We start from the raw sequence: 115,343 nt of genomic DNA, 5'->3' as shown, positions 1-115,343 counted from the left end.
GCCGATCCAGCAGGGCGGCTTGCTGAAGTTCGTCTATGGCGGCGAATACCACGCCTACAACCCGGATGTGGTGAATACCCTGCAGGCTGCCGTGCAGCAGGGCGACTACGAGAAGTTCAAGGAATACACCGCGCTGGTGGACCAGCGCCCAGTGTCGATGATCCGCGACCTGTTGCAGGTGAAGACCGCCGCGCAGCCGCTGGCGCTCGACGAGGTGGAGCCGCTGGAAGCCATCTTCAAGCGCTTCGATGCCGCCGGGATTTCCCTCGGCGCGCTGTCGCCGGAGGCCCACGAGGCGCTGGCCGAGGCGATGAACACCCTGGGCGGTCGCTCCAACTCCGGCGAGGGCGGCGAGGACCCGGCGCGCTACGGCACGCTGAAGAGTTCGAAGATCAAGCAGGTGGCTACCGGCCGCTTCGGCGTGACCCCGGAATACCTGGTCAACGCCGAGGTCCTGCAGATCAAGGTGGCCCAGGGCGCCAAGCCCGGCGAGGGCGGCCAGTTGCCGGGCGGCAAGGTCAACGGCCTGATCGCCCGCCTGCGCTATGCGGTGCCCGGCGTGACCCTGATCTCGCCGCCGCCGCACCACGACATCTACTCCATCGAAGACCTGGCACAGCTGATCTTCGACCTCAAGCAGGTCAACCCGCAGGCGCTGGTATCGGTGAAGCTGGTATCCGAGCCGGGCGTCGGCACCATCGCCGCCGGCGTGGCCAAGGCCTATGCGGACCTGATCACCATCTCCGGCTACGACGGCGGTACCGGTGCCTCGCCGATCACCTCGATCAAGTACGCCGGCTCGCCCTGGGAACTGGGCCTGGCGGAAACCCACCAGACCCTGCGCGGCAACGACCTGCGCGGCAAGGTCCGGGTGCAGACCGATGGCGGCCTGAAGACCGGCCTGGACGTGATCAAGGCGGCCATTCTCGGCGCCGAGAGCTTCGGCTTCGGCACCGCGCCGATGATCGCCCTGGGCTGCAAGTACCTGCGCATCTGCCACCTGAACAACTGCGCCACCGGCGTGGCGACGCAGAACGACAAGTTGCGCAAGGACCACTTTATCGGCACCACCGCGATGGTGATCAACTTCTTCACCTTCATCGCCACGGAAACCCGCGAGTGGCTGGCGCGCCTCGGCGTGCGCAGCCTGGGCGAGCTGATCGGCCGCACCGACCTGCTGGAGATCCTCCCCGGCGAGACCGCCAAGCAGCAGAACCTGGATCTCGCTCCGTTGCTGGGCAGTGAGCTGATCCCGGCCGACAAGCCGCAGTTCTGCGAGGTGGAGAAAAACCCGCCGTTCGACCAGGGCCTGCTGGCCGAGAAGATGGTCGAGCTGTCGAAGGCCGCCATCGAAGGCCTGAGCGGCGGCGAGTACGAGCTGGACATCTGCAACTGCGACCGATCCATCGGCGCGCGGGTATCCGGCGAGATCGCCCGCCTGCACGGCAACCAGGGCATGGCCAAGGCACCGGTGGTGTTCCGTTTCAAGGGCACCGCGGGACAGAGCTTCGGCGTGTGGAACGCCGGTGGCCTGCACCTGTACCTGGAAGGCGACGCCAACGACTACGTAGGCAAGGGCATGACCGGCGGCAAGCTGGTGATCACCCCGCCCAAGGGCAGTCCGTTCAAGACCCAGGAATCGGCCATCGTCGGCAACACCTGCCTGTACGGCGCCACCGGCGGCAAGCTGTTCGCCGCCGGAACCGCCGGCGAGCGCTTCGCCGTGCGCAACTCCGGTTCCCATGCGGTGGTGGAAGGTACCGGCGACCACTGCTGCGAATACATGACCGGCGGTTTCGTCTGCGTGCTGGGCAAGACCGGCTACAACTTCGGCTCCGGCATGACCGGGGGCTTCGCCTACGTCCTCGACATGGACAACACTTTCGTCGACCGCGTGAACCACGAGCTGGTGGAAATCCAGCGGATCAGCGGCGAGGCGATGGAGGCCTATCGCAGCCACCTGCGCAAGGTCCTGGTCGAGTACGTGAACGAAACGGCAAGCGAGTGGGGCGCGAACATCCTGGAAAACCTGGATGACTACCTGCGTCGGTTCTGGCTGGTGAAACCGAAGGCGGCCAGCCTCGGTTCGCTGCTGACCAGCACCCGTGCCAACCCGCAATAAGCGCCCGAAGTTGTGATGAGGTTTCGATATGTCTGAACGTCTGAATTCCGACCGCCTGAACAACGACTTCCAGTTCATCGAAGTCGGGCGCAAGGACCCGAAGAAGAAGCTGCTGCGCCAGCGCAAGCGCGAGTTCGTGGAGATCCACGACCTGTTCAAGCCGCAGCAGGCCGCCGACCAGGCCCACCGCTGCCTGGGCTGCGGCAACCCGTACTGCGAGTGGAAATGCCCGGTGCACAACTTCATCCCTAACTGGCTGAAGCTGGTTTCCGAAGGCAACATCCTGGCCGCCGCCGAACTGTCGCACCAGACCAACACCCTGCCGGAAGTCTGCGGCCGGGTCTGCCCGCAGGATCGCCTCTGCGAGGGCGCCTGCACCCTCAACGACGGTTTTGGCGCGGTGACCATCGGCTCGGTGGAGAAGTACATCACCGATACGGCCTTCGCCATGGGCTGGCGTCCGGACCTGTCCAAGGTCAAGCCGACCGGCAGGCGCGTCGCGGTGATCGGCGCCGGCCCGGCCGGCCTCGGCTGCGCCGACGTGCTGGTGCGCAACGGCGTGACCCCGGTGGTGTTCGACCGCAACCCGGAGATCGGCGGCCTGCTGACCTTCGGCATTCCCGAGTTCAAGCTGGAGAAGCACGTCCTCAGCCGTCGCCGCGAGGTGTTCACCGGCATGGGCATCGAGTTTCGCCTGAACACCGAGATCGGCAAGGACGTGACCATGGAGCAGTTGCTCGATGAGTACGATGCCGTGTTCATGGGGATGGGCACCTACACCTACATGAAGGGCGGTTTCCCCGGCGAGGACCTGCCGGGCGTACACGACGCCCTGGACTTCCTGATCGCCAACGTGAACCGCAACCTCGGCTTCGAGAAGTCGGCCGAGGACTTCGTCGACATGAAGGGCAAGCGCGTGGTGGTCCTGGGCGGCGGCGACACCGCGATGGACTGCAACCGCACTTCGATCCGCCAGGGCGCCAAGTCGGTGACCTGTGCCTATCGCCGTGACGAAGAAAACATGCCGGGCTCGCGCAAGGAAGTGAAGAACGCCAAGGAAGAGGGCGTGAAGTTCCTCTTCAACCGCCAGCCCATCGCCATCGTCGGCGAGGACCGGGTGGAAGGCGTGAAGGTGGTCGAGACCCGTCTCGGCGAGCCGGACGCCCGCGGCCGCCGCAGCCCCGAACCGATCCCCGGTTCCGAGGAGATCATCCCGGCGGAAGCCGTGCTGATCGCCTTCGGCTTCCGGCCGAGTCCGGCGCCGTGGTTCGAGCGCTTCGAGATCGCCACCGACAGCCAGGGCCGCGTGGTGGCTCCGGCGCAGGCGCAGTTCAAGCACCAGACCAGCAACCCGAAGATCTTCGCCGGTGGCGACATGGTCCGTGGTTCCGACCTGGTGGTGACGGCGATCTTCGAAGGACGTACCGCGGCCGAAGGCATCCTCGACTACCTTGGCGTCTGACCCGCGGCGCCACCGGCGCTGCGACAAATCACCGCGATAGACAAAAGGCACGGCCCCCGCCGTGCCTTTTGTTTTGTGCTTTGCGACAATAGCGGCCCTTTTCGCCCGCCGGCCTGTGGATAACCCCCTTCCGCACGCGCCCGCGTGAAGCCAGCAGCCTTTGATCGGATGCCGTTATGACTGCCCTGAAGAACGACCGCTTCCTCCGCGCCCTGCTCAAGCAGCCCGTCGATGTCACCCCCGTCTGGATGATGCGCCAGGCCGGTCGTTACCTGCCGGAATACCGTGCCACCCGTGCCAAGGCCGGCGATTTCATGAGCCTGTGCATGAACCCGGAGCTGGCCTGCGAAGTGACCCTGCAGCCGCTGGACCGTTACCCGCAGCTGGACGCCGCGATCCTCTTCTCCGATATCCTGACCATTCCCGATGCCATGGGCCAGGGCCTGTACTTCGAGACCGGCGAAGGCCCGCGCTTCCGCAAGGTGGTCTCGTCGCTGGCCGACATCGAGGCGCTGCCGGTTCCCGATCCGGAACAGGACCTGGGCTATGTTATGGATGCCGTGCGCACCATCCGCCGCGAGCTGAACGGCCGCGTACCGCTGATCGGCTTCTCCGGCAGCCCCTGGACCCTCGCCACCTACATGGTCGAGGGCGGCTCGAGCAAGGACTTCCGCAAGTCCAAGGCGATGCTCTACGACAACCCTCAGGCCATGCACGCTCTGCTGGACAAGCTGGCGCAATCGGTGACCAGCTACCTCAACGGGCAGATCCACGCCGGCGCCCAGGCGGTGCAGATCTTCGACTCATGGGGCGGCAGCTTGTCGGCGGCGGCCTACCAGGAGTTCTCCCTGACCTACATGCGCAAGATCGTCGATGGATTGATCCGCGAGCACGACGGACGCCGGGTGCCGGTGATCCTCTTCACCAAGGGAGGCGGCCTGTGGCTGGAGTCGATGGCCGAGGTCGGCGCCGAGGCGCTGGGCCTGGACTGGACCTGCGACATCGGCAGCGCCCGGGCCCGTGTCGGTGAGCGCGTAGCCCTGCAAGGCAACATGGATCCCTCGGTGCTCTACGCCAATCCGGCGGCGATCCGCGCCGAAGTCGCGCGAATCCTGGCGGCCTACGGCAAGGGTACGGGGCATGTGTTCAATCTTGGCCACGGCATCACCCCGGAAGTCGACCCGGCCCATGCCGGCGCCTTCTTCGAGGCGGTGCACGAGCTGTCGGCGCAGTACCACGGCTGAGCCGGAACGAAAGAAGGGGAGCCGAGGCTCCCCTTTTTTCATGCGCGGGCCGACGGCCCTCCGGCGCGTTGGCTGGCGGGGTCGCGCCGGTGGCGTACCCGCCCTACGCAACCCGCCCGGCTCAACTGCTTACCTTGCCGGTGCGGTCGTTGATCACGAACAGCTTGCCGTTGGCGTCGCGCACGAGGATTTCCGCGCCCGGCTGGCCATCCATGTCGGCCACCGAATCGATGCTGTAGTTGACGTCGCCGATGCGGTAGTCGCTGCTGGCGCCGCTGGCGTGGTGGATGACCCGCACCTTGCCCTGCATCACCACGATCAGCTCGTTGCCCGGCTTGCCGTCGGTGTCCGCGGTGCCGCCATAGAGTGCCCAGGCGCTGGCGCCGATGTTGTATTCCTTGCGGGAACTGGCGTTGCTGATCACGTAGATGCCGGTGCTGGTGCGGCCGATGATCTCCGCGCCGGGCTGGCCGTCGAGGTCGGCGATCTGTGCGAGCGCGTGGTAGCCGCTGAAGGTGAAGTCCTTGGCGCCACCGGTGCGCGGGTCGATGACCTTGACGCCGTTGCCCATGTTCAGCACCAGTTCCTTGCCCGGCGCGCCGTCCACGTCGGCGACGTCGAACAGGCCCCAGGTGCCGTTGTAGCTGAAGGTGGCGTCGCGTTGCGTACGGGTGCGATCGAATACGGTGCGCACGCCGTTGCCGATGCTGAGGATGACTTCGTCGCCGGCGACGTTGTCGACGTCGGTGGCGCGCATGATCGCCCAGGAGACGTTGCCTACCGGGTACTTGCGCTGGGTGGTGCTGGCGTGGGAAACGATCACCAGGTCGGGACCGGCCTTGACCAGGATTTCCGCGCCGGGCTGGCCGTCGGTATCGGTGGCGCCGAAGACCGACCAGACCACGTTGCCGAAGCTGTAGTTGCGGGTGCTGCCGCCTTCCACCACCTGCAGGTTGGCGCCGTCGCGGTAGACCGCGGCGAGCTGGCCGTTGCCCCGCAGGTCCCAGGTTCCTACCAGAACGCCGGCCGCCTGGGCTGCGCTGGCGCAGAGGGAGAACAGTGCCGTGCCGAGCAGGCAGGCGCGCTTGATCGCTGGTTTCATAAAGTCCCTTTCATATCGCTGTCGAGGCCGGCCGGATGCCGGCCGCAGCAGCATAGAACAGCGCTTGCCGCGCTCAAGGGAAACGCGAGGGATTTGTCGAGCGCTTGGCATTTGTTCGTGAAACTGGTTGCCCGCCCAGCAGGCGGGCGCGGGTGTCGCTCGGCGGCTCGCCGGTCCAGCGCTTGAAGGCGCGGGTGAAGTTGGTTGGATCGCTGTAACCCAGGTACAGGGCGATACGCTGCAACGACACCTCGGGACGCCGCAGCAATCGCAAGGCCTGGCGCTGGCGAGCCTGACCGAGCAACTGGCGAAAGCTGGTGCCGGCGTCATGCAGATGCCGCTTGAGGCTGCGGCTGGACAGGTGCAGGCGCGCGGCTACTTCCTCCAGGTTGGGGAAGCGCTGTTCCTGGCGTTCCAGCTCCAGCCGCACGCGGGCGCAGATGTCCCGGCGGCCGGCATCGAGCAGCGCCAGTTCGCGCTCGCAGTGTTCGCGGGCGCGGCGCAACGCAGCTGGATCGGCCATCGGTAGCGAGCGGGCGAGCAGGATGGCGGGGAACACCAACTGGACGTGGGCCTGGTCGTAGCGGCACTGCGGCAGCGGCACAGGCACGGCAGGTTCGGGGTAGTCGAAGTCGAGCCTGCCGACCAGGGCCGGTTCGCCGAGCAGCCAGGCGCCGGAGCGATACAGGCCGATCAGCAGGGCTTCGCTGAAGTACCGGTGCAGCGCCGGCGGGAGCGCAGGGCCTGGCAGCAGGCGCAGGATCACCTGCTCGTCCTCGCGCAGCAGGCTGATTTCGACGTTGCCCTGCAGCAGCGGCATGTAGCGCAGCGCCAGGCACAAGGCATCGCCGAGCGTCGCCGAGGCCATCATCGCGTAGCCCAGGCTGCCATGGGCGGTGGGAGGCGTGCGCAAGGCGAGCTGTGCGCCGAGGCCGGGGTCGCCGCTCAGCGCGAGCGCCGCGGCGGCGATCGCCTGGTACTGCTGCGATGTGACGCGTGCTTCCGGCTCTTCCAGTCGCAGCGTCGACAGACCGATTTCCCGTAGCAGCGCGCGTCCGTCCAGGCCGCGTTCCTCCAGCAGGCCGAGCAGCAGGCGCGGGTAGGCGGCGGTGATGGTCGGTGCGTCGGAGTCCGTGCGGCGGCTCATGCTGGCGTGTCCTGGCCCGAAATGATCGGCAGTCTGGCGCGAGCGCGTCTGCCGCTGCATTGGCTGGTGCCGCAATACTGCCCGGCAACGCAGTCAAGCGGAGAACGAGCGATGCATCCCTGGGCACGACGCAACATTCCACAACTGGCCGGGCGCCTGGCGCTGGTCACCGGCGCCAACAGCGGCCTGGGTTGGCAGGCGGCGCGCACGCTGGCCGGCAAAGGGGCGACCGTGGTGATGGCCTGCCGCAATCGCGAACAGGCGGAGCGGGCGCGGCGGGCGATCCTCGACGAGTATCCCCAGGCACGCCTGGAGCTGGCCGATCTCGACCTAGCCGACCTCGCCTCGATCCGCGCCTGCGCCGCCGGTTTCCGTCAGCGCCACGCACGCCTCGATCTCTTGTTCAACAACGCCGGAGTGATGTTCCTGCCCCTGCGGCGTACCCGCGACGGTTTCGAGATGCAGATGGGCACCAATCACCTCGGCCACTTCGCCCTTACGGGACTGCTGCTGGAGTCGTTGCTGGCCGCTCCACGGCCCAGGGTGGTGGGCATGACCAGCGGTTTCAACCAGTTCGGCCGGCTGCCGCTCGACGACCTCAACGCCGAGCGCGGCTACAACCGCTATCTCGCCTATTGCCACAGCAAGCAGGCCAATCTGCTGTTCAGCCTGGAGTTGCAGCGCCGCGCCGGCCAGCGGGGCGTGCTTCTGCAGAGCCTGGCGGCGCATCCGGGCTACGCGGCGACCAACCTGCAGTACGCGGCACCGGCGATGTCCGGTTCGCGCCTGGGACGCTGGGCGATGAAGGTGGCCAACGGAGCGTTCGCGCAATCGGCGGAGATGGGGGCGTTGCCGGCACTTTCCGCGCTGACCGAACAGCGCTGGTATGGCGGCGCCTATGTCGGCCCGGATCGCTGGCTGGAAACCCGCGGTTATCCGGCGGCGGCGCGGATTCCGCGGAATGCGCGCGACCTGGGGCTGGCCGCGCGGCTGTGGGTGCTATCGGAAGAACTGACCGGAGTACGCTTCTGGTCGGAGTGAAGGCGCCGGGAGACCGGCGCCTCGAACTCAGTGGGCGGCCTGCGCCAGGGTGTTGCCAGGCAGGGCCGGCAGGCGCGCCAGGTGCAGCGAGACCAATACCGCGACCACCAGCAGCGAGCCGATGAACAGTCCGATGCCGTTCCAGCCGTAGTAATGCCAGAACACCCCGCCGAGGGTGCCGGCCAGGCTTGAGCCGACGTAGTAGCTGAACAGGTAGAGCGACGAGGCCTGGCCCTTGGCGCGCAGGGCGCGGCGCCCGATCCAGCTGCTCGCCACCGAGTGCGCGCCGAAGAAGCCGAAGGTGAATAGCAGCAGGCCGGCGAGCATCAGCGGGATCGGCTCGAACAGGGTCAGCAGCAGGCCGCCGAGCATCAGCAGGATGACCGCCCAGAGCACCTTGCGTCGCCCCAGCTTGTCGGCCAGCGAACCGACCCAGGCCGAGCTGTAGATGCCCGAGAGGTAAACCACCGAGAGCACGCCGACCACCGCCTGGCTCATGTGGTAGGGCTCGGCCAGCAGGCGGTAGCCGATGTAGTTGAACAGGGTGACGAAGCTGCCCATCAGCAGGAAACCGATCAGGAACAGCCAGGGCAGTCCGGCGTCGCGGAAGTGCAGGCGGTAGCCGTTGAGCAGGGTCGCCGGCTTCAGCGGTGCCGGCCGGAAGTGTTTCGATTCGGGCAGCACGCGCCAGAACACCAGCGCGGCGACCAGGGCCAGGCCGCCGAGGACCGCCAGTGCGGCATGCCAGGAGATGAAATCGACCAGGACGCCGCTGATCAGGCGTCCGCTCATCCCGCCGATGGCGTTGCCGCCAATGTACAGGCCCATCGACAGGCCGATGTGCTGCGGATGGATCTCTTCGCTGAGATAGGTCATCGCCACCGCGGCCAGGCCGCTCAAGGACAGCCCGACCAGCGCGCGCATCAGCAGCACGCCATGCCAGGTGGGCATCACCGCGCTGCCGAGGGTGAACAGCGCGGCGGCCAGCAGCGAGATGACCATCACCGGCTTGCGACCGATCGCGTCGGAGATCGGGCCGGTGACCAGCAGGCCAAGGGCGAGCATGGCGGTGGCGACGGACAATGCCAGGCTGCTTTCCGCGGCGCTGATGGAAAACGCCTTGGACAGCACCGGCATCATCGGCTGGATGCAGTAGAGCAGGGCAAAGGTGGCGAAACCGCCGGAGAACAGCGCCAGCGAGGTGCGCATGAACTGCGGGGTGCCTTTTTCGATATAGCGTTCGACTTCGGTGGCGGCTTCCAGCACCTCGTTGGCTGCTTCGCGGGCCGCCTCGATTAACGCGGGTTCTTCTTCGGCCTGTGGCCGGACTTGCGGATTGCTCACGGGGCACCTCTGGGGACGGTGGCGAGCAGGCACAACGAGGCCGCGCCACCTGGATTTCAGGGACAAGGGGTCGTTGTTGGAGGTTATGTGGCAAAGGATATAGATAGGTTTATATGATTTCCAATATATTGATCGACACGATTGATATGTAAAAAGACCTAATTGGAGGGGCCGCGTGGAACTCAGGCACCTGCGCTATTTCATCGCCGTCGCCGAGGAGCTGCACTTCGGCCGCGCCGCCGAGCGCCTGGGGATCTCCCAGCCGCCGTTGAGCCAGCAGATCCAGGCGCTGGAGGAGGAAATCGGTGCGCGCCTGTTCGAGCGCACCAACCGCCGCGTCGAACTCACCGACGCCGGCCGGCTGTTCCTCGACGAGTCCCGCCAGGTGCTGGCCCAGGTAGACAAGGCGGTGTTGCTGGCGCGTCGGGCCCACCTGGGGGAACTGGGCGAGCTGAAGATCGGTTTCACTTCCTCGGCACCCTTCACCTCGACCATACCCAGCAGCATCCATGCCTTCCGCAAGGCCTATCCGGACGTACACCTCGACCTGCAGGAAATGAGCAGCCGCCAGGTACTCAAGGCGCTGCTCGAGGAAAGCCTGCAGGTGGGCGTGATCCGCCCGCTGGCGCTGCCGGATGCGGTGCATTGGGTGGAGTTGTTCCGCGAACCGCTGGTGGCGGTGCTGCGGGCTGACCATCCGCTGGCGGCCGGCAGCGAGGATGGCCTGGCCATCGCCGCCCTGGCCGAGGAGCCCTTCGTGTTCTTCCCGCGCAGCTACGGCACCGGGCTCTACGACCAGGTCATCGCCCTGACCCGACAGGCCGGCTTCAGCCCGCGCATCGCCCAGGAGGCCAGCGAGGCGATGACCATCATCGGCCTGGTCTCGGCTGGACTGGGGGTGTCGATCCTGCCGGCGTCGTTCCGCCGCACCCGGGTCGACGGCGTGGTCTACCGCACCCTGAGCGATCCCGAGGCGACGACTGCGGTATGGCTGGTCCGTCGGCAGAACGAGGGCTCGCCGCTGGCGCTGTCCTTCATCGACCTGGTGACCCGTGAGGCGGCCAGCCTGCGCCGGCGCTGAACCGCTCTACGTCAGGACCGAGACGGTGCTCGCGCTTGCCCGCGGCTTTGCCTATCATCCGGGATCAGGCTCGGCTCACGGAGATTTCCCATGCGGCGCGTGGTGTTCAATCAGAAAGGCGGGGTAGGCAAGTCCAGCATCGCCTGCAACCTGGCGGCGGTCAGCGCGGCGGAGGGCTATCGCACCCTGCTGGTGGACCTGGACGCCCAGGCCAACTCCACGCACTACCTGACCGGACTGACCGGCGAGGACCTGCCGGTGGGGATCGCCGACTTCTTCAAGCAGACCTTGTCTTCCGGGCCCTTCAGCAAGAAGGGCAGGGTCGAGATCTACGAGACGCCGTTCGACAACCTGCACATCGTCACCTCCAGCCCCGAATTGGCCGACCTGCAGCCGAAGCTGGAGTCGAAGCACAAGATCAACAAGCTGCGCAAACTGCTGGACGAACTGGACGAAGACTACGACCGGATCTACCTGGATACCCCGCCGGCACTGAATTTCTACACGGTATCTGCGCTGATCGCTGCCGATCGCTGCCTGATTCCCTTCGATTGCGACAGCTTCTCCCGCCAGGCGCTGTATGGCCTTCTCCAGGAGATCGAGGAACTGCGTGACGACCACAACGAAGACCTGCAGGTCGAGGGCATCGTGGTCAACCAGTTCCAGCCGCGCGCCAGCCTGCCGCAGCAACTGCTCGACGAGCTGGTGGCGGAGGAACTGCCGGTGCTGCCGGTGTACCTGATGAGTTCGGTGAAGATGCGCGAGTCGCACCAGGCTTGTACCCCGCTGATCTTCCTCGAACCGCGGCACAAGTTGACCCAGCAGTTCGTCGAGTTGCACGGGCTGCTCGAAAGCTGAGCAGCCTCTGCGGCAGCGCTTCTACGAGGTAACCAGGACGTCGCAGCTCGGCTGGCGCAGGTAACGTTGCGCCAGGTTGCCGAGCAGCGCCTGCATCAGCGCGTTGCGGCTGTGCCGGCCGAGGGCGAGCAGCTCCGGCTGGCGCTGCTTCAACGCGGCGTCCAGGCTGTACGGCAGCACGCCGGGAACCACTTCGTGGCTCAGCTGCGGCCCGACGCCCGGCAGGCGCTCCTGCTCGTCGCTCAGCAATTGTTCGATCAGCCCGGCCTGGGTGGCCAGGTGCGCGGCATTCTGCCTGGGCAGGCCGAGCACGCTGTCGTCGGGGGACTCGAACACGTGCAGGGCGTGCAGGTCGGCTTCCACCGGCAGCAGGCGGTAGGCCTGGCGCAGCGCGGTACAGGCGCACTGGGAAAAGTCCAGGGCGCTGAGCGCCTGGCGGTAGGGTTCGTCCGCCTCGCGCACGGCGAGCAGCACCGGCACCCGGCTGCGCCGCACCACCTGGTCGAGGGTGGTGTTGCCGAAGCGTTCGAAGGTCTTCTGGTGGTGTGCGCCCATCAGCAACAGGTCCGGTTCGAGCGCCCGGGTCTGCTGCAGGATGCCGTCGATCGGCTGGCCTCTGAACAGGTGGATGGCGCTGTCCTCGTCGAGGCCGGCCTCCTTGCGCTTGAGCTGCAGCATGGCGCTGACGGTCTTCACCGCTGACGCCGATAGCCCCGGGTCGTACACGTGCAGCAGGCTGACCCGCGCATCGTGCTGGCGGGCCAGTTGGGCTGCGCGGGCGAGGGCGACGTCGGCTTCCGGGGTGAGGTCGTGGGCGACCAGGAGGTGGCGGATCATGGCGGACTCCGTGGGATGGCTACGCTGGCTTCTCCACTGTCGCGCCGCAGCTCGCTACGGACCTTGATCCATGGCAGAAAAAACCTTCGCCGTGCCCTGCGAAATCTGCCAGTCAGGGCCGCGCGTGGCTGCGTAGCTGGTACAACGCGGTGCTTTCCGCCACCACCTCCCCCTGCTCGTCGGTGAGTTGCAGTTCGAGGCTGTATTCGGCCTTGCCGCGCTCCCCGGCCTCGGTTTCCAGTTGGCGGATGCGCTCGGCATCCAGGCGTGCCTCGACGCGTATGTCGCCCTTGGCCGGGCGGCGGAAGCGCAAGGTCATCTCCTTGACGATGGGATAGAAGCGGGCGCTGTCGAAGCTGGTCAGGAACAGCGCGCCACCGGGAATTTCGGCGAGGGTGAAGAGCGCCCCGGCGTACATGCTGCCGATGTGGTTCTCGTTGCCGGCGCCCGGCATGCGCAGGCGCACGTAGCCGGGTTCGAGGACTTCCGCCCTGAGTCCGCTGCGCTGGACGAAGGCGATCTTTTCTTCGGTCAGGTGCCTGGCGAGTTCGGTGGGCAGTGGCATGGCGCTCTCCATGTCGGGGATCCCAGCCAGACTAGCCGGCCGGCCAGGCCGGGCAAGGACCGAAACGCTCGCCCGGACTGACCGATCCGCTCAGCGTGCGGCGGCGGCCAGGGCCTGGTCGAGGTCGGCGAGGATGTCGTCGATGTGCTCGATGCCGATCGACAGCCGCACCATGTCGTCGGAGACTCCGGCGCGGGCCAGTTCCTCCGCGTTCAACTGGCGGTGGGTGGTGCTCGCCGGGTGGCAGGCCAGGGACTTGGCGTCGCCGATGTTGACCAGCCGCACCACCAGCCTCAAGGCGTCGATGAAGCGCGCGCCGGCGGCGCTGCCGCCCTGGATGCCGAAGGACAGGATCGCCGCCGGGCGGCCCCCCAGGTAGCGCCGGGCCAGGGCGTGCTCGGGGTTGTCGGCGAGGCCGGCGTATTTCACCCAGGCCACCTGCGGATGTTGTTGCAGGTAGCGGGCTACGGCGAGGGCGTTGTCGCAGTGGCGCTCCATGCGCAGCGCCAGGGTCTCCAGGCCTTGGAGGATGAGGAAGGCGTTGAATGGCGAGAGCGCCGCGCCCATGTTGCGCAGCGGTACCACCCGGCAGCGGCCGATGAAGGCGGCGGGTCCGAAGGCCTCGGTGTAGGTGACGCCGTGGTAGGACGGATCGGGCGTGTTCAGCAGCGGGAAGCGCGACTTGTTCGCCGCCCAGTCGAATTTGCCGGAGTCGACCACGATCCCGCCGATGCTGGTGCCGTGGCCGCCCATGTACTTGGTCAGCGAGTGCACGATGATGTCGGCACCGTGCTCGAACGGCCGGCAGAGCACCGGGGTGGCTACCGTGTTGTCGACGATCAGCGGTACGCCGTGGCGGTGAGCGGCGTCGGCCAGTGCCTGCAGGTCGATGATGTTGCCCGCCGGGTTGCCGATGGTTTCGCAGAACACGGCCTTGGTCCGCTCGTCGATCAGCGCTTCCAGGGCGGCGATGTCGTCGTGGGCGGCGAAGCGCGCCTGGATGCCGATGCGTGGCAGGGTGTGGGCCAGCAGGTTGTAGGTGCCGCCGTAGAGCTTGGCCACCGAGACGATGTTGTCGCCGGCCTCGGCGACGGTCTGGATCGCGTAGGTGATGGCCGCCATCCCCGAGGCCACCGCCAGCGCCCCGACCCCGCCTTCCAGCGCCGCGACGCGCTGTTCCAGTACATCGTTGGTGGGGTTCATGATCCGTGTGTAGATGTTGCCCGGTACCTTCAGGTCGAACAGGTCGGCGCCATGCTGGGTGTCGTCGAAAGCGTAGGAGGTGGTCTGGTAGATCGGCACCGCCACCGCGCGGGTGGTCGGGTCAGGGCTGTAGCCGGCGTGGACGGCCAGGGTTTCCAGTTTCATGCAGCGTTCCTTCGGGCAGATTGGAAGGACGCAGCATGGGAAAGCGCGCCGGGCGGGTCAATGCGCCCGGGCAAGGAAAAGCGTGCCTGGTTAGACCGTTGTGTTCGCCGCTTATGCCTGTCAGCGCAGGCCGATGTAGATGTTGTAGGCGCTGATCAGGGTGATCAGGGTGCCGACGATGACCAGCAGGGTGCGCGGCGAAAGCTTCTTGCACAGCAGGGCGGCGAACGGCGCGGCGAACAGGCCGCCGAAGACCAGTCCGGCGACCATCTTCCAGGTGTCCGGCTGGCCGGCGAGGAGGATGAAGGAGGTGGCGCTGGCGATGGTCAGGAAGAACTCGGCGAAGTTCACCGAGCCGATGGTGGTGCGCGGGTCGCTACCCGAGCCGATCAGGCTGCTGGTGACCACCGGGCCCCAGCCGCCGCCGCCGGCGGCATCGACGAAGCCGCCGAAGAGTGCCAGCTTGGCCACGTGGCGCGGTGCCCGGCGCGTGATCACGTGGCGGTAGGCCTTGCTCAGGATGTACAGGCCCATCAGCAGCAGGTAGGCGGAGATGAAGGGCTTGAGCTGGTGGCCGTCGAAGCGGGTGATCAGCACGGCGCCGAGCACCGCGCCGATCATTCCCGGCAGCAGCAGGCGGAGGAAGAGTGACTTGTTGACGTTGCCGAGCTTGACGTGGGAAATCCCGGAAAAGCCGGTGGTGAACACTTCGGCGATGTGCACGCTGGCGCTGGCGGCGGCCGGCGTGGCGCCAGCGCTGAGCAGGAAGGTGGTGGCAGTAATGCCGTAGGCCATGCCCAGCGCACCGTCGATCACCTGGGCGAAGAAGCCCACCGCCACCGCGCTCCAGAAACCTCGGCTGGTCAGGGCCTGCTCGATGATCTCGAAGCCGCTGCTGCCGCCGTTGTCGAAGAACAGGCGCCAGGCCAGGAAGGCGAGCAGGCCGACCAGGATCAGCACCGCCGCCCACATGGCGGCGCGCAGTACCGGGTGGTCGTCCGGATGGGTGACGAAATCTTCGACAGGAGGCAGACCTAGCGCCTGGTGTTCGGTGTTGATCGAACTCTGGCTGAGATCGAGGTCGCGTATCTTCATGCGGCAAGGCGCCTGACAGGAGGTGGTAGAACAGGCTGGAATAAGTGTGGCGGCGAAGATAATCGGCTTTTCTTAGTGCGTCTAAGAAGTTTTCCGAAGGTATTTATTCCATTGCGGCATTATCGGCCGCCGTTCTGTCAGGGCATCCCGTCAGGAGGAGCAACTGATTTCCAGGTGCCGCCCCCAGTCCGGCGGGCGCCGAGTGAAGCGCTCCATGCCCGGCTGTTCCTCGAACGGGCGACTCAGTACCTGGTGCAGCAAGCGGACTTCCGTGTAGTCGCCCTGCTCGGCCGCTTCGATGGCCTGCTGTGCCAGGTAGTTGCGCAGCACATAGAGCGGATTGACCGCGTGCATGCGCCGGCGCCGCGACTCCTGGTCTCCGCCTTCTTCCTCGACGCGCCGGCGGTAGGCCTCGGCCCAGCGGTCGAAGGCCTCGCGGTCGACGAAGTCGTCGCGCAGGCTGGCCAGCGCCCGCTCCGGAGTTTCTTCGCCGAGTCGGCGGAAGAACAGCGAGTAATCCACCGCGCTGCCCTGCATGCGCTGCAACAGTTCCTGGACCAGGGCATGGTCGTTCTCCGCGGCGACGCCCAGGCCCAGGCGCCGGCGCATCAGGTCGAGGTAGTGGGCCTGGTAGAGGGGCAGGAACAGGTCGAGGCTGGCGCGCAGTTCGTCCACTTCCACCAGTGGCGTCAGCGCCTGGGCCAGGGCGGCCAGGTTCCAATGGGCGATCGGTACCTGGTTGCTGAAGGAGTAGCGGCCGGCGTCGTCGGAGTGATTGCAGATGTGATTGGCGTCGAAATCGTCGAGGAAGGCGTAGGGCCCGTAGTCGAAGGTAATGCCGAGGATCGACATGTTGTCGGTGTTCATCACCCCGTGGCAGAAGCCATAGGCCTGCCAGCGGGCGATGAGTTCGGCGTTGCGCTCGACGACCTGGCGGAACATCGCCGCGTATGGCCGCTCGGCTGCGTTGCAGTCGGCGAAGTGGTGTTCCAGAACGAACGCCGCCAACTGTTTCAACTGGTCGTGCTGGCGGGTGTAGTAGAAGTATTCGAAGTGACCGAAGCGCACGTGGCTGGGCGCCAGGCGCAGCAGCGTCGCCGCGCTTTCCTTCTTCTCGCGCCAGACCGGCGTGCTCGAACCGATCACGCAGAGCGCCCGGCTGCTGGGAATGCCCAGTGCCGGAAGGGCTTCGGAGGCGAGGAACTCGCGGATCGACGAGCGCAGCACGGCGCGCCCGTCGCCCATCCGCGAGTAGGGGGTCTGGCCGGCGCCCTTGAGGTGCAGGTCCCAGTGCTCGCCGGCCTGGTTGATCACCTCGCCGAGCAGCAGGCCGCGGCCGTCGCCCAGGCGCGGGTTATAGGAGCCGAACTGGTGGCCGGAATACACCATCGCCCGCGGCTCGGCCTCCGACCACAGCTTGTGCCCGCCGAACAGTTCGGCGAACAGCGCTTCGTCGCTGGTTTCCGCTGGCAGGTCGAGCAGCGCCAGGGCGGCGGGGCTGGCTACCACCAGGCGCGGCTCGGCGATGGGGTCGGGCAGGACTTCGGTGGAGAAGGCGCCGCCCAGGCGGGCGAAGCGGTTGTCGAAGTCGAGGTCGTCGAGTGATTTCAAGAGAGGCCTCCGGCAATTCCCGAGCATTGTGCTGGGAATTGCCGGAGGGCGTCCAGGCCCGGAGGTTCAGCGGGTCGGTTCGGCGGGACCGTCCTGGCCCTTGAGCGCGGGCGGATTGCCGACGCCGCTGTGCTGCGGCTCGCCGACGAACAGCTGGACCTGCTGGCCCTGGAGGTTCTTGACGAACACATCGACCTGGTTGAAAGCCATGTCGATCTTGTGTTCGCGGAAGCTGGTGGCGATCTTCGTCAGGATCTCGTCGGTAGAGGGGTTGCGGTCGCCCAGTTCGCGGACGTGGAAGCGCAGCTCGTAGTCGAAGGTACTGGCGCTGATGGTCAGGAAGTACAGCAGCGGCTCCGGGTCGCGCAGTACCCGCGGGTTTTCCTTGACCGCCTGCATCATCAGCTTGCGCGCCAGCGGCAGGTCGGTCTCGTAGGCCAGGCCGATCTTGATGGTGACCCGGGTCACGGTATCGCTCAGCGACCAGTTCACCAGTTGCCCGGTGATGAAGGTCTGGTTCGGGACGATGATCTCCTTGCGGTCGAAATCGGTGATGGTGGTGGCGCGGATGCGGATCCGGCTGACCGTGCCGGACAGGTTGCCGATGGTCACCACGTCGCCGATTCGTACCGGACGCTCGAAGAGGATGATCAGGCCGGAGACGAAGTTGGAGAAGATCGCCTGCAGGCCGAAACCGAGGCCTACCGAGAGCGCCGCCACCAGCCATTGCAGCTTGTCCCAGCTGACCCCGAGGGTGGACAGGGCGCTGACGATGCCGATGCCGCTGATGGCGTAGGAAAGCAGGGTGGTGGTGGCGTAGGCGCTGCCCTGGGCCAGGGTCAGGCGCTGCAGTACCAGGACTTCCAGCAGGCCGGGCAGGTTGCGCGCCAGGGCCACGGTGACCACCGCGATGGCCAGCGCCGCGAGGAAGTCGCGCAGGCTGATCGGCACGCTGGTGGCCGCTTCGCCGGTGCCGGCGGTGTACTGGTACAGGGTGACGTTGTCGAGGTAGGAGATCACGCTGATCAGGTCGGCCCAGACCCAGTACAGGCAGACGATGAAGCCGATCAGCAGGGCCAGGCGGATCAGCCGCAGCGATTGCTGGTTGATCTGCTCGATGCCGAGGGTCGGCTCCTCGACGTTGGTCTCGCCGTCGACGCCTTCCTTCGCCGCGTTCTGCCGTTTCGCCAGGGCCCGGGCGTAGGCCAGGCGCCGGGCCGCCACGCCCAGGCCGCGGACGAAGGCGGCTTCGATGACGAACCAGAGCAGCAGCAGGTAAAGGGTATCGATGAGACGGTCGGTGAGCTTCAGCGAGGTGTAGTAGTAGCCGAAGCAGACCGCGACGAAGAGCACCAGCGGCAGCGCGGTGAAGAGGATGCCGACGATCATCTTGATCAGCGACGGACGCTCGTCACCGGGGCTGCTGAACAGCAGGCGGCTGAGCAGCCAGGCCATGGCCGCGTAGCCGAGCAGGACCACGGCGATGCCGATCACGTCGTCGGCCAGACTCGCCGGCTGGTGCTCGGCCACCGTCACCACGCCGACCAGCGCCAGGACCACAACGCCGAGGCGGACCAGGTGCCGGTCGAGGAAGCCGACCTGTTCGCGGCTCCAGTGGAAATGCCGCTCGGCAATGCCGCCCGGGGTGAGGATGCGATGGGCGGTGTAGAACAGCAGCCAGACCTGGGCCATTTCCAGCAGGGCGCTGCCGAGGGTGGCGTTCTGGCCGCGGGCGTCCAGCAGCAGGGCCAGCCCGGCGACGGCGAAGGTCAGGGTGCCGGGCAGGGCGAGGAGGATGGTGATCAGGATCGCCAGCGGGGTATGCAACTGGCTGTCGCGCTTGAAGTGGCCGATGTCGTCGTTCAGCTCCGCCAGCTTGTCGTACAGGTAGCGGCGTTTCCACAGCAGCGCGGCGATCAGCAGGAACAGCGGCAGGAACAGCAGCGGCCGATCGACCAGGCCTTCGCCCAGTTCACGCACCCCGGAGCCCCAGGGGATCTCGGTGAGCTGGTTCTTCAGCAGGGTCGGGGTCATCTTGAACCAGGACAGGTCGAGCGGCTGGTTGCTGGGAATCCAGAACATCTGCTCGTCGAGGGTGGTGCGCAGGCTCTCGCTGGTGGAAAGCAACTGTTTCTGGTTCAACTGCAAGGTGATCGCTTCGTTGAGCAGCGCGTTGAGTTCGTGGTTGAGCCGTTCGAGCAACTCGGAACGGGTTGCCAACAGGGTGTCGAGATCCTTGCGCAGTTCCGGCGTGACCTGCTCGCTGGGCTGCTGGGCGAGCAGGTCGTCCAGGTATTGCTGCGGGGTCGCCAGCTTGTCGCGTTCCTGGTTCAGTTCGAACTGGCCGAGGCGCAGGTCGGCGATCTCGTCGGCCAGGCTCTGGTCGGCCTTGATCTTGGGCAGCGCCTGTTTCTGCTTGTAGAGGATGCGCGACAGCAGCAGGCTGCCGCGCAGGACGTTGATCTGTTCCTCGAGGGCCTGGTTGGACTGGGTCAGGTTGTCCAGTTGCTGCTTGGTCTCGAGGTTGCGCCGGGTGAGCACGTTGAGGCGGTCGGTGGCACGCAGGAGGTAGTCGGAGAGACGCAGGTTCTTGGCGTTCTCCTGGCTCAGCAGGCTGTCGGTGCCGGCCCCCTGGGCGCCTTCCTTGGACAGCTCGGCGACGGTCTTTTCCGACTGCTCGCGGCGCTTCTCGCTGATCAGCGCCTGCAGGTCGAGGGTTTCCTTTTCCAGGCGCGAGATCTTCTCGGTGAGCAGATCGTGCTGGCTCTTGCCGAGGTCCTGCAGCAGGTTGTTGCCGGCCAGCTCCTGGCGCAACAGCTGGCTCTGCACGGTCAATGCGGCCTGCTCGGCGAGCAGCTCGCCGCGACGGTCGGCGTTGATCGTCTTGCCGCTTTCCTTGCCGGCCTTGAGCAGCGAGCCGATTTCCAGGATCCGTGCCTGCATGCTGCTGATGCCGGCCTGGGCTCGTTCCGGACGGGTCTCGGCGGTGATCGACAGGCTGTTGGCCTCGCCCAGGGCTTTCTGCCACTCGGCCTGCTGGGTGGTGCGGTCGTTGAGCAGCATTTCCAGGCGGGCCGCGCTCTCGCCGCTGTAGCGTTCGCTGACCGGACGTTCTTTGGTCTTCTTCAGGCGCTCCAGTTCGCGCTGGTTTTCCTCGATCTGCCGGGGCGCGTCGCTCAGGCGCTTTTTCAGGTCCTCCAGGCTCTGCAGCGCTTCGTCGCGCGCGGCGAGGAACTTGAGGGTCTGTTCGAGGCTGGCCTTGGCGACCTTCTGGTCGGCTTCGGCGAGCTTGCGCTCGGCCAGCTTGTCGAGGCTTTGCTGGACGGCCTCGGCCGAGGGCGGCTCGGACTGGGCGAGGAGCGGCGGACTGGCAAGGCAGAGGCCGAGGAAAAGAATAGCGATCAGGGAGCGAAGGGCAGGCATGGTCGAGAAGAGACTCGAAGAAGGGTGAATGCAGGTTAGTGGTGGCTCCGAGGCGCCGCAAGGCGCCTCGGAACGGGAATTCGACAGGAAATCAGAGGAAAAGTCCGGGCCCTGGGCGGCCTTCCGGAAACTTCACGCCGACCTTGCGGATACGGTTGCCTTCCAGGGCGGCCACGGTCCAGGTCAGGCCGTTCCACTCCACCTGGTCGCCGATCACCGCTTCGCCGCCGATCTCGTGGGCGATGAAGCGGCCCAGCGCTTGCTCGCCGTCGATGCCGTCGAGCTTCAGGCCGTAGAGCGAGGCCACCGCCGACAGCTGGGCATCGCCTTCCAGCACGAAGTCGCCGAAGAAGCGCGCGCCGAGGCCCCGGTCGGGCGCCTGGCTGAACAGCTTGCCGAGGGCCGGCAGGTCGTGTTCGTGGCCGATCACGCAGAGAATGTCGTCGGCCTCGAGGATGGTGCTGCCCGACGGGTGGAGCAGTTCGGTGCCGCGGAACAGCGCGGCGATCCGGGTCCCGCCGGGCATCTTCAGCTCGCGCAGGGCGGCGCCGATGCACCACTTTTCCTTGTTCAGGTGGTAGACGAACAGCTCCCACTCGCTGGTCGGGTGGATCTCCAGGCCGGCGCGGGATATCGGTGCCGGGTCCGGCGGCACCACCACCCGCAGCAGCCTGGCCGCCCAGGGCAGGCTGGTGCCCTGCACCAGCAGTGAGACCAGGACGATGAAGAAGGCCACGTTGAAGAACAGCTGGGCGTTCGGCAGGCCGGCCATCAGCGGGAACACCGCGAGGATGATCGGCACCGCGCCGCGCAGGCCGACCCAGGCGATGAAGGCTTTCTCGCGGTCGTGGAAGGCGCGGAACGGGATCAGTCCGATCAGTACCGACAGCGGTCGTGCCACCAGGATCATCCACAGCGCCAGGGCCAGTGCCGGCAGGGCGATCGGCCACAGGTCGTGGGGTGTGACCAGCAGGCCGAGGACCAGGAACATGCCGATCTGCGCCAGCCAGGCCATGCCGTCGAGCATGTGCAGGATGCCGTGGCGGCTGCGGATCGGGCGGTTGCCGAGGAGCAGGCCGCACAGGTAGATGGCGAGGATGCCGCTGCCGCCGACGGCGTTGGCCAGGGCGAACACCAGCAGGCCACCGCTGATCACCAGCAACGGGTAGAGGCCGCCGGCCAGGTGCATGCGGTTGATCAGTTGCAGCAGCAACCAGCCGCCGCCAAGACCGAGCAGGGCGCCGAGACCGAACTGCTGCACCAGGTGCAGGGCGAAGCCCCAGCTGAGGCCGGTCTGGCCGCTGGCGAGCATCTCGATCAGGGTCACGGTGAGGAACACCGCCATCGGGTCGTTGCTACCCGATTCGATTTCCAGGGTCGCGGTGACCCGCTCGTTGAGACCTTTGCCGCCGAGCAGGGAGAACACCGCGGCGGCGTCGGTGGAGCCGACGATGGCGCCGATCAGCAGGCCTTCCATCCAGTGCAGGTCGAACAGCCAGGCTGCCGCGATGCCGGTCAGGCCGGTGGTCACCAGCACGCCCAGGGTGGCCAGCGACAATGCCGGCCAGAGCGCCACGCGGAAGCTGGAGACGCGGGTGCGCAGGCCGCCGTCGAGGAGGATCACGGCGAGCGCCAGGTTGCCCACCAGGTAGGCCATCGGATAGTTGTCGAAGACGATGCCGCCGACCCCGTCGTTGCCGGCGATCATGCCGACGGCGAGGAAGATCACCAGGATCGGGATGCCCAGGCGGGAGGACAGCGAGCTGACGAGGATGCTCATGCCGACCAGCACCGCCCCGATCAGGAAGAAATTATTGACGGTGACGGCGTCCAAGGTCGGCCTCCTCGCGGCGGGACAGGGGGAAGGCGACGCTACGGGTCGGTTTTACGTAGGGGAATTACGTAGACAGGATGCAGGCCGCATGCCAAGTGATTCTAACCTGCGGATTTGGCGGACTGTAAAGGGGCGGCTGCGGTTTTTTTCGAAGGAATTCCAAGGCTTTCGCGTTGTCCGGGCGAGTGCGCGCGGACTCGCCGGCGTGGCCGCCAGGCAACGGCAACCCGGCGTCCATGCCCGGACATAAAAAAGCCCCGGACGTGACCGGGGCGGGAAAGGGCAGGCAGGATCAGAACCATTCTTCCTGCATGCTCGAACACACGTCGTCGCGGGCCTCCAGCAGCGCCAGTTCGTGGTGGCAGCCAGGCACTTCCCAGGTCAGGAAGTAGCGTGCGGCCTGCAACTTGCCGCGATAGAAGTCGGCGTCGGCGCAGTCGCCGCGAGCCAGCCCTTCCTCGGCGCGGATCGCCTGCTCCAGCCAGCGCCAGCCGATCACCGCATGGCCGAACACTTTCAGGTACAGCGCCGAGTTGGCCAGGCCCTGGTTGACCTGGCCCTGCATCAGGTCGCCGAGCAGTGCCAGGGTCACCTCGGACAGCCGCGCCACCAGCCGTTCCAGCGGCTGGCGCAGGGCGACCAGGGATGGGTGGGCTTCGGCGCGCCGGCAGGCATCCTGGATCAGGCGGGTCAGCTGGCGCAGGCCGGCGCCATTGTTCTGCCCGACCTTGCGTCCCAGCAGGTCGAGGGACTGGATGCCGTGGGTGCCTTCGTGGATCGGGTTCAGGCGATTGTCGCGGTAGTACTGTTCCACCGGGTATTCGCGGGTGTAGCCGTGGCCGCCGAGGATCTGGATCGCCAGCTCGTTGGCCTTCAGGCAGAACTCCGAGGGCCAGGACTTGACGATCGGGGTCAGCAGGTCGAGCAGGTCGTGGGCCTGGCGGCGCTGTTCGTCGTCTTCCAGGGTCTGGCTGTCGTCGAACAGGCGCGCGGCGTACAGGCCCAGGTCGAAGGCGCCTTCGACATAGGCCTTCTGGGTCAGCAGCATGCGCCGCACGTCGGCGTGGCGGATGATCGCCACCTGTGGCGCGCTCGGGTCCTTGCCGTCCGGCAGGCGGCCCTGCGGGCGTTCGCGGGCGTACTCCAGCGAATAGAGGTAACCGGCATAGCCAAGCATCACCGCGCCCATGCCGACGCCGATGCGCGCCTCGTTCATCATCTGGAACATGTAGGCCAGGCCGTGGTGCGGCTTGCCCACCAGGTAGCCGACGCAGGCGCCGTTGTCGCCGAAGTTCAGCGCGGTGGAGGTGGTGCCGCGATAACCCATCTTGTGGAACAGGCCGGCGAGGATCACGTCGTTGCGCGGCCCGAGGCTGCCGTCGGCGTTGACCAGGAACTTCGGCACGATGAACAGCGAGATGCCTTTCACCCCCGGCGGTGCATCCGGCAGCTTGGCCAGGACCATATGCACGATGTTCTCGGAGAGCGGGTGGTCGCCGCCGGAGATGAAGATCTTGTTGCCCTTGATCCGATAGCTGCCGTCGGCGGCCGGTTCGGCGCGGGTGCGGATGTCGGAGAGGGAGGAGCCGGCGTGCGGTTCGGTGAGGGCCATGGTGCCGAAGAAGCGGCCCTCGATCATCGGTTGCAGGAAGCGCTGCTTCTGCTCCTCGCTGCCGAAGCTCTCGATCAGGTTGGCGGCACCCATGGTCAGGAACGGATAGGCCGAGCTACCGACGTTGGCCGCCTGGAAGTGGGCGAAGCAGGCCTGCGACAGCAGGGTCGGCAACTGCATGCCGCCTTGCTCGAAGCTGCGGGTGGCGTTGAGGAAGCCGGCGTCGAGGAAGGCATCCACTGCCGGCTTCACTTCCGGAATCAGCGTGGCTGAGCCATTCTCATAGAGCGGCTCGTGTTCGTCGCCCTTGCGGTTGTGCGGGGCGAACAGCTTTTCCGCCAGGCTCCGCGCGGTGCCGAGGGCGGCATCGAAGGTTTCGCGGCTATGTTCGGCGAAGCGCGGGCGCTGGGTCAGGGCTTCGGCATCGAGGACTTCGTACAGCTCGAACGCCAGGTTGCGGGAACTGAGCAGGGTTTCGGACATGACGACCTCGGCGAAAGGGGGATCGTGGGGCGGCGCGGCGAAGGCATCGACCGTCGCAGGCGGTGCCAGGGTGCCAGCGAGTCTAGGCTGGTGAATGAAGGTCGCCAACCAACATCGATATGCGTGATACAAGGGCCAAACCTGCGACGGCGAGACCGCTGCCGAAGCCTCGGGAGGCTGGTAGAATCCGCGCCCCTCGCCCATGGGCGAGGGCCTGTGCCGACGCGGGGTCGGCGCGAAACCGCCGGGGCCGGGCGGTCCGGCTAGCAGCGCTGCCTGGCGCTGTCCAAGGAGCAGTCATCATGAACTATCGTCACGCTTACCACGCCGGCAACCATGCCGATGTCTTCAAGCACCTGGTGCTGGCGCGGATCTTCGCCCTGCTGGGGCGCAAGGACACGCCGTACGCCTACCTGGACAGCCATTCCGGGGTCGGCCTCTACGACCTGCAGGGTGACGAGGCCAGCCGCACCGGCGAGTGGGAGCAGGGCATCGCCCGCCTGTGGGAGCGCGAAGGCCTGCCCGAGCAACTGGACGATTACCTGGACGTGATCCGTCACCTGAACCCGGACGGCTCCCTGCGCTACTACCCGGGCTCGCCGGAACTGGCGCGGCGCCTGACCCGCGCCCAGGACCGCGTGCTGCTCAACGAACTGCATCCCGAGGACGGCCGCCTGCTCAAGGCCAACATGGCGGGCGAACGGCGGGTCGCCGTGCACCAGGGCGACGGTTGGCTGCTGCCGCGGGCGTTCCTGCCGGCGCCGGAAAAGCGCGCGGTGCTGCTGATCGATCCGCCGTTCGAGCAGGCCGACGAATTGCAGCGTTGTGTCGCTGCGCTCGACGAGGCGATCGGGCGGATGCGCCAGACGGTGGTGGTGATCTGGTATCCGATCAAGGACCAGCGCCAGCTCAAGCGTTTCTACCAGGCCCTGGAACGTAGCGTCGCGCCGAAGCTGCTGCGTGCCGAGCTGCACGTGCATCCGATCGACGACGCCGAGCGTTTCAACGGCTCCGGGCTGGCCATCGTCAATCCGCCGTGGCCGCTGGAAGACGAACTGCGCGACCTGCTGCCCTGGCTGGCCGAGGTCATGGCCCAGAGCCAGGGCGGCTGGCGTCTCGACTGGCTGGTGGCGGAATAGTCGTCAGGCCGGCAGGCACACCCCGGTGCCGCCCAGGCCGCAGTAGCCGTTGGGGTTCTTCGCCAGGTACTGCTGGTGGTAGGCCTCGGCGTAGTAGAAGGGCGGGACGTCGGCGATCTCGGTGGTGATGCGGTCGTAGCCGGCTTTCGCCAGTTCGGCCTGGAAGCTCTCCCGGCTGGCCATGGCCGCGGCTTTCTGGGCCGCGTCGAAGGTGTAGATCACCGAGCGGTACTGGGTGCCGATGTCGCCGCCCTGGCGCATGCCCTGGGTCGGATCGTGGGCTTCCCAGAATACCTTGAGCAGCTGTTCGAAGCTGGTCTCCTGCGGGTTGTAGACCACCAGCACGACCTCGCTGTGGCCGGTCAGGCCGGAGCAGACTTCGTCGTAGGTCGGGTTCGGCGTGTAGCCGCCGGCATAACCCACCGCGGTCACCCAGACACCCGGTTGCTGCCAGAGGCGACGCTCGGCGCCCCAGAAGCAGCCCATGCCGAACAGCACCTGTTGCAGGCCGGCGGGGAACGGCGCGGTCAGCGGGCGGCCGTTGACGAAGTGCGCTTCGGGCACCGGCATGGCGCTTTCGCGACCCGGCAGGGCCTGGTCCGGCGTGGGCAGCTCGCTTTTCTTGGTGAGGATTTCAGAACGCAGAACCATGGCTCTCGTCTCCTGCTCAGGGGGTAGGCGAATGACTCGCGGATGAGCACAGAGAGTACAGCCTTTCCGCGCCGGCGGGGGAAGCCTGGGCGATCAGTGCAGGGTGCGGCAGGGATAGCGCAGCAGACTGGTATTGAGCAGGTCGCTGGGGATCGGCCGGTCGAACAGGTAGCCCTGGCCGATGTCGCAGCGGTTGCGCCGGAGGAAGGCCAGTTGCTCGGCGCTCTCCACGCCTTCGGCGACTACCTTGAGCTTGAGGTTGTGGGCCATGGCGATCACCGCCGAGGTGATTTCCATGTCGTCCTGGCTGTCCGGGATGTCCTTGATGAAGCTGCGGTCGATCTTGATCACGTCGATGGGGAATTTCTTCAGGTAGCTCAGTGACGAGTAGCCGGTGCCGAAGTCGTCCATCGCCAGGGTCAGGCCGAGGCTCTTCAGGCGTTCGAGTTGCTGGCGGGTATCGTCGGTGGCGTCCAGCAGCAGGCTTTCGGTGAGCTCCAGTTCCAGCTGGCTGGCCGGGATGTTCTCTTCGTGGAGGATCGCCGCGATCGAGCCGACCAGGTCCGGGTCGGTGAACTGCTTGGGCGACAGGTTGATGGCGATCTGCAGCTCGCCCAGCCCGGCCTCGGCCAGCTCGCGGGCCTGGCGACAGGCTTCGCGGATCACCCACTTGCCGATCGGCACGATCAGCCCGGTTTCCTCGGCCACGCTGATGAAGCGGTCCGGGCGGATCATGCCTTTTTCCGGATGCTGCCAGCGCAGCAGGGCTTCCAGGCCGAGCAACTGGCCGCTGCGCAGGCACAGCTTGGGCTGGTAGTGCACCGCCAGTTCGTTCTGCGCCAGGGCGCGGCGCAGGTTGCTCTCGACGAACAGCTTGTAGCTGGCCTCGGCGGTCAGCGCCTCGGTGAACACCTGGACCTGGTGCTTGCCGTTGGCCTTGGCCTTGTGTAGCGCCAGGCCGGCGTACTTCATCAGGGTCTGCGGGTCGCAGCCGTGCTGCGGGGCGCTGGCCAGGCCGATGGAGCCGGTGATGTTGATCAACTGGTTGTCGACGAACAGCGGCTTGTCGAGCATGTGCAGGACCTGCGCGGCAATGCTTTCGCCCTTTTCCACCGCGGTGTCGTCGAGCAGCACGGCGAACTCGTTGCTGGCGAAGCGCGCCAGGGTGGCGCCGTCGCCGAGGCAACTGCGCAAGCGCCGGGCCAGGCTGACCAGCAGCTTGTCGCCGGTCTGGTGGCCGAGGCTGTCATTGATCCGCTTGAAGTTGTCGATGTCCACCAGCAGCAGGCTGAGCGGGCGGTCGCCGCTGCTTTCCAGGCGTTCCTCGAGGGCGCCGATGAAATAGTGCCGGTTGGCTAGGCCGGTGAGGTTGTCGCGGTAGGCGAGTTTCTCGATGTGCTGCTGGGCCAGCTTGTTCTGCGTGATGTCTTCGTAGATGCCGATGTAGTGGGTCAGCTCGCCGAGATCGTCGTAGACCTTCGACAGCGACAACTGGCCCCAGTAAGGCTCGTGGTTCTTGCGGCGGCTGCGGAACTCGCCCTGCCAGCTGTTCTGCTGAGTCAGCGCGGAACGCGCGTCGAACAGCAGCTCGCTGAGGTTCTCCAGCGCCGGTAGCTCGGACAGGCGTCGGTTACGCACTTCGTCGGCGCTGTACTGGGTGATCGAGGTGAAGCTCGGATTGACGTATTCCACCACGCCGTCGCGGTCGATCAGCAGGAAGGCACTGGCGCTCTGTTCCACCGCGCGCTGGAACAGGTGCAGGGCGCTGGAGACATTGCGTCGCTCGTGGTTCATCAGGACCTGCGCGTACTGGTCGGCGAGTTCCCCGGCGAAGGCGATCTCGTCGCTCTGCCACATGCGGTTCTCGCCGGCGTGTTCCAGGCACAGCACGCCGACCACCTCGCCGCCGATGCGGATGGTGGCGTCGAGCAGGGCGTTGACGCCCAGCGGCTTCAGGTAGTCCTTGTAGAGTTCCTGGGTGCGTGGGTCGCGCTGGGCGTTGTGGGCGTCGATGGCGCGCCCGCTGTGTACCGCCTCGAGGTAGGCGGGGTAGCGGCTGGCGTCGATGCTCTGGGGCTTCTCGTACTGGTCGAGGTCGCGGCGGTAGACGGTCACCGCTTCCAGGCGCTGGTCGTCGAGCAGCCGCCAGATGCCGGCTCGCGCGGTGCCGTAGGCTTCGCAGGCGGCCTGGGTGATCAGTTGCGCAGCCTCCAGCAGCGGGTCGCTGGACAGGTAGCGATGGCGGGCCAGGCGGACGATCAGGTTCTGCTGGGTGCGCGAGCGCAGCAGGTGTTGCAGGTGGTCGTCCTGGGAGCGCTGGTAGAGGTCCAGGGACGCCTTCAGGCGCAGGTTCTGCGATTCCAGGTCGAGCAACTGTTCGCTGCGCTCGGCGCTCTCCGCTCGCTCCTCGACCATCAGGTAGCCGTGCAGCAACTGGCGGCCATGCTGCTGGAAGGCTTCGCCGAACTCCAGCATGGTCAGCACGCCGTTGGGTGTGTGCAGCTTGTAGCTCACCTGGTAGTGCGGGCGCTTCACCAGTTGCTGCTGGATCTGCTCGTGCAGGCGGTGGCGGGCCTCGGGTTCCATCAGGCTGGCGTAAGGCGCATCGAGCAGTGCGCAGAGGGTAGTCGCCGGCAGCCCGAGCTGGCGCTCGCAGGCAGGATCGAGGAACAGCAGTGCCCAGCTCGGCTCGTTCAGCCGCTCGAAACGCAGCAGCCCGAGCCGCGACGGCACGGGTAGCTGCGTGACAACCTCGGCCGCCGAACGGCTGGCGGCATCGGGATGACTTTTCATGCGAGGCTGATTCCAGGTACTGAGCGAGGGGGAGGCCTCGACCCGTTTCGATGGGGTGCAGGCAAAGGGTGCATTATGCCGATTGGTCTGACAAGTAACTCTGTATCGGCCCGGCAGGGCCCAAGTTAAGCGTATCCGGGAAAAAACCGCTGGACGGTCGGAGGTCTGCGGTGCCGCTGGAAAAGCCCTGTTTTTCGTAGGGTTGGCTTCGCCGGGAGGGTTGGCGTCGAGCGCCTGTCATCGTGCGCGCCGAACTCGCGCCTGCGGGTCCTGTGGCATTCGCTGGCGGTACGACGGGACGCAGTTTCGCCGAGCCGTCAGGCGGGCAAAAAAAGCCCCACCATCCGGTGGGGCCGAGAGACGAGCGTGGCATGCTCGCGAGAGGGGCTGGCCGCTCCGTGGGGAGCGGCGCAGGTATTACAGGAGCAGGGTGCGGATGTCCGCCAGCAGCTCGCCCAGGCGCTTGGTGAAGCGCGCCGCGGCGGCACCGTTGATCACGCGATGGTCGTAGGACAGCGACAGCGGCAGCATCAGGCGCGGCTGGAAGGCCTTGCCGTCCCATACCGGCTGCATGGTCGCCTTGGACACACCGAGGATCGCCACTTCCGGCGCGTTGACGATCGGCGTGAAGCCGGTGCCGCCGATGTGGCCGAGACTGGAGATGGTGAAGCAGGCGCCCTGCATGGCATCGGCCGAGAGCTTCTTGTTGCGGGCCTTGTCGGCCAGCTCGGCGGCCTCGGCGGCCAGTTGCAGGAGGCTCTTCCGGTCGACATCGCGGATCACCGGGACCAGCAGGCCGTCCGGAGTGTCCACGGCGAAGCCGATGTGTACGTACTTCTTGCGGATCAGCGCCTTGCCGCTGGGGGCCAGCGAACTGTTGAAGTCCGGCAGTTCCTTGAGCAGGTGGGCGCAGGCCTTGAGCAGGATCGGCAGTACGGTCAGCTTGACCCCGGCCTTCTCCGCCGCGGCCTTCTGGGCAACGCGGAAGGCTTCCATGTCGGTGATGTCCGACTGGTCGAACTGGGTCACGTGCGGCACGTTCAGCCAGCTGCGATGCAGGTTGGCGGCGCCGACCTGCATCAGGCGGGTCATCGCCACTTCTTCCACTTCGCCGAACTTGCTGAAGTCGACTTCCGGGATCGGCGGGATGCCGGCTCCGCCGGTGGCGCCGGCACCGCCGGACTTGGCGCGCTGCAGTTGCTCCTTGACGAAGACCTGGACGTCTTCCTTGAGGATGCGACCCTTGGGACCGCTGGCTTTCACTTCGCTCAGCTCGACGCCGAACTCGCGCGCCAGCATGCGCACCGCCGGGCCGGCGTGGACCTTGGCGCCGTCGCGGCTGGGTGCGCCGACCGGAGCCGGGGTATCGGCCTTGGCTGGCGCAGGGGCCGCCGCGGCGGGCTTCTGCTCGGCGGCGGGCGCCGCGGCCTGGGCCGGAGCGGCTGCCGGTTGCTCTTCGGCTGCCGGAGCGGCGCCTTCCACCTTCAGCTTGAGGATCAGGTCGCCGGTGCCGACTTCGTCACCGACCTTGATCGAGACGCTTTCCACCACCCCGGAGGCCGGCGAGGGAATCTCCATGCTGGCCTTGTCGGATTCCAGGGTGATCAGCGACTGGTCGGCCTCGACCGTGTCGCCGGCCTTGACCATCACTTCGATGACGTTGGCCTTGCCGGCCGAGCCGATGTCCGGGACCTTGATGTCCTGGACGCTGGCCGCGGCGGGGGCGGCCGGCTTGCTCTCGCTCGGGGCGGGAGCAGGCGCTTCGGCTTTCGGCGCTTCCGGTTGGGCGGGCGCTGCCTCGGCCTTGGCTTCGGCAGGCTGTTCGCCGCCTTCCACTTCCAGCTCGAGGATTTCGTCACCTTCTTTCAAGGTGTCGCCGACCTTCGCCTTGATGCTTTTCACTACCCCGGCCTTGGGACTGGGGATTTCCATGCTGGCCTTGTCGGATTCCAGGGTCAGCAGGCTCTGATCGGCCTCGACCTTGTCGCCGGGCTTGACCAGCAGCTCGATGACTTCACCCTCACCGTTGCCGATGTCGGGTACGCGAATGAGTTCGCTCACATTCCTCTCCTTTTACGTGCCACCACCGCTGTGCGGCGCGCAAAACAAAGACTTTTGGTCCTTGGTTCGTTGTGAGCCGGCGCCGCCCGTTGGCGGCGCCGGCGTGCTCGAAACCCCTCGCTGCCGAGGGGAGTATGGAGCGAATTAGCAATCCAGCGGGTTGCGCTTCTCCGGATCGATACCGTACTTGGCGATGGCCTCGGCCACCACTTTCGGCTCGATATCGCCGCGATCGGCCAGCGCTTCGAGCGCGGCCAGCACCACCCAGTGACGATCCACTTCGAAGAAGTTGCGCAGCTTCTTGCGGCTGTCGCTGCGGCCGAAGCCGTCGGTGCCGAGCACCTTGTACTCCTTGGAGGGAACCCACTGGCGGATCTGCTCGGCGTAGAGCTTCATGTAGTCGGTGGAGGCGATCACCGGGCCGCGACGGCCGCCCAGGCACTCCTCGACGTAGCTCTGCTTCGGCTTCTGGCCCGGATGCAGGCGGTTCCAGCGCTCGACGGCAAGGCCGTCGCGACGCAGCTCGTTGAAGCTCGGCACGCTCCAGACGTCGGCGCCGATGCCGAAGTCGTTGCGCAGCAGCTTGGCCGCTTCCTCGACTTCGCGCAGGATGGTGCCGGAGCCCAGCAGTTGCACGTGGTGAGCGGCTTCCTTCTTGTCCTCCTCGAGGAGGTACATGCCCTTGATGATGCCTTCCTCTGCGCCCTTCGGCATGGCCGGCTGGACGTAGTTCTCGTTCATCACGGTGATGTAGTAGAAGATGTCCTGCTGCTCTTCGATCATCTGCCGCGAGCCTTCGCGGATGATCACCGCCAGTTCGTAGGCGTAGGTCGGATCGTAGGTGCGGCAGTTCGGGATGGTCGAGGCCAGCAGGTGGCTGTGGCCGTCCTCGTGCTGCAGGCCTTCGCCGTTCAGCGTGGTGCGACCGGCGGTGCCGCCGATCAGGAAGCCGTGCGCGCGGCTGTCGCCGGCGGCCCAGGCCAGGTCGCCGATGCGCTGGAAGCCGAACATCGAATAGAAGATGTAGAACGGCAGCATCGGCTGGTTGTGGGTGCTGTAGGAGGTACCGGCGGCAATCCAGCTGGACATGGCGCCGGCCTCGTTGATGCCTTCCTCGAGGATCTGGCCCTTCTTGTCCTCGCGGTAGAACATCACCTGGTCCTTGTCCACCGGCTCGTAGAGCTGGCCGACCGAGGAGTAGATGCCGAGCTGGCGGAACATGCCTTCCATGCCGAAGGTACGGGCCTCGTCCGGGACGATCGGGACGATGCGCGGGCCGAGTTCCTTGTCCTTGACCAGCTGCGAGATGATCCGCACGAAGGCCATGGTGGTGGAGATCTCGCGATCGCCGGAGCCGTCGAGCATGGCCTTCAGGGTTTCCAGCGGCGGAACCGGCACGCTCATGCTCTTCTGCCGGCGCACCGGCATGAAGCCGCCCAGCGCGGCGCGGCGCTCGGCCAGGTACTTGGCCTCGGCGCTGCCTTCTTCAGGCTTGTAGAACGGCAGCTTCTCCAGGTCGGCGTCCTTGACCGGGATGTCGAACTTGTCGCGGAACGCGCGCAGGCTGTCGACGTCGACCTTCTTCACGTTGTGCGCGATGTTCTTCGCTTCGCCGCTGCCGGTGCCGTAGCCCTTGATGGTCTTGGCCAGGATGACGGTCGGCTGGCCCTTGTGGTTGACCGCCTGGTGGTAGGCCGCATAGACCTTGTAGGGGTCGTGGCCGCCGCGGTTGAGCTTCCAGATTTCCTCGTCGGAAAGGTCCTTGACCATTTCCAGCAGTTCCGGACGCGCGCCGAAGAAGTGCTCGCGCACGTAGGCGCCGTCTTTCGCCTTGTAGTTCTGGTATTCGCCGTCGATGACCTCGTCCATGCGCTGCTGCAGCAGGCCGGCGGTGTCCTTGGCGAACAGCGGGTCCCAGAAGCGACCCCAGATGACCTTGTTGACGTTCCACTCGGCGCCGCGGAACACGCCTTCCAGTTCCTGGATGATCTTGGCGTTGCCGCGGACCGGGCCGTCGAGGCGCTGCAGGTTGCAGTTGATGACGAAGATCAGGTTGTCGAGTTTCTCGCGGCCGGCCAGGGAGATCGCGCCGAGGGATTCCGGCTCGTCGCACTCGCCGTCGCCCATGAAGCACCAGACCTTCTGCTTGCCGGCGGGGATGAAGCCGCGGCTTTCCAGGTACTTCATGAAGCGTGCCTGGTAGATCGCCTGGATCGGGCCAAGGCCCATGGATACGGTGGGGAACTGCCAGAAGTCTGGCATCAGCCAGGGGTGCGGATAGGAGGACAGGCCGTTGCCGTCCACTTCCTGGCGGAAGTTCTCCAGTTGTTCCTCGCTGATGCGGCCTTCGAGGAAGGCCCGGGCGTAGACGCCGGGGGACGCGTGGCCCTGGAAGAACACCAGGTCGCCGCCGTGTTCGTCGGTGGGAGCCTGGAAGAAATAGTTGAAGCCGATGTCGTAGAGGGTCGCCGAGGAGGCGAAGGTGGAGATGTGGCCGCCCAGGTCCGGGTCGTGCTTGTTCGCCCGCATCACCATCGCCAGGGCGTTCCAGCGCACCAGGGAGCGGATCCGGCGTTCCATGAACAGGTCGCCGGGCATGCGTGCTTCGTGGGTTACCGGAATGGTGTTGCGATAGGGCGTGGTGATCGCGTAGGGCAGTTGGGTGCCGCTACGGCTGGCCAGCTCGCCCATGCGGGTCATCAGGTAATGAGCGCGGTCTTCACCTTCGCGGTCGAGTACGGACTCCAGGGCGTCCAGCCATTCCTGGGTTTCGACGGGATCGAGGTCTTGCATGGCTTGCTCCAGGGCGGAAAGGCTTCCAGAATCGGATGCCATAGGTGAGCGGCCGGCCTCGTGGGCGACCGCAGCTAATTCTTGGATGTTCTCCGGGGGTGTACCCGGCGACTTGTAGTTTTACTACAGATCAGTCTGAGAAACAGCCCTCTGGATACAATTTTTAGTAGTAAAACTACATTTCGATTGTCGCTGTCAGGCTATAAGGCCCGATGTAGAGCCTTTTCGACGTTGTGCGTCGAGCCTGTGGTCTTCGGTCGGAAGCCCAAACAGGATAGACCATGAGCCTGCCTTCGCTGGCGAATCTGCCGGCCACCCTGCTGCCCGCCGCCGAACGCGCCGGGACTGCCCTCCGCTCCGCTGTCGCCGCCCTCGATGCCGCCGCCCTGGCCCGCCTGGAGGCCTGGCCCGAGGAGCGCCTGGAGGATTTCCGACGGGTCGCCGCGGCCAGCGATTTCGTCGCCGAGCAGGCAGTGCGCGACCCGGCGATGCTGCTGGAACTGGCCGAACGCGGCGAGCTGGAGAACCCCCACGCGCCCGGCGAACTGCGCAGTCAGTTGCAGGCGCGGCTGGAGGATTGCGCCGACGAGGACGAACTCGGTCGGCGCCTGCGACGTTTCCGCACACGCCAGCAACTGCGCATCATCTGGCGCGACCTGACCCGCCGCGCCGCGCTGGCGGAAACCTGTCGCGACCTGTCGGCCCTGGCCGACGCCTGCATCGACCTGGCTTGCGAGTGGCTCCATCGGCGCCAGTGCGAGCAGTTCGGCACGCCGATCGGCCGGCGCTCCGGCGAACCGCAGCGGATGGTGGTCCTCGGCATGGGCAAGCTGGGCGCGGTGGAACTCAACCTGTCGTCGGACATCGACCTGATCTTCGGTTACCCGGAGGGCGGCGAGACCGAGGGGGCGAAGCGTTCGCTGGACAACCAGGAGTTCTTCACCCGCCTGGGGCAGAAGCTGATCAAGGCGCTGGATGCGATCACCGTCGACGGCTTCGTCTTCCGCGTCGACATGCGCCTGCGTCCCTACGGCTCCAGCGGACCGCTGGTCTACAGCTTCGCCGCGCTGGAGCAGTACTACCAGGACCAGGGGCGCGACTGGGAGCGCTACGCGATGATCAAGGCGCGGGTGGTCGGCGGCGACCAGCAGGCAGGCGAGCAACTGCTCGGCATGCTGCGGCCGTTCGTCTATCGGCGCTACCTGGACTTTTCCGCCATCGAGGCGCTGCGCACCATGAAGCAGCTGATCCAGCAGGAGGTCCGGCGCAAGGGGATGTCGGAAAACATCAAGCTGGGCGAAGGCGGTATCCGCGAGGTGGAGTTCATCGCCCAGGCCTTCCAGTTGATCCATGGCGGGCGCGACCTGAGCTTGCAGCAACGGCCGCTGCTGAAGGTGCTGGCGACCCTGGAGGGGCAGGGCTACCTGCCGCCGGCGGTGGTCGAGGAGCTGCGCGGCGGCTACGAGTTCCTGCGCTACGCCGAGCATGCCATCCAGGCGCTGGCCGACCGGCAGACGCAAATGCTGCCCAGCGACGAATACGACCGCATCCGCGTGGCCTTCATCATGGGTTTCGCCAGTTGGGCCGCATTCCACGAGCGCCTGAGCCACTGGCGGGCGCGCATCGACTGGCACTTCCGCCAGGTGATCGCCGACCCGGACGAGGACGAAAGCGGCGAGGCGGCCTGCGGCAGCGTCGGCGCCGAGTGGATCCCGCTGTGGGAGGAGGCGCTGGACGAGGAGTCGGCCAGCCGGCAACTGGCCGACGCCGGCTTCGTCGATGCCGAGGCGGCCTGGAAGCGTCTCAGCGATCTGCGCCACGGCCCCCAGGTACGAGCGATGCAGCGTCTCGGCCGGGAGCGCCTGGATGCCTTCGTTCCGCGCCTGCTGGCGATGACCGTGGAAAACCCCCAGCCGGACCTGGTGCTGGAGCGGGTCCTGCCGCTGGTGGAAGCGGTGGCGCGGCGTTCCGCCTACCTGGTGTTGCTGACCGAGAACCCCGGCGCGCTGGAGCGCCTGCTGACCCTCTGCGCGGCCAGCCCGATGGTTGCCGAGCAGATCGCGCGGTTCCCGATTCTACTCGACGAGCTGCTCAACGAGGGGCGCCTGTTCCGTCCTCCACAGGCCGCCGAGCTGGCCGCCGAGCTGCGCGAACGGCTGATGCGGATTCCCGAGGACGACCTCGAGCAGCAGATGGAGACCCTTCGTCACTTCAAGCTGGCCCACGGGCTGCGGGTGGCGGCCTCGGAGATCGCCGGCACGCTGCCGTTGATGAAGGTCAGCGACTACCTGACCTGGCTGGCCGAGGCGATCCTCGTCGAGGTCCTCGAACTGGCCTGGCGGCAGTTGGTGCAGCGTCACGGCCGGCCGTTGCGCGCCGACGGCACGCCGTGCGATCCGGACTTCGTCATCGTCGGCTACGGCAAGGTCGGCGGGCTGGAGTTCGGCCATGGCTCGGACCTCGACCTGGTGTTCATCCATGACGGCGACCCCCAGTGCGAGACCGATGGCGGCAAATCCATCGATGGCGCGCAGTTCTTTACCCGCCTGGGGCAGAAGATCATCCATTTCCTCACCGCGCAGACGCCATCCGGCACCCTCTACGAGGTCGACATGCGCCTGCGTCCGAGCGGCGCGGCCGGCCTGCTGGTGAGTTCGCTGGGCGCCTTCCAGCGCTACCAGGAGCAGGAGGCCTGGACCTGGGAGCACCAGGCGTTGGTCCGCGCCCGGGTGCTGGCCGGTTGCCGGCGGGTGCAGGCGAGCTTCGAGGCGGTACGTGCCGAGGTGCTGGCGAGGCCGCGCGATCTCGACGCGTTGCGCACCGAAGTCAGCGAAATGCGCGCCAAGATGCGCGACAACCTGGGAACCCGCGCGACCGCCGCCGGTACCGCCTCGAATGCCTTCGAGGCCACGGCAGCCTTCGATCTCAAGCACGATGCCGGTGGTATCGTCGATATCGAATTTATGGTGCAATATGCGGTTCTAGCTTGGTCCGGAGAACACCCGGCGCTGCTCGAATTCACCGATAACATCCGCATTCTGGAAGGACTGGAACGGGCTGGCCTGATCGCCAGCGAGGACGTCCGTCTCCTGCAGGAGGCCTACAAGGCCTATCGCGCAGCCGCACACCGCCTGGCACTACAGAAGGAGGCCGGGGTCGTGAGCGGCGAGCACTTCCAGACGGAGCGGCGAGAAGTGATCAGGATCTGGCGCGAGCTGCGGCTCGGCTGATCCACTCAGGCACGTAACGCAAGTACGTAACGAATATCTGAAGGAGCTGGCAACTATGTCGATGGCCGATCGTGATGGCGTGATCTGGTATGACGGTGAACTGGTGCAGTGGCGCGACGCGACCACGCACGTGCTGACCCATACCCTGCACTATGGAATGGGCGTGTTCGAGGGCGTGCGCGCCTACGACACCCCGCAGGGCACGGCGATCTTCCGCCTGCAGGCGCATACCGACCGGCTGTTCGACTCCGCGCACATCATGAACATGCAGATCCCGTACAGCCGCGACGAGATCAACGAGGCGACCCGCGCCGCCGTGCGCGAGAACAACCTGGAAAGCGCCTATATCCGCCCGATGGTGTTCTACGGAAGCGAAGGCATGGGCCTGCGCGCCAGCGGCCTGAAGGTCCATGTGATCATCGCCGCCTGGAGCTGGGGCGCCTACATGGGCGAGGAAGCCCTGCAGCAAGGCATCAAGGTGCGCACCAGTTCCTTCACCCGCCACCACGTCAACATCTCGATGACCCGCGCCAAGTCCAACGGCGCCTACATCAACTCGATGCTGGCCCTCCAGGAAGCGATCTCCGGCGGCGCCGACGAGGCCATGATGCTCGATCCGGAAGGCTACGTGGCCGAAGGCTCCGGCGAGAACATCTTCATCATCAAGGATGGCGTGATCTACACCCCGGAAGTCACCGCCTGCCTGAACGGCATCACTCGTAACACTATCCTGACCCTGGCCGCCGAACACGGTTTTAAACTGGTCGAGAAGCGCATCACCCGCGACGAGGTGTACATCGCCGACGAGGCCTTCTTCACTGGCACCGCCGCGGAAGTCACGCCGATCCGCGAAGTGGACGGTCGCAAGATCGGCGCCGGCCGCCGTGGCCCAGTCACCGAAAAGCTGCAGAAAGCCTATTTCGACCTGGTCAGCGGCAAGACCGAGGCCCACGCCGAGTGGCGTACCCTGGTCAAGTAAGCACCGAAGAAGGGTGTGACAGGGAGGCGAAAGCCTCCCTGATCATTTCCGGAGCCTGAATGAGAATTCTGATCGTAGGTCCCTCCTGGGTGGGGGACATGGTGATGGCGCAGACCCTGTTCCAGTGTCTGCGCCAGCGGCATCCCGAGTGCGTGATCGACGTGCTGGCGCCCGAGTGGAGCCGACCGATCCTCGAGCGCATGCCCGAGGTGCGCCAGGCCCTGAGCTTCCCGCTCGGCCACGGGGTGATGGACGTCGCCACACGGCGCCGGATCGGACGCGGCCTGCGCGGTCAGTACGAGCAGGCGATCCTGCTGCCCAACTCGCTGAAGTCGGCGCTGGTGCCCTGGTTCGCCGGAATACCGAAGCGCACCGGCTGGCGCGGCGAGATGCGCTACGGGCTGCTCAATGACATCCGCAAGCTCGACAAGCAGCGCTATCCGCTGATGATCGAACGCTTCATGGCCCTGGCCTTCGAGCCGGGCGTGGAGTTGCCGAAGCCCTATCCGCAGCCGCGCCTGCGGATCGACGACGGCAGCCGCCAGGCGGCGCTCGACAAGTTCGCCCTGAGCCTGGACCGCCCGGTGCTGGCGCTCTGTCCCGGCGCCGAGTTCGGCGAGGCCAAGCGCTGGCCGGCGGAACACTACGCCGCGGTCGCCGAGGCGAAGATCCGTGCCGGCTGGCAGGTCTGGCTGTTCGGCTCGAAGAACGACCATCCCGGTGGAGAGGAGATTCGCCAGCGCCTGATTCCGGGGTTGCGCGAGGAGTCCTTCAATCTTGCCGGGGAGACTTCGCTGGCCGAGGCCATCGACCTGATGTCCTGCGCTGGCGCGGTGGTGTCCAACGATTCCGGCCTGATGCACGTGGCGGCCGCGCTGGATCGCCCGCTGGTGGGCGTCTATGGCTCCACCTCGCCGCAGTTCACCCCGCCGCTGGCGGACCGGGTGGAGATCGTCCGCCTCGGTCTCGAGTGCAGCCCGTGCTTCGAGCGCACCTGTCGCTTCGGCCACTACAATTGCCTCCGCGAGCTGCCGCCTGGCCTGGTATTGCAAGCCCTGGAGCGGCTGGTCGGCGATCCTGCCGAGGTCGCCGGATGAGGGTACTGCTGGTCAAGACCTCGTCCCTCGGCGACGTGATCCACACCCTGCCGGCGCTTACCGACGCCGCCCGGGCGATTCCCGGCATCCAGTTCGACTGGGTGGTGGAGGAAGGTTTCGCCGAGATTCCCGCCTGGCATCCGGCGGTGGCGCGGGTGATCCCGGTGGCGATCCGGCGCTGGCGCAAGAATCTCTGGCAGACCCTGCGCAACGGCGAATGGCGGCGCTTCAAGCAGCGCCTGAAGGAAGTCGACTATGACCTGGTGATCGACGCCCAGGGGCTGCTGAAGAGTGCCTGGCTGACCCGCTACGTGGGCAAGACGCCGGTCGCCGGTCTCGATCGCGACTCGGCGCGCGAGCCGCTCGCCAGCCGCTTCTATCGCCGTGCCTATCCGGTCGCCTGGGGACAGCATGCGGTGGAGCGCACGCGCCAGTTGTTCGCCCAGGCGCTGGACTACCCGTTGCCCGAGTCGGTCGGTGACTATGGCCTGGACCGCGAGCAGTTGGCCGACGCCGACCCTGGCGCGCCGTACCTGGTGTTCCTGCACGGTACTACCTGGGTCACCAAGCATTGGCCGGAAGCCTACTGGCGCGAACTGGCCGAGCGCATGTGCGAGCGCGGCTGGTCGGTGCGCCTGCCCTGGGGCAGCACCGCCGAGCGGGAGCGGGCCGGGCGCCTGGCAGCGGGGTTGGAAAATGCCGCGGTACTCCCCAGATTATCCCTGGCCGGCATGGCCAAGGTGCTTGCCGGCGCGCGCGCCTGCGTGGCGGTGGATACCGGCCTCGGTCACCTGGCGGCGGCGCTGGACGTGCCGACGCTGTCGTTGTTCGGCCCGACCAATCCTGGCTTCACCGGCGCCTACGGGCGCTCCCAGGTACACCTGGGCAGCGACTTCCCCTGTGCGCCGTGCCTGAAGAAGACCTGTACCTACCAGCCGACCGAAGAGGACCGCAAACTGTTCGATCTCAAGCGTGAGCAGCCGCTGTGCTTCACCCGGCTGAATCCCCAGCGCGTGGCCACCCAGCTGGAGGCCATGCTGCTGGCCCCGGAGACCCTCCGATGACCCTGGCGTTCATCCTCTACAAATACTTCCCCTTCGGCGGCCTGCAGCGCGACTTCATGCGCATCGCCCTGGAATGCCAGCGGCGCGGGCACGACATCCGCGTCTATACGCTGATCTGGGAGGGCGACGTGCCGGACGGCTTCGAAGTGCTGGTGGCCCCGGTGCGCTCGATCTTCAACCACCGGCGCAACGAGAAGTTCACCGCGTGGGTCCGCGCCGACCTGGACAGGCGCCCGGTGCAGCGGGTGATCGGCTTCAACAAGATGCCCGGACTGGATGTCTACTACGCCGCCGACGCCTGTTTCGAGGAAAAGGCCCAGACCTTGCGCAACCCGCTGTACCGCCAGTGGGGCCGCTACCGCCACTTCGCCGGCTACGAACGGGCAGTGTTCGACCCGGCCTCGAAGACCGAGATCCTGATGATCTCCGAGGTGCAGCAGCCGCTCTTCGTCAAGCACTACGGCACCCAGGCCGAGCGTTTCCATCTGCTGCCGCCGGGGATCAGTCAGGATCGCCGGGCGCCGGCCAACGCCGCGGACGTGCGTGCGGAATTCCGCCGCGAGTTCGGCCTGGAGGAGGACGACCTGCTGCTGGTGCAGATCGGTTCCGGCTTCAAGACCAAGGGCCTGGATCGCAGCCTGAAGGCGCTGGCCGCGCTGCCCAAGGCGTTGCGCAGGCGTACCCGGCTGATCGCCATCGGCCAGGACGATCCCAAGCCGTTCCTGCTACAGATCGCCGCCCTCGGTCTCAACGACCAGGTACAGATCCTCAAGGGGCGCAGCGATATCCCGCGCTTCCTGCTCGGCGCCGACCTGCTGATCCACCCGGCCTACAACGAGAACACCGGTACGGTGCTGCTGGAGGCGCTGGTCTCCGGCCTGCCGGTGTTGGTGACCGATGTCTGCGGCTACGCCCACTACATCGCCGAGGCCGACGCCGGGCGGGTGCTGCCGAGTCCCTTCGAGCAGGACAGTCTCAACCGCCTGCTCGCGGAAATGCTGGAGGACGCTCCGGCGCGCGCCGCCTGGTCGCGCAATGGCCTGGCCTACGCCGATCACGCCGACCTCTACAGCATGCCGCAGCGCGCCGCCGACCTGATCCTCGGGGAGGCCTCATGAGGCTGGTGCTGGAAGAGCCGTTCAAGCGCCTGTGGAACGGGCGCGACCCGTTCGAGGCGGTGGAGGCGCTGCAAGGCAAGGTCTACCGCGAACTGGAAGGGCGCCGCACCCTGCGCACCGAGGTCGACGGGCGTGGCTACTTCGTCAAGATCCACCGTGGCATCGGCTGGGGCGAGATCGCCAAGAACCTGCTCACCGCCAAGCTCCCGGTGCTCGGCGCGCGCCAGGAGTGGCAGGCCATCCGGCGCCTGCACGAGGCCGGCGTAGCGACCATGACCGCGGTCGCCTACGGCGAGCGCGGCAGCGATCCGGCGCGGCAGCATTCCTTCATCGTCACCGAGGAACTGGCGCCGACCGTGGACCTCGAGGTGTTCTCCCAGGACTGGCGCGAACGTCCTCCACCGCCGCGGCTCAAGCGCGCGCTGGTCGAGGCGGTGGCGCGGATGGTCGGCGACATGCACCGTGCCGGAGTCAACCATCGCGACTGCTACATCTGTCATTTCCTGTTGCACACCGACAAGCCGGTGAGCGCGGACGATTTCCGCCTCTCGGTGATCGATCTGCACCGTGCCCAGACCCGCGACGCCACGCCGAAACGCTGGCGTAACAAGGATCTGGCGGCATTGTATTTCTCTGCGCTGGACATCGGACTGACGCGTCGCGACAAGCTACGCTTCCTGCGCACCTATTTCCGCCGGCCGTTGCGCGAGATACTGCGCGACGAGGCCGGCCTGCTGGCCTGGATGGAACGCAAGGCGGAAAAACTCTACGAACGCAAGCAGCGTTACGGAGACCTGCTCTGATGGCGGGGTGGACCCTCGAACCCGATTACCGTCACCTGGCCGCCGACTTCGGTAGCCTCGATAGCGTGTTCGCCCTGGAGGGCGAGCGCCTGACCCGCGACCCGTTGTCCGAAGTCATCCGCATCGAGCGCGACGGCGTGCGTTACTACGTCAAGCGCTACCGCAGCGCCGGCAAGGGCCTGCGCCGCTACCTGGCGCGACCGCGGATCAAGGCCGAGTGGCAGAACCTCAAGCGCTTCGAGAAGTGGGGCATTCCCACCGCCGAAGTGGTCGCCTGGGGGCTGGAGCGCAAGGCCGGCGCCTTCCAGCGCGGCGCCATGATCACCCGCGAGCTGCCGGGCACCGAGGACTTGTCGGTGCTCGCCTGCAACCGGGATCCGCGCCTGAAGGACCCGCGCTGGGTGGACGGCGTCAGCCGGCAGATCGCCAAGGCTACGCGCCTGATGCACGACCAGCATTTCACCCATAACGACCTGAAGTGGCGCAACCTGCTGGTGGACGCCCAGCCGCTGGTGTATTTCATCGACTGCCCGAACGGCGCGTTCTGGTGGAGCTTCATGCTGCGCTACCGGATCACCAAGGACCTGGCCTGCCTGGACAAGGTGGCCAAGTACCACCTGTCGCGCACCCAGCGCCTGCGCTTCTACCTGCAATATCGCCGTCGCCGGCACCTGAACGAATCCGACAAGAAGCGTATTCGCCAGGTGGTGGCTTTCTTCGAGGGGCGCGAATGAGCGTTTTCATCGCCGCGCAGGACCACGACCTGCTCCAGCGCAACCGTCTGGACAGCTTCGACGCCCTGTGGGCCTTGCAGCTGGATGCCGTGGACGAACCGAATACCGAACGGGGTGGCTGGAGCAGCGTCTACCGTCTCGACCTGGGCGACTCCGCCTACTACCTGAAGCGCCAGAGCAACCACCTGACCCGCAGCCTGCGCCATCCGCTGGGCGAGCCGACCTTCGCCCGCGAGTTCCGCAACATCGAGCGCTACCGGGCGCTGGGCATTCCCGCCCTGCAGGCGGCGTTCTTCGCCCAGCAGGCGGTCGGCGGAGAGCGCCAGGCGATCCTCCTGACCCGCGCCCTGGACGGTTGGCAGGACCTGGACACCTGGCTGGCGTCCTGGCACGACCTGGCCGAAGAGCGGCGCCGGGCGATTCTCCGGGCGGTTGGCAGGCTGGCGCGCCAGCTGCACGCGGCCGGACAGATGCATGGTTGCTTCTATCCCAAGCATGTATTCCTCCGCGAGGGGGCCGATGGTGTCTTCGAGGCCTGCCTGATCGACCTGGAGAAGACCCGGCCGATCTGGTTCGGCCGCCGCGACCAGGTCAAGGACCTGGAGCCGATGCTGCGCCGTGCCCCGGACTGGAGCGAAGCGGACGTGCACGAATTCATCTCCGCCTATGTCGACGAACCCCTCGACTCGGCCGAGGTCGAGCAGTGGTATCGCCTTCTCGACCAGCGCCGTCGGCGCAAGGAGTCGCGCCGATGAGACTGGCCGAACTGCAAGCCGCCGGGCGCCACCCGCAACTGCCATTGCGGGTGACCCTGGCGGATGGCGCTGGCGCTGCCGAACTGCGCCTGGACAGTCTGCTGCGGGTGCTGCCCGGGCAGCGCTACGTCGGTGCCGGCGAATGGCGTGGGCGCAAGGTGCTGGCCAAGCTGCTGGTGGGCGGCAAGGCCGCACGGCATTTCCAGCGCGAACTGGAAGGGGCGCGTCTGCTCGCGGCCCAGGGGCTGACCACCCCGGCGCTGCTGGCCGACGGGCTGCAGCAGGGCGAGGGCGGCTGGTTGCTGTTCGACTACCTCGACGCGGCGCAGAGCCTCGGTGACGCCTGGCGTGCGGTGGAGGCCCAGGCGCCGCTGGGCGATGCCCAGCAAGCGGTGCTCGGCGAAGCCCTGGCAGCCATTGGCGAGCTGCATGCAAAGGGCCTCTGGCAGGACGACCTGCACCTGGACAACCTGTTGCGCCACGCCGGCCGCCTGTATCTCATCGACGGTGGCGGCGTGCGTGCGGAAACTCCCGGCCAGCCGCTGTCGCGACAGAAAGTGCTGGAAAACCTCGGGGTGTTCTTCGCCCAGTTGCCGGCGCTCTTCGATCCTTTCCTGGAGGAGTTGCTGGTGCATTACCTGCTGGCCAACGGCGAGCATGCGCTGCCGCTCGAAGCCTTGCAGAAGGAAATCGCCAAGGTTCGCCGCTGGCGGGTGCGCGACCTGCTGAGGAAGGTCGGTCGCGACTGTAGCCTGTTCAGCGTCGTGCGCGGTCCGTTCCGCCTGTTCGCCGCTCGCCGCAGCGAGGCCGAGACGATGGCGCCCCTGCTGGCGGACGCGGACCGCCTGATCGCCGCCGGCCACGTCTACAAGGACGGCGGCGCGGCCACCGTCGCCCGGGTCGAAGCGAACGGCCGCACGCTGATCATCAAGCGCTACAACATCAAGGGCTGGGTCCATTGGCTGAAGCGCTTCTGGCGGCCGAGCCGGGCCTGGGCCTCCTGGCGCGAAGGCAACCGCCTGGAATTCCTCGGCATCGCCACCGCCCGTCCGCTGGCGATGCTGGAGCGGCGCTGGTGCTGGCTGCGCGGGCGCGCCTACCTGATTACCGATTATCTCGGCGGTCAGGATATAATCGCTCGTTTTAAGCCTTGCCTGGACATGCCCGATGGCGCCGTTTCGCCACCGGAAGCCGAGTTGGCGGCACTGGATCGGCTGTTTTCGACGCTGATCCGCGAACGCATCAGCCACGGCGACCTGAAGGGACACAACCTGTTCTGGCAGGCCCATGAACAAGGCGGCGAATGGGCGCTGATCGACCTGGACGCGATGCGCAAGCATCACAGCCAGGCGTCCTTTGCCCGCGCCTACGCCCGCGACCGCGCGCGCTTCCTGCGCAACTGGCCGCAGGACAGCGGCCTCTACCGGCTGCTGGAGCAACGGATTCCCCGCCTCGGCGACGCCGCCGGGGCTTGAACGACAAGCGACGACCACCGCCTGCGGCGGTCGACGAGTTAAACGAAAGCCGCGGTTGTCGGTCCCACTCCGCAACCGCGAGCTGCTTTGAAGAGGTTCTACCGTGGCATTGACCGTCCTAGGCCTGTCTGGCGCCGTAAGCCATGACCCGTCCGCCGCCCTGTACATCGACGGCAAGCTGGTCGCGGCCGTCGAGGAAGAGCGCTTCGTGCGCGACAAGCACGCGAAGAACCGCATGCCCTACGAATCGGCGAAGTTCTGCCTGGAGCAGGCAGGGATCGAGCCGGCCGATGTCGACGTGGTGGCGATTCCCTTCGCTCCCATCAGCATCATGGAAAAGGCCCGCTGGCACTACGCCAAGCGCTACGCCTACGCGCCGGATCGCGCGCTGGATGCGATCCTGCTCGGCAACCGCCGCTACAAGCGTTACTACAAGCGCATCGAGTGGTGCCTGCAACAACTCGGCTTCGACCTGAAGAAAATCAAGATCCAGCCGGTCGAGCACCACCTTGCCCACGCCTCCAGTGCCTACCATTGCTCGGGGTTCAAGGAAAAGACCGCGATCCTCGGCATCGACGGCAAGGGCGAATACGCCACCACTTTCTTCGGCTGGGGCGAGAACGGTCGGATCCACAAGATCAAGGAGTTCTACGATCCGGATTCGCTGGGCGGCCTGTACGGCGCGATCACCGAGTACCTCGGCTTCGACATGCTCGACGGCGAGTTCAAGGTCATGGGCATGGCGCCCTACGGTGACGCCAGCAAGTACGATTTCTCCCGTCTCGCCAAGTTCGAGAACGGCGAACTGGTGATCAACACCGATTATGCCAACGTCATCGGCTTCCGCCGCTACAAGGAGAAAGGCAAGGGCTACTACTTCTCGCCCAAGCTGATCGAGTGGCTGGGGCCCAAGCGCGAAGGCGACATCGCTGACGATCCCTACATCCATTACGCCGCGAGCATCCAGGCGCTGTTCGAGAAGCTCGCGCTGGAGATGATGGACTACTACCTCGGCGATATCATCCGCGAGACCGGCAAGGTCGCTTTCGCCGGCGGCTGCGCGCTGAACGTCAAGCTCAACCAGAAGATCATCTCGCGCCCCGAAGTGAAGGAGCTGTTCGTCCAGCCGGCGGCCAGCGACGCCGGCACCGCGGTCGGCGCGGCGGCCTACGTGTCGCACCAGCGCGGCGTGCCGGTGGAGAAGATGGAGCACGTCTACCTCGGCCCGGAGTATTCCAACGAGGACGTCATCGCCGCCTGCGCCCGTCACGAGGCCAGGCCGCAGTGGCAGAAGATCGACAACCGCAGCCGGCGTATCGGCAGGATCCTTGCCGACGGCAACCCGGTGGCCTGGTTCCAGGGACGCATGGAGTTCGGTCCGCGTGCCCTCGGTGGCCGCTCCATTCTCGGCTGCCCGAGCGTGCCGGGCGTGGCCGACCGGATCAATGCGCAGATCAAGTTCCGCGAGCGCTGGCGGCCCTTCTGCCCGTCGATGCTGGATACCGTCGGCCCGCAGATGTTCAAGATCGACCACCCGGCCCCGTTCATGACCTTCACCTTCGAAGTCAACGAAGAGTGGAAGGAGCGAGTGCCGGAAGTGGTGCACGAAGACGGTACCTCCCGCGCCCAGGTGCTGAAGCGCGAGTACAACCCGCGCTACTACGACCTGATGAAGGAACTGGAGAACCTCACCGGCAACGGCGTGGCCCTGAACACTTCGCTCAATCGCCGTGGCGAACCGATGATCTGCTCGCCGACCGACGCCCTGAACATGTTCTTCGGCTCCGATCTGCAGTACCTGATCATGGAGGACATCCTGGTCGTGAAGGAGGGCGTGGACTGGTATGACTCGGTCGGCTGAACCTCGCGTCCTGCAGTTCTGTCACGGCTACGACGGGCCTTTCCTCGACTGTGCCCGTCAGTACGCCAGCCTGTTCGCCGGAACCCCGTACAAGGTCACCACGGTGTTCCTCACCGGGCGTTCCGATCCTGAGGTGGCGGCGCGTTGCGCCTCCGACGAGGTACTGTTCCTCGAGTACGGCTCCAGGGACATCCGTGGCCTCAAGCTGAAGGCGATCCGCGACTTGCGCGAGATCGCCCGTTCGCGCGACTTCCGCTTCTGCATCGCGCACCGCTTCAAGCCGATCTGGATCGCCAGCCTGGCCACTCGTCTGCCGATCGTTGGCGTGCACCACGCCTTCGGCGATTACCAGCGGTTGTCGCGCAAGGTCTTCGCCGGCCTGATGAGCAAGCGCCTGAGCCTGCTGGCGGTGTCCGACGCGGTGCGCGACGATATCCGCCGTTGCCTGCCGAAGTGGCCGGCGGAGCGGATCGAGACGCTCTACAACCGCATCGACGTCGCTGCGCTGCAGGCCGAGCAGGTCGAGCGCCTGAGTGCGCGCCGGCAACTGCGCCTGCCCGACGAGGCCTGGGTGGTCGGCAACGTCGGCCGCCTGCATCCGGACAAGGACCAGGCTACCCTGCTGCGCGGCTTTGCCGCCGCGCTGCCGCGCCTGCCGCAGAACAGCCTGCTGGCAATCCTCGGCAGCGGCCGCCTGGAAGAGCAGCTCAAGGACCTGGCCTGCGAACTGGGTATCGGCGAGCGCGTGCTGTTCCTCGGCCAGGTCGAAGAGGCACGGCGCTACTTCAAGGCGTTCGACGCCTTCGCCCTGAGTTCCGACCACGAGCCGTTCGGCATGGTCCTGCTGGAGGCCATGGTCGCCGGTGTACCGCTGATCGCCACCGCCTGTGGCGGCGCCCGCGAAGTGGTGGAAGGGGTCGGCATCCTCTTCCCGCTGGGCGACGAGGCGGCCCTGGCCGAGGGCCTGACCCACCTGGCGGCGCTTGACCGCCGCCAGCGCGAGGCCTGTGCGCGGCTCATGCTCGAGCGCCTGGAGACACGCTTCTCCGACGCTGCGGTGCGCCGCGAATTCTGGCGCCTGCCGACGATTGCCGGCTTCGCTTCGGAGTCTGCATGCTGAACAGGTTGCGCGCCTTCCGCGAACGCGGTTGGCGCGAAGTGGACGCGCCGACCTACGCCCAGGCCTGGCAGCGTTTCGGCGGCAGCGTCGCGACCCACCCGCTGGTGGTCGAGCAACTCGCCGAAATGGCTGGAATCCCGGTGCGTTACCTGGGTTGGGAGAGCGCTGGCGAACTGGTTGCGGCGATCCCGACCTGGGGCCGCCACCTGGCGTTGTCCAAGGACGTGCTCAAGCGGCGCGGCAAGAAGGGCCTGTACGACCTGGGCAACGCCGAACTGATCCTGCCGGTGGCCGACGATGCCCGCATCGCCCTCCGCCATGCGGGACGCTACCTGTCGGCGCTGCATGAGCGGAACATCGTCACGCTGCGCCCTCAGACCGAGCAACTGGCTTTCGCTCGTGCTCCCGAGGATTTCTCCAAGAAGTTCCGCTATAACCAGCGGCGCGAAGTGCGCCTGGTGGAGGAGGCTGGTGGCCAGGTGCGCCAGGCAGACAGCTTCGCCCCGGCCGAGTTCGCTGCCATCTATCTTGAACTGTTCCAGCGTCGCTGGGGTTTCCCGGCCACCGGCGCGGAGCGCATGGCCGAGGTCTTCGAACGGCTGCGCGAATTGCTGCGCGGCTCGGTCCTGCTGCTCAACGACCAGCCCATCGCGGTCCAGGTACTGTATCGCGCCGAAGCGCCGGGCTGGCTCAGCGTCGAGTACATCAACGGCGGCGTCGATCCGCAGACCCGCGAGTTCAGCCCTGGCAGCGTGCTCAGTTACCTGAACACCCAGGCCGCCTGGGAGGATGCGCGAGCGCTGGGCAAACCCCTGCGCTATTCGTTCGGTCGCGCCGACCGCGAATACAAGGATCGCTGGTGCCATCCTTCTCCGGTCTTCCAGGTCTGAAGCATGAGCGCACGCAAGCAGCAGTTGCTCAAGCGTCATCGACGCAACAAGCGGATCGGCCTACTGGTTGCGCTGCTGGCATTGCTGGCCGTCGGTCTGCTGGTCAGCCCCTGGTTGTTGCCGATCCTCCTCGTGGCCCTGTGGGTCGCCCACGAAGCCTGGTTCGCTGATCACCTGTTCTATTCGCCGGGCGAGGACTACCGCTACCGTTTCGCGGAAGGGGTCGAGTCGCTGCCGGTACGCCTGGCGGATGGCCGTCTGCGAGTCGACGGTGAGCTGCGCGAAGGCGATACGCTGGTGCTTGGCATCGGCGTGCGCGCTGGCTGGCTGGGGCGCTTCCTCGAACCCTCGGTGCTGCTGGAAGGTGGCGCGGAGGCCGATGCCCAGGCTTTCGAACGTGGGGTGAACGGCTTGCGCTACCTGAACCTGACGGGACTGGCCGGGCCGCTGGGCGAGGGCCGGATTCGCCTGCGCGGCCGGCATTGCCGGCTGGTCGGCGAACCGACCCTGTGGCGTGCGCGCCATCCCGACTACCGTGATCGGCGGGTGATGGTCATCGCTCCGCATGCCGACGACGCCGAGCTGGCCGCCTTCGGCCTCTACAGCCAGGCTCGCGAGGCCTGGATCGTGACCCTGACCGCCGGCGAGATCGAAACCGAGCATTACCGCCGCATGGGCCTCGACGGAATAGCTGCGGCGCGCCTGAAGGGCCGCCTGCGCGCCTGGGATAGCCAGGCCGTGCCGACGTGGGGTGGGGTGCCGGCCGAGCGCTGCGTGCAACTGGGTTATTTCTGCCTGCAATTGCCTGCCATGCAGGCGAACCCGGGCGAGGTGGTGCCGTCCCGTGAGGCCGATCTCGCCGATATCCGTCCGTTCCGCCAGTTCAACCGCCTGCGCCTGGCCAGCGATGCCGATGGCCTGTCGACCTGGAACAATCTGCTGGCCGATCTCCGCGAGCTGATCCTGCTGGCACGTCCCGAGGTCATCGTCCTGCCTCATCCGCATTTCGATCCGCACCCGGACCATGTCCGCGCCCAGGAGGCTGTGCGCGAGGCGCTCCAGGGCCTGGACTGGCAGCCGCAGGCATTGTTGCACTATGCCAATCACCTGCACGACAACGATCGCTGGCCGATGGGCGATGCGCACATGGGGGTCAGCCTGCCACCGCTGACCGAAGAATGCTCGCCGCTGCTGCCATGGACGCTGGCGCTGGAGCGCACGCGCCAGGTGGACAAGGCCATGGCCTTGGGCATGATGCACGACCTGCAACCCAGGCCGCCGTTCAAGCGCCGTCTGCGCCGCCGTCTGCAGGGCTGGCTCGCCGGGCGTCGCTGGCCGGCATACGGCGAGGACGAGTTCATGCGCAAGGCGGTGCGTCGGCACGAGTTGTTCTGGGTGGAGTCGCTGGATGGGGAGGCGTGATGCTTGGGTCGAGCGTTCGGCAAGGTTCGAGCCGCCATGCTGCTTCGGAGAAGCCGCGAGGATGAAGGTCTGATGAAAGTTCTGTTTCTGGTCCAGAAAGAGCAGCGCGCGATCCTGGATCGCCTGTACGACGGCATCGCCGCCCATTGCGAGTGCGATACCCGCTGGCTGAGCAGCGAGGAGCAGGCCGACCTGCGCGGCTACTTCCGCAAGCACGTGGATGTCTCGCGCTACGACCGCATCCTGTTCTTCCTCCGTTTCAAGAAGGAAATGCGCCAGGTCCGCTTCATCCGCAGCGTGCCCAACCTGGTGATCCTCGAGCACGATGCCTACCAGAACTACATTCCCTGCAAGTACACCGGCAAGTTCAGCGCCCATTACCGGCGCCTGCCCTGGGCACGGGTGATCAGTTCGGGCCATACGGTCAGCGAACGCCTGCGCCAGGAGGGATTCGACGCGGTATTCGTGCCCAAGGGCTACGACCAGACCCTGTTGCATGACCTCGGCCTGGCGCGCGATATCGAGCTGGGCTTCGTCGGCAGTACCGGCAGCGTGGCCTACAGTGGACGCAAGGCGCTGCTCGACGAGTTGGGCGGAGTGGAGAACCTGCTGGTGACCAAGACCAAGTCCGGCGAGGAGTACCTGCGCACGCTCAACCGCATCCGTTTCTTCGTCAGCGCGGATGTCGGCATGGGCGAATACATGATCAAGAATTTCGAGGCGATGGCCTGCGGTTGCGTACTGCTGGCCTACGACCAGGGCGAGCGGGAAAACGAGGCCTTGGGTTTCCGGGACATGGAGAATATCGTGCTGTATCGCTCGGTGGCGGACATCCAGGAAAAGCTCGCGATCCTGCGCCTCGATACGGCTCTCGCCGAGCGGATCGCGCGAAGCGGCCAGGCGCTGGCCATCGAACGATTCAGCTTCGCCGCTGTCGGTCAGAGTATCGTCGAGGCCATGCGGCCCGCGTTGCGCGAGCCGGAGCGTCCCGAATGGCTGGAGAAGACCTGGCGACGTATTTTTACCTGAGAGTAGCAGCCGAAAAGAGCTGGGGCTTCAGGCGTGTTTGCTATTGTTCAGCTTGTTTTTCCGGGCTGGGGGGAGGTGTAGGACCGATGAAGATCGCAGGATCGCTCATGCATGTCTGGCGCTTTGAATGGGGACGTGAAGGACAGATAAGGTTGTAGCTATGGCGCTCGTCGATGATGGTTCGCAGCCATTGGTTTCCGTGATCATCGCTTCCTATAACCACGAAAAGTATATAGAAGCGAGCATCGCCAGCGTGGCTGCGCAGACATACCGCAACGTGGAACTGCTGGTGGTGGACGATGGTTCCAGCGATGGCAGCGTCGAGCTTTTGCGCGGGCTCCAGGCGAAGTACGGCTTCGACCTCAGGGTCCAGCAGAACCAGGGACTGTCGAGAACGCTCAACGAGGCGATCGCCAGGGCCCGGGGAAATCTCATCGTGCCTTTCGGTTCGGACGACATCATGTTGCCGCAACGCCTGGAGAAACAGGTGGCACACATGTGGAACAAGCCCGAGGTAGGTATCTGCGCGGGCAATATCGAGATCATCGACTCCAATGGCCGGGTCATGCCGGGAAAGGAGCAGCGCAAACGCGACCTGCCTTTCCGCCGTCTCGACTTCGATGACCTGTTCCTGGACCGCAAGCCGGGCCCGATGGCGCCCACCCTGATGTTCCGGCGGGAAGCCCTGGAGAAGGTCGGCGGTTTCGATCCGGACATACGCCTGGAAGATGTCTACATCGAACTGGCGGTAACCAAGGCTGGCTACGTCATCGACATTCTTGGCGAGGTCCTCGCCCAGTACCGCAAGCATCCCACCAATACGTACAAGAACGCCCGTTTCATGGTGGACAACGTATTCAAGACGTACAGCCAGTTCAGCGATCACCCCGATTACGAGCAGGTGATCATGCGCTTCCGCAATTCGATGTTCCTCAAGTGCTCGAACCGGGACAAGGTACTGGCCCGGGAGCTGCTCTCCGGCTTGCCGCTGAAGTACTGGAACGAGAAGACCTTCCGCGGCATTGCGCGGCTGTTTTTCTCCTGATCGCTGATATCGCCGCACTCAAGGCGCGGCGATATCCTCACCGCGCCTGCTGGCGGCGAACCTTTGCTGGATCCACAGCGCATACAGCAGCGCCATGGGAATCCAGATCAGGAACCAGTGTTCCTTGGGACGGGGCAGGAAGGCGTTGCCCTCCGTGAGTCCGGCTGCCAGGCCGAACACCAGCCAGGTCGAGGCTAGCAGAACGGCTGGAGACTTCCGGTTTTTCCAGGAGAAGCCGAAGGCCAGTGCGTAGATCGCTACCCACAGCAGGAGCCCGATGATCCCTCCAGCGAAAAGCACACCCAGTTCGATGTTGTGCGGGTCGGCGAGCAGCATGCCGTTGCTCAGGACGATTCGCATCGGATGATCGTAGCCGTGTCCGAGCCATGGATGCTCGCTGATCTGGCGTAGGGCGTCGGCCCAGATTTCCGGGCGGAACGATGCCCCTCTCTGGGTGATCACTTCCGGGTACAGGATGTAGCCCAGTAGCGCTCCAGCCAGGGCGAGTGCCAGGGCGATGAGGGCTTTTTTCCTGTCTCCGGCCAGGACCAGCCACATAAGGGCCGCTGTGAGCCCTACCAGGGGAGTACGTGAACCGGTCGCGATGAGAAGGGCACCGAGCAGCGCCAGAGATATCAGTGGCAAGGGGGCCAGGATGGGGCGGGATTGCATCCAATAGGCCAGCCAGAGTGCCGTGAAGGCGCCATAGACATGGGCGCTCAGTAATGGGTTATAGAGAGCGCCATAACCGGTAAGGCGCAGCGGGTTGGCGTCCCAGTAGTATTGCAGCAAGGTGGCTGCCGCGGAGATCACCGCGCCAAGGGCTGCCAGCCAGGTCGCGGTCTTGAGGCGGAGGGGAGCTTCGAGCGCCAGGATGGCGGCGCAGAAGAACAGGAGGGCGATGTACAGGGGGCGCTTGAGCAGCGAGCCGGTGGAGTTCTCGGGGGTCGACCAGGACAGGCTCAGCATCATGTAGCTGCTGAAGGCGAGGAAGGCGATGAACAGCGGCGAGCCCGTTAGCGGGCGAAGCAGACGCGGTTGCAGTATCACGTACAGCAGCGTCGGGGCTGCAAGCAGGATGTAGAAGAGGCGATGGTAGTCGGAGCGGTCGCCGACCCAGAACATTCCGGTGAGCAGGGCCAGCCAGCCCAGCGGCAGGATCCAGTGGCTGAGGATGCGGCTGGTATCGTGGCGAAGACGGGTCAGTCGGGTAGCTGCGAACATTCCTTGCTCAATCCAGTTGCAGTTGCTTGAGGAGCTGCTCGAGTGTCCAGTGGACCTGGCTGCTGCGGAGATAGGCCTTGAGCACCAGGTGCTCGCTGTCGTCGAGGAACCAGGTTCGATCCTGTTCGTAGCGCAGCAGGTGCTTGAAATTGCGAATGCGCTGGGCGGCGCTGAGCGCCGAGCGCTGGACCCGCAGGTCGGCGATGTCGATCAGGCCCATCCGGCCTTCCGGCGTGCGCACCACGTTGCCCAGGTGCAGCGAGCGGAAGTACACCCCCTTGGCGTGCAGCGCTGCGATCAGCTCGCCCAGTTGCGTCCGGACTGCGTCGCCGCACTCCGGGTCGTTGCGGTCGAGTTGGCGGAGGGTCTGCCCCGGTAGCGGCTCGTAGTGCACCGCGTCGCGCTGGATATGTGGGATCCGCAGTACGTCCAGCACCTTCGGGCAGACGATGCCGCGCCGCGCCAGTTCGCTGGCATTGCGGGCGAAGCGCTCCGCATAGGGGAACAGGGCTGCGGAGGAAATCAGGCGCTTGCGGCGAAACAGCTTGAGGAAGGACCCGTCGCGCAGACGCAGTACCTTGTCCCCATGACCATCGGCTTCCAGCACTTCTGCGTTGTCACGCAACTGCAAGTAGGAGGGGTAGTCTATGACTCGCATGCGAGCTCCTGAACGAACGGCCCGCCATCTTACCCCAACACGCCTTCCAGGCGGAGTGATGGAGGTCCTGTGCTACACTCCGGGACCTTTTCAGCATGTAAGAAACCATGAGCGATAGTCCTCAGAATCCCGGACCTTCCAGTCTCAAGATCTATTTCCGCCTGTTGGGCTACGTGAAGCCCTACATCGGAATGTTCCTACTCAGCATCGTCGGTTTCCTGATCTTCGCCTCGACCCAGCCGATGCTGGCGGGCATCCTCAAGTATTTCGTCGACGGCCTCTCCAATCCTGACGCGGCATTGTTTCCGAATGTGCAGTGGCCCTGGTTGCGCGACTTGCACCTGGTCTACGCGGTGCCGTTGCTGATCATCCTGATCGCTGCCTGGCAGGGGCTGGGCTCGTTCCTCGGCAACTTCTTCCTCGCCAAGGTTTCCCTGGGGCTGGTGCATGACCTGCGGGTCGCCCTGTTCAACAAGCTGCTGGTGCTGCCGAACCGCTATTTCGACACGCACAGCTCCGGCCACCTGATCTCGCGCATCACCTTCAACGTGACCATGGTCACCGGAGCGGCCACGGATGCCATCAAGGTGGTGATCCGTGAGGGCCTGACCGTGGTCTTCCTGTTCCTCTACCTGCTGTGGATGAACTGGAAGCTGACCCTGGTGATGCTGGCGATCCTGCCGGTCATCGCGGTGATGGTGACTACCGCCAGCCGCAAGTTCCGCAAGCAGAGCAAGAAGATCCAGGTGGCCATGGGCGACGTCACCCACGTCGCCTCGGAAACCATCCAGGGCTACCGGGTAGTGCGCAGCTTCGGCGGCGAAGCCTATGAAGAGAAGCGCTTCCTCGACGCCAGCCAGAGCAATACCGACAAGCAGTTGCGGATGACCAAGACCGGCGCGGTCTACACGCCGATGCTGCAATTGGTGATCTACGTCGCCATGGCGATACTGATGTTCCTCGTGCTGTGGCTGCGCGGGGACGCCTCGGCCGGCGACCTAGTGGCCTATATCACCGCGGCGGGCCTGTTGCCCAAGCCGATCCGCCAGCTTTCCGAGGTCAGTTCCACGGTCCAGCGCGGCGTCGCCGGCGCCGAGAGCATCTTCGAGCAGCTCGACGAAGCGGCGGAGGAAGACCAGGGTACCGTCGAGAAGGAGCGGGTCAGCGGGCGCCTGGAAGTGCGCAACCTGAGCTTCCGTTATCCCGGAACCGACAAGCAGGTGCTGGATGACATCAGTTTCATCGCCGAGCCCGGGCAGATGATCGCCCTGGTCGGCCGTTCCGGTAGCGGCAAATCGACCCTGGCCAACCTGGTTCCGCGCTTTTACCAGCACAATGACGGCAAGATCCTCCTTGATGGCGTTGAAGTCGAGGATTATCGCCTGCGCAACCTGCGCCGCCACATCGCCCTGGTGACCCAGCAGGTCACGCTGTTCAACGACAGCGTGGCCAACAACATCGCCTACGGCGACCTGGCTGGCGCGCCGCGCGAGGAAATCGAGCGGGCGGCGAAGGCTGCCAACGCCAAGGAGTTCATCGACAACCTGCCGCAAGGCTTCGACACCGAGGTCGGCGAGAATGGCGTGCTGCTTTCCGGCGGCCAGCGCCAGCGTCTGGCGATCGCCCGGGCGCTGCTCAAGGACGCGCCCCTGCTGATCCTCGACGAGGCGACCTCGGCGCTGGACACCGAGTCGGAGCGGCATATCCAGGCGGCGCTGGACGAAGTGATGAAGGGGCGCACCACCCTGGTGATCGCCCACCGCCTGTCGACCATCGAGAAGGCCGACCTGATCCTGGTGATGGACCAGGGGCAGATCGTCGAGCGCGGCAGCCACGCCGAGCTGCTGGCGCAGAACGGCCATTATGCGCGGCTGCATGCGATGGGACTGGATGAGCAGGCGCCGGCGCCTGTCGGCTGATAAACTGGGCGTCTGCCCCGAGAGGTTGTTTGGAGTTCCCATGAAGTTGTCCATGCCCCGTTTCGACCAGGCCCCGGTGTTGGTGGTCGGTGATGTGATGCTCGACCGCTACTGGCATGGCGCGACTTCGCGCATTTCGCCGGAGGCCCCGGTGCCGGTGGTCCGCGTCGAACAGCACGAGGACCGCCCCGGCGGCGCCGCCAACGTCGCGCTGAACATCGCCGCGCTGGGCGCGCAGGCCTTGCTGGTCGGCGTCACCGGCCGCGACGAGGCCGCCGACAGCCTGGCCAACAGCCTCAAGGCCGCTGGAGTGGACGCGCGCTTCCAGCGCATCGATAGCCAGCCGACCATCGTCAAGCTGCGGGTCATGAGTCGCCACCAGCAACTGCTGCGGGTCGACTTCGAGGAACCGTTCCGCACCGACGCGGCGGCCCTGGCCGTGGACGTCGAGTCGCTGCTGGCCAAGGTCAAGGTGCTGGTGCTGTCCGACTACGGCAAGGGCGCGCTACAGAACCACCAGGTGCTGATCCAGGCGGCGCGGGCGCGCAACATTCCGGTACTGGCCGATCCCAAGGGCAAGGACTTCGCCATCTATCGCGGCGCCAGCCTGATCACCCCGAACCTGTCCGAATTCGAGACCATCGTCGGCCGTTGCGCCGACGAAGCCGAACTGGTCGCCAAGGGCCAGGCGCTGATGAGCGAACTCGACCTCGGTGCCTTGCTGGTGACCCGCGGCGAGCATGGCATGACCCTGCTCCGCCATGGCCAGCCGGCCCTGCACCTGCCGGCGCGGGCGCGGGAAGTGTTCGACGTCACCGGTGCCGGCGATACGGTCATCTCCACCCTGGCCGCGGCGCTTGCCGCCGGCGAGGAGCTGCCGTCCGCGGTGGGCCTGGCCAACCTGGCCGCCGGCATCGTGGTCGGCAAGCTGGGTACCGCGGCGATCAGCGCGCCCGAACTGCGTCGCGCGGTGCAGCGCGAGCAGGGTTCCGAGCGTGGCGTGCTGGGCCTGGAGCAATTGCTGCTGGCAATCGAAGACGCCCGCGCCCACGGCGAGAAGATCGTCTTCACCAATGGCTGCTTCGACATCCTTCACGCCGGCCACGTGACCTACCTCGAACAGGCGCGCGCCCAGGGCGACCGCCTGATCGTCGGGGTCAACGACGACGCCTCGGTCACTCGCCTGAAGGGCGTTGGCCGGCCGATCAACTCGGTGGACCGGCGCATGGCGGTACTCGCCGGGCTCGGCGCGGTGGACTGGGTGGTGAGCTTCGCCGAAGACACTCCCGAGCGCCTGCTCGAGCAGGTGCGTCCGGACGTGCTGGTCAAGGGCGGCGATTACGGCGTCGAGCAGGTGGTCGGCGCGCAGATCGTCAAGGCCTACGGCGGCGAGGTACGGGTGCTCGGCCTGGTGGAGAACAGCTCCACCACCGCCATCGTCGAGAAGATCCGCCAGCGCTGATTCCCGTTAGCAGGTTCTTCCCGCTTCACGCCGACCCCTGGCCCTGTGGCTGGATCATTGATGTTCCAGCCAAGCCTGGAACATCAATACATTCCAGAGCGGGCCTTGCCAGTTTCTTTTTCCGCTGAGATGCTCCTGCCAGGCTCGCCGAATCGGCTCCGGGCGCAGGTAGCCCTCGCGTCTCAAGCGTTCCTCAGCCAGGAGGCTTTCGGCCCACTCCCGCAACGGTCCCCGCAGCCAGGTGTCCAGAGGGATGGCGAATCCCATCTTGGGACGCTCGATCAGTTCCCGGGGAACGTGCTGGTAAAGAACCTGGCGCAGCAACCACTTGCCGTCGTTATTTCTGATCTTCAGGTTCAGTGGCATTTTCCAGGCGAGTTCGACCACGCGATGATCGAGGAGCGGGACGCGGGTTTCCAGGCTAGTGGCCATTGCGGCGCGGTCGACCTTCGCCAGTATGTCATCGGCCAGGTAGGTCCGGGTATCCATGGCCATCATCCATTGTTCGAAGCTTTCCATCTCGGGGAGGCTGTCAAGATTCCAAAAGACGGAAGCCGATTCCTCGCTGCCGATGACGAGGTTCGTAGGCTTCTTCCAGTGGCTGACCAGATCCTTGTAGAAGTCCTCTTCACTGGAAAACGCCATGAGACCGGCGAGCTTCTGAAGCTTGTCTCCTGGTGTGCGCAAACGGTACTTCGAGGGTAGCAAGGGGCTTGCGAGAGAGAACAGGCTGTCCCACATCGCCGGTGGCAGAGCGCTCAGCAGTTTTGCGAGCGTCATCCTGGCAACCAGTGGAAGCTGTTGCAACCTGTTCCATGCCTGGCATGCCGTGAGATAGCGATTGTAGCCGGCAAACAGTTCATCGCCACCATCGCCGGTGAGAGCGACCGTTACGGATTGCTTGGCCAGGCGACTGATCAGGTAGGTCGGTATCTGTGAGCTATCGGCGAAGGGCTCGCAGTAGATGCCGGGAAGACACGGCACCACCGCGAGTGCGTCTTCGGCCCTGACGTAAAGCTCGGTGTGCTGGGTGCCGAGATGCTGGGCGACAGCCTTGGCGTGTTCCGCTTCGTTGTAGCCGGGCTCGTCGAAGCCAATGGTGAACGTCTGTACGGGCCGGGAATGCCGAGCCTGCATAAGGGCCACGATTGTGCTGCTGTCGACGCCACCGCTAAGGAAGGCGCCAAGAGGTACGTCACTGAGCATTTGCGAAGTAACGCTGGCGGACAGTTGCCGGTGCAGGGCATCCACGGCCTCTGAGTCACTTCCCTGGAATGGCTGATGGATCCCTTGTGCGATGACCTTGCTCAGAGACCAGTAGGGGAGCGGATCCATGAGTTCACCTGGCGTAGCATTAGCCAGGTTCAATTGAATGTAATGCCCGGGCGGAAGTTTTTTTATACCTTTGTAGATGCTGTTGGGAGTGGGGCAATATCCAAAACGTAGAAATGCTGCAAGGCTGTCTCTGTCGATCTCTTTTTGGAACTCTGGGTGTACGGTCAGGGACTTTAACTCGGAGGAAAACAGGAAGCAGTTTCCCTGCCACCCATAATATAAAGGTTTTTCTCCTAGCCGGTCACGAATGAGGAAGATTTTACTCGTTTCTTTATCGAAAAGTGCGAGGGAAAACATGCCAGTGATATTGGATAGGGTTTTCTCCATACCCCAGACGGAGAAGCAGGCAAGCAGCGTCTCGGTGTCGGAATGCCCCCTCCAGGGATGCGGTCCGAGCAGGGCACGGAGTGCCAGATGATTGTAGATCTCCCCATTGAAGACTATGACGTACCGTCCGCATGCAGACGGCATGGGCTGATGTCCGGCCGTCGACAGGTCCTGTATGGCCAGGCGGCGGTGGCCGAGCGCCAGGCCGATGGAATGATCCAACCAATATCCTTTGTCATCGGGGCCACGATGAATGATCTTGTCCGTCATCTGGCCAATGATCTGTACCATTTGGGTCTTTTCAGTGTGTCTTTGGATAAATCCACTGATACCGCACATTTTCTTTACTCGTCGACGGGAATGGCTTGGGGATGACGCGGGAGGGGGATGGCAAGAAGTGGGATTGTATTTAAAGGTTTTACTTAGGGAAGAGGATAAGCCTGCAGTAATTTCATGCTTTTAAAGAAAATTCCTACCGATTGGTTTTGGTTTCGGCGGGTGGGATACCTCAGGTGACCGATATTCGTGATTATCCTTGCCCAATCTGAGAATTAAATGCCGTGGTCGTCGGGCAAGTCATCTTCAAAGCTTTAAAGAGTGTTAAGAAGTGTAAAGTCAGCGCGCGCCTTTCTGCTTTCCCTGAGTTTCCACGGCTAGAATCCGCTGTTCTGAGGGATGGCTTCCGGCAGAATGCCGACCTATCCGGGCAGGTGACTGGCTGGTCTGACAAGTTTTCCCGGCGAGACGGTCATAGGCGCTGCCCATGCGGCGGCGCATGATCCGGGCATCCCATCCTGCGTGGAGCAAGATGCCCATGAGCACCGATGTACAGGGCCGTGCCCTGGCTGTACTGAACCGTGTCGCCCAGGCCGACTGGCCGGATCGCTTCAATCTTCGCAAACCCTTCGAGAAACTGCTCTACAGCGGCAGCCGTACCGGCTTCCGCCTGGCCAGCGAGCGTTCGGCGAAGCAGGCGAAGGGACCGCGCAAGGCCGATCCGGACGGGTTGTTCGACCTGTCGTTCTCCGACGACCAGCAGATGCTGGTGGACATGCTCGAAGGCTTCGCCCTGGAGGTGTTGCGTCCGCTGGCTCATGACGCGGATGCCGAGGCCAGCCTGCCGGCGGAACTGCTCAACCAGGCGCTGGAGCTGGGCCTGACCCACTATGGGGTCGGCGAGGTGCACGGCGGCATGGCCGGTGAGCGCACCACGGTGACCACTGCCCTTATCGCCGAGGCCCTGGCCAAGGGCGACCTGACGCTGGCGGCGGCCCTGCTGGTGCCGTTGTCGGCGGCCAACTGCATCCGCCGCTGGGGCAGCCCCTCGCAGCAGGCGCAGTGGCTGCCGGCGTTCGTCAGCGAAGAGGGGGCGCCGCTCACCGCCATCGCGGTCAACGAGCCGAGTCTGCTGTTCGACCCGCAGAAACTGGCGACCCGCGCCCGGCGCAAGGGCAGTCACTACCTGCTTTCCGGAGAGAAATGCCTGGTCCTGCGCGGCCTGGAGGCCAGCCGCCTGATCGTCGCGGCGAAGACCGACGAGGGGCCTGCGCTGTTCCTGGTGGAAGCCTCCGCCAAGGGCGTCGAGCGACGTGCCGAGCCGGCGATGGGACTGAAGGCCGGCGGCACCGCCCGGTTGCGCCTGAAGAGCGTCAAGGTGCCGGCGGACAACCGCCTGGCCGCCGAGCATTTCGACTACCGGGCCTTCCTCGATCACGCGTCCCTGGCCTGGTGTGCCCTGGCGCTGGGCACCGGACAGGCGGCGCTGGACTACGTGATCGCCTACTGCAACGAGCGTGAGGCCTTCGGCGAGCCGATCAGCCATCGCCAGGGGGTCGCCTTCATGGTCGCCGACATCGCCATCGAACTGGACGCCATGCGCCTGATGGTCTGGCGCGCCTGCGCCCTGGCCGAGCGCGGCCAGCCGTTCCAGCGCGAGGCTTACCTGGCGCGGCTGCTGTGCGCCGAGAAGGCGATGAAGATCGGCACCGACGCGGTGCAGCTGCTCGGTGGCCACGGCTTCACCAAGGAGCATCCAGCCGAGCGCTGGTACCGCGACCTGCGCGCGGTAGCGCTGATGGCCGGCGGCCTGCACCTGTGAACCCGAGCGAGTGCGCGGTCCGCCGCGACGAGTGAACGAGGAATCGACATGTACCTGGAAACCCCGAAGAAATTCCGCAGCCTGGCCAACCAGGCGCATCAGGTCGCGGAAAACTATTTCCGGCCGATCTCGCGCAAGTACGACAAGGCCGAACACGCCTATCCGAAGGAGCTGGACCTGCTCGCGGCCTTGCTGGACGGCATGAACAGCGGCTCGCCCGAGGCTGTCGGTGCGACCTCGGCGAGCAAGCGCGCCGGCAAGCAGGTAGAGGAGGGTATCAAGAACGGCGGCAACCTGTCGGCGTTGCTCGGCGTGATGGAACTGTGCTGGGGCGACGTCGGCCTGCTCCTGGCCATGCCGCGCCAGGGGCTGGGCAACGCGGCGATCGCCGCGGTGGCCAACGAGGAGCAGTTGCAGCGCTTCGGCGGCACCTGGGCGGCAATGGCGATCACCGAGCCGGGCTGCGGCTCGGACTCGGCGGCGATCCGCACCACCGCGACCCAGGATGGCGACCACTATGTACTGAACGGCGAGAAGATTTTCGTCACTTCCGGCGAGCGGGCCGATGCCGTGGTGGTCTGGGCCACCCTGAACCGCAACCTGGGGCGGGCGGCGATCAAGTCCTTCGTGGTCGAGAAGGGCACGCCGGGGATGACCGTGACGCGCCTGGAGAAGAAGCTCGGGATCAAGGCTTCGGATACCGCTTCGATCAGTTTCAATGATTGCCGGGTGCCGGCCGCGAACCTGCTGGGCAACGCCGAGGTCGACGTGCAGAAGGGTTTCGCCGGGGTCATGGAGACCTTCGACAATACCCGCCCGCTGGTGGCCGGCATGGCTGTCGGGGTGGCCAAGGCGGCGTTGGACCGGACCCGCGAATTGCTGAAGAAGGCTGGCTGCAAGTTCGACTACAGGAAGCCGCTGCTGACCGTCAGCCACGCCGAGGCCACTCTCTATCGCCTGGAGGCGGAGTGGGAGGCAGCGCGCCTGTTGACCTTGAAGGCGGCATGGATGGCCGACAACAAGCTGCCCAACTCGAAGGAAGCGTCCATCGCCAAGGCCAAGGCTGGACGGGTGGCCAACGAGATCACCCTGAAGTGCGTGGAGCTGGCTGGCGCCCTCGGCTACGCCGAGGATGAGCTGTTGGAGAAGTGGGCGCGGGACTCGAAGATCCTCGACATCTTCGAGGGCACCCAGCAGATCCAGCTGCTCATCGTCGCTCGCCGCCTGCTCGGCAAGTCTTCCAGCCAGTTGAAGTAGAAAGGGCGGCAAAGCCCGCCCGGTTCAGGCGCTGGCGCGGTCGCGCCCACCGCCGGCCTGGTCGCCGTTGCTGGATGGCCACAGTGCCAGCCAGTCGCGGAAACGGATGCGTTCCTCATGCACCAGCCAGCCGTCCTGTACGGCAAAGCTCTCGGCCAACCACAGGCCGCGGGTGGCCGCAGGGCGCAACTGGCCCTTGCGCAGGGTGAACAGGTCGCCGGTGGGGCGCCCCTGGTCCAGCGGCAGCAGGTAGAGATCGGGGCGCCGACGGTCCAGACGCGCCACCAGCGGACCGCTCTCGAGCCGCTCGTCGACATGGTAGAGGCTCGGCTCGCGCGCATCGCGCGGCAGCTCCAGGCGCATGTCGTAGACCAGTTGCAGCGAGGCCGTGGGCAGGTGTACGTAGGCGCGCGGGCGCTCCAGCAAGCGCAGGCTGCCGGCTTGCACCGGACGGGCGGCGCCGGACAGCGGGGTGAGGACGAAGTGGCTGTTCTCCCGGTAGCGCAGCGAACCCTGGTAGGGCGTCGGCAGCCAGGTGTCGCCGAAGCGCCCGCCGAGCCAGCCGCCGGCGGTCTCCACCAGGCATTCCTCGGCGACTTCCTGGATCGCCGTGAGCAACGGCAGGTTCAGTTCGTGGGCCGGTACGTAGCCGGAGATCAGCTTGAGCACGGTATCGCCGCGGTCCAGCCGGCGCTGACGGACCAGCACCCAGTAGTCGCGGCCCTGCCAGTTCAGGGTCAAGCGCACCGAGACCCCCAGGTTGGCCAGCTCGGCGACGAAGCGCTGCGGGTCGGCTACCTCCATGCGGCGGCGGCGTACGAGCATCTGCTGGAAGTTCAGCGGCAGGCCGAGGGCCTGGTAGACCAGCCCGTCCGGGGAGGCCTCCACCAGCAGCGGCAGGGTCTTGAAGGCGGACGGATCCTTGCGGGCGAGCATACGGGGCATACGGGGCTCCTTGTCGGGTCATCGCGCCGGGGCGGGACGGAGGCTCACGTTCGATGCACCGGCCACCGGAGGCGAGGGCGGCAGGCAGGATACGGCTCGTTCGGGAGGAACATGGCAGCGGAATGCACCGCGGGTGTCAACCCGCGGATGTTGCAGCCGATGTATGGTTCAGGCCTTTTTCAGGGCTTGCGCGGCCATCGCGACATTATGGGCCAGGTGCAGCGGATTGATGGTGCCGACGATGGCGGCGGCGACGCCCGGCTGGTCGAAGACCAGTTCGAAGCTGGCACGCACCGGGTCCTGTCCGGCGCCCAGGCAGGCATGCCCGCTGGCCAGCGCCTTCTTCACCAGGATGCCCTTGGCATGGGCCGCGGCGTACTCGATGACCGGGCGCTCGGCGCGCTCGTTCAGGTTGTAGGTGACCATCGCGCAATCGCCCTCGCGCAGGGCGCGCAGGCCACCTTCGACGGTCTTGCCGGAGAGTCCGTAGGCGCCGATCAGGCCCTCGCGCTTGAGCGCGGCGAGAGTCGGGTAGACCTCGCTGTTCTCGAGGATATCCAGGTCGTTGCCATCGGAATGCACCAGCACCAGCTCGATCCGGTCAGTCTCCAGGCGCTTCAGGCTGCGCTCGACGGAGCGCCGGGTATGCGCGGCGGAGAAGTCGAAGACTGACTGGCCGTCGACGAACTCTTCGCCGACCTTGCTGACGATCACCCAATGTTCGCGCTGGCCGCGCAGCAGCGGGCCGAGGCGTTCCTCGCTGCGGCCGTAGGCCGGGGCGGTGTCGATCAGGTTGATGCCGAGGTCGCGGGCCAGGGCCAGCAGGTCGGCGGCTTCGCGGTCGTCGGGGATGGTGAAGCCGGAAGGGTACTTCACTCCCTGGTCGCGGCCGAACTTGACGGTGCCCAGGCCCAGCGGCGAAACGGCCAGGCCGGTGTCGCCCAGCGGGCGGTGCAGGTCGTGGAGGGTATCCCTGATCATGCGAAGGCTACCTCCCAGGCCGGTTCGGCGAGCGGCGGACGCGGCAGTTGCGGCAGCGCGGCATGTTCGCTGGGGCGGATGCCGTCTTCTTCCAGGCGGGCGCAGACCCGGTCGGCGAAGTCAGGGGCCAGCGCCAGCTTGGTCGGCCAGCCGACCAGCAGGCGTCCCTGTTCGGCGAGGAAGGCGTTGTCCGGACGCAACAGGTTGGACTGTGCCGGCTCGGCGCGATCCACCCGCAAGGTGGCCCACTGCGCCTGGCCGAGGTCGATCCAGGGCAGCAGCTTTGCCAGTTCGCGACGCGCTTCGGCGATCTGCGCGGCTTCGTCGCGGGCCACGCCATCGGCTTCGGCGATGTCGCCGCCGAGGTACCAGACCGACTGGCCGTCGCGGGTCGGATGGGTGGTCACGGTGATTCGTGGCTTCGGCCCGGCCCCCAGGCAGTGGGCGTACAGCGGTTTCAGGGTCGCCGCCTTGACCATCACCATGTGCAGCGGCCGCCGCTGCATGGCCGGTTGTTCCAGGCCCAGTTCGCGGAGCAGCGCCTCGTTGCCGGCACCGGCGCTGAGCACCACGCGCTGGGCACGGATCTCCCGGCCGTCGACGCACAGGCCGGCCAGTTCCCGGCCTTCGCGCAGCGGTTCGATGCGCTCGCCGGCGAGCAGGCTGTCGCCGGCCAGTTCCGCCAGGCGGCGAATCAGGTCGGGGACGTCGAAGACGATTTCCGTGAGGCGGTAGGCCTTGCCCTTGAACCCCTTGTCGCGCAGCGCCGGAGGCAAATCCTCGCCCTTGGCCTGCTCGACCCGACTGCGCACAGCCTTGCTGGCGAAGAAGCTGGTAAGGCTGCCGGCCAGGCCGCCCGGCGACCACAGGTAGTGCGCCTCGGAAAGCAGGCGCACGCCCCGCAGGTCGAGTTCGCCGTCGCTGCCGAGACAGGCGCGCCAGCGCCGCGGCATGTCGGCGATGGCTTCGGAGGCGCCGGTCAGGGCACCATGCAGGGCGTACTTGGCGCCGCCGTGGATGATCCCCTGCGACTTCACGCTCTGTCCGCCACCGAGGCTGGCGCTTTCCACCAGCACGGTGGCGTAGCCGGCCCGGCGCAAGCGGGCGTTCAGCCAGAGGCCGGCGATACCGCCGCCAACGATGAGGATGTCGGTGGAAAGGGCTTGGGGCATGGGGCTGCCTTATCGGGAACGGAAAGGGCGCAGTATACAACCTGCGCCCGCGACGGTCGTTCAGTGCCCCGAAGCGCGGGAGAACAACTGGATCACCAGCACGCCGGCGATGATCAGGCCGATGCCGAGGAGGGCGGCGGGGTCCAGGCGCTGGCCGTAGACGAACATCGCCACCAGGCTGACCAGGACGATGCCGAGCCCGGACCAGATGGCGTAGACCACGCCGACCGGCAGGGTGCGCATGACCAGCACGAGCATGCTGAAGGCGAGCACGTAGCCGCCCACCACCAGCAGCAACGGCAGTGGCTTGCTGAATCCGGCGACGGCTTTCAGCGAGGTGGTGGCGACCACTTCGGCGGCGATGGCGATGGCGAGGTAGAGATAGTTGGTCATGGTGGGGTCCTCCGGAAACTGCGGCCATTCTAGGGAGCCGGCGGATGGGATAAAGTCGTTACCTATCTGTATTGGAGATAGGTTATGCAGTGGAACCTGGAGCAGATCCGCCTGTTCGTCAGCGTCGCCGAGCGCCAGTCGTTCTCTGCCGCCGCCCGCGAACTGAAGCGGGTGCAATCGGCGGTGAGCAACGGCATCGCGCTGCTGGAGGCGGACCTCGGCGTCACCCTGTTCGAACGCAGCAGCGGACGCCAGCCGCGCCTGACCGACGAGGGCCGGGTGCTGCTGGCGGAGGCGCGCGAGGTGCTGCGCCAGTGCGAGCGCCTGCAGGGGCGCGCGCTGGGGCTGGCGCGCGGCGAGGAGCCGCGGCTGCGCCTGGCCCAGGACGAGGCGATGCCCTACCAGCCGGTGCTGGACAGCCTGGAAGCGCTGGCGCAGCGCTTTCCCAGTCTGGAGGTGCAGGTGTCCAGCGGCGGCCAGGGTGACGTCACCCGTCGTTTGCTCGAGGAGCAGGCTGACCTCGGCCTGCTGTTCCACCATGAGCGCATGCCTGAGTCGCTGGAGCGGCGGCGCCTCGGCAGCGTCGAGATGGTCACGGTGTGCGGTGCCGGCCACCCGCTGGCCGGGCTGCAACGGGTCAGTCGCCGCGAGCTGGCACAGCACCGGCAACTTTTGATCGTGCCCCAGCAGAGCGGCTATCCGGGCGGCGAGCAGATCAGCCCGCAGGTCTGGCGGCTGGACAGCTTCTATTCCATGGCCGAGCTGCTGATGCGCAACCTCGGCTGGGCCTGGCTACCGCGGCACGTGGTGCAGTACCCCACCTACGACCGGCTGATGGTGGAGCTGACCAGCGACTGGACGCCGCCGGCGCTGGTGGTCGAACTGGTCTGGCGGCGCAACGAGGTGCTCGGCCCGGCGGCGGCCTGGCTCGGCGAAACCTTCACCCGCCACCTGCGCGCCATCGGCTGAGCCGGTCGGCGGGAGTTTTGCTAAGCTGCGCGCCCATGAACCGTACCCTCTATACCCTGCTGTTCCACCTCGGCTTGCCGCTGGTGGCGTTGCGCCTGTGGTGGCGCGCGCGCCAGGCGCCGGCCTATGCCAAGCGCATCGGCGAGCGTTTTTCCCTGTCCTTGCCCGAGGTGCCGCCCGGCGGCATCTGGGTGCACGCCGTCTCGGTGGGCGAGAGCATCGCCGCCGCGCCGATGGTGCGGGCGCTGCTGGAGCGCCATCCGCAGCTGCCGGTCACCGTCACCTGCATGACCCCGACCGGCTCGGAGCGCATCCGCGCATTGTTCGGCGAGCAGGTCCGGCACTGCTACCTGCCCTACGACCTGCCCTGGGCGGCGGCGCGCTTCCTCGACCGGGTGCGGCCGCGCCTGGCGGTGATCATGGAAACCGAGCTGTGGCCCAACCATATCCATGCCTGCGCCGTGCGCGGGATCCCGGTGGCGCTGGCCAATGCGCGCCTGTCCGAGCGCTCGGCGCGTGGCTACGCGCGCTTCGCCGGGCTGACCCGGCCGATGCTCGCCGAGCTGTCCTGGATCGCCGTGCAGACCGAGGCCGAGGCCGAGCGCTTCCGTCGTCTCGGCGCGCGTCCTGAGTGCATCAGCGTGACCGGCTCGATCAAGTTCGACCTGCGCATCGACCCGCAGCTGCCGCTGGCCGCTGCCGCCCTGCGCGAGGAATGGGACGCGACGGCGCGACCGCTGTGGATCGCCGCCAGCACCCATGCCGGCGAGGACGAGATCGTCCTGGCAGCCCACCGGCGCCTGCTGGAAACGCGTCCCGACGCGTTGCTGATCCTGGTGCCGCGCCATCCGGAACGCTTCGCCGGCGTCCACGAGCTATGCCGCCGCGAAGGCTTCGCCACGGTCCGGCGCTCCGGCGGCGAGCCGGTGGCACGCGCGACCCAGGTGCTGCTCGGCGATACCATGGGCGAGCTGCTGTTCCTCTATGCCCTGGCCGACATCGCTTTCGTCGGCGGCAGCCTGGTGCCCAACGGCGGGCACAACCTGCTGGAGCCGGCGGCCCTGGGCAAGCCGGTGTTCGCCGGTCCGCACCTGTTCAACTTCCTCGACATCGCCGCGCAATTGCGCGACGCCGGGGCGCTGCTCGAGGTGACGGATGCCGGCGAGCTGTGCGACGGCCTCGCGCGCCTGTGGGCGCAGCCGGAGGTCGCGACGGCCATGGCCACTGCCGGAGAGAAGGTGCTGCGCAACAACCAGGGCGCCCTGGAGCGGCTGCTGGCGGGGTTGGCGCGGTTGCTCGGGCGCGGCGGGTAGAGCTCGCCCCGTCGGCCCTCCCCTGGCCCTGCATCGCGACAGGGCGTTTCAGAACGTCGGCGGGGTGATCACCCAGAGCACCAGGGTATCGCTGTCGCCCGGGTTGCCGTAGCGATGCGGTTCCTGGCTGGAGTAGCTGAAGCTGTCGCCCTCGCGGAGCTGGAAATGGCGGTCGCCGACCCAGAGTTCGAAGATTCCGCTGAGGATGTAGCCGGCTTCCTCGCCCTCATGGCTGTAGCTCTGCTGGCTGTAGGTGCCCGGCGGGAAACGCGAGTGGAGGATCTCCAACTGGCGGCTGGGCTGCGGGGTGAGCAGTTCGTCGATGATGCCGTCTTCGTAATGCACGCTCATGCGCGTGTTGCGCCGCACCACATAGCCGGCGTCCGCCGGGTCCACCGCGGCCTCGCTGGCGAAGAACCACTGGATGGTCACGCCGAGGCTGCGGGCGATGTTGAACAGCGCCGGAATCGACGGATACGCCAGGTTGCGTTCCAACTGGCTGATGTAGCCGGCGGTGAGTTCGCTCTGTGCGGCCAGCTCGGCCAGGGTCAGGCCGCGGCGCTTGCGCAGGCCGCGGATGCGGGTGCCGAGGAAGTGCGTTTCGCTGCGCGGCGTGTCGGTGGCGTCCGGCGGTGACGGGCGGGGCATGCGGCGGGGTCCTGGCTGCGTTTGCGGCATTCTAGGGGCTGGGCCGGGACCCGTCGAGGGAGCCGCGGCCGCGCCGCTCAGATGCTCCAGGCGGCCTTGAGCCCTTCGTAGATCGCCTCCTCGGCGGTGCGGGGGGCCAGGCAGTCGCCGATCCGCAACACCTCCGCCAGGCCGTGCAGGCTGTCGGCCAGGCGGTCCACCGGCTGGTGGCCCTGGCATAGCACCAGGGTATCGACCTCCTCGAACAGCATCGCCTCGCCGCTGGCGCTGTGCTGCATGTACACCGTGGTATCGTCGCAGCCGTACAGGCGGGCGTAGGGCGTGACCGGGATACCCAGGCGGTGCAGCTCGCCGGCCAACTGGTCGCGCACATACAGCGGCAGGCTCTCGCCGCAGTGGGTGCCGTTCACCGCCAGGCGCACCTGGTGGCCCTCGCGTACAAGCTTTTCCGCGATACCGGGGCCGATCCAGTCGCCCCGCCAGTCGGTGACCAGCACCGAACGACCGACCCGCACCTCGCCGCGCAGCACCTGCCAGGCATCCACCACCTGTAGCTCGCCGCCGCGCTCGAAAGGCGGCCAGTAGGGTTCGGCGCCGGTAGCGACGATCACCAGGTCCGGCCGTTCGCGCTCCACCAGCGCGCGGTCGACCGGCGTGTTGCGGCGTACCTCGACGCCGGCCAGTTGCATCTCCCGTTGCAGGTTGGTGGAGGCGCCGCCGAATTCCGCGCGGCGCGGCAGCAGTTGCGCCAGGTTGACCTGGCCGCCGAGCTGGGCGCCGGCCTCGCAGAGCACTACCTCGTGTCCGCGCTGTGCCGCCACCGCCGCCGCCTTCATCCCCGCCGGGCCGCCGCCGGCGACCAGCACGCGCTTGCGCCGCGAGGCCGGATTGGGCGTTGCGTAGGTCAGCTCGCGGCCGGTTTCCGGGTGCTGGATGCAGGAGATCGGATAGCCTCGGTGGAAATGTCCGATGCAGGCCTGGTTGCAGGCGATGCAGGCGCGCACGTCGTCGCTGCGCCCGGCCTCGGCCTTGTTCGGCATCTGCGGGTCGCAGATCAGCGCGCGGGTCATGCCGCAGACGTCGGCCTGGCCTCGGGCGAGGATGGCCTCGGCCTCCTGGGGCTGGTTGATGCGCCCGGTGACGAACAGCGGGATCGCCAGGCGCGCCTTGAAGGTACCGGCTTCGCGGGCCAGGTAGGCCGGCTCGATGGCCATCGGCGGGACGATATGGATGGCGCCGCCGAGGGAGGCCGAAGTGCCGGCGACGATGTGCAGGTAGTCCAGCTCGCCCTGGACCGCCTCGGCCGCCTGCAGCGACTCGCTTTCGCTGAGACCCTCGGGGTCGCGCTCGTCGGCGGACAGGCGCAGGCCGACGATGAAGTCCTCGGAGGTGGCCGCGCGCACCGCCGCCAGCACTTCGCGGAGGAAACGCAGGCGGGCATCGAGGTCGCCGTTGTAGCCATCCGTGCGGCGGTTCACCCGCGGGTTGAGGAATTGCGCCGGCAGGTAGCCGTGGCTGGCGACCACCTCCACCCCGTCCAGTCCAGCCTGGTGCAGGCGGCGCGCGGCGGCGGCGTAGCCGGCGACGATCTCGTCGATCAGCGGCTGGTCGAGTTCGCGCGGCATCACCCGGAACCGTTCGTTGGGCGAGGCCGAGGCGGAATAGGCCACCGCCAGCAGGCCGTCGGCGGACTCCATGATCTCGCGCCCGGGATGGAAGATCTGCGACAGCACCACACAGCCTTCGGCGTGGCAGGCCTCGGCGACCCGCCGGTAGCCGGGGATGCAGGCATCGTCGGTGGCCATCAGCACGTGCGAGGTGTAGCGCGCGCTGTCGTGGACCCCCGCCACCTGCATGACGATCAGTCCGGCGCCGCCGCGGGCCCGGGCGCGGTGATAGGCGACGAGTGGCTCGTTGACCAGGTTGTCGGTAAGCATCGACGTGTCGTGGCCGCTCGACATGATGCGGTTTTTCAGGCGTTTGCCCCGGATTTCCAGGGGGCTGAACAGGTGCGGGAAATTCACGGTTGGCGTCCTTCTTGTTGTTCTCGCGGCGCGCTTCAGAAACAGGATATGAATTTACCATCAGTAAAAAATCAACTTGTTTTTTTAAAATCGACTGGATAGTTTCTGTCCCGTGGCCGCTTCCCGGCGGCTCGCTGCGATCCACTCCACAACAAGAACAAGAGGAGACGCACATGAACCGTTCCTTTCCGTTGCGCCGCGCGGCCAGCGCCCGTCCGCACCCGGTTTTTCCTTGCCGCGTCCTGCTCGGCGCCGTCCTGCTGGCGTTCGGCGGCCTCGCGCCGGTCCAGGCCGATGATGGCCTGGTGGTGGTCGGCTACGGCGGCGCCGGACAGAAGGCCCAGGAGGTGGCGTTCTTCCAGCCGTTCACGCAGCAGACCGGGATTCCCGTAGTGCAGAGCGAGTACAACGGCGAGATGGCCCGGATCAAGGTGATGGCCGATACCGGTCACGCCGACTGGGACCTGGTCCAGGTCGAGGGGCCGGATCTGGCGCGCGGTTGCGACGACGGCCTGTTCGAGCGTCTGGACTGGCAGGCCATCGGCGGCAAGCAGCAGTTGATCGCCAATGCCGCCCAGGAATGCGGTTCCGCCGCGCTGGTCTGGGGCGTGGCGATCGGCTACGACGCCGACCGGCTGCAACAGCCGCCGGCGTCCTGGGCCGACTTCTGGGACGTCCAGCGCTTCCCCGGCAAGCGCGGCCTGCGCAAGCGGGCGATCTACAACCTGGAGTTCGCCCTGCTCGCCGACGGCGTGCCACGCGAGCAGGTCTATCCGCTGCTGGCGACCCGCGCCGGTGCCGACCGTGCCTTCGCCAAGCTGGGCCAGCTCAAGCCCTACATCCAGTGGTGGGAGGCGGGAGCGCAGCCGGCGCAGTGGCTGGCCGCCGGCGACGTGGTGATGACGTCCACCTACACCGGGCGCATCGCCGACGCCCACCGCGCGAGGCGCAACCTGGCCCTGGTATGGCCGGGCAGCCTGTACGGCATGGACTACTGGGCGGTGGTCAAGGGTTCGAAGCGCGGCGCCGAGGCGCGTCGCTTCATCGCCTTCGCCAATGCCCCGGATGCCCAGGTGCGCTACGTCGAGAACATTCCCTACGGGCCGACCAACCGCCAGGCCGCCCAGCGCCTGCCCGCGCAACTGGCGAGCTGGGTGCCGACCGCGCCGGCGAACCTGGAGCAGGGCCTGGCGATGGACGACGAATTCTGGGTCGAGCACGGCGAGGAGCTGGAGGAGCGCTTCAACGCCTGGGCCAGCCAGTGAGACGGGCGCCACGTAACCTGCGATCATCGGGGCTGCCCGCCGGTGGTCGCGGGCGACGAGCAGGAGCCGCGAAAGGATGAACCAGGAAGTGCGCTTTTCCCGTCTGGAGCCAGAGCAGCGCAAGGCGCTGCTGATCGAGGCGACCCTGGCCTGCCTGAAGCGGCATGGCTTCCAGGGCGCCTCGGTGCGCAAGATCTGCGCCGAGGCCGGGGTATCGGTGGGCCTGATCAATCACCACTACGATGGTAAGGACGCGCTGGTGGCCGAGGCCTACCTGGCGGTCACCGGACGCGTCATGCGCCTGCTCCGCGGTGCCATCGACACCGCGCCGGGCGGCGCCCGCCCGCGGCTCTCGGCGTTCTTCGAGGCATCCTTCTCCGCCGAGCTGCTCGATCCGCAATTGCTCGACGCCTGGCTGGCGTTCTGGGGTGCGGTGGGCAGCATCGAAGCGATCGGGCGGGTCCACGACCATTCCTATGGCGAGTACCGGGCGCTGCTGGTCGGCGTGCTGCGGCAACTGGCGGAGGAGGGCGGCTGGGCGGACTTCGACGCGGAACTGGCGGCCATCAGCCTCAGCGCCCTGCTCGACGGGCTGTGGCTGGAGTCTGGGCTGAATCCCGCGACCTTCACGCCGCGGCAGGGCGTGCAGATTTGCGAGGCCTGGGTGGATGGTCTGGAGGCGGGCGCCCATCGCCGCTTCCGGCGTGCGATGGAAGCTTGTTGATCGTTCGTTCAGTAGTGGATAGGCTGCTGCTGGCAGCGGAAGGCGCCCCGGCCCCTTCCGCCCACCGTCCGACAACCCAGAACAAGAAACGCCCCGGCCCGCCGGAGGCGCAAGGTGATGGCGATGGTTCCGCGCGTATTGGTGGTCGACGACGACCCGGTGATTCGTGAGCTTCTCCAGGCCTATCTCGGCGAGGAGGGCTATGACGTCCTCTGCGCCGGCAACGCCGAGCAGGCGGAAGCCTGCCTTGCCGAGTGCGCCCATCTCGGCCAGCCGGTCGAGCTGGTGCTGCTGGACATCCGCCTGCCCGGCAAGGACGGCCTGACCCTGACCCGCGAGCTGCGGGTGCGCTCCGAGGTGGGGATCATCCTGATCACCGGGCGCAACGACGAGATCGATCGCATCGTCGGCCTGGAGTGCGGCGCCGACGATTACGTGATCAAGCCGCTGAACCCGCGCGAACTGGTGTCGCGGGCGAAGAACCTGATCCGCCGGGTGCGCCATGCCCAGGCCAGCGCCGGCCCCGCCCGGCAGGCCCTCAGGCAGTTCGGCGACTGGCTGCTGGACGCCGACCGGCGCCGCCTGATCGACCACGCGGGCAACGAAACCCTGCTCACCCATGGCGAATTCCAATTGCTCGGCGCTTTCCTGCGCAACAGCGGGCATACCCTGAGCCGCGACCAGTTGATGGACCAGATCCGCAACCGCGAGTGGCTGCCCAGCGATCGCTCCATCGACGTGCTGGTCGGCCGCCTGCGTCGCAAGCTGCGCGACGACCCGGCCGAACCGCAACTGATCATCACCATCCACGGCGCCGGCTACCTGTTCACCGCCGCGGCCAGCGACGCCTGAGCCATGCAGGCCTGCTGGCTGGCGCTCTGCGGATGGCTGCTGGGCGGCCTGGCACAGGCTGCGGAGACCATCCGCTATTGCGACTATCCGGTATACCCGCCGATCTCCTGGAGCGACGGCCAGCAGGTCCGGGGGCTGGCGCCGGAGCTGGTGAAGCGGCTGTTCGGCGCGCTGGGCTACCGGGTCGAGGTGGTGGTGCTGGGCAACTGGCGGCGCTGCCTGCTCGACGCCGCCGCCGGACGGGTCGACCTGATACTGGCCTACCGCACGCCCGCGCGCGATCGCGACCTGGCGTTTTCCGCCGAGCCGGTGCTGCGCGAGGAGGTGGCGATCTTCTACAACCGCCAGCGGCCGGTGCGCATCCAATCCCTCGGCGACCTCGCCGGCTATCGCGGCGGGCTGTTGTTCGGCGAAAGCTACGGGGCGGACTTCGACCGCTTCGTCGGCCGCCACGGCAACGTCGAATGGGTTTCCGACAGCCGACAGAACTTCGGCAAGCTGGTGCGCCAGCGCATCGACTACATCGCCCACGAACGGCGCACCGGCACGCTGTTCGCCGAGCGCCTGGCCGGCGGCGAGAACATCCGTGCGCTGCCCGAACCGCTGACGGTGGACTACCTGCGGGTGGCGGTCTCGCGGCACTCGCCGCTGGCGGCGAAGATGGACGAGATCGACCGGGCCCTGCGTGGCTATCGCGACGACGGCAGCATCCAGCGTTGGCTGGACGACAGCGTGCGCGACTATCGGCGCCTTGCCGGCAACCGCGCGGACGCCTGGTGAGCGGCCACGGCGGAGTGTTGGCGCGGCGCCTGCTGTGGCGGGTGCTGCTGTTCAGCCTGTGTTTCACCGTCCTCGCCGGCGCCGTGCAGCTGTTCTTCGAATACCGCCGCGAAATGCGCGAGATCGAGGCGCGCCTGGAACTGATCCGCAGCGGCTACCTGGCCAGCTTCGAGCGCAGCCTGTGGGATCTCAACCAGGAGCAGTTGAACGTGCAGTTGCGCGGCCTCGGGGATTTCCCCGACATCGCCCGTGTCAGCCTGCAAAGCGCCGACTTCAACCTGTTGCAGGGCGACCAGCGTCCACGCGGCATGCTGCGGGTCGAGCGCTTTCCCTTGAGCTACCAGCCGCCGGGGGGCGAGCGTCGGCAACTGGGCGAGCTGGAGATCGCCATCGACCTGGCGGCGGTCTATCGCCGGCTGGTTTCCGGCGGCCTGGCCAGCCTCTTGTGGATGGGCAGTTTCCTTTGCGGCCTGGCGGTGGCCCTCAGTTGGCTGTTCCACAGCCTGGTCACTCGCCATCTGTGGCGCATGTCCGAGTTCGCCGGGCATATCGCCGAAGGCGACCTGCAACAGCCGCTGCGACTGGACAAGGTGGACCGCGAGCGCGATGAGATCGACGCCGTCGCCGCCGCCCTGGAAGACATGCGCCAGGCCCTGCGCACCGACCGCCGCCGGCGCGATGCCGATCGCGACGAGTTGCGCCGACAGGTCGAGCGACGCACCGCCAGCCTGCGTCGGGCGAAGGACCAGGCGGAAGCCGCCGACCGCGCGAAGAGCCGTTTCCTCGCGACCATGAGCCATGAGATCCGTACCCCGCTGAACGGCATCCTGGGCATGGCCGAGCTGCTGCGCGAGGCATCGCTCGGCGAGCGTGACCGCCAGCGCCTGCGGGCACTGGCGACAGCGGGGGAGGGACTGCTGGCGATCCTCAACGAGGTCCTCCACTTCGCCCGGCTGGAGGAAGCGCCGGATGTGCCGGAAGCGGTGGACTTTTCCTTGCGAAGCCTGCTCGAGGATGTCCTCACCCTGCTCGAACCGCGGGCGCGGGAGAACGCCACGCGGCTGGACCTGTGGCTGGACCCGCAGGTTCATGACGGCCATCGCGGCGCCGAGCAGTTCCTGCGCCAGGTGTTGACCAACCTGCTGGGCAACGCGGTGAAGTTCACCGAGGCCGGCGAGGTGCGCGTTCGCGTCGAGCGGCTGGTGCGCAGCGCAGGAAGCGAGCGACTGCGGCTGAGCGTCGCGGACGATGGAATCGGCATTCCCGAGGAAATGCGCGAACGCATCTTCGAACGCTTCACCCAGGGCGGCGACGCCGTGACCCGCCGTTACGGCGGAACCGGCCTGGGCCTGGCGATCAGCAAGCGGCTGGTGGAAGCGCTGGGCGGGCGGATCGGCGTGGAAAGCCGGGTCGGCCAGGGCAGCACGTTCTGGTTCGAGATCGAGCTGGCGCTGGCGAGCTTGTCCGGCGCGACGCCGCCGGCGGCATCGGTGTCTGCGCTGGAGGTGCTGCTGGTGGAGGACGTGGCGCTCAACCGCGAGGTGGCCCAGGGCCTGCTCGAGCGGGACGGCCACCGGGTGATGCTGGCCGAGGACGCGGGGCCGGCCCTGGCGTTGTGCCGGCAGCGGCGCTTCGACCTGATCCTGCTGGACATGCACCTGCCGGGGATGGCTGGCCTCGAGCTTTGCGCCGGGATTCGCCGGCAGCTCGACGGCCTGAACCGCGCCACGCCGATCTTCGCCTTCACCGCCAGCATCCAGCCGGACATGGTGCGTCGGTACTTCGCCGCGGGTATGCAGGGCGTGCTCGGCAAGCCCCTGCGGATGGACGAGCTGCGCCGCGCGCTGGGCGAGGTCGGCACCAGCGTGCCTGCGCTTGCGGTGGACGCCGCGCTGGACCGGCAAATGCTCGAGACCCACCGCCGCCTGCTGGGGCGGCACAAGCTCGCCGGACTGCTGGGCAACCTGCTGGGAAGCCTGGACGAGCAGTTGCCGCTGCTGGCCGAAGCCCTGGACCAGGCGGACCTGGCCGAGGCGGCGAACATCGCCCATCGCCTGTCCGGAAGCTGCCACTCCATGGGCCTGGTGGCGCTCGGCGCCGGCCTGGGCGAGCTGGAGCGCGAGGCCCTGGGCGCGGCCGGGGTCGACCCGCGAGCCTGGGGCGCACGCCTGGGTAGCCTGCGCCGCGACGGCGCCGAAGCCCTGCGCCGCGCCGGCTTCCTCGGCGAAGCCGACTCAGCGGCCGGTTGAGCGGCGCGGCGAACAACTTCCTTACAGCTTTTTACATCTTCGATCCGCGCGTTCAACGGCGTCTTACATCCGCCGCCAATAATCCGCTCATCCGTGCGCAAGACACGGCCTCTGACAGAGTGGAGACAAGAATAATGAGCCATCTCGAAGACCCCTGCGCGTACCCTCATCCGGAGGTGCGCCATGGCTGACGGCAAGGAAAGGCTGCAACTCACCCGGGCCCTGGCGAGCCGCCACATCTTCATGCTGTCCCTCGGCGGGGTGATCGGCACCGGGCTGTTCATGGGCTCCGGCGTGACCATCAACCAGGGCGGCCCGGCCGGCGCGGTGCTGGCCTACCTGGTGGCCGGGGTGCTGATGTACCTGGTGATGGTCTGCCTCGGCGAGCTGTCGGTGCAGATGCCGGTCTCCGGTTCGTTCCAGGCTCACGCGACGCGTTTCATCGGCCCGGCGACTGGCTTCATGATCGGCTGGGTCTACTGGATGAGCTGGGCCTCCACGGTAGGCCTGGAATTCACCGCGGCCGGGATGCTCATGACCCGCTGGTTCCCGGAGGTGCCCGTGTGGCTATGGTCGGGTTTCTTCGTGGTCGTGCTGTTCTCCCTCAATGCCCTGGCGACCCGCGCCTTCGGCGAGGCCGAGTACTGGTTCGCCGGGATCAAGGTGGCGGCGATCCTGGTGTTCATCGTGGTCGGGGGGCTGGTGATCTTCGGCGGTATCGAACTGAAGAGCGGTGCGCCGGCGCCTATGTTCTCCAACCTGGTCGGCGAGCGGCTGTTCCCCAACGGCCTGTCGGCGGTGTTCGCGGTGATGATGACGGTGGTCTATGCCTTCCAGGGTTGCGAGATCATGGGCGTCGCCGCCGGCGAGACCGAGCGACCGGAGAAGAGCATCCCGCGGGCGGTGCGCAACGTGGTGTTCCGCGTACTGATCTTCTACGTGCTGGCCATCGTCGTGCTTTCCGCCATCATTCCCTGGCAACAGGCCGGGCTGATGGAAAGCCCGTTCGTGCAGGTGTTCGACATGGTCGGGATTCCCTACGCGGCGGACCTGATGAACTTCGTCATCCTCACCGCCATCCTCTCGGTAGGCAACTCGGGCCTGTACGCCTCGACGCGGATCCTCTGGGCGATGTCCAGGACCGGCATGGCCCCGCGCGGCCTGTCGAAGCTCAGCGCGCGCGGCGTGCCGCTCTACGCGTTGCTGATCACCCTGTGCTTCGCCCTGCTCTCGTTGCTGACCAGCGTGGTCGCCGCCGACACCCTGTTCATGGTGCTGATGGCGGTGAGCGGGATGTCCGGCACCGTCACCTGGATCGTCATCGCCTACGCCCAATACCGCTTCCGCCGCGAGTACATGGCCAGCGGCGGCACGGTCGCCGAGCTGAAATATGCCGCGCCGCTGTTCCCGCTGGTGCCGTTGGCCTGCATCGCCGTGTGCTGCTCGCTGTTCGTCTTCCTCGCCCTCGATCCCACCCAGCGGCCGTCCTTGTACTGGGGCTTCGGCTTCATCGCCGCCTGCTACCTGGCCTATTACGTGGTTCGTCGCCGGCAGCCGCAGGGACTGGGCGACCCCGCCCTGGGACGGGCCGGCTGAACGGCCATTCGCAGGACCCGACGCCCGCCGCATCCGGCGGGCGTTTTCGTTTTCGCCTGGTTGGTTTGTTCGAAGTTGTAACAGCCGGCTCGCGCGGGCCTTCGCCGCTTTTCGTCGGATCGCATGGCGTGTGGCTTTGCGCCTGCCGCAGGGCCGTTACATACACCCGAATGGGTGGATTGTGGTCTTGTTGAACGAGTGTTTAGTATTGTCTGAAAGCCGCGATCGCCATCAACCAACAATAAGAACGAGGGCCGCATGACTGACCTTTCCCCATTGCAGACTCGGGTCGAAGCCGGGATCGCCTGGCTCGTCCTGAATCGTCCGCAACAGCGCAATGCACTGGATATCCCCACCCTGGAGGCCCTGCACGTCCGACTCGATGCCTGCGAGCGCGACCCGGCAGTGCGCGCCGTGGTCCTCGGCGGCAGCGGACGCAGCTTCTGCGCCGGGGCCGATCTCGCCGAATGGGCGGCGGCTGAAGCCCGTGGCGAGCTGGAAAGCTATGGATGGACCGAGGCCGCCCACGCCCTGATGGGGCGCCTGCACGCCCTCGACAAACCCACAGTCGCCGCCGTCAACGGCAGCGCCGTGGGCGCTGGCATGGACCTGGCGCTGTGCTGCGATTTCCGCATCGCCGCCGCCTCGGCGCGCTTCAAGGCCGGCTACACCGGCATGGCCTACTGCCCGGACGCCGGCGCCAGTTGGCATCTGCCACGGCTGCTTGGCAGCGAGGCGGCCAAGCGCCTGCTGTTCCTCGACGAAGCCTGGAGCGCGGAGCGCGCCCTGGGCGCCGGACTGGTCGGCGAGGTGGTCGCCGACGAGCGCCTGGTTGAGACGGTCGTCGCCTTCGCTGCGCGTCTCGCCAGCGGCCCGACCTTCGCCTTCTCCCAGACCAAGCGCCTGCTGCGCGACGGCGCCGGGCGCTCGCTGGCCGAGCAGTTGCGTGCCGAGCAGGCCGCCGGGCTGCTCTGCGGGCGCAGCGAGGATGCCGCCGAGGCGCTGCGCGCCGTGGCCGAGAAACGTTCCCCTCAATTCAGCGGGCGCTAGGCGCCGAGCAGGTGATTCCCATGGATTTCAGGCTGACCCAGGAACAGGACATGCTGGTCGAGGCGGTGCGCAGCTTCGTCGAGAAGGAACTGCTGCCCCACGAGGACGATGTCGACCGCGCCGACGCGGTGTCGCCGGAGCTGGCCGCACAGATTCGCGGCAAGGCCCTCGCCGCCGGTTTCTATGCCTTCAACATGCCCGAGGAAGTGGGTGGCGGCGGCCTCGACTACCTGTCCCAGGCGCTGGTCGAACGCGAGCTGTCGAAGGTCTCCTGGGCCCTCCACGTATTCGTCGCGCGGCCCTCGAAGATCCTCATGGCCTGCACCGGAGAACAGCTCGGCGACTACCTGTTGCCCTGCGTGCAGGGCGAAAAGACCGATTGCTTCGCCCTCACCGAGCCGGGCGCCGGCTCCGACGCCAATTCGATCAAGACCCGCGCGGTGCGCGACGGCGACGCCTTCGTGATCAACGGTAGCAAGCACTTCATCAGCCACGCCGGGCACGCCGACTTCGCCATCGTCTTCGCCGTCACCGACAGCTACGAGCACAACGGCCGCAAGCGCAACGCGGTGACCGCCTTCCTGGTGGACAAGGGCACGCCCGGGATGACCGTGCGCCGCGGGCCGAAATGCGTGAGCAACCGTGGCTACCACACCTACGAGATCTTCTTCGACGATTGCCGGGTGCCGGCCTCCAAGGTGCTCGGCGAGGTCGGCAAGGGCTGGGAAGTGGCCAACGCCTGGCTCACCGCCGGACGGGTGATGGTCGCCGCCAACTGCGTCGGCCAGGCCCAGCGCGCCCTCGACCTGTCGCTGCGCTGGGCGGCCGATCGCAAGCAGTTCGGCCAGCCGATCGGCAGCTACCAGGGCGTTTCCTTCAAGCTCGCCGACATGGCCACGCAGATCCGTGCCGCCGAGCTGATGACCCTGCACACCGCCTGGAAGATGGACCAGGGCACCATGACCGACGGCGAGGCCGGCATGGCCAAGCTGTTCGCCAGCGAGACCCTCGGCAAGGTCGCCGACGAAGCGGTGCAGATCTTCGGCGGCATGGGCCTGATGGATGAAGGACCGGTCGAGCGCATCTGGCGCAACGCGCGGATCGAACGGATCTGGGAGGGCACTTCGGAAATCCAGCGGCACATCGTTTCCCGCGAACTGCTGCGGCCGTTGCTGCGTTGAAGTCCTGGCTCCCCTCTTCCTCCAGGGGAGAGGGGAAGGCTGCCATGTTCCGAATCGAGAACCGACATGAATCGTGAAAACCTCAAGCGCCTGCTGGCACCCAGGCATCTCGCCTTCATTGGCGGCCGTGGCATGGCGCGTGCCCTGAAACGCTGTGCCGAAGGCGGTTTCGCCGGCCAGTTGTGGCTGGTCAATCCGCAGCACGCCGAACTCGAAGGCGTACCCTGCGTGGCCAGCGTCGCCGACCTGCCGTGCGGCCCGGACGCGGCGTTCGTCGCCACCAACCGCGAACTGACCCTCGACGCGGTCGCCGCGCTCGCCGCCAAAGGCGCCGGCGGGGCGATCTGCTATGCCTCCGGCTTCGCCGAAACCGGCGAACAGGGCCTGGCCGTGCAACGCCGGCTGCTGGCCGCCGCCGGCGAAATGGCGCTGCTCGGCCCGAACTGCTACGGCTTGCTCGACTACCTGCACGGCGCCGCGCTATGGCCGGTGGCACATGGCGGTCGGCAGGTGGAGCGGGGCGTCGCGGTGCTGACGCAGAGTGGCAACTTCGCCTACAACCTGTCGATGAGCGACCGTTCGCTGCCGGTGGCCTATATGGCATCGGTGGGCAACCAGGCGCAGCTGGGCATCGCCGAGCTGATGGACGTGCTGCTCGACGAGCCGCGGGTGACTGCCATCGGCCTGCATCTGGAAGGGCTGAAGAACGTCCCGGGGTTCGCCCGCGCGGCCTACAAGGCGTTGCAGAAAGGCGTGCCGGTGATCGCCCTGAAGACCGGGGTGTCGAAGATCGGCGCGGCCCTTGCGCTCAGCCACACCAGTTCCCTGGCCGGTTCCGACGCGCTCTACGACAGCCTGTTCGAGCGCCTCGGGGTGATCCGCGTGAGCGGCCCGGTGAGCTTCGTCGAAACCCTCAAGGCCGCCGCCTGCGGCCACCTGCCTGGCGGGCCGAGCCTGGTCGCGCTGGCCTGTTCCGGCGGCGACGCCGGGTTGATCGCCGATTACGCCGAGCGCAACGGCCTGGGGTTGCCGTCTTTCGACGCCGGACAGCGCGACGAACTGGCCGGGGTGCTGCCCGACTACGCCAACATCGCCAACCCGCTGGACTTCACCACCGCCATCTGGGGCGATGCCGCGGCCCTGGAGGAAATGCTCGACAGCGCTTTGCGCAGCCCTGCCGACGCCGCCCTGCTGGTGCTCGACTATCCGGGCGAGGAAACCGGCGAGCGGCCGCAGTGCGACCTGCTTCTGCAACGCTACTGCGCCGCGCTGAAGCGCCACGGCAAAGTCGGCTTCATCGCCTCGGCGTTCCCGGAACTGCTGCCGGCCCGGGCCCGCGAGCTGTTGCACGGCGAGGGCGTCGCCGCGCTGCAGGGCGTCGAGGATGGTCTCGCCGCCTGGGGACGGATCGCCCGCTACCGCCAGCGCCGCGCGGCGCTGCTGGAGCGCGGTGAGGCGGCGTTGGTGCCGATCTGCCCAGGGCCGCTGGCGGGCGACGGCTACCTGCTCGACGAGTGGCAATCCAAGCAGGCGCTGAAACCCTTCGGCCTGCCACTGCCCCAGGGGGTGCTGAGCACCCCCGGCCAGGCCCGCGAAGCGGCCCTCGACCTCGGCTTCCCGCTGGTGCTCAAGGCGGTCAGCGCCGCACTGCCGCACAAGACCGAGGCCGGTGGCGTGGCGCTCGGCCTGCGCAACGAGGCGGCGTTGGAGGCGGCATTGTTCGACATGCGCGAAAGCCTGGCCCGGCACGCGCCGCAACTGGTCTTCGAGCGTGTGTTATTGGAGCGCATGGCTGGCGCGCCGCTGGCCGAGCTGATCGTCGGGGTCAAGCGCGAGGAGGGCTTCGGCCTGGCATTGGTGATCGGTGCCGGCGGGATACTCGTGGAGCTGCTGCGCGACAGTCGCAGCCTGCTCCTGCCAACCACCGACGCGGCGATCCGCGATGCCCTGCTGAGCCTGCGCAGCGCGCCGTTGCTCAGCGGCTTCCGCGGTCGCCCGGCAGTGTGCATGGAGGCCCTGGTGGCGGCGATCCGCGCGGTCGCCGAATTCGCCTGCGAACATGCCGAGCGCTTGCTGGAGCTGGACGTCAATCCGTTGCTGGCGGATGCCGAGGGAGCGCTGGCGGTGGATGCGTTGATCCGGCTCGCCAATGGCTGAAGGCCGGGGGGACACGACGGCTCCCCCTCCCGCTTGTGGGAATGGGAGCAAGAGCGCTGCGGCGCGAACGGCGACTCCGATGGTCGCCGAACTGGACGAGGATATTGCCCATGCAACCACAGAAGACCCTCACCGCCGGCCAGGCCCTGGTCCGCTTGCTGGCCAACTACGGCGTGGATACCGTTTTCGGCATCCCCGGCGTGCATACCCTGGAGCTGTACCGCGGACTTCCGGGCAGCGGCATCCGCCACGTGCTGACCCGCCACGAGCAGGGCGCCGGCTTCATGGCCGACGGTTATGCGCGGGTCAGCGGCAAGCCGGGAGTGTGCTTCGTCATCACCGGGCCGGGCGTGACCAACGTCGCCACCGCCATCGGCCAGGCCTACGCCGACTCGGTGCCGCTGCTGGTGATTTCCAGCGTCAACCACAGCGCCAGCCTGGGCAAGGGCTGGGGCTGCCTGCACGAGACCCAGGACCAGCGTGCCATGACCGCGCCGATCACTGCCTTCTCCGCCCTGGCCTTGAGCCCGGAACAGCTGCCCGAACTGATCGCCCGGGCCTACGCGGTGTTCGACAGCGAGCGTCCGCGCCCGGTGCATATCTCGATCCCGCTCGACGTGCTTGCCGCGCCGGTGGCCCATGACTGGAGCGCTGCCGTGGCGCGCCGCCCTGGTCGTGGTGTGCCGTGCAGCGAGGCATTGCGGGCGGCGGCGGAGCGCCTGGCTGCGGCCCGGCGACCAATGCTCATCGCCGGCGGCGGCGCGCTGGCGGCCGGCGATGCGCTTGCCGCGCTGAGCGAGCGCCTGGCCGCGCCGCTGTTCACCAGCGTCGCCGGCAAGGGCCTGCTGCCGCCGGACGCGCCGCTCAACGCCGGGGCCAGCCTGTGCGTAGCGCCGGGCTGGGAGATGATCGCCGAGGCCGACCTGGTGCTGGCGGTGGGCACCGAGATGGCCGACACCGACTTCTGGCGCGAACGCCTGCCGCTGTCCGGCGAACTGATCCGCGTCGATATCGACCCGCGCAAGTTCAACGACTTCTATCCCTCTGCCGTAGCGCTCAGGGGCGATGCCCGGCAGACCCTTGAGGCGCTGCTGGCGCGCCTGCCGCAGGAGGCCCGCGACGCCGCGCCGGCCGCCGCGAGGGTGGCGCGCCTGCGCGCGGAGATCCGCGCGGCACACGCGCCGCTGCAGGCGCTGCACCAGGCGATCCTCGACCGGATCGCCGCCGCGCTGCCGGCCGATGCGTTCGTCAGCACCGACATGACCCAACTGGCCTATACCGGCAACTACGCGTTCGCCAGCCGAGCGCCGCGCAGCTGGCTGCATCCCACCGGCTACGGCACCCTCGGCTACGGCCTGCCGGCCGGCATCGGCGCCAAGCTCGGCGCCCCGCAGCGCCCGGGCCTGGTGCTGGTCGGCGATGGCGGCTTCCTCTACACCGCGCAGGAACTGGCCACCGCCAGCGAGGAACTGGACAGTCCGCTGGTGGTGCTACTGTGGAACAACGACGCGCTCGGCCAGATCCGCGACGACATGCTCGGCCTGGACATCGAGCCGGTCGGCGTGCTGCCGCGCAACCCCGACTTCGCCCTGCTGGGCCGCGCCTACGGTTGCGCGGTGCGCCAGCCGCAGGACCTGGACGAACTGGAGCGCGACCTGCGCGCCGGCTTCGGGCAGCCCGGCGTGACCCTGATCGAACTGCGGCACGCCTGCGCGCGCTGACCGCCGGACAAGGAGAGCATCCATGCGCTATTCCGACTTCACTCAACGTATCGCCGGCGACGGCGCCGCTGCCTGGGACATCCACTATCGCGCGCTGGCGCGGGTCGAGCAGGGCGAGGAAATCCTCCTGCTGTCGGTCGGCGACCCCGACTTCGAGACCCCGGCGCCCATCGTCCAGGCGGCCATCGACAGCCTGCTGGCCGGCAACACCCACTACGCCGACGTGCGCGGCAAGCGCGCCCTGCGCCAGCGCATCGCCGAGCGCCACCGGCGGCGCAGCGGCCAGGCGGTGGACGCGGAGCAGGTGGTGGTGCTGGCAGGTGCCCAATGCGCGCTGTACGCGGTGGTGCAGTGCCTGCTGAATCCGGGCGACGAGGTGATAGTCGCCGAGCCGATGTACGTCACCTACGAAGCGGTGTTCGGCGCCTGTGGCGCGCGGGTGGTGCCGGTGCCGGTGCGCTCCGAGAATGGCTTCCGCGTGCAGGCCGAGGAGGTCGCCGCACTGATCACCCCGCGCACGCGCGCGATGGCGCTGAACAGCCCGCACAACCCGTCCGGCGCCAGCCTGCCGCGGGCCACCTGGGAAGCCCTGGCCGAGCTGTGCATGGCCCATGACCTGTGGATGATCTCCGACGAGGTCTACAGCGAACTGCTGTTCGACGGCGAGCACGTCAGCCCGGCCAGCCTGCCGGGGATGGCCGACCGTACCGCGACCCTCAACAGCCTGTCGAAATCCCACGCCATGACCGGCTGGCGGGTCGGCTGGGTGGTCGGTCCCGCAGCACTCTGCGCGCACCTGGAGAACCTCGCCCTGTGCATGCTCTATGGCTCGCCGGAATTCATCCAGGATGCCGCCTGCACCGCGCTGGAAGCGCCGCTGCCGGAGTTGGAGGCGATGCGCGAGGCCTACCGCCGCCGCCGCGACCTGGTAATCGAGTGCCTGGCCGACAGCCCCGGCCTGCGTCCACTACGCCCGGACGGCGGCATGTTCGTGATGGTCGACATCCGTCCCACCGGACTTTCCGCCCAGGCCTTCGCCGACCGCCTGCTGGACCGCCATGGCGTATCGGTGCTCGCCGGCGAAGCCTTCGGCCCGAGCGCCGCCGGTCACATCCGCCTCGGCCTGGTGTTGGGCGCCGAACCGCTGCGCGAAGCCTGTCGGCGCATTGCGCTGTGCGCCGCCGAGTTGCTCGGCCAGGCCTGAACCCCTCGGCCGCGAGCGATGCGGCCGGTCACCACGATTCGGAAACCACGATGAACGTACTGATCGTCCACGCCCACAACGAACCGCAATCCTTCACCCGCGCGCTCTGTGACCAGGCATGCGAGACCCTGGCAGGCCAGGGCCACGCGGTGCAGGTCTCGGATCTCTACGCGATGAACTGGAATCCGGTGGCCAGTGCCGCCGACTTCGCCGAGCGCGCCGATCCCGACTACCTGGTGTACGCCCTGGAGCAGCGCGAGAGCGTCAAGCGCCAGAGCCTGGCCGCCGACATCCAGGCCGAGCTGGACAAGCTGCTGTGGGCCGACCTGCTGATCCTCAACTTTCCGATCTACTGGTTCTCGGTGCCGGCGATCCTCAAGGGGTGGTTCGACCGGGTACTGGTGTCCGGGGTCTGCTATGGCGGCAAGCGCTTCTACGACCAGGGTGGCCTGGCCGGCAAGAAGGCGCTGGTCAGCCTGACCCTGGGCGGGCGCCAGCACATGTTCGGCGAGGGTGCCATCCACGGACCGCTGGAGGACATGCTGCGGCCGATCCTGCGCGGCACCCTGGCCTATGTCGGCATGCAGGTGCTGGAGCCCTTCGTCGCCTGGCACGTGCCATACATCAGCGAGGAAGCGCGCGGCAACTTCCTGCGCGCCTACCGGGCGCGGCTGGAAAATCTCGAGCAGGATGTACCCCTGCGGTTCCCGCGGCTGGAGCAGTTCGACGCGCTGCTCCAGCCGCTGGCGCGCTGACCCGGGCGACGCGCGCCAGGCCAGTCAAGCGAAGACGCCCCCGACCGGGGGCGTCTTGGCTCGTGCTAGTACTGCTGGCGCGGCTTGCTCTGTAACTGCTCGGAGGCGGCCTTGGCCAGGTCCGGCGGGAGGAAGTCCTTGTCCGGATCGTAGTCCTGCTTCAGGTAGGCGCTGAGCGCCTCCAGGTCGGCCGGGCTGAGGGTGCCGGCCGCCTGCTTCAGGCGCAGGGTATCGAGGATGTAGTCGTAGCGGCTGTTGTTGTAGTCGCGCACGGCGGCGTACAGCTGGCGCTGGGCGTTGAGCACGTCGACGATGTTGCGGGTGCCGACCTGGTAGCCGATCTCGGTGGCTTCCAGCGAACTCTGGTTGGAGATGATCGCCTGGCGCCGCGCCTGGACCTGCTCGACGTCGGTATTCACCGCGCGGTGCAGGTTGCGGGTATCCTGCACCACCTGGCGGCGCTGGCCTTCGCGGGATTGCTCGCTCTGGTTGAGGCGCTGGTAGGACTCGCGGACCTGGGAGGAGGTCAGGCCGCCGCTGTAGATCGGGATGTTCAGTTCCAGGCCAATGCTGCGCTCGTCGACATACTTGCCATAGTGCACCAGCGGATTGGCGGCGCTGTTGGCGAAGCCGAGGGCGTCGTTGTCGCCCTTCTGGTACTGGGCCACGGCATCGAGGGTCGGCAGGTGCCCGGCCTTGCGCTGGCGGAGGGTTTCCTCGGCGGCGTTGACCGCGTAGTTGCTGGCCAGCAGGCGCAGGTTCTGCTGCACCGCGGTGTCGACCCAGGCCTTGGCGTCGTTCGGCGCCGGCGGCACCACCGGCAGGGTGTGGCGCATGCCCTCGATGGCGCTGTAGTCGCGGTTGGTCAGGGTCACCAGGGCCTGGAAGGCATCGTCCACGCGCTGTTCGGCGATCAACCGGTTGGCGCGGGCGGTGTCGTAGCTGGCCTGGGCCTCGAGCACGTCGGTCTTGTCGGAAAGGCCCACGTCGAAGCGCTCGTTGGCCTGGTCCAGCTGGCGCTTGAAGGCGGCTTCCTCGGCCTTGCTGGTGGCCAGGTTGTCCTGGGCGCGGAGCACCGTGAAGTAGGTCTCGGCGCTGCGCAGGATCAGGTCCTGCTGGGTCGCGGAGAATTCCAGCCGGGCCTGGTCGCTGGTTTCCTTGGCGGCCTGCCACTGGAACCAGCGGTCGGCGCGGAACAACGGCTGGCTGAGGGTGGCCTGGACGACCTGGCTGTTGCGCTTGACGGTCGCCGGACGCTCGTCGAATGCGATCCGGGTGTCTCCGACGCGGGCGCCGGCGCCGAGTTGCGGCAGCAGGCCGGCGCGGGCCTGGGGCACCACTTCCTTGCGCGCCAGGTAGTCGGCCTGGGCGGCGGCGAGGTCGGCGTTGTTGTCGACGGCTTCCTTGTAGACGCTGATCAGGTCGGTCTTGGTCGGCAGCGGGGTCGGCTGGGCGGCCCAGGCGACACCGGTAGCAGCGGCCACGGCGGCCGCCAGGGAGAGTCTGCGCAGCATTCGTTCGTCCTGGAAAAGATGCGAGGTGGGGCAAGGCTAAGGTCGCTACCGGTGGCGGTCAAGGCACCTGCGCGGCAACTGATCGAAGAGCCAGTCCGGATCGATGTGCCGGCGAACGTGCGGGGATCTGCGTCTTCCCTGGCGAGAGGGCGCCGGACTGGACCATGACTGCCGGTCGGGCGGGGCGTTTTCCCGTTGGCGTATCCCGCCGGTGTTGATTAGACTGCCGGGGTTCTTGTCGGGGTGCCCTATACGAGGGGCTGAGATCGGATAGTTCCGGATCCCGTTGAACCTGATCGGGCTAGCGTCCGGTTCCGCCTCGCGCGGACCGCAGCAACCCGCGTAGGGAACAAGATGTCCGCGCCATGCCTGCCTTGCCGGCGCGTCCTTCTCGCCACCAGTCCCGGTGGCCCCGCGTGCCAGGTTCTCCCGACAATCACCCAGGAGAGCCATCGATGAGCGCAACGCAGAAGAACAACATCACCCGCCTTGAGCAGCTCGACCGCCAGTCGACGCAGCCTTTCCCGAACTCGCGCAAGGTCTACCTGACCGGCTCGCGCCCGGACATCCGCGTCCCGGTGCGGGAAATCTCCCTCGCCGACACCCCCACCGCCTTCGGCGGCGAAAAAAACCCGCCGGTGTTCGTCTACGACACCTCCGGCCCGTATACCGACCCTGAGGTCCGCATCGACCTGCGCAAGGGCCTGCCTGACGTGCGTTCGCGCTGGATCGACGAGCGCGGCGACACCGAGATCCTCCCCGGCCTGACCTCCGAGTTCGGCCAGGCCCGCCTGGCCGACGCCAGCCTCGACGCCCTGCGCTTCGCCCACGTGCGCACGCCGCGCCGGGCCAAGCCGGGCGCCAACGTCTCGCAGATGCACTACGCGAAGAAAGGCATCATCACCCCGGAGATGGAATACATTGCCATCCGCGAGAACATGAAGCTGCAGGAAGCCCGGGCCGCCGGCCTGCTCGACCAGCAGCACCCGGGGCACAGCTTCGGTGCCAACATCCCGAAGGAAATCACCCCCGAGTTCGTCCGCGAGGAAGTCGCCCGCGGCCGCGCGATCATTCCGGCGAACATCAACCACACCGAGCTTGAGCCGATGATCATCGGCCGCAACTTCCTGGTGAAGATCAACGGCAACATCGGCAACAGCGCGCTGGGCTCCTCGATCGAGGAAGAAGTGGAGAAGCTCACCTGGGGTATCCGCTGGGGCGCCGACACGGTGATGGACCTGTCCACCGGCAAGCACATCCATGAAACCCGCGAGTGGATCCTGCGCAACAGCCCGGTACCGATCGGCACCGTACCGATCTACCAGGCGCTGGAGAAGGTCAACGGCGTCGCCGAGGACCTGACCTGGGAAATCTTCCGCGACACCCTGATCGAACAGGCCGAGCAGGGCGTCGACTACTTCACCATCCACGCCGGCGTGCTGCTGCGCTATGTGCCGCTGACCGCCAAGCGGGTCACCGGCATCGTTTCCCGCGGCGGCTCGATCATGGCCAAGTGGTGCCTGGCGCACCACCAGGAGAACTTCCTCTACACGCATTTCGAAGAGATCTGCGAAATCATGAAGGCCTACGACGTCAGCTTCTCGCTGGGCGATGGCCTGCGTCCGGGCTCGGTGGCCGACGCCAACGACGCCGCCCAGTTCGGCGAGCTGGAAACCCTCGGCGAGCTGACCAAGATCGCCTGGAAGCACGATGTGCAGGTGATGATCGAAGGTCCCGGCCACGTGCCGATGCAATTGATCAAGGAAAACATGGACAAGCAGCTGGAGTGCTGTGACGAGGCGCCGTTCTACACCCTCGGCCCGCTGACCACCGACATCGCCCCCGGCTACGACCACATCACCTCCGGCATCGGCGCGGCGATGATCGGCTGGTTCGGCTGCGCCATGCTCTGCTACGTCACGCCCAAGGAGCACCTGGGTCTGCCGAACAAGGATGATGTGAAGACCGGGATCATCACCTACAAGATCGCCGCCCATGCCGCCGACCTCGCCAAGGGCCACCCGGGCGCGCAGATCCGCGACAACGCGCTGTCCAAGGCGCGCTTCGAGTTCCGTTGGGAGGACCAGTTCAACCTTGGCCTGGACCCGGACACCGCGCGGGCGTTCCATGACGAGACCCTGCCGAAGGACTCGGCCAAGGTCGCGCACTTCTGCTCCATGTGCGGACCGAAGTTCTGCTCGATGAAGATCACCCAGGAGGTTCGCGACTACGCCAAGGAGAACGGCCTGTCCGACGAGAGCAAGGCCATCGAGGCCGGCTTCCAGGAGCAGGCGGCGCGCTTCAAGGACGAAGGATCGGTGATCTACAGGCAGGTCTAGGCCGCGCCACGGGGCCCCTCGCCGTGACGAGGGGCTGCGGAGCGTCGGAAGCGTCAGCCGCGGCCGGGGAACAGGTTCGGCTTGACGATGCCGTTCAGGCGCGGATACGGGATCTTCAGTTCGGGGTGGGCATAGGAATACGGCGCGATGGAGTAGGCGTCGTACTTCAGCGTCACCGCGCCGAAGGTCAATGCCACGTGCGGGGTGCGCTGGAACGGCCAGGTCTTCTGGAAATCGGCGTTCTGGTCGAGCTTGTTGGCCAGCAGCCAGGCCTTGTGCGCCAGCTCGGCCTGTTTCCAGAAGGCTTCTTCCTGGCCGGGAACCAGCATGTCCTGCAGGCTCAGCACCTTGTGCTGCCTGCGGTCGTAGTTGATGAAGCCGCGACCGGGCATGCCGTGAGCGCCGCCGGTGAACAGGTAGCTGGAAAGCTCGATGATCACCAGACCGTCATGTTGTTCGCGCACCTTGGCTTGCAGGTAGCTGCTCCAGCCCGGCTCGGCGCTGTCCAGGAACTGCCGCTCGTAGGCCGCCAGCGATGCCGGCAGGGGTGTTTCGTTGTTTTCCCGGGTCATTTCCAGCAGGGCGCGCTCGACGATCGGGTCCAACTGCGGTTCGTCGGGGAACTTCAAGGTGTCGATGTTTACCAAGGGACACTGTTCGCCCTGACAGCCGGGCTTCAGGTGCTCGCTGGCGAGGCGCTCGGTGGGCAGCGGGTCGTCGAGGCCGGGCTTGAAGAGGCTCTGGCAGGCGCTCAGCAGAACGACCAGGCTGCCGAGGGCGGCGAATTTCAGAAGGCGCATGGGATTCCTTTTGCGACGGTGGATGGGCGGGCTCGAAGCGTCGACCAGTCCGTTTCGACCCTGGCGTCGCGCTTGAGTTCGGCCCGCGCAAACCCCAAGTATGGCCTAGCCGTGGCCGGGAAACACGCCCGTGCGGCGAGCGCCACGAAGTTTTCCCGAGCTGTCCTGAAAGTGGCTGCGCCCTGCGCCGGGCCGCGATAGGATGGCGCGAAACCCACATACCCGAGTGAAGTGAGTCGAGGATGTCCGAAACCTTCAAACCCGCCCCCGGTGACGTCGAGCTCGTGCAGCGCGAGGAATGCTTCCGCGGCTTCTATCGTCTCGATCGCCTGCGCCTGCGGCATCGCCAGTTCGACGGCAGCATGGGCCGGGAAATCAGTCGGGAACTGTTCGTCCGCCATGACGCGGTCTGCGTGCTGCCCTACGACCCGCAGCGCGATTGCGTGGTGCTCATCGAGCAATTCCGCGTCGGGGCGATGCAGAAGCTCGCCAACCCCTGGCTGCTGGAGCTGGTCGCCGGCCTGATCGACAAGGACGAGCAACCGGAGGAAGTGGCCCATCGCGAGGCGATGGAGGAGGCCGGGCTGACTCTCGGTGCGCTCTGGCCGATAACCCAGTACCTGCCGTCGCCGGGCGGCACCGACGAAGTGGTGCACCTGTTCGTCGGCCGTTGCGACAGCGAAGGCGTCGGCGGCGTGCATGGCTTGCCGGAGGAGGGCGAGGACATCCGCGTCCACGTCTGGCCGTTGGAAGATGCGCTGCAGGCCGTGCGCGACGGGCGGATCAACAACGCGGCGAGCATCATCGCCCTGCAGTGGCTGGCCCTGAACCGGGCCGAGGTGCGTGGGCTATGGGCCTGAACCTGCTGCGCGAGCGCTACCGGGTCGACCTGGCCAGCCTGCAGGCGACCTGCGAAGCGAACTACGCGCGGCTCATGCGCCTGCTCCCGGACATGCGCGAGGCGCAGGCCTCGCGCCGGGTCGCGCTGAGCGAAGGGGAGCGGCTGCTCGGCGTACTTGCGCTGGAAGTGACCGAGGCCTGCCCCTACACCACCACCCTTCAGGTGCGCCAGGAACTGGGCCTGCCCTGGTTGCCGGCGCCGCGGCTGGAAGTGCGGGTCTACCACGATGCGCGGATGGCCGAGGTGATCGGCGCCGAACAGGCGCGGCGGCTGATGGCGATCTATCCCTACCCGAACCAGGCGATGCACCAGCCCGACGAGAAGAACCAGCTCAACCTGTTCCTCGGCGAGTGGCTCGCCCATTGCCTGGCCTGCGGCCACGAAATGGAGCCGGTGGCCCAGCGCTGAGCGGTTGCAGGCAAAAGGCCAGTTGAATGACATCAAGCCAAAAGTAGTCCTCGCAACTGTGATCTGTTCCGCTTTCCGGGTTTGCCGCCACTTTCGTCGGTCACCATAATCATCCCTTTCACCGCGGACGCCTCGCCTTCAGGAGACGGCCCCTTGTCACGCCATTCGAACACTCCCGCCACCGACGCCTCCGTACTGCTGGTGCAGCTCTCGGACAGCCACCTGTTCGCCGAGGATGGCGCGCGCCTGCTTGGCATGGATACCGCCCATAGCCTGGAGAAGGTGGTCGAGCGGGTCGCCCGGGAGCAGCCGCGGATCGACCTGATTCTCGCCACCGGCGACGTCTCCCAGGACGGCAGCCTCGATTCCTACACACGCTTCCGCAGGTTGAGCGCCCCCCTGGACGCGCCGTTGCGCTGGTTCGCCGGTAACCACGACGAACGCGAGCCGATGCAAAGGGCGACCGAGGGCAGCGACCTGCTGGAGCAGGTCGTCGACGTCGGCAACTGGCGCGTGGTGTTGCTCGACTCGAGCATTCCCGGCGCGGTGCCGGGCTATCTCGAGGAGGATCAGCTGGAGCTGCTGCGGCGCGCCATCGACAGCGCCGGCGAACGCTTCCTGCTGGTTTCCTTCCATCACCACCCGGTGCCGATCGGCAGCGACTGGATGGATCCCATCGGCCTGCGCAACCCGCAGGCGCTGTTCGACCTGCTGGCGCCCTATCCGCAGGTACGCTGCCTGCTGTGGGGGCACATTCACCAGGAGTTCGACCGCCAGCGCGGCCCGCTGCGCCTGCTGGCTTCGCCGTCCACCTGCGTACAGTTCGCCCCCGGTAGCAGCGACTTCACCCTCGACCGCCTGGCGCCGGGCTACCGCTGGTTGCGCCTGCACGACGACGGGCGCCTGGAAACGGGGATCTCGCGGGTCGACGACGTCGTCTTCGAAGTGGACTACGACACCGCCGGATACTGACATGCCCCCGGTCGCGGGATACCGCGGCCACGTGCGTCGTTGCCGATCGGCGCGCAGGCTGGAAGATGAAGCCTGGAAGCTGTTACCGTTCGGCTTTCCCTACCGAGTTGAAGCCCATTAGCCCGTTCCCGATGACCGCGACCAGCCCATCCCTGCTGTATATCCACGGCTTCAACAGTTCGCCCGAATCGCACAAGGCGCGTCAGCTGCAGGCGGCCTTCGGCCACTTGGGCCTGGCCGAAGGCCTGCGCGTCCCGGCCCTGCACCATCACCCACGGCAGGCTATCGCCCAGTTGGAGCGGGCCATTGCCGAGCTCGGGCGACCGGTGCTGGTCGGCAGCTCCCTGGGTGGCTACTATGCGACCCATTTGGCGGAGCGCCATGGCCTGGCGGCGATCCTGGTCAATCCGGCGGTCGCCCCGCATCGCTCCTTCGACGGCTACCTGGGCGCGCAGACCAACCACTACAGCGGCGAGACCTGGGAACTCACCGAGGACCACGTGGCGGCGTTGGCCGAACTGGAAGTCACGCACCTGCAACGTCCCGAACGCTACCAGGTATGGCTGCAGACCGCCGACGAAACCCTCGATTATCGCGTCGCGCAGGCCTTCTACCGAGCCTGCGCGCTACGTATCCAGGCCGGCGGCGACCACGGTTTCCAGGGCTTCGCCCGGCACCTGCCGGCGCTGCTGGCGTTCGCCGGCTACCCGTCGGCGCTGTGGCGCGACACCGACTTTTCGACTTTTGACTGAATAGAGACCCCATGGCTACTTACAACGCAGACGCCATCGAAGTCCTTTCCGGCCTCGACCCGGTGCGCAAGCGCCCGGGGATGTACACCGACACCACCCGCCCCAACCACCTGGCCCAGGAAGTCATCGACAACAGCGTCGACGAAGCCCTGGCCGGCCACGCGAAGAGCGTGCAGGTGATCCTGCACCAGGACAACTCGCTGGAAGTCATCGACGATGGCCGCGGCATGCCGGTGGACATCCACCCGGAAGAGGGCGTGCCGGGCGTCGAGCTGATCCTTACCAAGCTGCATGCCGGCGGCAAGTTCTCGAACAAGAACTACCAGTTCTCCGGCGGCTTGCACGGGGTCGGCATCTCGGTGGTGAACGCGCTCTCGACCCGGGTCGAGGTACGCGTCAAGCGCGACGCCAACGAGTACCGGATGACCTTCGCCGACGGCTTCAAGGACAGCGATCTGGAAGTCATCGGCACGGTCGGCAAGCGCAATACCGGTACCAGCGTGCATTTCTGGCCGGATCCGAAGTATTTCGATTCGGCGAAGTTCTCGGTCAGCCGCCTCAAGCATGTGCTCAAGGCCAAGGCGGTGCTGTGCCCGGGGCTGAGCGTGGTGTTCGAGGACAAGAACACCGGCGAGCGCGTCGAGTGGCACTTCGAGGACGGCCTGCGCTCCTACCTGACCGACGCGGTCGCCGAGCTGCCGCGCCTGCCCGATGAACCCTTCTGCGGCAACCTCGAAGGTTCCAAGGAAGCGGTGAGCTGGGCCCTGCTGTGGCTGCCCGAGGGCGGTGAGTCGGTGCAGGAAAGCTACGTCAACCTGATTCCCACGGCCCAGGGCGGCACCCATGTGAACGGCCTGCGCCAGGGCCTGCTCGACGCCATGCGCGAGTTCTGCGAGTTCCGCAACCTGTTGCCGCGCGGCGTCAAGCTGGCGCCCGAGGACGTCTGGGAGCGGATCGCCTTCGTCCTCTCGATGAAGATGCAGGAGCCGCAGTTCTCCGGGCAGACCAAGGAGCGCCTGTCGTCCCGCGAGGCGGCGGCGTTCGTCTCGGGCGTGGTGAAGGACGCCTTCAGCCTGTGGCTCAACGAGCACGCCGAGATCGGCCTGCAGTTGGCGGAACTGGCGATCAGCAATGCCGGGCGTCGCCTCAAGGCGGGCAAGAAGGTCGAGCGCAAGAAGATCACCCAGGGGCCGGCGCTGCCCGGCAAACTGGCCGACTGCGCCGGACAGGAACCGATGCGCGCGGAACTGTTCCTGGTCGAGGGCGACTCCGCCGGCGGCTCGGCGAAGCAGGCGCGGGACAAGGAATTCCAGGCGATCATGCCGCTGCGCGGAAAGATCCTGAACACCTGGGAAGTGGACGGCGGCGAGGTGCTCGCCAGCCAGGAGGTCCACGACATCGCGGTAGCCATCGGCGTCGATCCGGGCGCCAGCGACCTGGCTCAGCTGCGCTACGGCAAGATCTGTATCCTCGCGGATGCCGACTCCGACGGCCTGCACATCGCCACGCTGCTCTGCGCGCTGTTCGTCCGCCATTTCCGCCCGCTGGTGGAAGCCGGCCACGTCTACGTGGCGATGCCGCCGCTGTACCGCATCGACCTCGGCAAGGACATCTACTACGCCCTCGACGAAGCCGAGCGCGACGGCATCCTCGAGCGCCTGGCCGCAGAGAAGAAGCGCGGCAAGCCGCAGGTCACCCGCTTCAAGGGCCTTGGCGAAATGAATCCGTTGCAACTGCGCGAGACCACCATGGATCCGAATACCCGGCGGCTGGTCCAGCTCACCCTGGAGGACGCCACCGGTACCCTGGAGATCATGGACATGCTGCTGGCCAAGAAGCGCGCCGGTGACCGCAAGTCCTGGCTGGAAAGCAAGGGCAACCTGGCCGAGGTGCTGGTCTGATGCGCCGCCTGCTGGCCATCCTCGGCCTGTTCGGGGGCCTGGTCCAGGCGGCCGAGGCGCCGCCAGAGCCACCGGTTCCGGCAGCCTTGAGCTTCATCTCCGAACATGCGGTGGAGGGCATGCGCGGCGGCAACCTCTCCGGGCTGGCCTGGTGTGGCGGCGCGCTGTGGACGGTTTCCGACCGCGACGATGACCGCCTGTATCGCCTGCAACCCTCGGCCGAAGGCTCCGACCAGCCCTGGCAGGCCGAGGCCGAGAGTTTCATCGCTCCGACCCCGCCGGACAGCGGGTTGCCCTGGGGCATGAGCACGCGGGTCTGGCTCAGTGGCCTGGTGCGCGGCGGCAACCTCGACTTCGAAGGCATCGCCTGCGATGCCGCCGGCAATCGCTACCTGGTCAGCGAGGCGCACGCGGCGGTCCTGCAACTGCCGGTGAGCGGCGCGCCGAACTGGCTGCGCCTGCCGCCCGGCCTGCTGTCGCAAGCGCGGGCCAGCGGCATGCTGATGAATTTCAACGCGCTGTTCGAAGGGATCGCCGTCGACCCCGAGGGCAAGCGCCTCTGGCTGGCTGCCGAGCGCGAGCGCCGCGGCCTGCTGGTGGCCCACCGCGACAACAGTGCCTGGCGCTGCGAGGGCAGCTGCGTACTGCTCGCCGAGGGCGGCAAGATCGAGCCGCCGCCGGAACTGGGCAGCGCGCGCAAGCTGCCGAAGGATTTCTCCGACCTCGCCTTCTACCGCGGCAAGCTGTTCACCCTGGAGCGCCTGGCGCATCAGATCTGTCGCCGCGACCTGGCCCAGGCCAAGGTCGAGCGCTGCTGGTCGTTCGCCTCGGCGGTCCTGGCGCCGGAGCGTCGCTACGAGCTGCCTTATGGCGTCGCGGAAGCCCTGTCGCTGGACGACAAGGGCGCCTGGCTGGGCATCGACAATGGCGACCATGCGCGCGCCGATGGCGACGTGCGGCCCTTCGTCCTGCGCTTCGCCGCGCCCGCCGGCGGCTGGTTGGGGGACAAGTGACGCAACGGGCGCCCGGTCAGCGGCTGGGACGGATCATGCTGGTGCTGGCCTGGATCGCCGGGCTGGCGCTGGCGACGCGCTATTTCGGCGTCTGGGAAGATCGACAGCGCAACCCGAACCAGGCGCCGCAATCGATCCATGGCGACGGCTACGTCGAGTTGCGCCTGGCCAGCAGCCGGCAGGGCCATTACCTGCTGAACGGGCAGATCAACGGCCAGGGCGTGACCTTCCTGCTCGATACCGGGGCGACCCAGGTGGCGGTGCCGGAAGCCCTGGCGGCAAGACTCGCGCTGGAGCGCGGCGCGCCGATCACCCTGAGCACGGCCAACGGCCGCGCCACGGGCTGGCGCACGCGGCTGGACCAGCTGCAACTCGGCGATATCCGCCTGTCCGGGGTCGCGGCGCTGATTGCGCCGGGCATGGACGGCGATGAGGTGCTACTCGGCATGAGCGCCCTGAAACAACTCGAATTCACCCAGCGCGACGGCACCCTGGTGCTGCGCCAAAACACTTCTCCGTGAGGTACGCATGAGCGAATCCCTCGATCTGAGCCTGGAAGGGGTCGAACGCCGGTCGTTGGCCGAGTTCACCGAGCAGGCCTATCTGAATTATTCCATGTACGTGATCATGGACCGCGCCCTGCCGCATATCGGCGACGGCCTGAAGCCGGTGCAGCGACGCATCGTCTACGCCATGAGCGAACTGGGGCTGGATGCCGATTCCAAGCACAAGAAGTCGGCGCGCACCGTCGGCGACGTGCTCGGCAAGTTCCACCCGCACGGCGACTCGGCCTGCTACGAGGCCATGGTGCTGATGGCGCAGCCGTTCTCCTATCGCTATCCGCTGGTGGACGGCCAGGGCAACTGGGGGGCGCCGGACGATCCCAAGTCCTTCGCCGCCATGCGTTATACCGAGGCGCGCCTGTCGCGCTATTCCGAGGTGCTGCTCAGCGAACTGGGCCAGGGTACCGTGGACTGGGTACCGAACTTCGACGGCACCCTCGACGAGCCGGCCGTGCTGCCGGCCCGCCTGCCCAACCTGCTGCTCAACGGCACCACCGGCATCGCGGTGGGCATGGCCACCGACGTGCCGCCGCACAACCTGCGGGAAGTCGCGTCGGCCTGCGTGCGCCTGCTCGACCAGCCGGGCGCGACGGTCGCCGAATTGTGCGAACACGTGCCGGGCCCGGACTTCCCCACCGAAGCCGAGATCATCACCCCGCGCGCCGACCTGCAGAAGGTCTACGAGACCGGCCGCGGTTCGGTGCGCATGCGCGCGGTGTACCGCGTCGAGGACGGCGACATCGTCATCCACGCCCTGCCGCACCAGGTGTCCGGTTCCAAGGTGCTGGAACAGATCGCCGGGCAGATGCAGGCCAAGAAGCTGCCGATGGTGGCCGACCTGCGCGACGAGTCGGACCACGAGAACCCGACCCGCATCGTCATCATCCCGCGTTCGAACCGGGTCGATGTCGAAGAGCTGATGACCCATCTGTTCGCCACCACCGACCTGGAAACCAGCTACCGGGTCAACCTGAACATCATCGGCCTCGACGGAAAGCCGCAGGTCAAGGACCTGCGCCAGTTGCTCTCGGAGTGGCTGCAGTTCCGCATCGGCACCGTGCGTCGACGCCTGCAGTTCCGCCTGGACAAGGTCGAGCGCCGCCTGCATCTGCTGGATGGCTTGCTGATCGCCTTCCTCAACCTCGACGAGGTGATCCACATCATCCGCACCGAGGATCAGCCCAAGGCGGTGCTGATGGAGCGCTTCGAACTCAGCGAGGTGCAGGCCGACTACATCCTCGACACCCGCCTGCGCCAGTTGGCACGCCTGGAAGAGATGAAGATCCGCGGCGAGCAGGAAGAGTTGCTGAAGGAGCAGAAGCGCCTGCAGACCCTGCTCGGCAGCGAGGCCAAGCTGAAGAAGCTGGTGCGCGAGGAGCTGATCAAGGACGCCGAGACCTACGGCGACGACCGCCGTTCGCCGATCGTCGCCCGCGCCGAGGCCCGCGCGCTGTCGGAAACCGAGCTGATGCCCACCGAACCGGTGACCGTGGTGCTCTCGGAAAAAGGCTGGGTGCGTTGCGCCAAGGGCCACGACATCGACGCCGCCGGCCTCTCCTACAAGGCCGGCGACGGCTTCAAGGCCGCCGCGCCGGGACGCTCGAACCAGTATGCGGTGTTCATCGACTCCACCGGGCGCAGCTACTCGCTGCCGGCCCACAGCCTGCCGTCCGCGCGAGGCCAGGGCGAGCCACTCAGCGGCCGGCTGACGCCGCCGCCGGGGGCCAGCTTCGAATGCGTGCTGCTGCCGGACGACGATGCGCTGTTCGTGATCGCTTCCGACGCCGGCTATGGTTTCGTGGTCAAGGGCGAGGACCTGCAGGCCAAGAACAAGGCCGGCAAGGCCCTGCTCAGCCTGCCCAACGGCTCCGCCGTGGTGGCGCCGCGCCCGGTGCGCGATGTGGAGCAGGATTGGCTGGCGGCCGTGACGACCGAGGGCCGTCTGCTATTGTTCAAGGTCTCCGACCTGCCGCAGCTCGGCAAGGGCAAGGGCAACAAGATCATCGGCATCCCCGGCGAACGCGTGGCCAGCCGCGAGGAATACCTCACCGACCTGGCTGTTCTGCCAGCCGGGGCGACGTTGGTCCTGCAGGCCGGAAAGCGTACCCTGTCGCTCAAGGGCGACGACCTGGAACACTACAAGGGGGAGCGAGGCCGGCGAGGCAACAAGCTGCCGCGCGGTTTCCAGCGCGTCGACAGCCTGCTGGTGGATATTCCGCCACAGGATTGAAATGAGCCGTTACCGGTCTCCGATCTCTCGCATATCCGCAAGGGAATGGCGAAAGCGGCCTCTTCCGAGGCCGGCTTTCCGGGGGAATGTCGTCTCCCTGGCGGGTTCCGCCGGGTTTTCCCCTGACGCAGGTGGTCCGAAACCGGTTTCGGAATACGCTCTGCCTCTGGAGCTATGGCGCTGGTTAGGGGATGATACGCCCCTTCGGCCGCCGTTTCCGATGGCGGGTGGCCAGTAGAATTCAAGTCTTGCATCAGTAGTGCCGATCTTCGGCGAAATACGGTGGTTCTCGATGAGCGCGTGGCGCGTCTTCGCATGTCTTTCCCTCGTCAGCCTGCTCGGGCTGACGGGTTGTGCGGTCCATCCGCCGGCCCAGCTCTACCAGTTGGACGTCGGTGCCGCTGCGGTACCGAAAAAGGACGGCGGTGCGGCCGTCCTGCTCGGGCCGGTACAACTGGCCGACTATCTCAAGCGCGATGTGATGGTGCAGCGGCAGGCCGATGGTATTCTCAGTCTGTCCACCGAAGCGCGCTGGGCCGGCAACCTGGAGACCAATGTCAGCCAGCAACTGCTGCGGCAGATGTCCAGCGAGCTGGGCAGCAGCCGCCTGGCGCTGTTCCCGGAAAAACCCGGTTTCACCCCCCAGGTCCAGGTGATGCTGACCATCAGTCGCCTCGACTCCGGCCCCAAGCAGCCGGCAGTGATCGAGGCGCGCTGGCGCCTGTTGGACCAGAAGGGCGACCTGAAGGACAGCCGGGTGTTCCACGAGGAAGAACAGCATCAGGGCAGCATCGGCGACCAGATCCGTGCCCAGAGCGACCTGCTCAAGCGCCTGGCGGCGCAGTTGGCCAAGGACGTCAAGCCGATCGCCGTGGCGGCCGAGGCGCCGCCGCCGGCGACCGCGCGCAAGCCGGTGGCCAAGCCGAAGGTCAAGGAAGAGGAAGGTCCGAAAATGCCACTGGTGGTGCCGATTCGCACCGACGCCGAGGTCTATCGGTTCTGATTGTCGATAGCCGACTAGGAGAAAGCCCCGCCGAAGCGGGGCTTTTTCGTTTCGGCGTCAGCGTGAGCGGCGCAACAGGAAGCGCAGGGCCATGCCGGCGAGCGCCAGCAGCAGGCAGGGCAGCCAGACCCAGCGCGCCTCCGATTGCAGCACCAGCAATCCGCGTTCGCTGAGGAAGCGCGACAGACCGATCGGCGACACGGCGATCGGATGGAACGGCATGAAGTAGCGGGCGTCGCTCCAGGGCCAGAACCAGGCGACGCCCAGCCCGCCATTGGTCATCGCGTCCAGCAGGCTGTGCGAGGCGGTGGCCAGCGCTACCCACAGCCCGGCTTTCAGCGGTCCGCTATGCAGCGGCCGGCAGGCGAGGGCGGCGAGCGCGCCGAGGATCGCGGCGAACAATAGCGAATGGCTGAAGCCGCGATGGCCGAAGGCATCGTGATAGGCGATGCCGAGCTTGAAGGCGACTACGTCGAAGTCCGGCAGGCAGGCGGCGAGCATGCCTGCCAGCAGCAGGTGTGGCGGGATCACCCGGCTGCCAAGGGCCAGTCCCACCGCCAGGACCGGCAGCGGGTGGGTGATCAGGGTGGTCACGGGCGGGCGCGGTCGTGCATGCGCGCCAGTTGGCGCTCGAGCATCGACGGATACGGCTCCAGCAGACGCTCGACGCAGCAGGCTCCTTCCGGACTGGCGATGGCGCGGATACGGGCGCGCTCGCGGACCACCGCGTCGTCGGCGATGCTGCGTTCGACCAGCAGCAGGTTGCGGCTGTGCTGGTTGAGGGCGAGGGCGTTCTGCACGGTTTCGTTGAGCAGCAGGTCGGCCTGGGTCTGTTCGCTGAGGTCTTCGCCGAGGCTCAGGCCCAGTTGCAGTTGCAAGGTGATGCCGCTGTCGGCGACCTCGATCTGCAGGGCATGGCCGAGCGCACGCATCAGTTCACCGCAGCAGAGCGCGTTGGTCAGGTAGTCGGCGCGGTTGTCGCGGCTGTGGAAGAGAATCAGGCTGCCGCCGTCGCTGAGCGTGTGCAGGCTGCCCTTGTACTGGCGGGCGGCCTGTTCCAGGCAGTCGCGATAGCGTTGCAGGAGATCCACCAGGCGGCTGCGCGGCAACCGGCGCAACTGTTCCTGGGCGCCGAGCTGGATCGCCAGCACCGCACTGTGTTGCGGTTCGCGCGCAGCGGCGGGCGCTGCGGGCTGTTCCCCGGCTTCGGCTCCGTTCTCGTCGAAGGCGTCCTGGTCCAGCGGGTCTTCGTCGATGGAGGTGAATTCCACCGGCTTGGTCTCGTCCAGCAGGGCGTCGCCCAGCGGAATGTCGTCTTCCTCGAAGGCCGAGGCCTCGACCTTGCGGCTGCGCAGGTCGGCTTCGTCGTCTTCCAGCAGGATGTCGTCGAAGTTCTGCGGCAGCGGTGCTTCTTCCGGCTCCGGCGCCGGCGGCTTCTCCGGCACCAGGCGCTCTTCCAGGTCGCGCGCCAGGTCGCCCAGCTCGTTCTGCAGTTCGGCGCCGGGGGCCGGATTGTCCGGATCGCGCAACCAGACACGCAATTGCAACAAGGGTGTGGAAATCTGCCGCCCCAGGCGCAGGCTGAAATACAGGGCGAGGATCAGCAGGATCAGGCTGATCAGGCCCATGCTCTGCAGGCTGATCATCATCGGCTGCTGGAACTGCTGCATGTCCAGGCTGATGCGCAGGTGCCCGGCGATCACTTCCTGGAAGGTGATCGGCGTCGAGTACAGGCCTTCGGTGGCGCCGAGCAGGCTCTGCTTCGGACGGCTGCCGGCCTCGGCGAGGATGCGCTGGTCGACGCTGTAGATCGCCGCATGGGCCACCAGCGGGTTCTTCACCAGGTTGTTCAGCAGCACGTTGAGGCTGAGGATGTCGTTGGACACCAGCAGCTCGGTGGCGGACGCGGCGGTCTGGGTGATCAGGCTCTGGCCCAGGGCATCGGCCTGCTGTTGCATGGCCTGGCGAAACTGCATGCCCATGACCCAGGCGTAGATCAGCAGGGCCAGGGCCACCAGGATCAGGCTATGGCTGGCGAGCCGCAGGGCGATCGGGACGCGGCGCTGGCGCAAGGCACGAAACAGCAGGAGGAAGAAATTGTCGGGCTTGACGGACGTGGGCCGGGTCACAGGGGGCTCGGTCTTCTGAAATAGAGGTATCGCGCAGTATAACCAGCGCCCCCCGAGGGGCAAAGGGCCGTTGACGCGCTTTCCAGGCCGCCGCGCGGCGGTTTCGCGGGTTTTCCCGGTCGGTTCCGACCGGTGGTGATGGCAAATGCCCGGCTCTGCGTCTCTCGGGTGTGCGGGAAAGCGGGTAGAATGGCGTCTTTTACCTGGCGGAGCTTACGCCTTGCGCGAAATTGTCCTGATCAACATCACCGGGGAAGACCGCCCCGGTCTCACCGCGGCCATCACCGGCGTACTGGCCCAGGGCGGGGTGAACATCCTCGACATCGGCCAGGCGGTGATCCACGACACCCTGTCGTTCGGCATCCTGGTGGAAATCCCGGATACCGAGGCCGGTTCCTCGGTCCTCAAGGACGTGCTGTTCACCGCCTACAAGCTGGACCAGCAGGTGCGCTTCACCCCGGTCTCGGAAGAGGACTACCGGCAATGGGTCGACGGCCAGGGCAAGGCGCGGCACATCGTGACCCTGCTCACCCGCCGGGTGACTGCCGAGCAACTGCAGAGGGTCAGCTCGATCACCGCCAAGTACGCGCTGAACATCGACCACATCGACCGTCTCTCCGGGCGCATGCCGCTGGACATGCCCGCCGACCAGGGCAAGGGCTGCATCGAGTTCTCGGTACGCGGCGAACCGGCCGATCCGGCGGCGCTGCGTGCGGAATTCCTCAGCGTCGCCCAGGAATTGAACGTCGACATCGCTTTCCAGCAGGACAGCGTGTTCCGCCGCAATCGCCGGCTGGCGGTGTTCGACATGGATTCGACGCTGATCGAGGCGGAAGTCATCGACGAACTGGCCAAGGCCGCCGGCGTCGGCGAGAAGGTCGCCGCGATCACCGAGCGGGCGATGCGCGGTGAACTGGACTTCCGCGCCAGCTTCAAGGAGCGCCTGGCGCTGCTGCAGGGGCTGTCGGAAGACGTGCTGGAGGAGATCGGCGCCTCGCTGCGTCTGACCGAGGGTGCGGAAACCCTGTTCGCCGAACTCAAGCGCCTGGGTTACAAGACCGCCATCCTGTCCGGCGGCTTCACCTATTTCGCCCGTCAATTGCAGGCGAAGCTGGGGATCGACTACGTGTTCGCCAACGAGTTGCAGATCGTCGACGGCAAGGTCACCGGGGTGGCGGTCGAGCCGATCGTCGATGCCCAGCGCAAGGCCGACCTGCTGCGCGAACTGGCGGCGAAGGAAGGCCTGAGCCTGGAGCAGACCATCGCCGTCGGCGACGGCGCCAACGACCTGCCGATGCTCGGCCTGGCCGGCCTGGGCGTGGCGTTCCGCGCCAAGCCGCTGGTCAAGCAGTCGGCCAAGCAGGCGATCTCGACCCTGGGCCTGGACGGCATCCTCTACCTGCTCGGCTACCGCGACCGCGAAGGACGAGCCTGAGGCCGGCGGGCGTCTCTTGCCGGCCCGGCAGCCACGAACCAGGTCGGTAGAGCGGAAAAGCAACGGGCGCCCAGGGCGCCCGTTCTTCATTCGTCTCCCGAGGAGAAGTCGTAGTCCATCGCCTGGCTCGGCCCTTGCAGGTAGTAGCCCTGGATGTAGGTGGCGCCGGCTTGCCACAGGGTGGCGAGGACGCTGGCGCTCTCGACGAAGGGGACGATGCTGAGCTTCTGCTGTTCGTGCAGTTCGGCGATCAGGCCCTTGAGGATCTCCTGGTTTTCCACCTGGTTGAGGTCCTGGACGAAGGAACCATCGATCTTGATGAATTGCACGGTCAGGTGCTTCAGCGCGTTGAACGGGTTCAGCGAGCAGCCGAACTGGCTGATCGCCGCCTGGCAATGCAGGGTGGCCAGGCCCTGGGTCAGTTGCTTGGCCTGCTTCAGATAGCTGGTGGCGTCAGCTTCGCTGATCTGGAACACCAGCGACTCCGGCGGCAGGCGCGCGGCCTTCAGCGCCACCCCGAGCCAGGGCAGCAGGCCGGGGTCTTGCAGGCTCGCGCTGGACAGGTGGACGAACAGCTTGGTCTGGTGCCCCTTGGCGCGATGCTCGGCGAGCAGCTTGATCGAATTGAGGATCACCCAGCGGTCGATCTTCTCCGCCAGCCCGGCTTCCTTGGCGGCATGCAGGAACTCCGCCGGCGGCACTTCCTGGCCCTGCGGATTGAGCAGGCGCAGGAGCACCTCGTAGTTCTCGTGGCTGTCGCCGCGCAGGCTGATGACTGGCTGGAACAGCAGGCGGAAGCTGTTGGTCTCCAGCGCCTGCTGGAGGATCGCGATGACGTCGCCGCGCTGGGCGGCGGCGGCAAGCTCTTCCGCCGGGTTGTACTGCTTGATCTGCGACCCGCCCTTGCGTGCCGCGTCATCGGCGCAGCGATGCGCACGGTTCATCACGTCCTGGGCCTTGGCGGTCTTCTCGTCGAGACCGGCGACGCCGATGCTGAGGGTGGCCTGGGCGCTGCGGCCGTTCAGCTCGAAAAGGTGGTTCTCGACTTTCTTCAGCAGTCGTTGCAGCGCCGCTTGCGCCTGCTCGGGAGTCTTGCCCTTGAACAGGGCGGCGAAGATCGAATCGCCGAAACGCGCCAGGTCGGCTTCCTCGCCGAACTGTTCACGCATCAGTCCGGCCAACTGGCCGAGCAGCAGGTCGATCCCGGAAAGCCCGTGGTCGGCCTGGAGCGAGGGGTAGCCGTTGAGATGGATATAGGCCAGGGTCGACGGCTTGCGGGCGGTCACCGCCTGCTGCACGGCGGCATCCATCAGGTCGAGGAAGTGGCTGCGGTTGTAGAGACCGGTGACCGGGTCCTGGCTGCTGACTTCGCGGAGCTTTTCTTCCAGCTCGGCGTTGTCGACCTCGCCGCGGATCACCACCTGGATGCAGGGTTCGCCGTCGTACGTGGCGGCGGAGAGGCTGATGCGCGCCTTGAATTCCTGGCCGTCGAGCTTGACCCCGGTGCAAACCAGTTCGGTCTGGCGCTGGTCGTTCTGGTAGCCCTTGAGGAAATCCTTGAAGGCGCCCTGGTCGCAGGAGGCGATCAGGTCGATGACCGGCAGGCCTTCCAGTTCCTCGGCGTCCTCGTAGCCGAACAGCGCCATGTAGGAGCGGTTGGCGTAGATGTGCATGCCGTCGTGGACGTAGGTGATGGCGTCGACCGAGCTGTCGAGCAGCAACTGGCAGCGTTTTTCCGCCTCGCGCAGGGCGAGTTCGGCGGCGCGGCGCGCGCGGCGTTCGGCGAGGCCGGCCAGCTCGCGGTTGGCGACCAGCACCAGGCGCTCGTCCTCGCCTTGCGGCAGGGCGTCCTGGGCGCCGAGCATCAAGGCGTCGGTGATGGCGTCGGAGCTGTTGTCGGCCACCAGCTGGATGAACGGGATGTCGCGCGACTGGCGGCGCAAGGTGGCGAGCGCCTCGCCGGGCTCGAGACACTCGCTGGTCGGCGCGGCGATCAGCAGGTCCCAGCTTTGCTGGAGGGTTTCGGCGAGGTCCTCGGGAGAGGTCAGTCGATGTACGCGGGTCGCGTGGCCGGCATTGCGGAACAGACTGACCAGGCGTTCGGCTTCGTTCTGCGAGTCTTCCAGAATCAGCAGGCGGATGGTTTTCTTTTCGATGGCCATGGAAAGGGCTCAGTCCGCGTCCGGGCAGGCGCGAAAAGACGGCGAATGGAGGTGTCGGGGCAATCTACAGAGACTTCCAGAGCGAGTCAAAATCTTCCTCCCCCGCAGGCGGCCGGGCCACTGGCGCTGTGACCGGCTTATCGCTCGGGGTGTTCACCGGTTCCGCCGAGCGGTATTCGAACTGGCTGAAGCTGCCGGTCGAGGCCTGCCGGCGATTCAGCACCGCGCGCCGCTCCTCGCCGTGCAGGTTGATCTGCACCCGGCTGCCCTCCTGGAACGGCAGGCGCGGGGTGATCACCGTCGCCGGCCGCGAGATCGCGGCGATCGCCGGCAGCAGCAGGGCGCGCAGGTAGTGGCTGCTCTGCTCGGTCTTGCGCAGCAGTTGCAGGCCGCAGGGCTGTGCCGCCGGGGCGATCATCTCGATGCCCATCTGCGTGCCGCCATTGCGTACCTGGCGGATCCAGCGCACCACCGCGATGCTCCACGCCTGGCCTGGAAGGTCCTGCAGGCCGACCAGTTCGCCCGCCTGCAGTTGGGCGGGCACCTCCTTCGGCCAGCTCAGGCAATAGCCGCCGGGGCTGTGGTTGACGATGGGCAGGGCGTAGGTCGGGTAGTCCTCGGTGGCGTCAGCCTGTGCGTGGGCCTGCGGGTGCCCGGGTTGCACACTGCGGGGCGACTGGTGCGGGCGGTACTCGATTTCCTCCAGCGGCATGCCGGGCTGCCAGTCGGTGACCTTCTGTGCATCGAAGGCGCCGGCCCAGGCGTCCTGGACGTCGGCCTTGAAGCGAGGCGCCTCGGGCGCTTCCTGGATCTGCAGGACCTCGTTGAACGGGCGGCGCCCGGCGAGGAAGTAGTGCAGGGCGCTCATGCCGATGCACAGGGTCAACTGGCCCTGGCCCTGGGTGCGCTGGAAGGTACGTTCGGCGATGTCACCCCAGGCCGAGGAGAGATGTTGCAGCAGGTCCAGGGTCACCCCTTCGATCAGCGGCAGGCGTGCTTTCGCGCGTTCGGCCTCGGGCTGCAGCAGGTATTCGCGGATCAGCTCGACCAGCGGCTGGGTGTCGATGCCCAGGGCACTGGCCAGTTGGGTCTCCGGGTACAGCGAACGGTAGCGCGGCGGGCCGTCGATCTGCGGCACGGCGATGAACAGCGAGCCGGGCAGCGTCGCGCTCTGTATCGACAGCAGCTGGCTCCAGGGTTCGAGCACCTCGGCGAGCCGTGCAATGTTGTTCTGGCGCATCTGGTTGCAGCGCGCGCAGCCGAGCAGCAGCGGAATCAGGTAGGCCTGCTCGACGCTCAGGCCGGGGGTGTGCTTGGCCAGTTCGTCGCGCACCGCGAGACGATGCACGCCGCGCTGGCTGGCCAACTGGTAGAGCTGGTGGAGTTCCAGCCAAAGCCCCTCGGGGACCGGGCAGTACAACTGGCTGGCGCGGATCAGCGGCCCGCACAGGCTGCGGATCGCCCGCTGGATGCCGACCGCGAACAGCTGCGCGCGGTCGCGGCTGTTGCGCGGCGCTTCCTGGACCACGATCAGCTTGTAGCCGATGGCCAGGTGGTTCTGCAGGGCCTGGCAGAGGTTGGCGATCTTGCGCGGCCGTTCGTCGAGGACGATGGCCTGGTTGAGGAAGTGCCGTTCCAGGTGGGCGCAGACGAAATGCACCTCTGGACGGAACAGTTCGAGCAGTTGCAGGCGGGCCTCGACGGGCAGCACCAACTGGTTGAGTTCGATCAGGCCCTGGTAGAGCTGGCGCGCGGTTTCCCCGAGGTTGGCCTTGGGCAGGTGCGCCAGCCAGTACTTGATGTCCTTCGGGGTGGCGTCGCAGAAGCTCAGGTTCTGCTGCGTCGGAGTGGGGACGCGCAACGAGAGGTGGGGGCTCTGGTTTTCCATGGGGGGTTAGACGGCTCCGCTACTGAAAAGGCTCTACGGGGGGGATGAAGCCCCGGAGAGGTGCCGGACTTCCGATCGCCGCGGCTGCGCCTCCTCTTTCTTAACACGGGAGGCGGGTTCATCGTCGTGGCCAGGACAGGAACTGTGCGGCAGTCCGCTTTCCTGACCGAGGGGTCGGCACAGGCTCGATAGGACCTTTCCGAACTCTAGCAGCATCGAAATGGACCCGCAGCCTTCGGACGCCACGATCCCGCCGGGAGGTCCCGGCGGCGGGGAGAGATGGGACGGAGACGCTCGGGGCGCTCCGTCCCGGCGAGGTCAGGACTGTTTCGGCAGGGCCAGGCATTCGCCCATGCGCACCGGGCTCGCTGCCCCAAGGCCGTCGTTGAACGCGACCTGCTGCGGGCCGAACAGGACGATGGCGGTGGAGCCCAGCTTGAAGCGACCGAGCTCGGCGCCTTTTTCCAGGCGGATCGGCGCACGGGCGGCTTCGTCGTAGCGGAAGGTCTTCAGTTCGCGCTTCGGCGGCGTAACCAGGCCGGCCCAGACGGTTTCGATGGAGGCTACGATCATCGCGCCTACCAGCACCACGGCCATCGGACCGCGCTCGGTGTCGAACAGGCAGACCACCCGCTCGTTGCGGGCGAACAGCTCGGGAACGTTTTCCGCGGTGGTCTGGTTCACCGAGAACAGCCGGCCGGGAACGTAGACCATCTCGCGCAGGGTGCCGGCCAGCGGCATGTGCACGCGGTGGTAGTCCCGGGGGGACAGGTAGACGGTGGCGAAGTCGCCGCCCATGAAGGGCGCGGCCAGTTCGGCGTCGCCGCCGAGCAGTTCGGCCAGGCTGTAGCTGTGGCCTTTGGCCTGGAAGATCCGCCCGTGCTCGATCGGGCCGAGCTGGCTGATCGCGCCATCGGCCGGGCAGAGCACCGCGCCGGGCTCCTGGGCCAGCGGGCGGGCGCCATCCTTCAGGGCGCGGGTGAAGAAGGCATTGAAATGTTCATAGGCCTGCAGGTCCTCGACCTGCGCTTCGCGCATGTCGACCTGGTAGCGCCGGGCGAACCAGGCGATCAGGCGGTCCTTGAACCAGGTCGCCCGGCAGTCGGCGGCGAAGCCGATCAGCCGGGACAGCAGGTGGTGCGGCAGCAGGTACTGGCTGCAGATGAACAGACGATCTTTGAACGACATTCCTCAAACCTCTACAGGGGTATCGGGGTGGTTGCCCCATTCCGACCAGGAGCCGGCGTAGCCTTTGACCCGCGGGTAGCCCAGCGCCTTGGCCACCAGGTAGGTGAAGCCGGAGCGATGGTGGGTCTGGCAGTGGGTGATCACTTCCTTGTCCGGCGTGATGCCGAGGTCCTCCAGGACTTCGGCGATATCCGCGCGGATGCGCAGGGCGCGAGCCGGGTCCATGCCGGCGGTCCATTCGAAATTGATCGCGCCGGGCACATGCCCGGCCTTCGCGGCGAGCACCTTGGTACCGGCGTATTCGCTGGGGTTGCGCGCATCCCATACCGCCAGGTCGGCGGCGCCGAGGCGGCTTTGCAGGTATTCGCGGGTCGCGCTGGGCTCGTCGTGCAACGTCAGCGGCAGCGGGCCGCCGACAGGCGCCGGGACCTCGCGGTCGAGAGCCTGGGCGTCGGCGATCCAGGCCGGCAGGCCGCCGTTGAGATAGTGGTAGCGGTGGTGGCCGATCACGTCCAGCAGCCAGATGAAGCGGCCCGCCCAGCCGCCGCCTTCGTCGTCGTAGACCACGTAGGTCGCCTCCGGGCGGTGGCCCAGCTCGCCGAACAGGGCTTCCAGGTCGGCCTTGGCCGGTAGCAGGCCGGGTGCCGGGGGTTGTCCCCACTGGGTGCGTTTGGGGTCGACGAAACGCGCGCCGGGGATATGCCCTTCGGCGTAGCGGGCGGCACTGGTCAGGTCGACCAGGATCAGCTCGGGCGCGCCCAGGCGCGGCGCGAGGTCGCTGGGCTCGATCACCAATGGCAGGTCGGAGAAGACGGACATGCGAGTACCCCCGGGTTGAAGAAGGGCAGCAGTTTAACGGAAAGCGCGCCCGACCAGTGTGCCGGGCGTGTCCCTCATTCCGTGCGGCGCTGGCGGCCGAACTGCTGGATCGCGCGCTCGGTGCACTGGGCGGTCTTGGCGAAGGCCTGGGCATGCAGGTCGCTGAACGGCTGGCCGCCGAGGTCGGCCAGGACCAGCATCACCACCCGCGAGCCGTTGCCCAGCGAGCGCAGCAGCAGGTGAGGCCCGGGGAACAGTTGGCGCAAGGGTTCGCCGAGGGCCGGCAGCAACTGGTCCTGGTTGTTCGGGCCGATGCGCAGCAGGGCGGGTTGCTGGAACAGTTTCTTCAGCAGCGGGCTGCTGGCAATCTCCAGTTGCAATTTCTCCTGGCCCTGTTCGAGTCCGGCGCTCTGCTGCGCCAGTACGTGTACCTGGGTGCGATCGGCCACCAGCAGCAGCATCCTTTGCAGGCCGCAGGCGCGCAGCGCATCGCGGGCACAGGCGGTGAGCTGCACCACGTTGCTGAACGGGCTGGGCTCCCGGAGCAACTCGGCGCAATGCTGCCGCCACTCGGCCAGGGCTTCCGCCGAGGGCGGCGGCGGGGGTGCCGCTTCGGCACGCCAGCGGCTGGCCTGCCAGGGCCAGATCAAGGCCACCGCTGGATGCCACAGCGGCGGCCGGGCGTGCAGGCGCGCGCTTTGCGCGGCGAGCATGTGCACCTGCTGCTGGACTTCGGTCAGCGGCTGGCCCAGGTACAGGCCGGTCAGGCGCTGCCAGCGCAGCATGTGCGGCCCGTCCCAGCTCTGGTGCGCGGCGATGGCCAGGCCATTGGCGAGGAGAGTGCAGTTGGCCGGCTGGGTCAGCCAGCGGGCGAGATCGGGCTGGGCATCGAGTTGCTGTTGCTGGAGCAGGGGCGACTGATGGTCGCGGGCGATACGCAGGGCTCGAACCAGCAAGCGACGGTCGCAGGCGAGCAGGCGATAGCCCTGGATGACCCACTGCGGTAGCCGCCAGCGTTCGGCCAGCGCCAGGCAGATCGGCAGCAGGCGCATGCCCAGCAGTTCGCGCTCCACTCGCAGGGTCGGTTCGCCCTGTACCAGCACGCGTTGCTGCCATTGCTCCAGTAGCTGCGGGCGGGCGTTGGCCAGCGCCCAGACCGGAGCCATGGTCAGCAGGCTGCCCCAGTGGATTTCCTGCCAGAGCCTGGCCAGGCGCGCGCCGAACAGGCCGCTGGCCTGCTGCATGGCGTGCTGGCTGATCAGCAGCATCTGCCCGAGGACCCTGGGCATCTCCGCATCCTGGATGCTCGGCAGGGTCTTCAGAAGTTGGCTCGCGCGCGCCAGGCCGAGGCGGCTGAGGGCCACCTCCAGGCTTTCCGCGGGGTTGTCGCGGGCGCTCTCGGCGCGATTGGCCTCGCGCAGGATGGACAACGCCAGCGTCGGGCTGCCCTGCAACTGGTCGGCGATCTCGCGCAGCGAGCGGCGGCTGTCGCTCAGCGCGGCGTGCAGGCCGGCATAGTGGCTGGCGGGGATCGGCAGGGGTTGCCGGTCGAGCTCTTCGAGCCAGGCGGCGAGGCGGTCTGTCATGGGTGTCGGGCTCGGTGTCGGCGAGGCGGCGAACTGGCTTTTCGAGTATTCGGACTATAGTCTTGCGGCTAGCAACCGATAACAAGAGGGAGCCTAGCAGTCCCCCTCCTTATCCTGTTCATTTCGCACGTCCGGTCCTCATGTCAAAAATCATCGGCATCATCGTCGTTTTCGCCAGTGTCCTCGGGGGCTTCCTGCTCTCCGGCGGCAAGATCGGCGCCATCATCCAGCCCTTCGAGGTCCTGATCATCGGTGGCGCGGCACTGGGGGCGTTCCTCCAGTCCAACCCGGGCAGCACGTTCATGGTGGTGCTGAAGAAAGCGCCGAAGATGTTCAGCAACCGCTTTACCCAGACCTACTACCTCGAGGTGCTGGGCATGCTCTACGAGATCCTCAACAAGAGCCGGCGCGAAGGGATGATGGCGATCGAGGCGGACATCGAGGACCCCGCGGCCAGTCCCATCTTCAGCAAGTACCCCGGCGTGCTGAAGGACGAGCGGATGACCGCCTATGTCTGTGACTACCTGCGCATCATGTCCTCCGGCAACATGGCGCCGCACGAGCTGGAAGGCCTGTTCGACATGGAGCTGTCCAGTCTCAAGGAGGACCTGGAGCATCCGTCCCACGCGGTGACCAAGGTCGCCGACGCCCTGCCGGGCTTCGGTATCGTCGCCGCGGTACTCGGCATCGTCATCACCATGGCGTTGCTTGGCGAAGGCAGCCAGGCGGAGATCGGCCACCACGTCGCCGCCGCCCTGGTGGGTACCTTCCTCGGGATTCTCGCCGCCTACGGCTTCGTCGGCCCGCTGGCGGGCGCCCTGGAGCACGATGCCAAGGAAGAGTTGAACCTGTTCGAGGCGATCAAGGCCTGCCTGGTCGCTTCCGCTTCCGGCATGCCGCCTTCGCTGGCCGTCGAGTTCGGCCGCAAGGTGCTGCTGCCCGCCCATCGGCCGACCTTCGCCGAGCTCGAGCAGGCCGTGCGTGGCCGCTGAGTGGAGGCACTGTCGATAGATGGACAATAACCAGCCGATCATCGTCAAGCGCGTCAAGCGCTATGCCGCCGGCCACCACGGCGGCTCGTGGAAGATCGCCTTCGCCGACTTCGCCACGGCGATGATGGCGTTCTTCCTGGTGCTCTGGCTGCTGTCTTCGGCCACCCCGGAGCAGAAGAAGGCGATTTCCGGATACTTCCAGGACCCCATCGGTTTCAGCGAAAGCGCCAGCCCCTACGTCATCGACCTCGGCGGCACGCCGACGCCGGCGCCGGACAAGACCCTCAATCCGCAGGTCCAGGCCCAGCCGGACTCCAACGAAAGCCGGATCAGCCCCGAGCAGGACCACCAGGTCAACGCCGACCAGGCCGAGAACCTCGCCGAGCAGGTTGAGCGAGAGCGCCTGGCGCTGCTGCTGCAGGAGTTGCAGAACAAGGTCGACGAAAATCCGATGCTCAAGGACTTCAAGGACCAGATCCACTTCGAGATCACCCGCGACGGCCTGCGCATCCAGATCGTCGACGCCGCCAACCGGCCGATGTTCGACCTCGGCAGCGCGCGCCTGCAGCCGTATTTCGAGGACATCCTGCTGGCCATGGCCGAGACCATCCGCCAGGTGCCGAACAAGATCAGCATCAGCGGCCACACCGACGCCAAGCCCTATGCCGGCAACGGCGACTTCGGCAACTGGGAGCTATCGGCCAATCGCGCCAACGCCGCGCGCCGAGCACTGGTCGCCGGCGGCTATCCGGAAGGGCAGATCGCCCAGGTTGTCGGCTATGCCTCGGCACGCCTGTTCGACGACAAGGACCCGCTGAACCCGGTGAACCGGCGGATCGACATCGTGGTCCTGACCCGCAAGGCGCAGAAGGCCATCGAAGGCGAGACCGGCGCTCCCGAAGCCAGCGCCCCCGCGGCTGCCCCGGGCGAGCAGCCGAAGCCGGCTGCCGAGGCACCGGCGGCGGGCGCGCAACCTTCGCTACCGGCGGACGAGGTGCAGAAGAAGCTCAACCTGTTCGACGACGGCGGCAGCCTGAAGCTGGAGCAGATCAAGGGCGACTGAGGTTCAGTAGTCCGTTTCCGGCATGCTTGCCAGAATGTGCCGGTAGCTGGCCATGCGTTGCGGCATGATGCGCCCGTCCTCCAAGGCCTGGAGCAGGGCGCAACCTGGTTCACGGTCGTGCTTGCAGTCGCGGAAGCGGCAATGTCCGAGCAGGTCGCGGAACTCGATGAAACCGGCCTCGACATCGTCTCGCGACACGTGCCCCAGGCCGAACTCACGGATGCCGGGCGAGTCGATCAGGTCGCCGCCGCCGGGAAAATGGAACAGTCGCGCGGTGGTGGTGGTATGGGTGCCCTTGCCGGTCACCGTGGAGAGGTCGCCGACACGGGTGTCGACACCCGGCAACAAGGCATTCACCAGCGACGACTTGCCTACCCCGGACTGCCCGACGAAGACGCTCACGTGAGCGTCCAGCGCGCCGCGCAGTTCGTCCATCGCCAGGCCATTGAAGGCCGACACCTCGATCAGCGGGTAACCCAGGGTGCGGTAGACATTCAGCAGCGCATCGATGCCTTCGGCATTGCTCTCGTCGACCAGATCGGCCTTGTTCAGCAGCAGCAGCGGCTGGATGCCGGCATGTTCGGCGGCGATCAGGTAGCGGTCGATCAGGTTGGCGTGCGGTTCGGGACGCGGGGCGAAGACGATGACGATGCGGTCGACGTTGGCCGCCACCGGCTTGAGCAGCCCGCGCATGTCCGGGCGGCACAGCTCGGAGCGGCGCGGCAATTGCGCGACGATCACGCCGATGCCCTGGTTGCCGGCGCGCCAGACCACCTGGTCGCCAGTCACCAGTGCCGGCAGGTTGGCGCGCAGGTGACAGCGGGAAACCTGGCCGTCGGCGGACTCGACCTCTACCTGAACCCCGAAATGAGCGATCACCTGGCCGGTCTGCTCCGGTCCCAGGTCGCCGCCCTCCAGCTCTTCCACGGCACGCGACTCGCGACGGGCCGCCCGGGCCGCGCGTTCTTCCTGGATCTTTTCGATGCGCCAGCTCTGCCGGCGGGTCAAGTGGCGTTTGGCCATGATGCGTCCGCATGAAAAATCGGCGGCGAGTTTAACATGGGCGCGCCGCCATCATTCGCGCGGCGGCGTTCCACGCTAGAATGCACGGCATAGCGACTGGAGCGACTCCCCATGC

The 115,343-nt window shown here is 66.9% G+C and carries 88 protein-coding genes and 1 riboswitch (2 of these 89 running past the window's edge); of the genes, 54 read left to right on the top strand and 34 right to left on the bottom strand.

Translation table 11 applies throughout. The annotated features are described in order from the left end of the window. The 3 genes from gltB to hemE form a co-directional block, all read left to right on the top strand. Nucleotides 1–2,122, top strand: partial view of a glutamate synthase large subunit gene (gene gltB, locus ACI766_RS27315; RefSeq protein ID WP_023086708.1) — the 3' end only. 2,324 nt of this gene lie to the left of the window's left edge; only the last 2,122 of its 4,446 coding nucleotides appear in the window; the start codon falls outside the window, past its left edge; its stop codon occupies nt 2,120–2,122. A 28-nt stretch (nt 2,123–2,150) separates the two neighbouring features. Then, nucleotides 2,151–3,584, top strand: a complete 1,434-nt coding sequence (locus tag ACI766_RS27310; protein WP_003095829.1) for an FAD-dependent oxidoreductase — start codon at nt 2,151–2,153, stop codon at nt 3,582–3,584. Between the two features lie 176 nt (nt 3,585–3,760). Continuing rightward, entirely contained in the window at nt 3,761–4,828 is a 1,068-nt protein-coding gene (gene hemE / locus ACI766_RS27305) for a uroporphyrinogen decarboxylase (protein ID WP_003103698.1), read from the top strand. Nucleotides 4,829–4,949: 121 nt separating this feature from the next. Here the strand turns inward: hemE and ACI766_RS27300 are convergent, their stop codons facing one another. Beyond that, nucleotides 4,950–5,930, bottom strand: a complete 981-nt coding sequence (locus tag ACI766_RS27300) for a hypothetical protein (protein WP_003121196.1) — start codon at nt 5,928–5,930, stop codon at nt 4,950–4,952. Between the two features lie 73 nt (nt 5,931–6,003). Then, entirely contained in the window at nt 6,004–7,077 is a 1,074-nt protein-coding gene (locus tag ACI766_RS27295; RefSeq protein ID WP_003146385.1) for an AraC family transcriptional regulator, read from the bottom strand. A 111-nt stretch (nt 7,078–7,188) separates the two neighbouring features. Here ACI766_RS27295 and ACI766_RS27290 point away from each other — a divergent pair, with 111 nt between their 5' ends. Beyond that, complete coding sequence (locus ACI766_RS27290) at nt 7,189–8,118, top strand: oxidoreductase (protein WP_023122847.1); 930 nt, start codon at nt 7,189–7,191, stop codon at nt 8,116–8,118. Nucleotides 8,119–8,145: 27 nt separating this feature from the next. Here the strand turns inward: ACI766_RS27290 and ACI766_RS27285 are convergent, their stop codons facing one another. Further along, the gene (locus tag ACI766_RS27285) at nt 8,146–9,462 is read right to left on the bottom strand and encodes an MFS transporter (RefSeq protein WP_004352499.1); all 1,317 of its coding nucleotides are present in this window, start codon (nt 9,460–9,462) and stop codon (nt 8,146–8,148) included. Nucleotides 9,463–9,637: 175 nt separating this feature from the next. On the opposite strand from ACI766_RS27285, the gene ACI766_RS27280 reads away from it, so the two are divergent. Both ACI766_RS27280 and ACI766_RS27275 read left to right on the top strand, forming a co-directional pair. Further along, nucleotides 9,638–10,543, top strand: a complete 906-nt coding sequence (locus tag ACI766_RS27280; protein ID WP_003095817.1) for a LysR family transcriptional regulator — start codon at nt 9,638–9,640, stop codon at nt 10,541–10,543. Nucleotides 10,544–10,633: 90 nt separating this feature from the next. After that, complete coding sequence (locus ACI766_RS27275) at nt 10,634–11,401, top strand: ParA family protein (RefSeq protein ID WP_003103688.1); 768 nt, start codon at nt 10,634–10,636, stop codon at nt 11,399–11,401. Nucleotides 11,402–11,422: 21 nt separating this feature from the next. On the opposite strand, the gene ACI766_RS27270 is transcribed toward ACI766_RS27275, so the two are convergent. The 8 genes from ACI766_RS27270 to ACI766_RS27235 all read right to left on the bottom strand — a co-directional run bounded on the left by ACI766_RS27270 (nt 11,423) and on the right by ACI766_RS27235 (nt 24,229). Then, on the bottom strand, nt 11,423–12,238 hold the full coding sequence (locus ACI766_RS27270) for a universal stress protein (protein WP_003161256.1): 816 nt from the start codon (nt 12,236–12,238) through the stop codon (nt 11,423–11,425). Nucleotides 12,239–12,350: 112 nt separating this feature from the next. Beyond that, on the bottom strand, nt 12,351–12,803 hold the full coding sequence (locus ACI766_RS27265) for a YiiD C-terminal domain-containing protein (RefSeq protein WP_003116142.1): 453 nt from the start codon (nt 12,801–12,803) through the stop codon (nt 12,351–12,353). A gap of 90 nt (nt 12,804–12,893) precedes the next feature. Then, entirely contained in the window at nt 12,894–14,171 is a 1,278-nt protein-coding gene (locus tag ACI766_RS27260; protein WP_016562437.1) for a bifunctional O-acetylhomoserine aminocarboxypropyltransferase/cysteine synthase, read from the bottom strand. A gap of 120 nt (nt 14,172–14,291) precedes the next feature. After that, nucleotides 14,292–15,266 (bottom strand): sulfite exporter TauE/SafE family protein, encoded by a 975-nt coding sequence (locus ACI766_RS27255; RefSeq protein ID WP_014603373.1) that lies wholly within the window; start codon nt 15,264–15,266, stop codon nt 14,292–14,294. A gap of 150 nt (nt 15,267–15,416) precedes the next feature. After that, a complete protein-coding gene (gene selO / locus ACI766_RS27250; RefSeq protein ID WP_003114563.1) occupies nt 15,417–16,877 on the bottom strand; it encodes a protein adenylyltransferase SelO in 1,461 nt (486 codons plus the stop codon). Nucleotides 16,878–16,943: 66 nt separating this feature from the next. After that, nucleotides 16,944–20,300 carry a mechanosensitive channel MscK gene (gene mscK, locus ACI766_RS27245; protein WP_003103675.1) on the bottom strand — a complete coding sequence of 1,119 codons (3,357 nt, stop codon included), beginning with the start codon at nt 20,298–20,300 and terminating at the stop codon, nt 16,944–16,946. Nucleotides 20,301–20,391: 91 nt separating this feature from the next. Then, nucleotides 20,392–22,134, bottom strand: coding sequence for a potassium/proton antiporter (locus ACI766_RS27240; RefSeq protein WP_003114562.1), 1,743 nt, complete (start codon nt 22,132–22,134; stop codon nt 20,392–20,394). A 292-nt stretch (nt 22,135–22,426) separates the two neighbouring features. After that, the gene (locus tag ACI766_RS27235) at nt 22,427–24,229 is read right to left on the bottom strand and encodes an acyl-CoA dehydrogenase (protein WP_003114561.1); all 1,803 of its coding nucleotides are present in this window, start codon (nt 24,227–24,229) and stop codon (nt 22,427–22,429) included. A 302-nt stretch (nt 24,230–24,531) separates the two neighbouring features. On the opposite strand from ACI766_RS27235, the gene ACI766_RS27230 reads away from it, so the two are divergent. Next, the gene (locus ACI766_RS27230; protein WP_003114560.1) at nt 24,532–25,368 is read left to right on the top strand and encodes a 23S rRNA (adenine(2030)-N(6))-methyltransferase RlmJ; all 837 of its coding nucleotides are present in this window, start codon (nt 24,532–24,534) and stop codon (nt 25,366–25,368) included. Between the two features lie 3 nt (nt 25,369–25,371). On the opposite strand, the gene msrA is transcribed toward ACI766_RS27230, so the two are convergent. The 4 genes from msrA to aceE all read right to left on the bottom strand — a co-directional run bounded on the left by msrA (nt 25,372) and on the right by aceE (nt 33,666). Beyond that, nucleotides 25,372–26,019 (bottom strand): peptide-methionine (S)-S-oxide reductase MsrA, encoded by a 648-nt coding sequence (gene msrA / locus ACI766_RS27225; RefSeq protein WP_003095789.1) that lies wholly within the window; start codon nt 26,017–26,019, stop codon nt 25,372–25,374. Nucleotides 26,020–26,112: 93 nt separating this feature from the next. Beyond that, on the bottom strand, nt 26,113–28,812 hold the full coding sequence (gene dipA, locus ACI766_RS27220; protein ID WP_003106476.1) for a phosphodiesterase DipA: 2,700 nt from the start codon (nt 28,810–28,812) through the stop codon (nt 26,113–26,115). Between the two features lie 417 nt (nt 28,813–29,229). Continuing rightward, nucleotides 29,230–30,873: a dihydrolipoyllysine-residue acetyltransferase gene (gene aceF, locus ACI766_RS27215; RefSeq protein ID WP_003125595.1), complete on the bottom strand. Its 1,644-nt coding sequence runs from the start codon at nt 30,871–30,873 to the stop codon at nt 29,230–29,232. Between the two features lie 144 nt (nt 30,874–31,017). Further along, the gene (aceE, locus tag ACI766_RS27210) at nt 31,018–33,666 is read right to left on the bottom strand and encodes a pyruvate dehydrogenase (acetyl-transferring), homodimeric type (protein WP_003114556.1); all 2,649 of its coding nucleotides are present in this window, start codon (nt 33,664–33,666) and stop codon (nt 31,018–31,020) included. 281 nt (nt 33,667–33,947) lie between these two features. On the opposite strand from aceE, the gene glnE reads away from it, so the two are divergent. The 15 genes from glnE (at nt 33,948) to wapR (ending at nt 52,288) form a co-directional block, all read left to right on the top strand. After that, on the top strand, nt 33,948–36,896 hold the full coding sequence (gene glnE / locus ACI766_RS27205) for a bifunctional [glutamate--ammonia ligase]-adenylyl-L-tyrosine phosphorylase/[glutamate--ammonia-ligase] adenylyltransferase (RefSeq protein ID WP_003146359.1): 2,949 nt from the start codon (nt 33,948–33,950) through the stop codon (nt 36,894–36,896). A 55-nt stretch (nt 36,897–36,951) separates the two neighbouring features. Then, entirely contained in the window at nt 36,952–37,875 is a 924-nt protein-coding gene (ilvE, locus tag ACI766_RS27200) for a branched-chain-amino-acid transaminase (protein WP_003095783.1), read from the top strand. Nucleotides 37,876–37,934: 59 nt separating this feature from the next. Continuing rightward, nucleotides 37,935–38,972, top strand: a complete 1,038-nt coding sequence (gene waaF / locus ACI766_RS27195) for a lipopolysaccharide heptosyltransferase II (protein ID WP_003109905.1) — start codon at nt 37,935–37,937, stop codon at nt 38,970–38,972. Beyond that, a complete protein-coding gene (gene waaC, locus ACI766_RS27190) occupies nt 38,969–40,036 on the top strand; it encodes a lipopolysaccharide heptosyltransferase I (RefSeq protein WP_019485817.1) in 1,068 nt (355 codons plus the stop codon). Before waaF ends, waaC begins: the two co-directional genes overlap by 4 nt. Continuing rightward, complete coding sequence (locus tag ACI766_RS27185; RefSeq protein ID WP_003116148.1) at nt 40,033–41,154, top strand: glycosyltransferase family 4 protein; 1,122 nt, start codon at nt 40,033–40,035, stop codon at nt 41,152–41,154. The genes waaC and ACI766_RS27185 overlap by 4 nt, the downstream gene beginning before the upstream one ends. Further along, a complete protein-coding gene (rfaP, locus tag ACI766_RS27180) occupies nt 41,151–41,957 on the top strand; it encodes a lipopolysaccharide core heptose(I) kinase RfaP (protein WP_003114553.1) in 807 nt (268 codons plus the stop codon). The genes ACI766_RS27185 and rfaP overlap by 4 nt, the downstream gene beginning before the upstream one ends. Further along, nucleotides 41,957–42,691, top strand: a complete 735-nt coding sequence (locus ACI766_RS27175) for a lipopolysaccharide kinase InaA family protein (RefSeq protein ID WP_003161989.1) — start codon at nt 41,957–41,959, stop codon at nt 42,689–42,691. The genes rfaP and ACI766_RS27175 overlap by 1 nt, the downstream gene beginning before the upstream one ends. Further along, nucleotides 42,688–43,446, top strand: coding sequence for a lipopolysaccharide kinase InaA family protein (locus ACI766_RS27170; RefSeq protein WP_003095770.1), 759 nt, complete (start codon nt 42,688–42,690; stop codon nt 43,444–43,446). The genes ACI766_RS27175 and ACI766_RS27170 overlap by 4 nt, the downstream gene beginning before the upstream one ends. Continuing rightward, on the top strand, nt 43,443–44,921 hold the full coding sequence (locus ACI766_RS27165; protein WP_023086706.1) for a lipopolysaccharide kinase InaA family protein: 1,479 nt from the start codon (nt 43,443–43,445) through the stop codon (nt 44,919–44,921). The genes ACI766_RS27170 and ACI766_RS27165 overlap by 4 nt, the downstream gene beginning before the upstream one ends. Before the next feature lie 103 nt (nt 44,922–45,024). Beyond that, nucleotides 45,025–46,782, top strand: coding sequence for a carbamoyltransferase (locus tag ACI766_RS27160; protein WP_003095766.1), 1,758 nt, complete (start codon nt 45,025–45,027; stop codon nt 46,780–46,782). Continuing rightward, nucleotides 46,766–47,902: a glycosyltransferase gene (locus ACI766_RS27155; protein WP_003123596.1), complete on the top strand. Its 1,137-nt coding sequence runs from the start codon at nt 46,766–46,768 to the stop codon at nt 47,900–47,902. The genes ACI766_RS27160 and ACI766_RS27155 overlap by 17 nt, the downstream gene beginning before the upstream one ends. Further along, nucleotides 47,896–48,792 (top strand): antimicrobial resistance protein Mig-14, encoded by an 897-nt coding sequence (locus ACI766_RS27150; protein ID WP_003146348.1) that lies wholly within the window; start codon nt 47,896–47,898, stop codon nt 48,790–48,792. The genes ACI766_RS27155 and ACI766_RS27150 overlap by 7 nt, the downstream gene beginning before the upstream one ends. Nucleotides 48,793–48,795: 3 nt before the next feature. After that, entirely contained in the window at nt 48,796–50,214 is a 1,419-nt protein-coding gene (locus ACI766_RS27145; RefSeq protein ID WP_003114549.1) for a PIG-L deacetylase family protein, read from the top strand. A 72-nt stretch (nt 50,215–50,286) separates the two neighbouring features. Continuing rightward, a complete protein-coding gene (locus ACI766_RS27140) occupies nt 50,287–51,243 on the top strand; it encodes a glycosyltransferase (RefSeq protein WP_023086705.1) in 957 nt (318 codons plus the stop codon). A gap of 160 nt (nt 51,244–51,403) precedes the next feature. Beyond that, complete coding sequence (wapR, locus tag ACI766_RS27135; RefSeq protein ID WP_023086704.1) at nt 51,404–52,288, top strand: alpha-1,3-rhamnosyltransferase; 885 nt, start codon at nt 51,404–51,406, stop codon at nt 52,286–52,288. Nucleotides 52,289–52,306: 18 nt separating this feature from the next. On the opposite strand, the gene waaL is transcribed toward wapR, so the two are convergent. Both waaL and ACI766_RS27125 read right to left on the bottom strand, forming a co-directional pair. Next, nucleotides 52,307–53,512, bottom strand: coding sequence for an O-antigen ligase WaaL (gene waaL / locus ACI766_RS27130; protein WP_412828482.1), 1,206 nt, complete (start codon nt 53,510–53,512; stop codon nt 52,307–52,309). 7 nt (nt 53,513–53,519) lie between these two features. Then, complete coding sequence (locus tag ACI766_RS27125) at nt 53,520–54,170, bottom strand: hypothetical protein (RefSeq protein ID WP_003114545.1); 651 nt, start codon at nt 54,168–54,170, stop codon at nt 53,520–53,522. 107 nt (nt 54,171–54,277) lie between these two features. On the opposite strand from ACI766_RS27125, the gene msbA reads away from it, so the two are divergent. Both msbA and hldE read left to right on the top strand, forming a co-directional pair. Continuing rightward, complete coding sequence (msbA, locus tag ACI766_RS27120; protein WP_003114544.1) at nt 54,278–56,089, top strand: lipid A export permease/ATP-binding protein MsbA; 1,812 nt, start codon at nt 54,278–54,280, stop codon at nt 56,087–56,089. 40 nt (nt 56,090–56,129) lie between these two features. After that, the gene (gene hldE / locus ACI766_RS27115) at nt 56,130–57,551 is read left to right on the top strand and encodes a bifunctional D-glycero-beta-D-manno-heptose-7-phosphate kinase/D-glycero-beta-D-manno-heptose 1-phosphate adenylyltransferase HldE (RefSeq protein ID WP_003123589.1); all 1,422 of its coding nucleotides are present in this window, start codon (nt 56,130–56,132) and stop codon (nt 57,549–57,551) included. 54 nt (nt 57,552–57,605) lie between these two features. Here the strand turns inward: hldE and asnB are convergent, their stop codons facing one another. After that, nucleotides 57,606–59,504: an asparagine synthase (glutamine-hydrolyzing) gene (gene asnB, locus ACI766_RS27110; RefSeq protein ID WP_003121175.1), complete on the bottom strand. Its 1,899-nt coding sequence runs from the start codon at nt 59,502–59,504 to the stop codon at nt 57,606–57,608. A 517-nt stretch (nt 59,505–60,021) separates the two neighbouring features. On the opposite strand from asnB, the gene ACI766_RS27105 reads away from it, so the two are divergent. Beyond that, the gene (locus ACI766_RS27105; protein WP_003123588.1) at nt 60,022–61,311 is read left to right on the top strand and encodes an acyl-CoA dehydrogenase family protein; all 1,290 of its coding nucleotides are present in this window, start codon (nt 60,022–60,024) and stop codon (nt 61,309–61,311) included. Between the two features lie 48 nt (nt 61,312–61,359). Continuing rightward, nucleotides 61,360–62,568, top strand: a complete 1,209-nt coding sequence (locus ACI766_RS27100) for an acyl-CoA dehydrogenase family protein (RefSeq protein WP_003095742.1) — start codon at nt 61,360–61,362, stop codon at nt 62,566–62,568. Nucleotides 62,569–62,592: 24 nt separating this feature from the next. Here the strand turns inward: ACI766_RS27100 and ACI766_RS27095 are convergent, their stop codons facing one another. The 4 genes from ACI766_RS27095 to ACI766_RS27080 form a co-directional block, all read right to left on the bottom strand. Next, nucleotides 62,593–63,513 (bottom strand): hypothetical protein, encoded by a 921-nt coding sequence (locus tag ACI766_RS27095; RefSeq protein ID WP_003114542.1) that lies wholly within the window; start codon nt 63,511–63,513, stop codon nt 62,593–62,595. 168 nt (nt 63,514–63,681) lie between these two features. Beyond that, on the bottom strand, nt 63,682–64,494 hold the full coding sequence (locus ACI766_RS27090; RefSeq protein WP_003114541.1) for an aldo/keto reductase: 813 nt from the start codon (nt 64,492–64,494) through the stop codon (nt 63,682–63,684). Beyond that, nucleotides 64,491–65,666 (bottom strand): NAD(P)/FAD-dependent oxidoreductase, encoded by a 1,176-nt coding sequence (locus ACI766_RS27085; protein ID WP_003109889.1) that lies wholly within the window; start codon nt 65,664–65,666, stop codon nt 64,491–64,493. The genes ACI766_RS27090 and ACI766_RS27085 overlap by 4 nt, the downstream gene beginning before the upstream one ends. A 60-nt stretch (nt 65,667–65,726) precedes the next feature. Then, nucleotides 65,727–66,059, bottom strand: coding sequence for a DMT family transporter (locus ACI766_RS27080; protein WP_003095735.1), 333 nt, complete (start codon nt 66,057–66,059; stop codon nt 65,727–65,729). Nucleotides 66,060–66,143: 84 nt separating this feature from the next. Between ACI766_RS27080 and ACI766_RS27075 the strand changes: the two genes are divergently transcribed. Both ACI766_RS27075 and waaA read left to right on the top strand, forming a co-directional pair. Further along, nucleotides 66,144–67,028: a LysR family transcriptional regulator gene (locus tag ACI766_RS27075; protein WP_003114539.1), complete on the top strand. Its 885-nt coding sequence runs from the start codon at nt 66,144–66,146 to the stop codon at nt 67,026–67,028. Nucleotides 67,029–67,063: 35 nt separating this feature from the next. Then, nucleotides 67,064–68,341, top strand: coding sequence for a lipid IV(A) 3-deoxy-D-manno-octulosonic acid transferase (gene waaA / locus ACI766_RS27070; protein WP_023086703.1), 1,278 nt, complete (start codon nt 67,064–67,066; stop codon nt 68,339–68,341). A 48-nt stretch (nt 68,342–68,389) separates the two neighbouring features. On the opposite strand, the gene ACI766_RS27065 is transcribed toward waaA, so the two are convergent. Both ACI766_RS27065 and ACI766_RS27060 read right to left on the bottom strand, forming a co-directional pair. After that, nucleotides 68,390–68,989 (bottom strand): helix-turn-helix domain-containing protein, encoded by a 600-nt coding sequence (locus tag ACI766_RS27065; protein WP_003095727.1) that lies wholly within the window; start codon nt 68,987–68,989, stop codon nt 68,390–68,392. 77 nt (nt 68,990–69,066) lie between these two features. After that, complete coding sequence (locus ACI766_RS27060; RefSeq protein WP_023122403.1) at nt 69,067–71,013, bottom strand: FAD-dependent oxidoreductase; 1,947 nt, start codon at nt 71,011–71,013, stop codon at nt 69,067–69,069. Between the two features lie 173 nt (nt 71,014–71,186). Here ACI766_RS27060 and ACI766_RS27055 point away from each other — a divergent pair, with 173 nt between their 5' ends. From ACI766_RS27055 to ACI766_RS27000, 12 genes are all read left to right on the top strand, one after another. After that, nucleotides 71,187–72,278 carry an ABC transporter substrate-binding protein gene (locus tag ACI766_RS27055; RefSeq protein ID WP_023122402.1) on the top strand — a complete coding sequence of 364 codons (1,092 nt, stop codon included), beginning with the start codon at nt 71,187–71,189 and terminating at the stop codon, nt 72,276–72,278. 76 nt (nt 72,279–72,354) lie between these two features. Continuing rightward, nucleotides 72,355–73,002: a TetR family transcriptional regulator C-terminal domain-containing protein gene (locus tag ACI766_RS27050; RefSeq protein WP_003114535.1), complete on the top strand. Its 648-nt coding sequence runs from the start codon at nt 72,355–72,357 to the stop codon at nt 73,000–73,002. Between the two features lie 117 nt (nt 73,003–73,119). After that, a complete protein-coding gene (aruR, locus tag ACI766_RS27045) occupies nt 73,120–73,854 on the top strand; it encodes a two-component system response regulator AruR (RefSeq protein ID WP_003095718.1) in 735 nt (244 codons plus the stop codon). 3 nt (nt 73,855–73,857) lie between these two features. Next, nucleotides 73,858–74,634 carry a substrate-binding periplasmic protein gene (locus ACI766_RS27040; RefSeq protein WP_003114534.1) on the top strand — a complete coding sequence of 259 codons (777 nt, stop codon included), beginning with the start codon at nt 73,858–73,860 and terminating at the stop codon, nt 74,632–74,634. Beyond that, the gene (locus tag ACI766_RS27035) at nt 74,631–76,883 is read left to right on the top strand and encodes an ATP-binding protein (protein ID WP_016253973.1); all 2,253 of its coding nucleotides are present in this window, start codon (nt 74,631–74,633) and stop codon (nt 76,881–76,883) included. The genes ACI766_RS27040 and ACI766_RS27035 overlap by 4 nt, the downstream gene beginning before the upstream one ends. A gap of 183 nt (nt 76,884–77,066) precedes the next feature. Then, nucleotides 77,067–78,479, top strand: a complete 1,413-nt coding sequence (locus ACI766_RS27030) for an amino acid permease (protein WP_003116157.1) — start codon at nt 77,067–77,069, stop codon at nt 78,477–78,479. Between the two features lie 258 nt (nt 78,480–78,737). Next, nucleotides 78,738–79,529: an enoyl-CoA hydratase/isomerase family protein gene (locus tag ACI766_RS27025; protein WP_012614620.1), complete on the top strand. Its 792-nt coding sequence runs from the start codon at nt 78,738–78,740 to the stop codon at nt 79,527–79,529. A 20-nt stretch (nt 79,530–79,549) separates the two neighbouring features. Beyond that, a complete protein-coding gene (locus ACI766_RS27020) occupies nt 79,550–80,710 on the top strand; it encodes an acyl-CoA dehydrogenase family protein (protein WP_003095708.1) in 1,161 nt (386 codons plus the stop codon). Between the two features lie 66 nt (nt 80,711–80,776). Next, nucleotides 80,777–82,867 (top strand): acetate--CoA ligase family protein, encoded by a 2,091-nt coding sequence (locus tag ACI766_RS27015; protein WP_003114528.1) that lies wholly within the window; start codon nt 80,777–80,779, stop codon nt 82,865–82,867. A 41-nt stretch (nt 82,868–82,908) separates the two neighbouring features. Beyond that, a complete protein-coding gene (locus tag ACI766_RS27010) occupies nt 82,909–84,588 on the top strand; it encodes a 5-guanidino-2-oxopentanoate decarboxylase (protein WP_003146313.1) in 1,680 nt (559 codons plus the stop codon). 22 nt (nt 84,589–84,610) lie between these two features. Beyond that, nucleotides 84,611–85,792 (top strand): arginine--pyruvate transaminase AruH, encoded by a 1,182-nt coding sequence (aruH, locus tag ACI766_RS27005; RefSeq protein ID WP_003146311.1) that lies wholly within the window; start codon nt 84,611–84,613, stop codon nt 85,790–85,792. A gap of 50 nt (nt 85,793–85,842) precedes the next feature. Beyond that, a complete protein-coding gene (locus tag ACI766_RS27000; RefSeq protein WP_003102071.1) occupies nt 85,843–86,547 on the top strand; it encodes an NAD(P)H-dependent oxidoreductase in 705 nt (234 codons plus the stop codon). Between the two features lie 65 nt (nt 86,548–86,612). On the opposite strand, the gene opmH is transcribed toward ACI766_RS27000, so the two are convergent. Next, complete coding sequence (gene opmH, locus ACI766_RS26995) at nt 86,613–88,061, bottom strand: efflux transporter outer membrane subunit OpmH (RefSeq protein WP_009877184.1); 1,449 nt, start codon at nt 88,059–88,061, stop codon at nt 86,613–86,615. 229 nt (nt 88,062–88,290) lie between these two features. Beyond that, nucleotides 88,291–88,427, top strand: a riboswitch (TPP riboswitch). Nucleotides 88,428–88,516: 89 nt separating this feature from the next. On the opposite strand from opmH, the gene thiC reads away from it, so the two are divergent. Next, on the top strand, nt 88,517–90,400 hold the full coding sequence (thiC, locus tag ACI766_RS26990; protein WP_003095696.1) for a phosphomethylpyrimidine synthase ThiC: 1,884 nt from the start codon (nt 88,517–88,519) through the stop codon (nt 90,398–90,400). 53 nt (nt 90,401–90,453) lie between these two features. Here thiC and ACI766_RS26985 read toward each other — a convergent pair whose 3' ends face one another. After that, complete coding sequence (locus tag ACI766_RS26985) at nt 90,454–91,200, bottom strand: RsiV family protein (protein WP_058010649.1); 747 nt, start codon at nt 91,198–91,200, stop codon at nt 90,454–90,456. A gap of 242 nt (nt 91,201–91,442) precedes the next feature. Here ACI766_RS26985 and ACI766_RS26980 point away from each other — a divergent pair, with 242 nt between their 5' ends. The 9 genes from ACI766_RS26980 to ACI766_RS26940 all read left to right on the top strand — a co-directional run bounded on the left by ACI766_RS26980 (nt 91,443) and on the right by ACI766_RS26940 (nt 100,943). Beyond that, nucleotides 91,443–92,060 carry an NUDIX domain-containing protein gene (locus tag ACI766_RS26980; RefSeq protein ID WP_003095694.1) on the top strand — a complete coding sequence of 206 codons (618 nt, stop codon included), beginning with the start codon at nt 91,443–91,445 and terminating at the stop codon, nt 92,058–92,060. Then, nucleotides 92,051–92,509, top strand: a complete 459-nt coding sequence (locus ACI766_RS26975) for a DUF1249 domain-containing protein (RefSeq protein ID WP_003102067.1) — start codon at nt 92,051–92,053, stop codon at nt 92,507–92,509. Before ACI766_RS26980 ends, ACI766_RS26975 begins: the two co-directional genes overlap by 10 nt. 153 nt (nt 92,510–92,662) lie before the next feature. Next, nucleotides 92,663–93,481, top strand: coding sequence for a 3',5'-cyclic-AMP phosphodiesterase (gene cpdA / locus ACI766_RS26970; RefSeq protein WP_003102066.1), 819 nt, complete (start codon nt 92,663–92,665; stop codon nt 93,479–93,481). A gap of 131 nt (nt 93,482–93,612) precedes the next feature. Next, the gene (locus tag ACI766_RS26965; protein WP_003102064.1) at nt 93,613–94,233 is read left to right on the top strand and encodes a YqiA/YcfP family alpha/beta fold hydrolase; all 621 of its coding nucleotides are present in this window, start codon (nt 93,613–93,615) and stop codon (nt 94,231–94,233) included. 11 nt (nt 94,234–94,244) lie between these two features. Continuing rightward, a complete protein-coding gene (gene parE, locus ACI766_RS26960) occupies nt 94,245–96,134 on the top strand; it encodes a DNA topoisomerase IV subunit B (RefSeq protein WP_003102062.1) in 1,890 nt (629 codons plus the stop codon). Then, nucleotides 96,134–97,147: an esterase-like activity of phytase family protein gene (locus ACI766_RS26955; protein WP_003121164.1), complete on the top strand. Its 1,014-nt coding sequence runs from the start codon at nt 96,134–96,136 to the stop codon at nt 97,145–97,147. The genes parE and ACI766_RS26955 overlap by 1 nt, the downstream gene beginning before the upstream one ends. Then, a complete protein-coding gene (locus ACI766_RS26950) occupies nt 97,144–97,668 on the top strand; it encodes a TIGR02281 family clan AA aspartic protease (RefSeq protein ID WP_003113919.1) in 525 nt (174 codons plus the stop codon). Before ACI766_RS26955 ends, ACI766_RS26950 begins: the two co-directional genes overlap by 4 nt. A gap of 7 nt (nt 97,669–97,675) precedes the next feature. Continuing rightward, complete coding sequence (parC, locus tag ACI766_RS26945) at nt 97,676–99,940, top strand: DNA topoisomerase IV subunit A (protein WP_003095687.1); 2,265 nt, start codon at nt 97,676–97,678, stop codon at nt 99,938–99,940. A 292-nt stretch (nt 99,941–100,232) separates the two neighbouring features. Next, nucleotides 100,233–100,943, top strand: coding sequence for a membrane integrity-associated transporter subunit PqiC (locus tag ACI766_RS26940; RefSeq protein WP_003102054.1), 711 nt, complete (start codon nt 100,233–100,235; stop codon nt 100,941–100,943). A gap of 57 nt (nt 100,944–101,000) precedes the next feature. Here the strand turns inward: ACI766_RS26940 and ACI766_RS26935 are convergent, their stop codons facing one another. Then, nucleotides 101,001–101,537, bottom strand: a complete 537-nt coding sequence (locus ACI766_RS26935; protein WP_003161586.1) for a metal-dependent hydrolase — start codon at nt 101,535–101,537, stop codon at nt 101,001–101,003. Next, on the bottom strand, nt 101,534–103,072 hold the full coding sequence (locus ACI766_RS26930; RefSeq protein ID WP_003102052.1) for an AhpA/YtjB family protein: 1,539 nt from the start codon (nt 103,070–103,072) through the stop codon (nt 101,534–101,536). Before ACI766_RS26930 ends, ACI766_RS26935 begins: the two co-directional genes overlap by 4 nt. 220 nt (nt 103,073–103,292) lie before the next feature. Between ACI766_RS26930 and serB the strand changes: the two genes are divergently transcribed. Next, nucleotides 103,293–104,507, top strand: coding sequence for a phosphoserine phosphatase SerB (gene serB / locus ACI766_RS26925; RefSeq protein ID WP_003095681.1), 1,215 nt, complete (start codon nt 103,293–103,295; stop codon nt 104,505–104,507). Nucleotides 104,508–104,593: 86 nt separating this feature from the next. Here the strand turns inward: serB and fimX are convergent, their stop codons facing one another. From fimX to ACI766_RS26900, 5 genes are all read right to left on the bottom strand, one after another. Next, complete coding sequence (gene fimX, locus ACI766_RS26920) at nt 104,594–106,669, bottom strand: cyclic di-GMP-binding protein FimX (RefSeq protein ID WP_003095680.1); 2,076 nt, start codon at nt 106,667–106,669, stop codon at nt 104,594–104,596. Between the two features lie 64 nt (nt 106,670–106,733). Beyond that, nucleotides 106,734–108,557: a cyclic-di-GMP receptor FimW gene (gene fimW / locus ACI766_RS26915; RefSeq protein WP_003113922.1), complete on the bottom strand. Its 1,824-nt coding sequence runs from the start codon at nt 108,555–108,557 to the stop codon at nt 106,734–106,736. Between the two features lie 318 nt (nt 108,558–108,875). Beyond that, on the bottom strand, nt 108,876–109,745 hold the full coding sequence (gene asd / locus ACI766_RS26910) for an archaetidylserine decarboxylase (protein WP_003095677.1): 870 nt from the start codon (nt 109,743–109,745) through the stop codon (nt 108,876–108,878). Nucleotides 109,746–109,748: 3 nt separating this feature from the next. Beyond that, the gene (rhdA, locus tag ACI766_RS26905) at nt 109,749–110,564 is read right to left on the bottom strand and encodes a thiosulfate sulfurtransferase (RefSeq protein ID WP_003102047.1); all 816 of its coding nucleotides are present in this window, start codon (nt 110,562–110,564) and stop codon (nt 109,749–109,751) included. A gap of 74 nt (nt 110,565–110,638) precedes the next feature. Next, nucleotides 110,639–112,150, bottom strand: a complete 1,512-nt coding sequence (locus tag ACI766_RS26900) for an HDOD domain-containing protein (RefSeq protein ID WP_003146297.1) — start codon at nt 112,148–112,150, stop codon at nt 110,639–110,641. 140 nt (nt 112,151–112,290) lie between these two features. On the opposite strand from ACI766_RS26900, the gene motA reads away from it, so the two are divergent. Both motA and motB read left to right on the top strand, forming a co-directional pair. Next, nucleotides 112,291–113,142 (top strand): flagellar motor stator protein MotA, encoded by an 852-nt coding sequence (gene motA / locus ACI766_RS26895; protein ID WP_003102044.1) that lies wholly within the window; start codon nt 112,291–112,293, stop codon nt 113,140–113,142. 19 nt (nt 113,143–113,161) lie between these two features. Next, the gene (gene motB, locus ACI766_RS26890) at nt 113,162–114,205 is read left to right on the top strand and encodes a flagellar motor protein MotB (protein ID WP_003095673.1); all 1,044 of its coding nucleotides are present in this window, start codon (nt 113,162–113,164) and stop codon (nt 114,203–114,205) included. A gap of 3 nt (nt 114,206–114,208) precedes the next feature. On the opposite strand, the gene rsgA is transcribed toward motB, so the two are convergent. After that, nucleotides 114,209–115,228, bottom strand: a complete 1,020-nt coding sequence (rsgA, locus tag ACI766_RS26885) for a small ribosomal subunit biogenesis GTPase RsgA (protein WP_003102042.1) — start codon at nt 115,226–115,228, stop codon at nt 114,209–114,211. A gap of 111 nt (nt 115,229–115,339) precedes the next feature. Here rsgA and orn point away from each other — a divergent pair, with 111 nt between their 5' ends. After that, nucleotides 115,340–115,343 carry the start of an oligoribonuclease gene (gene orn / locus ACI766_RS26880; RefSeq protein ID WP_003095671.1) on the top strand. Its footprint extends 539 nt past the window's final position, so the window shows 4 of its 543 coding nt (coding positions 1–4); it begins with the start codon at nt 115,340–115,342; the stop codon falls past the right edge of the window.

It is taken from the genome of Pseudomonas sp. DL (assembly GCF_047199225.1).
In the GTDB taxonomy this organism is placed as follows: domain Bacteria; phylum Pseudomonadota; class Gammaproteobacteria; order Pseudomonadales; family Pseudomonadaceae; genus Pseudomonas; species Pseudomonas aeruginosa.
The sequence above is the reverse complement of the archived record's forward strand: the minus strand, read 5'-3'. Positions and strand labels throughout refer to the sequence as shown.

Bases quoted from the DNA above. Each gene is read 5' to 3' on its own strand.
- rhdA (WP_003102047.1), bottom strand. From the start codon at position 110,564: ATGTCCGTCTTCTCCGACCTGCCATTGGTGATCGAGCCCAGCGACCTC.
- aruH (WP_003146311.1), top strand. From the start codon at position 84,611: ATGCGCTATTCCGACTTCACTCAACGTATCGCCGGCGACGGCGCCGCT.
- wapR (WP_023086704.1), top strand. From the start codon at position 51,404: ATGGCGCTCGTCGATGATGGTTCGCAGCCATTGGTTTCCGTGATCATC.
- ACI766_RS27025 (WP_012614620.1), top strand. From the start codon at position 78,738: ATGACTGACCTTTCCCCATTGCAGACTCGGGTCGAAGCCGGGATCGCC.
- aruR (WP_003095718.1), top strand. From the start codon at position 73,120: ATGGCGATGGTTCCGCGCGTATTGGTGGTCGACGACGACCCGGTGATT.
- fimW (WP_003113922.1), bottom strand. From the start codon at position 108,557: ATGGAAAACCAGAGCCCCCACCTCTCGTTGCGCGTCCCCACTCCGACG.
- ACI766_RS26985 (WP_058010649.1), bottom strand. From the start codon at position 91,200: ATGCGCCTTCTGAAATTCGCCGCCCTCGGCAGCCTGGTCGTTCTGCTG.
- ACI766_RS27155 (WP_003123596.1), top strand. From the start codon at position 46,766: ATGACTCGGTCGGCTGAACCTCGCGTCCTGCAGTTCTGTCACGGCTAC.
- ACI766_RS27000 (WP_003102071.1), top strand. From the start codon at position 85,843: ATGAACGTACTGATCGTCCACGCCCACAACGAACCGCAATCCTTCACC.
- ACI766_RS27020 (WP_003095708.1), top strand. From the start codon at position 79,550: ATGGATTTCAGGCTGACCCAGGAACAGGACATGCTGGTCGAGGCGGTG.
- motA (WP_003102044.1), top strand. From the start codon at position 112,291: ATGTCAAAAATCATCGGCATCATCGTCGTTTTCGCCAGTGTCCTCGGG.
- hldE (WP_003123589.1), top strand. From the start codon at position 56,130: ATGAAGTTGTCCATGCCCCGTTTCGACCAGGCCCCGGTGTTGGTGGTC.
- ACI766_RS27010 (WP_003146313.1), top strand. From the start codon at position 82,909: ATGGGAGCAAGAGCGCTGCGGCGCGAACGGCGACTCCGATGGTCGCCG.
- asd (WP_003095677.1), bottom strand. From the start codon at position 109,745: ATGTCGTTCAAAGATCGTCTGTTCATCTGCAGCCAGTACCTGCTGCCG.
- ACI766_RS27255 (WP_014603373.1), bottom strand. From the start codon at position 15,266: ATGAAGATACGCGACCTCGATCTCAGCCAGAGTTCGATCAACACCGAA.
- ACI766_RS26900 (WP_003146297.1), bottom strand. From the start codon at position 112,150: ATGACAGACCGCCTCGCCGCCTGGCTCGAAGAGCTCGACCGGCAACCC.
- waaA (WP_023086703.1), top strand. From the start codon at position 67,064: ATGAACCGTACCCTCTATACCCTGCTGTTCCACCTCGGCTTGCCGCTG.
- ACI766_RS27270 (WP_003161256.1), bottom strand. From the start codon at position 12,238: ATGATCCGCCACCTCCTGGTCGCCCACGACCTCACCCCGGAAGCCGAC.
- ACI766_RS26955 (WP_003121164.1), top strand. From the start codon at position 96,134: ATGCGCCGCCTGCTGGCCATCCTCGGCCTGTTCGGGGGCCTGGTCCAG.
- ACI766_RS27105 (WP_003123588.1), top strand. From the start codon at position 60,022: ATGCCCATGAGCACCGATGTACAGGGCCGTGCCCTGGCTGTACTGAAC.
- ACI766_RS27065 (WP_003095727.1), bottom strand. From the start codon at position 68,989: ATGCCCCGCCCGTCACCGCCGGACGCCACCGACACGCCGCGCAGCGAA.
- waaL (WP_412828482.1), bottom strand. From the start codon at position 53,512: ATGTTCGCAGCTACCCGACTGACCCGTCTTCGCCACGATACCAGCCGC.
- ACI766_RS27075 (WP_003114539.1), top strand. From the start codon at position 66,144: ATGCAGTGGAACCTGGAGCAGATCCGCCTGTTCGTCAGCGTCGCCGAG.
- thiC (WP_003095696.1), top strand. From the start codon at position 88,517: ATGAGCGCAACGCAGAAGAACAACATCACCCGCCTTGAGCAGCTCGAC.
- mscK (WP_003103675.1), bottom strand. From the start codon at position 20,300: ATGCCTGCCCTTCGCTCCCTGATCGCTATTCTTTTCCTCGGCCTCTGC.
- ACI766_RS27100 (WP_003095742.1), top strand. From the start codon at position 61,360: ATGTACCTGGAAACCCCGAAGAAATTCCGCAGCCTGGCCAACCAGGCG.
- ACI766_RS27050 (WP_003114535.1), top strand. From the start codon at position 72,355: ATGAACCAGGAAGTGCGCTTTTCCCGTCTGGAGCCAGAGCAGCGCAAG.
- ACI766_RS27300 (WP_003121196.1), bottom strand. From the start codon at position 5,930: ATGAAACCAGCGATCAAGCGCGCCTGCCTGCTCGGCACGGCACTGTTC.
- rfaP (WP_003114553.1), top strand. From the start codon at position 41,151: ATGAGGCTGGTGCTGGAAGAGCCGTTCAAGCGCCTGTGGAACGGGCGC.
- hemE (WP_003103698.1), top strand. From the start codon at position 3,761: ATGACTGCCCTGAAGAACGACCGCTTCCTCCGCGCCCTGCTCAAGCAG.
- ACI766_RS27310 (WP_003095829.1), top strand. From the start codon at position 2,151: ATGTCTGAACGTCTGAATTCCGACCGCCTGAACAACGACTTCCAGTTC.
- ACI766_RS27145 (WP_003114549.1), top strand. From the start codon at position 48,796: ATGAGCGCACGCAAGCAGCAGTTGCTCAAGCGTCATCGACGCAACAAG.
- ACI766_RS27265 (WP_003116142.1), bottom strand. From the start codon at position 12,803: ATGCCACTGCCCACCGAACTCGCCAGGCACCTGACCGAAGAAAAGATC.
- ACI766_RS27030 (WP_003116157.1), top strand. From the start codon at position 77,067: ATGGCTGACGGCAAGGAAAGGCTGCAACTCACCCGGGCCCTGGCGAGC.
- msbA (WP_003114544.1), top strand. From the start codon at position 54,278: ATGAGCGATAGTCCTCAGAATCCCGGACCTTCCAGTCTCAAGATCTAT.
- ACI766_RS27150 (WP_003146348.1), top strand. From the start codon at position 47,896: ATGCTGAACAGGTTGCGCGCCTTCCGCGAACGCGGTTGGCGCGAAGTG.
- parC (WP_003095687.1), top strand. From the start codon at position 97,676: ATGAGCGAATCCCTCGATCTGAGCCTGGAAGGGGTCGAACGCCGGTCG.
- ACI766_RS27295 (WP_003146385.1), bottom strand. From the start codon at position 7,077: ATGAGCCGCCGCACGGACTCCGACGCACCGACCATCACCGCCGCCTAC.
- ACI766_RS27090 (WP_003114541.1), bottom strand. From the start codon at position 64,494: ATGATCAGGGATACCCTCCACGACCTGCACCGCCCGCTGGGCGACACC.
- ACI766_RS27170 (WP_003095770.1), top strand. From the start codon at position 42,688: ATGAGCGTTTTCATCGCCGCGCAGGACCACGACCTGCTCCAGCGCAAC.
- ACI766_RS27140 (WP_023086705.1), top strand. From the start codon at position 50,287: ATGAAAGTTCTGTTTCTGGTCCAGAAAGAGCAGCGCGCGATCCTGGAT.
- waaF (WP_003109905.1), top strand. From the start codon at position 37,935: ATGAGAATTCTGATCGTAGGTCCCTCCTGGGTGGGGGACATGGTGATG.
- motB (WP_003095673.1), top strand. From the start codon at position 113,162: ATGGACAATAACCAGCCGATCATCGTCAAGCGCGTCAAGCGCTATGCC.
- ACI766_RS27165 (WP_023086706.1), top strand. From the start codon at position 43,443: ATGAGACTGGCCGAACTGCAAGCCGCCGGGCGCCACCCGCAACTGCCA.
- ACI766_RS27275 (WP_003103688.1), top strand. From the start codon at position 10,634: ATGCGGCGCGTGGTGTTCAATCAGAAAGGCGGGGTAGGCAAGTCCAGC.
- ACI766_RS26965 (WP_003102064.1), top strand. From the start codon at position 93,613: ATGACCGCGACCAGCCCATCCCTGCTGTATATCCACGGCTTCAACAGT.
- asnB (WP_003121175.1), bottom strand. From the start codon at position 59,504: ATGGTACAGATCATTGGCCAGATGACGGACAAGATCATTCATCGTGGC.
- ACI766_RS27015 (WP_003114528.1), top strand. From the start codon at position 80,777: ATGAATCGTGAAAACCTCAAGCGCCTGCTGGCACCCAGGCATCTCGCC.
- ACI766_RS26940 (WP_003102054.1), top strand. From the start codon at position 100,233: ATGAGCGCGTGGCGCGTCTTCGCATGTCTTTCCCTCGTCAGCCTGCTC.
- ACI766_RS27235 (WP_003114561.1), bottom strand. From the start codon at position 24,229: ATGTCCGAAACCCTGCTCAGTTCCCGCAACCTGGCGTTCGAGCTGTAC.
- parE (WP_003102062.1), top strand. From the start codon at position 94,245: ATGGCTACTTACAACGCAGACGCCATCGAAGTCCTTTCCGGCCTCGAC.
- rsgA (WP_003102042.1), bottom strand. From the start codon at position 115,228: ATGGCCAAACGCCACTTGACCCGCCGGCAGAGCTGGCGCATCGAAAAG.
- ACI766_RS27185 (WP_003116148.1), top strand. From the start codon at position 40,033: ATGACCCTGGCGTTCATCCTCTACAAATACTTCCCCTTCGGCGGCCTG.
- waaC (WP_019485817.1), top strand. From the start codon at position 38,969: ATGAGGGTACTGCTGGTCAAGACCTCGTCCCTCGGCGACGTGATCCAC.
- ACI766_RS26975 (WP_003102067.1), top strand. From the start codon at position 92,051: ATGGGCCTGAACCTGCTGCGCGAGCGCTACCGGGTCGACCTGGCCAGC.
- fimX (WP_003095680.1), bottom strand. From the start codon at position 106,669: ATGGCCATCGAAAAGAAAACCATCCGCCTGCTGATTCTGGAAGACTCG.
- msrA (WP_003095789.1), bottom strand. From the start codon at position 26,019: ATGGTTCTGCGTTCTGAAATCCTCACCAAGAAAAGCGAGCTGCCCACG.
- ilvE (WP_003095783.1), top strand. From the start codon at position 36,952: ATGTCGATGGCCGATCGTGATGGCGTGATCTGGTATGACGGTGAACTG.
- ACI766_RS27040 (WP_003114534.1), top strand. From the start codon at position 73,858: ATGCAGGCCTGCTGGCTGGCGCTCTGCGGATGGCTGCTGGGCGGCCTG.
- ACI766_RS27260 (WP_016562437.1), bottom strand. From the start codon at position 14,171: ATGAAACTGGAAACCCTGGCCGTCCACGCCGGCTACAGCCCTGACCCG.
- ACI766_RS27095 (WP_003114542.1), bottom strand. From the start codon at position 63,513: ATGCCCCGTATGCTCGCCCGCAAGGATCCGTCCGCCTTCAAGACCCTG.
- ACI766_RS27080 (WP_003095735.1), bottom strand. From the start codon at position 66,059: ATGACCAACTATCTCTACCTCGCCATCGCCATCGCCGCCGAAGTGGTC.
- opmH (WP_009877184.1), bottom strand. From the start codon at position 88,061: ATGCTGCGCAGACTCTCCCTGGCGGCCGCCGTGGCCGCTGCTACCGGT.
- ACI766_RS27175 (WP_003161989.1), top strand. From the start codon at position 41,957: ATGGCGGGGTGGACCCTCGAACCCGATTACCGTCACCTGGCCGCCGAC.
- ACI766_RS27125 (WP_003114545.1), bottom strand. From the start codon at position 54,170: ATGCGAGTCATAGACTACCCCTCCTACTTGCAGTTGCGTGACAACGCA.
- ACI766_RS26980 (WP_003095694.1), top strand. From the start codon at position 91,443: ATGTCCGAAACCTTCAAACCCGCCCCCGGTGACGTCGAGCTCGTGCAG.
- ACI766_RS27230 (WP_003114560.1), top strand. From the start codon at position 24,532: ATGAACTATCGTCACGCTTACCACGCCGGCAACCATGCCGATGTCTTC.
- aceE (WP_003114556.1), bottom strand. From the start codon at position 33,666: ATGCAAGACCTCGATCCCGTCGAAACCCAGGAATGGCTGGACGCCCTG.
- dipA (WP_003106476.1), bottom strand. From the start codon at position 28,812: ATGAAAAGTCATCCCGATGCCGCCAGCCGTTCGGCGGCCGAGGTTGTC.
- glnE (WP_003146359.1), top strand. From the start codon at position 33,948: ATGAGCCTGCCTTCGCTGGCGAATCTGCCGGCCACCCTGCTGCCCGCC.
- ACI766_RS27085 (WP_003109889.1), bottom strand. From the start codon at position 65,666: ATGCCCCAAGCCCTTTCCACCGACATCCTCATCGTTGGCGGCGGTATC.
- ACI766_RS27055 (WP_023122402.1), top strand. From the start codon at position 71,187: ATGAACCGTTCCTTTCCGTTGCGCCGCGCGGCCAGCGCCCGTCCGCAC.
- ACI766_RS27290 (WP_023122847.1), top strand. From the start codon at position 7,189: ATGCATCCCTGGGCACGACGCAACATTCCACAACTGGCCGGGCGCCTG.